Annotated in this window: 106 protein-coding genes, 1 tRNA gene and 6 pseudogenes (1 of these 113 cut by a window edge); 45 read left to right on the forward strand and 68 right to left on the reverse strand. The window is 70.9% G+C overall.

Features of this window, described 5'->3' with window-relative positions:
• Positions 1–8 precede the first annotated feature (8 nt).
• Entirely contained in the window at positions 9–1,352 is a 1,344-nt protein-coding gene (locus IF88_RS0116435; RefSeq protein ID WP_030711923.1) for a phytase, read from the reverse strand.
• A gap of 324 nt (positions 1,353–1,676) precedes the next feature.
• Here IF88_RS0116435 and IF88_RS0116440 point away from each other — a divergent pair, with 324 nt between their 5' ends.
• Genes IF88_RS0116440 through IF88_RS0116450 form a run of 3 tightly spaced genes read left to right on the forward strand, consistent with a single transcriptional unit; the run spans position 1,677 to position 5,259 of the window.
• A complete protein-coding gene (locus tag IF88_RS0116440) occupies positions 1,677–3,056 on the forward strand; it encodes an MFS transporter (protein WP_030711926.1) in 1,380 nt (459 codons plus the stop codon).
• A gap of 35 nt (positions 3,057–3,091) precedes the next feature.
• Positions 3,092–3,841 carry a response regulator transcription factor gene (locus tag IF88_RS0116445; protein WP_078892927.1) on the forward strand — a complete coding sequence of 250 codons (750 nt, stop codon included), beginning with the start codon at positions 3,092–3,094 and terminating at the stop codon, positions 3,839–3,841.
• On the forward strand, positions 3,838–5,259 hold the full coding sequence (locus tag IF88_RS0116450) for a sensor histidine kinase (protein ID WP_030711932.1): 1,422 nt from the start codon (positions 3,838–3,840) through the stop codon (positions 5,257–5,259). Before IF88_RS0116445 ends, IF88_RS0116450 begins: the two co-directional genes overlap by 4 nt.
• A gap of 4 nt (positions 5,260–5,263) precedes the next feature.
• Here the strand turns inward: IF88_RS0116450 and IF88_RS0116455 are convergent, their stop codons facing one another.
• Entirely contained in the window at positions 5,264–6,232 is a 969-nt protein-coding gene (locus IF88_RS0116455; protein ID WP_037806089.1) for a TAXI family TRAP transporter solute-binding subunit, read from the reverse strand.
• Positions 6,233–6,305: 73 nt separating this feature from the next.
• Here IF88_RS0116455 and IF88_RS0116460 point away from each other — a divergent pair, with 73 nt between their 5' ends.
• From IF88_RS0116460 to IF88_RS0116480, 5 genes are all read left to right on the forward strand, one after another.
• Entirely contained in the window at positions 6,306–6,926 is a 621-nt protein-coding gene (locus IF88_RS0116460; RefSeq protein ID WP_030711938.1) for a hypothetical protein, read from the forward strand.
• Between the two features lie 12 nt (positions 6,927–6,938).
• Positions 6,939–7,127 (forward strand): hypothetical protein, encoded by a 189-nt coding sequence (locus IF88_RS0116465; RefSeq protein WP_030711941.1) that lies wholly within the window; start codon positions 6,939–6,941, stop codon positions 7,125–7,127.
• Between the two features lie 251 nt (positions 7,128–7,378).
• Entirely contained in the window at positions 7,379–7,651 is a 273-nt protein-coding gene (locus IF88_RS0116470) for a hypothetical protein (protein WP_030711944.1), read from the forward strand.
• Positions 7,652–7,940: 289 nt separating this feature from the next.
• Positions 7,941–8,681: a tRNA-dependent cyclodipeptide synthase gene (locus IF88_RS0116475; RefSeq protein WP_078892928.1), complete on the forward strand. Its 741-nt coding sequence runs from the start codon at positions 7,941–7,943 to the stop codon at positions 8,679–8,681.
• Complete coding sequence (locus IF88_RS0116480; protein ID WP_030711949.1) at positions 8,671–9,855, forward strand: cytochrome P450; 1,185 nt, start codon at positions 8,671–8,673, stop codon at positions 9,853–9,855. Before IF88_RS0116475 ends, IF88_RS0116480 begins: the two co-directional genes overlap by 11 nt.
• Positions 9,856–9,962: 107 nt before the next feature.
• Here the strand turns inward: IF88_RS0116480 and IF88_RS0116485 are convergent, their stop codons facing one another.
• From IF88_RS0116485 to IF88_RS0116520, 9 genes and pseudogenes are all read right to left on the reverse strand, one after another.
• Positions 9,963–12,365, reverse strand: coding sequence for an ATP-binding cassette domain-containing protein (locus IF88_RS0116485; protein ID WP_030711952.1), 2,403 nt, complete (start codon positions 12,363–12,365; stop codon positions 9,963–9,965).
• An 82-nt stretch (positions 12,366–12,447) separates the two neighbouring features.
• On the reverse strand, positions 12,448–12,861 hold the full coding sequence (locus tag IF88_RS0116490) for a VOC family protein (protein ID WP_030711955.1): 414 nt from the start codon (positions 12,859–12,861) through the stop codon (positions 12,448–12,450).
• Between the two features lie 10 nt (positions 12,862–12,871).
• Positions 12,872–13,291: a helix-turn-helix domain-containing protein gene (locus IF88_RS0116495; protein ID WP_030711969.1), complete on the reverse strand. Its 420-nt coding sequence runs from the start codon at positions 13,289–13,291 to the stop codon at positions 12,872–12,874.
• Positions 13,288–13,638: a hypothetical protein gene (locus IF88_RS40380; protein WP_051837011.1), complete on the reverse strand. Its 351-nt coding sequence runs from the start codon at positions 13,636–13,638 to the stop codon at positions 13,288–13,290. The genes IF88_RS0116495 and IF88_RS40380 overlap by 4 nt, the downstream gene beginning before the upstream one ends.
• Before the next feature lie 17 nt (positions 13,639–13,655).
• Positions 13,656–13,958 carry a hypothetical protein gene (locus tag IF88_RS42090; RefSeq protein WP_051837013.1) on the reverse strand — a complete coding sequence of 101 codons (303 nt, stop codon included), beginning with the start codon at positions 13,956–13,958 and terminating at the stop codon, positions 13,656–13,658.
• 220 nt (positions 13,959–14,178) lie between these two features.
• Entirely contained in the window at positions 14,179–15,063 is an 885-nt protein-coding gene (locus tag IF88_RS0116505) for an AraC family transcriptional regulator (protein ID WP_030711972.1), read from the reverse strand.
• Positions 15,064–15,472: 409 nt separating this feature from the next.
• Positions 15,473–16,466: pseudogene (locus IF88_RS40385) on the reverse strand (phosphotransferase).
• A gap of 360 nt (positions 16,467–16,826) precedes the next feature.
• Positions 16,827–17,048 (reverse strand): hypothetical protein, encoded by a 222-nt coding sequence (locus IF88_RS0116515; protein ID WP_030711975.1) that lies wholly within the window; start codon positions 17,046–17,048, stop codon positions 16,827–16,829.
• A gap of 1,890 nt (positions 17,049–18,938) precedes the next feature.
• Complete coding sequence (locus IF88_RS0116520; protein ID WP_030711977.1) at positions 18,939–20,282, reverse strand: pectate lyase family protein; 1,344 nt, start codon at positions 20,280–20,282, stop codon at positions 18,939–18,941.
• A gap of 487 nt (positions 20,283–20,769) precedes the next feature.
• On the opposite strand from IF88_RS0116520, the gene IF88_RS0116525 reads away from it, so the two are divergent.
• The 3 genes from IF88_RS0116525 (at position 20,770) to IF88_RS0116535 (ending at position 22,578) form a co-directional block, all read left to right on the forward strand.
• Positions 20,770–21,336 carry a SigE family RNA polymerase sigma factor gene (locus IF88_RS0116525; RefSeq protein WP_030711980.1) on the forward strand — a complete coding sequence of 189 codons (567 nt, stop codon included), beginning with the start codon at positions 20,770–20,772 and terminating at the stop codon, positions 21,334–21,336.
• Entirely contained in the window at positions 21,333–22,205 is an 873-nt protein-coding gene (locus IF88_RS0116530; protein ID WP_030711983.1) for a hypothetical protein, read from the forward strand. The genes IF88_RS0116525 and IF88_RS0116530 overlap by 4 nt, the downstream gene beginning before the upstream one ends.
• Positions 22,206–22,341: 136 nt before the next feature.
• A complete protein-coding gene (locus IF88_RS0116535) occupies positions 22,342–22,578 on the forward strand; it encodes a hypothetical protein (RefSeq protein ID WP_158754409.1) in 237 nt (78 codons plus the stop codon).
• Between the two features lie 99 nt (positions 22,579–22,677).
• Here IF88_RS0116535 and IF88_RS0116540 read toward each other — a convergent pair whose 3' ends face one another.
• The 4 genes from IF88_RS0116540 to IF88_RS0116555 form a co-directional block, all read right to left on the reverse strand.
• Entirely contained in the window at positions 22,678–23,235 is a 558-nt protein-coding gene (locus tag IF88_RS0116540) for a 2'-5' RNA ligase family protein (protein ID WP_030711990.1), read from the reverse strand.
• A 249-nt stretch (positions 23,236–23,484) separates the two neighbouring features.
• On the reverse strand, positions 23,485–23,916 hold the full coding sequence (locus IF88_RS0116545; RefSeq protein ID WP_030711993.1) for a GNAT family N-acetyltransferase: 432 nt from the start codon (positions 23,914–23,916) through the stop codon (positions 23,485–23,487).
• Between the two features lie 193 nt (positions 23,917–24,109).
• Positions 24,110–25,066: a hypothetical protein gene (locus IF88_RS46525; protein ID WP_030711996.1), complete on the reverse strand. Its 957-nt coding sequence runs from the start codon at positions 25,064–25,066 to the stop codon at positions 24,110–24,112.
• Between the two features lie 191 nt (positions 25,067–25,257).
• Positions 25,258–26,121: a PhzF family phenazine biosynthesis protein gene (locus tag IF88_RS0116555; protein ID WP_030711999.1), complete on the reverse strand. Its 864-nt coding sequence runs from the start codon at positions 26,119–26,121 to the stop codon at positions 25,258–25,260.
• A 111-nt stretch (positions 26,122–26,232) separates the two neighbouring features.
• Here IF88_RS0116555 and IF88_RS49595 point away from each other — a divergent pair.
• Both IF88_RS49595 and IF88_RS47800 read left to right on the forward strand, forming a co-directional pair.
• Positions 26,233–26,337 (forward strand): annotated as a pseudogene (locus IF88_RS49595) (helix-turn-helix domain-containing protein); the annotation flags it as partial.
• Between the two features lie 194 nt (positions 26,338–26,531).
• Positions 26,532–26,834, forward strand: a complete 303-nt coding sequence (locus IF88_RS47800; RefSeq protein WP_324617197.1) for a LysR substrate-binding domain-containing protein — start codon at positions 26,532–26,534, stop codon at positions 26,832–26,834.
• A 29-nt stretch (positions 26,835–26,863) separates the two neighbouring features.
• Here the strand turns inward: IF88_RS47800 and IF88_RS0116560 are convergent, their stop codons facing one another.
• The 15 genes from IF88_RS0116560 to pdhA all read right to left on the reverse strand — a co-directional run bounded on the left by IF88_RS0116560 (position 26,864) and on the right by pdhA (position 42,760).
• Positions 26,864–27,769, reverse strand: a complete 906-nt coding sequence (locus IF88_RS0116560; RefSeq protein WP_030712002.1) for a LysR substrate-binding domain-containing protein — start codon at positions 27,767–27,769, stop codon at positions 26,864–26,866.
• Between the two features lie 340 nt (positions 27,770–28,109).
• Positions 28,110–29,573: an amino acid permease gene (locus IF88_RS0116565; RefSeq protein ID WP_030712004.1), complete on the reverse strand. Its 1,464-nt coding sequence runs from the start codon at positions 29,571–29,573 to the stop codon at positions 28,110–28,112.
• Positions 29,574–29,872: 299 nt separating this feature from the next.
• The gene (paaE, locus tag IF88_RS0116570; RefSeq protein ID WP_030712007.1) at positions 29,873–31,009 is read right to left on the reverse strand and encodes a 1,2-phenylacetyl-CoA epoxidase subunit PaaE; all 1,137 of its coding nucleotides are present in this window, start codon (positions 31,007–31,009) and stop codon (positions 29,873–29,875) included.
• Positions 31,009–31,545, reverse strand: a complete 537-nt coding sequence (gene paaD, locus IF88_RS0116575; RefSeq protein ID WP_030712009.1) for a 1,2-phenylacetyl-CoA epoxidase subunit PaaD — start codon at positions 31,543–31,545, stop codon at positions 31,009–31,011. Before paaD ends, paaE begins: the two co-directional genes overlap by 1 nt.
• On the reverse strand, positions 31,539–32,405 hold the full coding sequence (gene paaC / locus IF88_RS0116580; protein ID WP_030712011.1) for a 1,2-phenylacetyl-CoA epoxidase subunit PaaC: 867 nt from the start codon (positions 32,403–32,405) through the stop codon (positions 31,539–31,541). Before paaC ends, paaD begins: the two co-directional genes overlap by 7 nt.
• A 12-nt stretch (positions 32,406–32,417) precedes the next feature.
• Complete coding sequence (paaB, locus tag IF88_RS0116585; RefSeq protein ID WP_030712015.1) at positions 32,418–32,744, reverse strand: 1,2-phenylacetyl-CoA epoxidase subunit PaaB; 327 nt, start codon at positions 32,742–32,744, stop codon at positions 32,418–32,420.
• Complete coding sequence (gene paaA / locus IF88_RS0116590) at positions 32,741–33,715, reverse strand: 1,2-phenylacetyl-CoA epoxidase subunit PaaA (protein WP_030712018.1); 975 nt, start codon at positions 33,713–33,715, stop codon at positions 32,741–32,743. The genes paaB and paaA overlap by 4 nt, the downstream gene beginning before the upstream one ends.
• 35 nt (positions 33,716–33,750) lie before the next feature.
• Entirely contained in the window at positions 33,751–34,596 is an 846-nt protein-coding gene (locus IF88_RS0116595) for an enoyl-CoA hydratase/isomerase family protein (protein ID WP_078892931.1), read from the reverse strand.
• Entirely contained in the window at positions 34,587–35,453 is an 867-nt protein-coding gene (locus IF88_RS0116600) for a 3-hydroxyacyl-CoA dehydrogenase family protein (RefSeq protein ID WP_030712023.1), read from the reverse strand. The genes IF88_RS0116595 and IF88_RS0116600 overlap by 10 nt, the downstream gene beginning before the upstream one ends.
• Positions 35,450–36,220 (reverse strand): enoyl-CoA hydratase/isomerase family protein, encoded by a 771-nt coding sequence (locus IF88_RS0116605; protein WP_030712026.1) that lies wholly within the window; start codon positions 36,218–36,220, stop codon positions 35,450–35,452. The genes IF88_RS0116600 and IF88_RS0116605 overlap by 4 nt, the downstream gene beginning before the upstream one ends.
• A complete protein-coding gene (locus IF88_RS0116610) occupies positions 36,217–37,398 on the reverse strand; it encodes a thiolase family protein (protein WP_030712028.1) in 1,182 nt (393 codons plus the stop codon). The genes IF88_RS0116605 and IF88_RS0116610 overlap by 4 nt, the downstream gene beginning before the upstream one ends.
• Positions 37,391–39,097, reverse strand: coding sequence for a phenylacetic acid degradation protein PaaN (gene paaN, locus IF88_RS0116615; RefSeq protein ID WP_030712029.1), 1,707 nt, complete (start codon positions 39,095–39,097; stop codon positions 37,391–37,393). The genes IF88_RS0116610 and paaN overlap by 8 nt, the downstream gene beginning before the upstream one ends.
• A gap of 95 nt (positions 39,098–39,192) precedes the next feature.
• Positions 39,193–40,602, reverse strand: coding sequence for a dihydrolipoamide acetyltransferase family protein (locus tag IF88_RS0116620; RefSeq protein ID WP_030712031.1), 1,410 nt, complete (start codon positions 40,600–40,602; stop codon positions 39,193–39,195).
• Entirely contained in the window at positions 40,599–41,618 is a 1,020-nt protein-coding gene (locus tag IF88_RS0116625) for an alpha-ketoacid dehydrogenase subunit beta (RefSeq protein WP_030712033.1), read from the reverse strand. The genes IF88_RS0116620 and IF88_RS0116625 overlap by 4 nt, the downstream gene beginning before the upstream one ends.
• Before the next feature lie 5 nt (positions 41,619–41,623).
• Positions 41,624–42,760, reverse strand: coding sequence for a pyruvate dehydrogenase (acetyl-transferring) E1 component subunit alpha (gene pdhA / locus IF88_RS0116630; protein ID WP_037806093.1), 1,137 nt, complete (start codon positions 42,758–42,760; stop codon positions 41,624–41,626).
• A 150-nt stretch (positions 42,761–42,910) separates the two neighbouring features.
• Between pdhA and IF88_RS0116635 the strand changes: the two genes are divergently transcribed.
• Positions 42,911–43,381, forward strand: a complete 471-nt coding sequence (locus tag IF88_RS0116635; RefSeq protein ID WP_030302939.1) for an Lrp/AsnC family transcriptional regulator — start codon at positions 42,911–42,913, stop codon at positions 43,379–43,381.
• A gap of 12 nt (positions 43,382–43,393) precedes the next feature.
• Here IF88_RS0116635 and IF88_RS0116640 read toward each other — a convergent pair whose 3' ends face one another.
• Entirely contained in the window at positions 43,394–45,178 is a 1,785-nt protein-coding gene (locus IF88_RS0116640; protein WP_078892932.1) for an aldehyde dehydrogenase family protein, read from the reverse strand.
• Positions 45,166–46,212 (reverse strand): histidinol-phosphate transaminase, encoded by a 1,047-nt coding sequence (locus tag IF88_RS0116645; RefSeq protein WP_030712044.1) that lies wholly within the window; start codon positions 46,210–46,212, stop codon positions 45,166–45,168. Before IF88_RS0116645 ends, IF88_RS0116640 begins: the two co-directional genes overlap by 13 nt.
• Before the next feature lie 1,063 nt (positions 46,213–47,275).
• Between IF88_RS0116645 and IF88_RS43585 the strand changes: the two genes are divergently transcribed.
• Positions 47,276–48,084 (forward strand): IS5 family transposase gene (locus IF88_RS43585; RefSeq protein ID WP_420710977.1). Its coding sequence is split into 2 segments (ribosomal slippage): positions 47,276–47,608 and positions 47,611–48,084, totalling 807 coding nucleotides; the frame shifts between segments, so codons are not numbered across the junction.
• Positions 48,085–48,249: 165 nt separating this feature from the next.
• Here IF88_RS43585 and IF88_RS46530 read toward each other — a convergent pair.
• Positions 48,250–48,684: a hypothetical protein gene (locus tag IF88_RS46530; protein ID WP_158754411.1), complete on the reverse strand. Its 435-nt coding sequence runs from the start codon at positions 48,682–48,684 to the stop codon at positions 48,250–48,252.
• A gap of 228 nt (positions 48,685–48,912) precedes the next feature.
• Entirely contained in the window at positions 48,913–49,323 is a 411-nt protein-coding gene (locus tag IF88_RS0116660; RefSeq protein ID WP_030712048.1) for an acyl-CoA thioesterase, read from the reverse strand.
• 732 nt (positions 49,324–50,055) lie between these two features.
• Here IF88_RS0116660 and IF88_RS0116670 point away from each other — a divergent pair.
• Entirely contained in the window at positions 50,056–50,769 is a 714-nt protein-coding gene (locus tag IF88_RS0116670) for an alpha/beta fold hydrolase (protein WP_030712051.1), read from the forward strand.
• Between the two features lie 51 nt (positions 50,770–50,820).
• On the opposite strand, the pseudogene IF88_RS49335 reads toward IF88_RS0116670, so the two are convergent.
• Together IF88_RS49335 and IF88_RS0116680 are read right to left on the reverse strand one after the other, a co-directional pair.
• A pseudogene (locus tag IF88_RS49335) lies at positions 50,821–51,164 on the reverse strand (transposase); the annotation flags it as partial.
• A 689-nt stretch (positions 51,165–51,853) separates the two neighbouring features.
• Positions 51,854–52,762: a LysR family transcriptional regulator gene (locus IF88_RS0116680; protein ID WP_051837019.1), complete on the reverse strand. Its 909-nt coding sequence runs from the start codon at positions 52,760–52,762 to the stop codon at positions 51,854–51,856.
• 279 nt (positions 52,763–53,041) lie between these two features.
• Between IF88_RS0116680 and IF88_RS0116685 the strand changes: the two genes are divergently transcribed.
• Positions 53,042–53,905 (forward strand): gamma-glutamyl-gamma-aminobutyrate hydrolase family protein, encoded by an 864-nt coding sequence (locus tag IF88_RS0116685; protein ID WP_078892933.1) that lies wholly within the window; start codon positions 53,042–53,044, stop codon positions 53,903–53,905.
• Between the two features lie 16 nt (positions 53,906–53,921).
• On the opposite strand, the gene IF88_RS0116690 is transcribed toward IF88_RS0116685, so the two are convergent.
• Positions 53,922–54,635, reverse strand: a complete 714-nt coding sequence (locus tag IF88_RS0116690) for an endonuclease/exonuclease/phosphatase family protein (RefSeq protein WP_030712063.1) — start codon at positions 54,633–54,635, stop codon at positions 53,922–53,924.
• Positions 54,636–54,949: 314 nt separating this feature from the next.
• Here IF88_RS0116690 and IF88_RS46535 point away from each other — a divergent pair, with 314 nt between their 5' ends.
• Together IF88_RS46535 and IF88_RS0116700 are read left to right on the forward strand one after the other, a co-directional pair.
• A complete protein-coding gene (locus IF88_RS46535; RefSeq protein ID WP_158754413.1) occupies positions 54,950–55,114 on the forward strand; it encodes a hypothetical protein in 165 nt (54 codons plus the stop codon).
• A gap of 208 nt (positions 55,115–55,322) precedes the next feature.
• Positions 55,323–56,870, forward strand: coding sequence for an alpha/beta hydrolase (locus IF88_RS0116700; protein WP_051837021.1), 1,548 nt, complete (start codon positions 55,323–55,325; stop codon positions 56,868–56,870).
• Positions 56,871–57,396: 526 nt separating this feature from the next.
• Here the strand turns inward: IF88_RS0116700 and IF88_RS0116705 are convergent.
• From IF88_RS0116705 to IF88_RS47820, 4 genes and pseudogenes are all read right to left on the reverse strand, one after another.
• Positions 57,397–58,728: a serine/threonine-protein kinase gene (locus tag IF88_RS0116705; protein ID WP_051837023.1), complete on the reverse strand. Its 1,332-nt coding sequence runs from the start codon at positions 58,726–58,728 to the stop codon at positions 57,397–57,399.
• Between the two features lie 242 nt (positions 58,729–58,970).
• Positions 58,971–59,249: a GlsB/YeaQ/YmgE family stress response membrane protein gene (locus IF88_RS0116710; RefSeq protein WP_030712072.1), complete on the reverse strand. Its 279-nt coding sequence runs from the start codon at positions 59,247–59,249 to the stop codon at positions 58,971–58,973.
• 615 nt (positions 59,250–59,864) lie between these two features.
• Positions 59,865–60,089, reverse strand: coding sequence for a hypothetical protein (locus IF88_RS47815; protein WP_030712079.1), 225 nt, complete (start codon positions 60,087–60,089; stop codon positions 59,865–59,867).
• Positions 60,090–60,186: 97 nt separating this feature from the next.
• A pseudogene (locus IF88_RS47820) lies at positions 60,187–60,345 on the reverse strand (chloride channel protein); the annotation flags it as partial.
• A gap of 1,139 nt (positions 60,346–61,484) precedes the next feature.
• On the opposite strand from IF88_RS47820, the gene IF88_RS0116720 reads away from it, so the two are divergent.
• Positions 61,485–63,101 carry a right-handed parallel beta-helix repeat-containing protein gene (locus IF88_RS0116720; protein ID WP_051837025.1) on the forward strand — a complete coding sequence of 539 codons (1,617 nt, stop codon included), beginning with the start codon at positions 61,485–61,487 and terminating at the stop codon, positions 63,099–63,101.
• 229 nt (positions 63,102–63,330) lie between these two features.
• Positions 63,331–63,879, forward strand: coding sequence for a TetR/AcrR family transcriptional regulator (locus IF88_RS0116725; RefSeq protein WP_037806098.1), 549 nt, complete (start codon positions 63,331–63,333; stop codon positions 63,877–63,879).
• Between the two features lie 868 nt (positions 63,880–64,747).
• Here the strand turns inward: IF88_RS0116725 and IF88_RS0116735 are convergent.
• From IF88_RS0116735 to IF88_RS0116750, 3 genes are all read right to left on the reverse strand, one after another.
• A complete protein-coding gene (locus IF88_RS0116735) occupies positions 64,748–64,960 on the reverse strand; it encodes a cold-shock protein (protein ID WP_012273095.1) in 213 nt (70 codons plus the stop codon).
• Between the two features lie 391 nt (positions 64,961–65,351).
• Positions 65,352–66,797 carry an oxygenase MpaB family protein gene (locus IF88_RS0116740; protein ID WP_030712094.1) on the reverse strand — a complete coding sequence of 482 codons (1,446 nt, stop codon included), beginning with the start codon at positions 66,795–66,797 and terminating at the stop codon, positions 65,352–65,354.
• A 595-nt stretch (positions 66,798–67,392) separates the two neighbouring features.
• Positions 67,393–68,160, reverse strand: a complete 768-nt coding sequence (locus IF88_RS0116750; protein WP_030712097.1) for an IS5/IS1182 family transposase — start codon at positions 68,158–68,160, stop codon at positions 67,393–67,395.
• Positions 68,161–68,226: 66 nt separating this feature from the next.
• Here IF88_RS0116750 and IF88_RS0116755 point away from each other — a divergent pair, with 66 nt between their 5' ends.
• Together IF88_RS0116755 and IF88_RS0116760 are read left to right on the forward strand one after the other, a co-directional pair.
• Entirely contained in the window at positions 68,227–68,829 is a 603-nt protein-coding gene (locus IF88_RS0116755; RefSeq protein WP_030712100.1) for a hypothetical protein, read from the forward strand.
• Positions 68,830–69,427: 598 nt separating this feature from the next.
• A complete protein-coding gene (locus IF88_RS0116760) occupies positions 69,428–71,071 on the forward strand; it encodes a pyridoxal-dependent decarboxylase (protein WP_030712104.1) in 1,644 nt (547 codons plus the stop codon).
• 460 nt (positions 71,072–71,531) lie between these two features.
• Here IF88_RS0116760 and IF88_RS0116765 read toward each other — a convergent pair whose 3' ends face one another.
• Positions 71,532–71,765 (reverse strand): hypothetical protein, encoded by a 234-nt coding sequence (locus IF88_RS0116765; RefSeq protein ID WP_158754415.1) that lies wholly within the window; start codon positions 71,763–71,765, stop codon positions 71,532–71,534.
• Positions 71,766–72,453: 688 nt separating this feature from the next.
• Here IF88_RS0116765 and IF88_RS0116775 point away from each other — a divergent pair.
• The 4 genes from IF88_RS0116775 (at position 72,454) to IF88_RS0116795 (ending at position 76,706) form a co-directional block, all read left to right on the forward strand.
• Entirely contained in the window at positions 72,454–72,675 is a 222-nt protein-coding gene (locus tag IF88_RS0116775; protein ID WP_158754417.1) for a hypothetical protein, read from the forward strand.
• A 1,987-nt stretch (positions 72,676–74,662) separates the two neighbouring features.
• Positions 74,663–74,977: a hypothetical protein gene (locus IF88_RS0116785; RefSeq protein ID WP_158754419.1), complete on the forward strand. Its 315-nt coding sequence runs from the start codon at positions 74,663–74,665 to the stop codon at positions 74,975–74,977.
• A gap of 142 nt (positions 74,978–75,119) precedes the next feature.
• Positions 75,120–75,881, forward strand: coding sequence for a hypothetical protein (locus IF88_RS47830; RefSeq protein ID WP_234323559.1), 762 nt, complete (start codon positions 75,120–75,122; stop codon positions 75,879–75,881).
• Positions 75,882–76,478: 597 nt separating this feature from the next.
• Positions 76,479–76,706 carry a hypothetical protein gene (locus tag IF88_RS0116795; protein ID WP_107050552.1) on the forward strand — a complete coding sequence of 76 codons (228 nt, stop codon included), beginning with the start codon at positions 76,479–76,481 and terminating at the stop codon, positions 76,704–76,706.
• Between the two features lie 23 nt (positions 76,707–76,729).
• Here IF88_RS0116795 and IF88_RS0116800 read toward each other — a convergent pair whose 3' ends face one another.
• Complete coding sequence (locus IF88_RS0116800; RefSeq protein ID WP_051837034.1) at positions 76,730–77,167, reverse strand: hypothetical protein; 438 nt, start codon at positions 77,165–77,167, stop codon at positions 76,730–76,732.
• 643 nt (positions 77,168–77,810) lie between these two features.
• Here IF88_RS0116800 and IF88_RS46540 point away from each other — a divergent pair.
• A complete protein-coding gene (locus IF88_RS46540) occupies positions 77,811–77,975 on the forward strand; it encodes a hypothetical protein (protein ID WP_158754421.1) in 165 nt (54 codons plus the stop codon).
• Positions 77,976–78,065: 90 nt separating this feature from the next.
• Complete coding sequence (locus IF88_RS40400) at positions 78,066–78,389, forward strand: hypothetical protein (RefSeq protein ID WP_234323560.1); 324 nt, start codon at positions 78,066–78,068, stop codon at positions 78,387–78,389.
• A gap of 276 nt (positions 78,390–78,665) precedes the next feature.
• Here the strand turns inward: IF88_RS40400 and IF88_RS0116815 are convergent, their stop codons facing one another.
• Positions 78,666–78,917 (reverse strand): hypothetical protein, encoded by a 252-nt coding sequence (locus tag IF88_RS0116815; protein WP_030712122.1) that lies wholly within the window; start codon positions 78,915–78,917, stop codon positions 78,666–78,668.
• 129 nt (positions 78,918–79,046) lie between these two features.
• A complete protein-coding gene (locus IF88_RS0116820; protein ID WP_030712124.1) occupies positions 79,047–79,814 on the reverse strand; it encodes a class I SAM-dependent methyltransferase in 768 nt (255 codons plus the stop codon).
• 92 nt (positions 79,815–79,906) lie between these two features.
• Here IF88_RS0116820 and IF88_RS0116825 point away from each other — a divergent pair, with 92 nt between their 5' ends.
• The 3 genes from IF88_RS0116825 to IF88_RS0116840 all read left to right on the forward strand — a co-directional run bounded on the left by IF88_RS0116825 (position 79,907) and on the right by IF88_RS0116840 (position 81,680).
• Entirely contained in the window at positions 79,907–80,416 is a 510-nt protein-coding gene (locus IF88_RS0116825; protein WP_030712126.1) for a winged helix-turn-helix transcriptional regulator, read from the forward strand.
• A gap of 281 nt (positions 80,417–80,697) precedes the next feature.
• The gene (locus IF88_RS0116830) at positions 80,698–81,048 is read left to right on the forward strand and encodes an asparagine synthase-related protein (protein WP_030712128.1); all 351 of its coding nucleotides are present in this window, start codon (positions 80,698–80,700) and stop codon (positions 81,046–81,048) included.
• Between the two features lie 233 nt (positions 81,049–81,281).
• Positions 81,282–81,680: an STAS domain-containing protein gene (locus IF88_RS0116840; RefSeq protein WP_234323570.1), complete on the forward strand. Its 399-nt coding sequence runs from the start codon at positions 81,282–81,284 to the stop codon at positions 81,678–81,680.
• Between the two features lie 62 nt (positions 81,681–81,742).
• Here IF88_RS0116840 and IF88_RS0116845 read toward each other — a convergent pair whose 3' ends face one another.
• Positions 81,743–81,958 carry a hypothetical protein gene (locus tag IF88_RS0116845; protein WP_030712132.1) on the reverse strand — a complete coding sequence of 72 codons (216 nt, stop codon included), beginning with the start codon at positions 81,956–81,958 and terminating at the stop codon, positions 81,743–81,745.
• 224 nt (positions 81,959–82,182) lie between these two features.
• Between IF88_RS0116845 and IF88_RS0116850 the strand changes: the two genes are divergently transcribed.
• Complete coding sequence (locus tag IF88_RS0116850; RefSeq protein ID WP_234323561.1) at positions 82,183–82,458, forward strand: DUF6207 family protein; 276 nt, start codon at positions 82,183–82,185, stop codon at positions 82,456–82,458.
• Between the two features lie 160 nt (positions 82,459–82,618).
• Positions 82,619–85,885 (forward strand): amidohydrolase family protein, encoded by a 3,267-nt coding sequence (locus tag IF88_RS0116855; protein ID WP_078892936.1) that lies wholly within the window; start codon positions 82,619–82,621, stop codon positions 85,883–85,885.
• Between the two features lie 30 nt (positions 85,886–85,915).
• Here IF88_RS0116855 and IF88_RS0116860 read toward each other — a convergent pair whose 3' ends face one another.
• Positions 85,916–86,314: a DUF4440 domain-containing protein gene (locus IF88_RS0116860; RefSeq protein ID WP_030712135.1), complete on the reverse strand. Its 399-nt coding sequence runs from the start codon at positions 86,312–86,314 to the stop codon at positions 85,916–85,918.
• An 87-nt stretch (positions 86,315–86,401) separates the two neighbouring features.
• Positions 86,402–87,193, reverse strand: coding sequence for a class I SAM-dependent methyltransferase (locus IF88_RS0116865; RefSeq protein ID WP_030712136.1), 792 nt, complete (start codon positions 87,191–87,193; stop codon positions 86,402–86,404).
• A gap of 138 nt (positions 87,194–87,331) precedes the next feature.
• Here IF88_RS0116865 and IF88_RS40405 point away from each other — a divergent pair, with 138 nt between their 5' ends.
• Positions 87,332–87,610 carry a hypothetical protein gene (locus IF88_RS40405; RefSeq protein WP_234323562.1) on the forward strand — a complete coding sequence of 93 codons (279 nt, stop codon included), beginning with the start codon at positions 87,332–87,334 and terminating at the stop codon, positions 87,608–87,610.
• Positions 87,564–87,779, forward strand: a complete 216-nt coding sequence (locus IF88_RS47835; RefSeq protein WP_234323563.1) for a hypothetical protein — start codon at positions 87,564–87,566, stop codon at positions 87,777–87,779. Before IF88_RS40405 ends, IF88_RS47835 begins: the two co-directional genes overlap by 47 nt.
• Here the strand turns inward: IF88_RS47835 and IF88_RS0116875 are convergent.
• From IF88_RS0116875 to IF88_RS0116885, 3 genes are all read right to left on the reverse strand, one after another.
• Positions 87,769–88,293: a GNAT family N-acetyltransferase gene (locus IF88_RS0116875; protein WP_030712138.1), complete on the reverse strand. Its 525-nt coding sequence runs from the start codon at positions 88,291–88,293 to the stop codon at positions 87,769–87,771. The genes IF88_RS47835 and IF88_RS0116875 overlap by 11 nt on opposite strands.
• Positions 88,294–88,351: 58 nt before the next feature.
• Positions 88,352–89,632, reverse strand: a complete 1,281-nt coding sequence (locus IF88_RS0116880) for a serine hydrolase domain-containing protein (RefSeq protein ID WP_051837038.1) — start codon at positions 89,630–89,632, stop codon at positions 88,352–88,354.
• A 99-nt stretch (positions 89,633–89,731) separates the two neighbouring features.
• Positions 89,732–91,819 carry a SpoIIE family protein phosphatase gene (locus IF88_RS0116885; RefSeq protein WP_030712141.1) on the reverse strand — a complete coding sequence of 696 codons (2,088 nt, stop codon included), beginning with the start codon at positions 91,817–91,819 and terminating at the stop codon, positions 89,732–89,734.
• 246 nt (positions 91,820–92,065) lie between these two features.
• Between IF88_RS0116885 and IF88_RS0116890 the strand changes: the two genes are divergently transcribed.
• Positions 92,066–92,686, forward strand: a complete 621-nt coding sequence (locus IF88_RS0116890) for an L-threonylcarbamoyladenylate synthase (RefSeq protein ID WP_030712143.1) — start codon at positions 92,066–92,068, stop codon at positions 92,684–92,686.
• Positions 92,687–92,708: 22 nt separating this feature from the next.
• Here the strand turns inward: IF88_RS0116890 and IF88_RS0116895 are convergent, their stop codons facing one another.
• The 4 genes from IF88_RS0116895 to IF88_RS0116910 all read right to left on the reverse strand — a co-directional run bounded on the left by IF88_RS0116895 (position 92,709) and on the right by IF88_RS0116910 (position 98,393).
• Complete coding sequence (locus IF88_RS0116895) at positions 92,709–94,850, reverse strand: bifunctional serine/threonine-protein kinase/ABC transporter substrate-binding protein (RefSeq protein ID WP_030712145.1); 2,142 nt, start codon at positions 94,848–94,850, stop codon at positions 92,709–92,711.
• A 6-nt stretch (positions 94,851–94,856) separates the two neighbouring features.
• Complete coding sequence (locus IF88_RS0116900; protein ID WP_030712148.1) at positions 94,857–97,028, reverse strand: bifunctional serine/threonine-protein kinase/ABC transporter substrate-binding protein; 2,172 nt, start codon at positions 97,026–97,028, stop codon at positions 94,857–94,859.
• A complete protein-coding gene (locus IF88_RS0116905; RefSeq protein WP_158754423.1) occupies positions 97,028–97,897 on the reverse strand; it encodes a hypothetical protein in 870 nt (289 codons plus the stop codon). Before IF88_RS0116905 ends, IF88_RS0116900 begins: the two co-directional genes overlap by 1 nt.
• Positions 97,898–97,988: 91 nt before the next feature.
• On the reverse strand, positions 97,989–98,393 hold the full coding sequence (locus IF88_RS0116910; protein WP_030712156.1) for a GNAT family N-acetyltransferase: 405 nt from the start codon (positions 98,391–98,393) through the stop codon (positions 97,989–97,991).
• 180 nt (positions 98,394–98,573) lie between these two features.
• Here IF88_RS0116910 and IF88_RS0116915 point away from each other — a divergent pair, with 180 nt between their 5' ends.
• Positions 98,574–99,272 (forward strand): family 16 glycosylhydrolase, encoded by a 699-nt coding sequence (locus tag IF88_RS0116915; protein ID WP_051837070.1) that lies wholly within the window; start codon positions 98,574–98,576, stop codon positions 99,270–99,272.
• Here IF88_RS0116915 and IF88_RS0116920 read toward each other — a convergent pair.
• Together IF88_RS0116920 and IF88_RS0116925 are read right to left on the reverse strand one after the other, a co-directional pair.
• Positions 99,269–99,970: a ribonuclease H family protein gene (locus IF88_RS0116920; RefSeq protein WP_030712162.1), complete on the reverse strand. Its 702-nt coding sequence runs from the start codon at positions 99,968–99,970 to the stop codon at positions 99,269–99,271. The two genes, IF88_RS0116915 and IF88_RS0116920, sit on opposite strands and share 4 nt — an antisense overlap.
• 42 nt (positions 99,971–100,012) lie before the next feature.
• Positions 100,013–100,405 (reverse strand): MerR family transcriptional regulator, encoded by a 393-nt coding sequence (locus tag IF88_RS0116925; RefSeq protein WP_030712165.1) that lies wholly within the window; start codon positions 100,403–100,405, stop codon positions 100,013–100,015.
• Between the two features lie 50 nt (positions 100,406–100,455).
• Between IF88_RS0116925 and IF88_RS0116930 the strand changes: the two genes are divergently transcribed.
• Positions 100,456–101,739, forward strand: coding sequence for an MFS transporter (locus tag IF88_RS0116930; protein WP_051837040.1), 1,284 nt, complete (start codon positions 100,456–100,458; stop codon positions 101,737–101,739).
• Here IF88_RS0116930 and IF88_RS0116935 read toward each other — a convergent pair.
• Together IF88_RS0116935 and IF88_RS0116940 are read right to left on the reverse strand one after the other, a co-directional pair.
• Positions 101,732–102,013, reverse strand: a complete 282-nt coding sequence (locus IF88_RS0116935; protein ID WP_158754425.1) for a hypothetical protein — start codon at positions 102,011–102,013, stop codon at positions 101,732–101,734. The genes IF88_RS0116930 and IF88_RS0116935 overlap by 8 nt on opposite strands.
• A 132-nt stretch (positions 102,014–102,145) precedes the next feature.
• Positions 102,146–102,349 carry a cold-shock protein gene (locus IF88_RS0116940; RefSeq protein ID WP_030384970.1) on the reverse strand — a complete coding sequence of 68 codons (204 nt, stop codon included), beginning with the start codon at positions 102,347–102,349 and terminating at the stop codon, positions 102,146–102,148.
• 288 nt (positions 102,350–102,637) lie between these two features.
• On the opposite strand from IF88_RS0116940, the gene IF88_RS0116945 reads away from it, so the two are divergent.
• The 5 genes from IF88_RS0116945 to IF88_RS46545 all read left to right on the forward strand — a co-directional run bounded on the left by IF88_RS0116945 (position 102,638) and on the right by IF88_RS46545 (position 105,555).
• Positions 102,638–102,711, forward strand: a tRNA-Met gene (locus tag IF88_RS0116945).
• A 218-nt stretch (positions 102,712–102,929) separates the two neighbouring features.
• Positions 102,930–103,427: a SigE family RNA polymerase sigma factor gene (locus IF88_RS0116950; RefSeq protein ID WP_030712172.1), complete on the forward strand. Its 498-nt coding sequence runs from the start codon at positions 102,930–102,932 to the stop codon at positions 103,425–103,427.
• Complete coding sequence (locus IF88_RS0116955; RefSeq protein ID WP_030712175.1) at positions 103,420–103,845, forward strand: hypothetical protein; 426 nt, start codon at positions 103,420–103,422, stop codon at positions 103,843–103,845. The genes IF88_RS0116950 and IF88_RS0116955 overlap by 8 nt, the downstream gene beginning before the upstream one ends.
• 99 nt (positions 103,846–103,944) lie before the next feature.
• Entirely contained in the window at positions 103,945–105,222 is a 1,278-nt protein-coding gene (locus tag IF88_RS0116960; protein WP_107050553.1) for a mannosyltransferase family protein, read from the forward strand.
• A gap of 78 nt (positions 105,223–105,300) precedes the next feature.
• Positions 105,301–105,555 (forward strand): hypothetical protein, encoded by a 255-nt coding sequence (locus IF88_RS46545; protein WP_030712181.1) that lies wholly within the window; start codon positions 105,301–105,303, stop codon positions 105,553–105,555.
• 13 nt (positions 105,556–105,568) lie between these two features.
• Here the strand turns inward: IF88_RS46545 and IF88_RS0116970 are convergent, their stop codons facing one another.
• The 6 genes and pseudogenes from IF88_RS0116970 to IF88_RS0116995 all read right to left on the reverse strand — a co-directional run bounded on the left by IF88_RS0116970 (position 105,569) and on the right by IF88_RS0116995 (position 111,372).
• The gene (locus IF88_RS0116970; protein ID WP_420710978.1) at positions 105,569–105,940 is read right to left on the reverse strand and encodes an ATP-binding cassette domain-containing protein; all 372 of its coding nucleotides are present in this window, start codon (positions 105,938–105,940) and stop codon (positions 105,569–105,571) included.
• A 20-nt stretch (positions 105,941–105,960) separates the two neighbouring features.
• A pseudogene (locus IF88_RS43605) lies at positions 105,961–107,116 on the reverse strand (MFS transporter); the annotation flags it as partial.
• Positions 107,113–108,168, reverse strand: a complete 1,056-nt coding sequence (locus IF88_RS0116980) for an enolase C-terminal domain-like protein (RefSeq protein WP_030712193.1) — start codon at positions 108,166–108,168, stop codon at positions 107,113–107,115. The pseudogene IF88_RS43605 and the gene IF88_RS0116980, both read right to left, overlap by 4 nt.
• Positions 108,165–109,253, reverse strand: coding sequence for a PLP-dependent cysteine synthase family protein (locus tag IF88_RS0116985; protein ID WP_030712198.1), 1,089 nt, complete (start codon positions 109,251–109,253; stop codon positions 108,165–108,167). The genes IF88_RS0116980 and IF88_RS0116985 overlap by 4 nt, the downstream gene beginning before the upstream one ends.
• Positions 109,250–110,095, reverse strand: coding sequence for a Rossmann-like domain-containing protein (locus tag IF88_RS0116990; protein ID WP_030712201.1), 846 nt, complete (start codon positions 110,093–110,095; stop codon positions 109,250–109,252). The genes IF88_RS0116985 and IF88_RS0116990 overlap by 4 nt, the downstream gene beginning before the upstream one ends.
• Positions 110,092–111,372 (reverse strand): ATP-grasp domain-containing protein, encoded by a 1,281-nt coding sequence (locus IF88_RS0116995; RefSeq protein ID WP_051837042.1) that lies wholly within the window; start codon positions 111,370–111,372, stop codon positions 110,092–110,094. The genes IF88_RS0116990 and IF88_RS0116995 overlap by 4 nt, the downstream gene beginning before the upstream one ends.
• Positions 111,373–111,520: 148 nt before the next feature.
• Here IF88_RS0116995 and IF88_RS40410 point away from each other — a divergent pair.
• Positions 111,521–111,939: pseudogene (locus tag IF88_RS40410) on the forward strand (GNAT family N-acetyltransferase); it runs 158 nt beyond the window's last position.

Genomic DNA, 111,939 nt, shown 5'->3' on the forward strand with positions numbered 1-111,939 from the left:
GCCCGGGGTCAGAGGCGCGCGGCCCCTTCGAGGCCGCCGAGGTCCACGAACTTGAAGTCGGTGTCGGTGCGGGCCTCCCCGTCGGGACCGGTGGTCCCGGGAGTGTTGGCGCCGTCCTGGACCACCAGCAGGCCGTTCGGGAACCTCCTGCCCAGCGGCGCGCTGGTGACGGCGGCGCCGTCGCACTCCTGCGACCCGTCGGGCACGCCGGGCCGGGTGCCCGCCGCGATGCGGAAGCTGCGGACGTAGGCGTTGCCGCGCTCGCGGTCGAAGACGGCGAAGGTGTCGTCGCCCTGGCTGGAGGCGAGCAGGTAGCCGCCGTGGCCGGGGTGCTCGGGGTCGCGCCAGATGGTCAGGCCCTCCACGTCGGCGGAGACGTGCCGGCCGCCGAAGCCGGGGTCCGCGCCCGCGTCGCATTCCTCGGTGGCGGGGTTCCTGGTGCCGGGCACCCCGAAGGAGCGGACCTTCTCGATCAGGCGGGCGGGGGAACGCAGGTCGGCGTCCAGCTTCCAGATGCCGACGTCCTCCTGGCCCGCGTAGAGGTCACCGGTGTCGGGATCGACGACCATGCCCTCGACCTGCGGGAGTTCGCCGGGCTCACCGCACGGGGTCCACGCCTTCCCGTCGGGGAGCGTGAAGGAGGACGGCAGCGAGGTGGTGCGGACGGTGCGGTAGCCGACCTTCCCCTGCGCGTCGGGCAGGAGTTCGGCGAGGGCGAGGGCGGTGGCGTGGCGTCGGCTGGTCACGGCGAAGGAACGGCCGCTGCGCCGGTCGGTGTACGCGGCCAGGCCGTAGACGGTGCGCTGGTCGTTGACCTCGTCCTGGTCGGCGGAGAAGACCTGCGGGGCCGCCGACTCGTCGGTGACGTCGACCAGCGGGGCCGAGGGCCGCCGGGGGTCGATCCGGTAGACGCGCAGCTGGTCGCGGCCCCGGTCGGAGACGACGGCCACATCGTGGCGGGCGCCGCCGGGGAAGCGGAGCCCGGTGATCAGGTCGACGTTGTTGAAGCGCCCGGGCGCGTCGCCCTCGCGCGGCGGCCGCGGGGCCGGCAGGGACTGCACCTGGCGTCCGTCGAGGTCGTACACGCGCAGGCCGCCCTCCTTGGCGGTGGCGATGACCAGACTGCGGTCCGGGTCCTTCTCGTTGCGCCAGATCGCGGGGTCGTCGGCGTTCGCGTTGCCGCCGGCCTCGTCGTCGAACAGGGAGGGCGTCTCCAGGGAGGCCTGCACCTGGGGCAGCGCGGGCACCGCGCCGTGGTCGCCGCGGGCGTGCGCCGGGCCGGCGACCACTCCCAGGGCCACGAGGGTCGCCGCTGCCACGACCGGTGTCCGCCTTCTCCTGATCACGCTCATCCTGCCTCCTGCTCATGCTATTGGGTGGGGGGCCGGGCCGCGGTTCGATCCGCCGGGGGTGCTCCTGACGGTGCTCCCGGTCCGGCGCCACCACGGTGGGCCACCCGAGGGTGGCCGCCGTGGAGTGGATATGACGTGCACATGACTGAGCCGTGAAATCCCCGCAGCCGAGCGGCTTTCTTAGCGGAACGTTAGATCTGCGTGCCGGAGCTTGTCCGGGTACGACGGCCGACGCATGCTCGGGACACTTCCCCGCCACCGGGGCATTCCTCCCACTCCCCTCGGGGACATCCGTCAGGAGCCGCCATGTCCGCGTCCGCCGTCATGCCCGCTTCACCGCCCGGGGACGAGCGCAAGAGGCGCCGTCTCGCCCTGGTCGGCGGGTCGCTCGGCAACCTCGTCGAGTGGTACGACTGGTTCGTCTACGCCAGCTTCGCGATCTACTTCGCCGACTCCTTCTTCCCCGGCGACAATCCGACCACGCAGCTGATGAACACGGCGGGCATCTTCGCCGTCGGCTTCCTGATGCGACCCGTCGGCGGATGGATCCTCGGCCGCGCCGCCGACCGGCACGGCCGCAAGAGCGCCCTCACCCTCACCGTCTCGATGATGTCGGTGGCCGCCCTGCTGATCGCCGTGGCCCCGACCTACGGGCAGGCCGGCTACTTCGGCGCCCTGGTGCTCCTGCTCGCGCGCCTGCTCCAGGGGATGAGCATCGGCGGCGAGTACGCGGCCAGCGCCACCTACCTGACCGAGGCGTCGGCCCGCAACCGGCGCGGCCTCGGCTCCTCCTTCCAGTACGTGTCGATGACCTGCGGCCAGCTGCTCGGCCTGGGGATCCTCATCACGATGCAACACACCCTCACCACCGCCCAGTTGGAGAGCTGGGGGTGGCGGATCCCCTTCGTCCTCGGGGCGTTGTTCGCGGTGGTCGTCTTCTGGCTGCGGCGCCGGCTCCAGGAGACCGACGCCTTCAAGGAGGACGCGGCCGGCGAGGACGCCCACGACGACAGCACCCGCGGCACGTTGAAGGCCCTGTGGCTCTACCGGCGGCAGGCGGGCCTGGTCATGGCGCTCACCCTCGGCGGCACCGTGGCCTACTACACGTACACCACCTACCTCACCAAGTACCTGGTCGGCAGCGCGGGCCTGCCGAAGACGACCGCCACCCTGGTCAGCTTCACCGCCCTGACGCTCTTCGCCGTGCTGCAGCCCTTCGCCGGGATGCTGTCCGACCGGATCGGCCGCCGCCCGCTCCTGATCACCTTCGCGGTGGGCTGCACCGTGGGTACGTACCCGATCATGACCGCGCTCGGATCGGCGTCCTCGTACTGGTCCGCGCTGGGCCTGTCCCTGCTGGCCCTGGTGATCATCACGGGGTACACCTCGATCAACGCCGCGGTGAAGGCCGAGCTGTTCCCGACCCGGGTGCGCGCCCTGGGCGTGGCGCTGCCGTACGCGATCGCCAACGCGCTCTTCGGCGGCACGGCGGAGTACGTGGCGCTGTGGTTCAAGAACAGCGGCCACGAGAAGATGTTCTTCTGGTACGTCTCCGGCTGCGCCCTCGTCTCCCTCGTGACGTACGTCCTGATGCCGGACACCCGCAACGCCGCACTCAGCCGTGCCGAGGCCGAGGCCGACTCCGGTGCCGGTGCCGGTGCCGGTGAAGCGCCGGAACGTCCGGCGGCGGCTCCCGTAAGCTGAGCCGACCGGGGTCACAGGTCGCGAGGGAAATGTCTATGCACGCGCTTCTCGTCGAGGACGACGACCGAATGGCACGGGCCCTCGGCACCGCCCTCGCCCAGCGCGGGCACACGGTGCGCCGGGTGGGCCGCGCCCTGGACGCCCTGCGGCACGTGCACGAGGCCGGGTTCGTCCTGCTGGACCTGGGCCTGCCCGACCTCGACGGGCTGGAACTGCTGAGGCGGCTGCGGACGGTCTGCGACGCGCCCCTGATCGTGGTGACCGCGCGCTGCGAGGAGCGCGACATCGTGCAGGGGCTGCGGGCGGGCGCCGACGACTACGTGGTCAAGCCGTTCCGGATGGCCGAGCTGATGGCCCGTATCGACACCGTACGCCGCCGGACCGACCCTCGGTCCGGCCGTGCGGGCGCCCACCCGGCCCACCCCGCCGACCCCGGCGGTGTCGGGGGCGCCGGAGGCCGGGCCTTGCCCGTGCGCACCGGGGACGTCGAGGTCGACCTGGCGGGCCGCACCGTCACGGTGGCGGGCGTCGAAGTGCGGCTGACCCGGCGCGAGTTCGACGTCCTCGCCTTCCTCGCCGCCCGCCCCGACGAGGTCCATTCCCGCGAGGTGATCCTGGACCGGATCTGGGGGGACGTCTTCCTCGCCGCCTCCCGCTCCCTGGACGTGCACGTGGCGGGCATCCGCGCCAAGACCGGCCGTTCCCACCTGGTGCGCACGGTCCGCGGGTTCGGCTACCAGCTCGGCTCCCCCACCGCACCCGCGGAAGGGGACGGCGCGCGATGAGGCGCAGGCTCCTCGCCGTGCTGATGGTGCTCATGGGGGCCGCGGCGCTGCTGCTCTGCGTCCCCCTGGCGGACGCCTACGCCCGCGGACGCACCGAGCACCTGCTGCTCCAACGGCGTTCGGAGGCCGTACGGTTCGCCGATCTCGCCGACCGGATGCGCACCGCCGCCGACCGGGCGGAGCTCTCGGCCGAGATCGGCCGGTACGCCGAGCTGTACGGAGCCGGCGTGGTGGTGGTCGACACGGCGGGCGAGACCATCGCGCGGGCCGGATCGGGGCCCGCGTCGCAGGCCGCCACGGACGCGGGCGCCGACGCCGACACCGCTTCGGGCGCCCCCTCCGCCGCGGTGGACGCCCGTCGCCGCGCCCTCACCGGCCGCTCCACCGACCGGCTGCCCACGCTGCGCCCGTGGGGCCCGAGGACCGTCGTCCTCGCCGAACCGGTCGGCCGGGACGAGCGGGTCAGCGGGGCCGTCCTGCTGGCCGTCCCCACCGACGCCGCCCGCCGGGACGTGGCGGTCCGCTGGTCGCTCATCGCCACCGGGGCGGTCGCCGCCTTCGCCGCGGCGGCCCTGGTCGCGGCGGGCATCGCGCGCTGGCTGATGCGCCCGCTCCTCGATCTGGACCGGGCGGTGGAGCGGTTGACCGCCGGCAGCCTCCGGGCACGGGCCGTGTCCGACACCGGCCCCCCGGAACTGCGGAATCTGCGGCAGCACTTCAACGCCATGGCGGAGGCGATGGCCGACTCCATAGGCCGCCAGCGCGACTTCGTCGCCGACGCCTCCCACCAGCTGCGCAATCCGCTCGCCACCCTCGTGCTGCAACTGGAGAACGTCGAACCGCACATCGTTCCCGGACCCGGCCTCGCCGAGCACTCCCGCGCCCTGGACGAGGCGGAGCGCCTGGAGGAACTCCTCGACGGCCTGCTGTCCCTCGCACGGGTGGAGTCCGGAACGGCGGAGCCGGGCCATCAGGACGTGGCACAGGCGGTACGGGACCGGGTGACGGCCTGGACCCCGGTCTTCCGCGCCGCGGGAGTGCACCTGACGGCCGCCGGCCCGCCGGAGGAACTGCCGGCGCGGGCGCTGCCCGATGCGGCGGGCCGCATCCTCGACTCGCTCCTCGACAACGCGGTCAAGTTCGTGCCGCGCGACGGCCGTGTCGAGGTGCTCGCCGCACGGGCGGACGACGGGAGCGCCGTCGTCCGGGTCGCCGACGACGGGCCGGGCGTGCCGGAGGACCAACTGGCCCTGCTGCTAAGGCGTTTCGCGCGCTCCCCCGAGCACCAGAACGTACGCGGCAGCGGACTGGGACTGGCCATCGCCGACGAACTCGCCCGCGGCAGTGGCGGCCGGCTGGAGGTCCGCGGAAACGTGCCGCACGGCCTGGTCGTCGAGCTGCGGCTGCCGGCGCGATGACGGCTCAGCCGTACACCGACCGGTAGTAGGCGACGGCCCCCGGATGGAGCGGCACCTCCCCGGTCGAGATCGCGAACCGGGGTTCCAGCCGCGCTCCTGCCGTGACCTCGCGCAGCAGATCGCGCCACTGCCGGAACACGACCTGGAGCAGGGCGCGGGCGGCGCCCTCCGGCAGGTCCGCGCGGGCCAGGAGGTAGTTGCCGACCCCGATGGTCGCCACCGGTTCCGTGAGCCCGTACACCCCGGCCGGCAGGGTGACCGCCGAATAGGCGGGGGCGTAGCGCTCCCGCAGCGCGCCCACGTAGCCGTCGAGCGGCAGGAAGCGCAGGGGCAGCTCGCGCGCCAGCCCCGACAGCGCCGGCGTGGGCACGCCACCGGACCAGAACAGCGCGTCGACCGTGCCCTCGCGCAGGGCCTCGACCGAGGCGGCGAGACCCAGGCTCCGGCCGCGGGCCGGCGCGGGGCCGTCGCCCAGCCCGGCCGCCCGCAGGACCCGTTCGGCCACCACCTGCACGCCCGAGCCCTCCGCGCCGGCCGCGACCGGACGCGCGGCGAGGTCCCCCACCGCGTGCACCGGCCCGTCCGCCGGGACGAGCAGGTGCGTGTAGTTCACGTAGACCCGGGCCAGCGCCGTCACGGCGGCCGGCCGGGAGAACGACTCGCGCCCCAGTACGGCGTCCTCGGCCACGTCGGCCATGGCCAGCGCCAGGTCCACGGAGCCGTCGTCCAGCTGCCGCAGGTTGTCCACGCTCGCCGCGGTGCTCACGGGCACGATCTCGAGCGGCCGGCCGCTCGCGCCGACGGCCTGGGCCAGGGCCTTCCCGAAGGCGTTGTACGGCCCGCCCTCCGGCCCCGTCGCGAGCCGCAGCCCGCGAACCGGACCGGCGTCCCCCGAGCACCCGGCCAGCGCCACGGCCAGCGCACCGACCCCGGCGGCCAGCACCTTTCGGCGGCTGCTCTCCCTGCTGGTCACGGCCCAAGCCTAAGGGCTGTCCCGCCGTGGTGGCGGAGGGCGGCTTCGCGGGCCGGCATGGCAGAGTCGTCCCATGGTCACTTCGATACGCGGGCCGCGCCGTCGCTGCGCCGCGGCCGCTCTTCTGCTGAGCGCTGCCCTGTCCCTGACCGGCTGCGGCGAGCGCCGCGGTACGGATGCGGCTCCCGGCGCCCCGGACCCGCTGCCGAGCACGAGCACGAGCGCAAGCGCGAGCCCCAGTGCCCCCGGCGCCTCCCCCTACGTGGAGCCCGGGGCCGGCGACGGCGCCCCGCACTACGGGGACAACAACGCCCACCGCCGCTCGGGCGAGATGTCCCCCGCCAGCGCCAAGGACGCGCGGAAGGAGGCCGACCGGATCGAGCCCGTGCTCAAGCGGCTCTGGGAGGCGGGCACATGGGACCTCCCGAGCGTGCGGGCGGCCCTGCAGCCGCTCGGATACGAGGAGGAGCGGACCGGGCCGAAGGGCGAACGGCTCGGCGGAACGATCAGCATCCGGGGGATGGAGCCGCGCTTCCAGGCCGACCACTACGTCACGCCCGAGGGCACCCGCGTCGGGCTGCGCGTCCACGACGACGCCTGCGTCACGGCGTTCGTGCAGAAGACCAACTACGAGGTCAAGACGAACGGCCCGTACATGGAGAGCGGCTGCTTCGAACCGCCCTTCGGCCACTGACGGGGCCGACTCGTGCGCTATCACCACGTCGGAGCCCAGTTCGCCTACCTCCTGGACGCCGCGGCCCTGGAGGGACGGCACTGGAACAACGACGGGGTCGTCGAGGACGTCGCCACGGGCGAGGACGTCCGCTCGGTGCGCGTCGGGGGCGGCGTCGCGTTCGTCGCGGAGGGCAGGCTACGCGAACTGCCGCCGGGGTGAGGACCCGGCGGCCGGGGAGCCGGGTGCCGGGGGCCGGGTGCCGGGCAGGGCTCGGCAACGGGCTTCCCGTTGAGCGTCAGGGCGGGCTCCCCGTCGCGCTACGCGAGCCGGCCGCCCGCGACCGCCAGAGCCCGGGGAAGAGTACGGCGGCGTGGGCCATTCAGGGCGACCGCCGTGTGTCGGCCCTCCATGGCGGGGCGGGGCTCCTACCTTCCGGGGGTGTACGTTCCGAATCTGCGAAAGGCATCGCCGTGAAGCGAACCGTCCGTACCACTTCCCGCGCCCTGGCCGTCCTCGCCGCCGGCACCCTGCTCGGCCTGTTCGCCGCCGCCGCGCCCGCGGCCGCCGACTCGGGCCCGACGTACGTGTTCGTCATCGGCAGCAACATCGTCCAGTCGGCCCAGGACGACATCTTCAACGCCGGACGCGACAACACGGTCGGCTCCCACAACGGGGAGACCGCGGCCACGTCCGTTTCGGCCTTCGAGTCCATGCCGATGGTCGACTGGGCGGAGACCTTCTGACCGAGGGGCCGACGGGACCACGGCCGACCTGCCGGCGCGTCCACGAAGCGCGAGGACAGGGGTCGGCCGCCGCCGCCCGGGTGGCTCCGTCCCCGACCGGATCGCCACCGGAGTTCGCCGACTCGGCACGAACTCGTCGCCAACTCTCCGCCACGGACAGCCCACACAAAAGATGCCCAAGTCAACCGTGTTGTCCGACAGGTGAGTTACCAACAGGAAGTGATGGAACGTCGCACAGAGTTGCGGTACCTTCCTTCACGTCGCCGCCACACCCGGGGCACAGGGCCCCATGGGACTTGCGGCGCAAAGGACCCGACACCTGTTGACGACAGCGACCGAAGTCTTCACAGTCCGGCCGTACACCCCTCACTGCCAGGTGATTAGCACCGAAGGCGACCATGCCGTCATTGGCATCTCCCCGGGGAACAGCTATTTCTCCGCCCAGCGCGTTCTCGACCTCGCCCAATGGGGGATGCGCAACTTCGAGCAGGTCGACCTCATTTACACCGACCTGCACGTGGCAGAGATGTACGAGGCCCTCGGCTACGGCGAGGACGAGGCCCGACGCAAGGCGGTCAAGAACCTGCGTGGCGTTCGCGCCAAGGTGAACAACGCCGCCGCAGAAGCCGACCCCACCGGCACCCGCCTGCGCGCCCGGCCGATGTCCTCCCTCACCGACATCCCGGCCTACCGCGCTCTGCACAGCCACCTGAACAGCCTGCTCGACAACGACCCGGACTTCCGCAAGACCTGCAACTCCCTGGTCGACTCATTCCTCTCCTCCAAGGTCCTGGACGGGAAGTCCGCCACGACCCGGCAGCGGGAGGTGTGCCTCGAGTACGTCTGTGCCGAGGCGCCGCTCTTCCTCGACACGCCGGCCATCCTCGGCGTGCCGTCCTCGCTCAACTGCTACCACCAGCTCCTGCCGATGGCGGAACTGCTCTACTCCCGCGGTTCGGGTCTGCGCGCCTCGCGCAACCAGGGCCACGCCATCATCACGCCCGCCGAAGGACACCCCGATGCCCACTGACACCCTGCTCGACTTCCCGTTCTCCGCGCGCGGCGACCAACTCCCCAGCGAGATCGAGGCACTCCGCAACGAGCCCGTGAAGCGGGTCCGCACGATCGCCGGTGACGAGGCCTGGCTCGTCTCCTCCTATGAACTGTGCAAGCAGGTCCTGGAGGACCCCCGGTTCAGCCTGAAGGACACGTCGGCCCCCGGCGTGCCCCGCCAGTACGCCCTGACGATCCCGCCCGAGGTCGTCAACAACATGGGCAACATCACCGGAGCAGGTCTCCGCAAGGCCGTCCTCAAGGCGATCAACCCCAAGACCGACGGCCTCGTCGACTGGATGCGCGCCGAGGCCAACGCCCTCGTCGACAGCCTGCTGGCCTACGGCGCGCCGGTCGACCTGCGCGGCCAGTTCGCCAACCCGTACGCCGAGCGCCTCCACTGCCGGATCCTCGGGATCCCGGAGGCCGACGCCCCGCGCCTGGCCGCCAGCCTCGACATCGCCTTCATGAACTCGGCCTGCCCCGTCACCGGTGCCAAGCTCAACTGGGACCGGGACATGGCCTACATGGTCGAGCGCCTGGACGACCCCGCCACCACCGGGCTCATGTCCGAACTCGCCGCCCTGCGCAACGACCCGGACTACGCCCACCTGACGGACGAGATGCTGGCCACGGTCGGCGTCACGCTGTTCGGTGCCGGTGTCATCTCCACCATGGGCTTCCTGACGATGGCGCTCGTCTCCCTCATCCAGCACCCCGAGGTGTGGGAGCAGCTGCGCGAGGCGCCGGAGAAGATCCCGGCCGCCGTGGACGAACTCCTGCGCATCAACCTCTCCATCGCCGACGGGCTGCCCCGCCTGGCCCTGGAGGACGTCACCCTCGGCGACGTCGAGGTGAAGAAGGGCGAGCTGCTGCTGGTCCTGGTCGAGGCCGCCAACACCGACCCGGCCGTGTACCCGGACCCGCACGTCGTGGACATCGACCGCGCCAACGCCGGCACGCACCTCTCCTTCGGCGGCGGGCAGCACTACTGCCCCGCCACCGCCCTCGGCAAGCGGCACACCGAGATCGCCGTCGAGGTCCTGCTGGAGAAGATGCCCAACCTCCAGCTCGCCGTCCCCGTCGACCAGTTGGTCTGGCGGACCCGCTTCATGAAGCGCCTGCCGGAACGCCTGCCCGTGCTCTGGTAGCCACACCTGCGCGTGCGCGCGTACGCAGACCGCCCCGGCCGGAACATCCGGCCGGGGCGGTCCCCGTGGCGGCTCGCGTGCGGCGCCGTGGTCGGCGTGCGGCCGGGTCAGGCGCCGACGTACGCCGCGAGGTGCTCGCCGGTGAGGGTGGAGCGCTTGGCCACCAGGTCGGCGGGAGTGCCCTCGAAGACGATCTTGCCGCCGTCGTGGCCGGCTCCGGGGCCGAGGTCGATGATCCAGTCGGCGTGCGCCATGACCGCCTGGTGGTGCTCGATCACGATCACCGACTTGCCGGAGTCCACGAGCCGGTCGAGCAGGCCGAGCAGGTGCTCGACGTCGGCGAGGTGGAGGCCGGTGGTCGGCTCGTCGAGGACGTAGACGCCGCCCTTCTCCGACATGTGGGTGGCCAGCTTGAGCCGCTGCCGCTCGCCGCCGGACAGCGTGGTGAGCGGCTGGCCGAGGGTGAGGTACCCGAGGCCCACGTCGGCGAGCCGGTCGAGGATCTTGTGCGCGGCCGGCGTGTGCGCCTCGCCGGCGCCGAAGAACTCCTCGGCCTCGCTGACGGACATCGCGAGGACCTCGCTGATGTCGCGGCCGCCGAGCCGGTATTCGAGCACCTCCGCCTGGAACCGCTTGCCCTCGCAGTCCTCGCAGGGGGTGGCGACGCCCGCCATCATCGCCAGGTCGGTGTAGATGACCCCGGCGCCGTTGCACGTGGGGCAGGCGCCCTCGGAGTTGGCGCTGAACAGGGCCGGCTTCACCCCGTTGACCTTCGCGAAGGCCTTGCGGATCGGGTCGAGCAGTCCGGTGTAGGTCGCCGGGTTGCTGCGCCTGGAACCGCGGATCGGCGTCTGGTCGACCGACACCACCTGCTCGCGCGCCGGGATCGAGCCGTGGACGAGGGAGCTCTTGCCGGAGCCGGCGACACCCGTGATGACGACCAGCGTCCCGAGCGGGATGTCGACGTCGACGTCCCGCAGGTTGTTCGCCGTCGCGCCGCGGATCTCCAGCGTGCCGGAGGGCTCGCGCACCGTCTCCTTGAGCGTGGCGCGGTCGTCGAGGTGGCGGCCGGTGATCGTGTCACCGGCCCGCAGGCCCTCGACGGTGCCCTCGAAGCAGACGGTGCCGCCCGCCGTGCCGGCGCCCGGGCCGAGGTCGACGACGTGGTCGGCGATGGCGATCGCCTCGGGCTTGTGCTCCACGACGAGCACCGTGTTGCCCTTGTCCCGCAGCCGCAGCAGCAGGTCGTTCATCCGCTGGATGTCGTGGGGGTGCAGGCCGATGGTGGGCTCGTCGAAGACGTAGGTGACGTCGGTGAGCGCGGAGCCGAGGTGGCGGATCATCTTCACGCGCTGCGCCTCGCCGCCCGACAGGGTGCCCGCGGGCCGGTCGAGGGCGAGGTAGCCGAGGCCGATCTCGACGAAGGAGTCGAGGGTCTGCTGCAGGGCGGCGAGCAGCGGCGCCACCGAGGGTTCCTTGAGGGCGCGGACCCACTCGGCGAGGTCCCTGATCTCCATCGCGCAGGCGTCGGCGATGCTGATCCGCTTGAGCTTCGAGGACCGGGCCCCTTCGCTGAGCCGGGTGCCGTCGCACTCGGGGCAGGTGGTGAAGGTGACGGCCCGCTCGACGAACGCCCGGATGTGGGGCTGCATCGCTTCCTTGTCCTTGGACAGGAACGACTTCTGGATCTTCGGGATCAGCCCCTCGTAGGTGAGGTTGACGCCGTTGACCTTCACCTTGGTCGGCTCGCGGTAGAGGAAGTCCTGCATCTCCTTCTTGGTGTACCGGCGGATCGGCTTGTTCGGGTCGAGGAAGCCCGATTCGGCGTAGATCCCCACGGTCCACACGTTGTCCGACTTCCAGCCGGGGATGGTGAACGCGCCCTCGGCGATGGACTTGGAGTCGTCGTAGAGCTGGGTGAGGTCGATGTCGGAGACCTTGCCGCGGCCCTCACAGTGCGTGCACATGCCGCCGGTGCGGTTGTAGGTCGCCTTCACCGTCTTGGTCTTGGCGGCGCCGCGTTCGACGGTGATGCCCCCGCTCGCCCGGACCGTGGCGGTGTTGAAGGAGTACGCGCTGGGCGGGCCGATGTGCGGCTTCCCGAGCCGGCTGAAGAGGATCCGCAGCATCGCGTTGGCATCGGTGGCGGTGCCGACCGTGGACCGGGGGTCGGCGCCCATCCGCTGCTGGTCGACGGTGATCACGGTCGTCAGCCCGTCGAGGACGTCGACCTCGGGGCGGGCGAGCGTGGGCATGAAGCCCTGGACGAAGCTGCTGTACGTCTCGTTGATCAGCCGCTGCGACTCCGCGGCGATGGTGTTGAACACGAGCGAGCTCTTGCCCGAGCCGGAGACCCCGGTGAACACCGTCAGCCGGCGCTTCGGGATCTCGATGCTGACGTCCTTGAGGTTGTTCTCGCGCGCGCCGTGCACGCGGATCACGTCGTGGCTGTCGGCACCGTGCGGCGCGGACGACCGCGCCCCCGTCCCCGTCCCCGTGGCCTTGCTCATCGTGTCTCCGTCGTTCGGGCGGGGACCGCGTGTGTGCGGTCCCCGTCGGTTTCGCTGTTGCGGACTGTGCTGCGGACTGTCTCTACCGCTTGGGCTGGTTGAAGCGGAGCATGTTGCCGGCCGGGTCGCGGAAGGCGCAGTCGCGGACCCCGTACGGCTGGTCGATCGGCTCCTGCAGCACCTCCCCGCCCGCTGCCTGGATGCGCTCGAAGGTGGCGTCGACGTCGTCGGTGGAGAAGATCACGCCCCGCAGCATGCCCTTGGCCAGCAGCTCTGCCATCTGCTGCTTGTCCGTCGGGGAGGCGTTGGGGTTGGCGAGGGGCGGTTCGAGGACGATCTCCACGTCGGGCTGCTCGGGTGAGCCCACGGTCACCCAGCGCATCCCCTCGAACCCGACGTCGTTGCGCACCTCCATGCCGAGGACGTCGCGGTAGAACGCGAGCGCCTTGTCGTGGTCGTCGACTGCGATGAAGCACTGTGAGAGCTTGATGGTCATGCCTCCGACGCTACGAGGCGGCGGCCGATTCCGCTTCTCCGTTCCTGATCGGTCGCGTATGAATTTTCGCGATGCACGCCGGGATCGCCGCACCAGCCTCGTGGCGGCGGGCCCGGTACGCGCTCGGGCTCTCGCCGACCAGCTCCGTGAAGCGCGAGCTGAACGACCCGAGCGAGGTGCACCCGACCTCGAAGCAGACCTCCGTGACGCTGAGGTCACCCCGCCTCAGCAGCGCCTTCGCCCGCTCGACGCGGCGGGTCATGAGGTAGCTGTACGGGGTCTCCCCGAAGGCGGCGCGGAAGCTGCGGGAGAAGTGCCCGGGCGACATGAGCGCGACATTGGCCAGGGCGGGGACGTCCAGCGGCTGCGCGTAGTCGCGGTCCATCGTGTCCCGCGCGCGACGCAGGCGTACCAGGTCCTCCAAGGTCATGCACCCAGCATCGCACGGGCGCGGCCGGGGCGGTGGGCGCCTGGGGGAACTCGCTGGGACACCCCCAGCCGCCCGGCGGCCGTCTCGTCGGTGAGCCCGCTGGCCAGCAGGGTGAGCAGTTCGCGTTCCTGGGCGGTGAGCCCGGTGTCCTCGTCCCTGGCCTGCCGCGCGCCGAGTGGCAGCGCGACCGCCCACACCTGCTCGAAGGGCGTCGACAGCGCGGTCACCGCCCCGGCCGCATGGAGGAGGACGGCCCCGCGGCGGGTGTCCGACGGGTCCAGCGGGACCAGCGCACTGGCACCGTCGATGAGGATCATCCGCAGGGGCAGGGTGGGAACCGTGCGCACCTCGCCCCCGGACGCCGTCAGCCAGCGGGCGTACTCGAGCGTCGGCGCGCTGTTGCGGACGCTCCCAGGCAGACCGTTCTGGGCTCCACCCCGCGGAGCAGGGTCTGGGCGTCGTTGTGCCGGGCCGCCTCGATGGACGCCGGGGAGTGGCCGCTGCCCGGCATGCACGTACAGACCGAGGTGGTGGCCTTGTCGGCGATCTGCTCCAGTCGGCTCTGGATGGCGTCCATGCCGATGAGGCGCTCGCTGTCCGTCTCGTCGCCCCCGGCTTCGCCCGTGCCCCCGCCCCCGCTCGCGGGCTCGGCGAAGTCGGCGAGCATGCGGGTGACCGCGACGTGGGTCTCGTCCAGTTCCCGTCGGCGCTGTTCGAGTTCGTCCTGCCGACGGCGGAACAGGAGCTGGAGCCCCAGTCTGGAGCCCCAGTTCGGGGTGGATCGCCCGCCATCCTCCGGGCCGGCCCGCCGACCTGCGCAGAAGGGAGAGCTCGGCCAGCATCGCGGAGCTCCTTCCCCACGTCGGCAACGTCGTAGGAATCGGGGTTCAGGCGTCGTCCGGCAGCAGCAGGCTGGTCACCCGGCCCGCCACCCGGTCCAGCGCCGAGCCGGGCGGCAGTCCGCCCCGGTGGGCCGCGAACCGTGACGGGGTGAGGCCGGTCATCGCCTTGAACTCGCGGATGCAGTGGGCCTGGTCGTGGAAGCCGCCGAAGGCCGCCACCTTGGCCCCGTCCAGGCCGAGCGACTGGAGGCGCAGCGCCCGCTGGAGCCGGGCCACCCTGGCGACGGCCTTCGGCGCCAGCCCCACCTGCTGCCCGAAGCAGGCGCGCAGATGGCGGGGGCTCCAGCCGACCTCGCTGGAGATCCTGCTGAGGGCCTCCGGCCGGCTGTCCGCGTGCAACCGCCGCAGGGCCTCGCCGACTTCGGGCGAGACCGTGCCGCCCTTGTCCCGGCAGGAGAGGAACACGGCGTCGAGGAGGGCGAACCTGTCGGCCCAGGAATCGGCCTGCCGGAGCTGCTCTACGAGGAGGGCGGCGGTCCGGCCGAGCAGGTCGGACAAGTCGACGAAGGCCTCCGTGAAGTACCTCATGGGTATCCCGAAGGTCCGGTAGGCGCCGAGCGGGGAGAAGGTCACCTCGATGCCGTGCAGACCTCCGGCGTGCTCGCCGCGCGTCGCGGTGGTGCGCAGCCCTGAGAGGAAGGACGAGGCGCCCTGTGGCGGTCCACCGGCGGTGAGGCTGAGACCGCCCGCGAGGGCGATGACCACCGTCACCACGCCGTCGGGGACTTCGAGCCGGGACCGGGGCCTGCCTTCCGGCAGCCGGTAGCCGTGGTACGCGATGATCTGACCCCGCAGGGCCGCTCCAGGGCGCGACCTGATGCTCTCGGCACCTCCGGCGGCGGGCTCCGGGGCGCGAACGATCGAGACCATGCCTACCCCCCGTCAGGGCGCCTACGGTCCGGACGGCCACCAGGATGCATCAGCCGGGGCCGGATCCACAGGCGGGTCTCGGCACATTGCCGGGTGGGCGGGGCAATTGGCCGGTTCCGAGCGGTGACACCAAGCTCTCGGGGGTACTTGCTCCCACCCTTCGCCCCTTCCACCGGTCCGTGCCGGGCGGAAGGCTGTTCACGGGAAACGGGGCGAGCCGCCGGAAGAGAAACGCTCCGAATCCCGAGACTCCGTATTCCGGATTTCAGAATCGAGGTATTCCCATGATCTGGGACTGACCGACCCGACCGGTTCGCCCTGGCCCACGTCAGCCCACCCCCGGCCCCTCCGCCAGCACTTCGCGGATCACGTGCCGGGCGTTGAGCGCCATCGTCCGGTTCGTCCTCCGCTAGTACGGCAGCGCGATCAGCGCCTGCGAGAGGGTCCGCCCGCGGCCCCGTCTCCAGGTCGCGTCGTCCACGCCGAGCTCTTCGCGGAAGACCTCCCGCGCTCCGGCCGGCGGCAGGTTCCACGCCGGGAACAGATCGCGCGCCGGGTCCCCCGTCCCCATGCACCCGAAGTCGATCACCGCGGCCAGCCTGCCACCGTCCACGAGCAGATTGCCCGGCATCAGGTCGGCGTGCAGCCACACCGGCGGCCCGTCCCCCCTCCGGGGCCCGCAGCGCGTCCTCCCACACGGCGGCCGCCGCATCGCAGTCGACGCCCTCCTGCGGGATCCCGCGCAGTTCCTCGATCGCCGCCCGGGTGGACGCGTCGAGCGAAGCCACCGGCCCGCCGCGGTGGGCGCGCGGCGCCCCCGGCAGGGTGATGCCGCGCATCGCCGCCACGAACCCGGCCAGGTCCCGGGCCAGCGGCACCGGTTCGCCCAGCGCGCCCGCCTCCGGGTTCTCCCCCGTCAGCCACCGGCACACCGCCCACCCCCACGGATACCCTTCGGCGGGCTCCCCGGCCCCGAGCACCTCGGGGACGGTCGTGGGCAGCGCGGGTGCGAGGCGCGGCAGCCACTCCCGTTCCGTGGACACGTCCTCGGCTCCGCCCTCCGTCAACGGCAGCCGTACGGCCATGTCCTCGCCCAGCCGGTACATGGCGTTGACCGTGCTGCCCGACGGGAACCGCTCCACCGGCAGCCCCGCCCACTGCGGGAAATGCCCGGCGACCAGCCGCCGTACGAGGTCGTCGTCGACGGGGCGCCGACCCACACTCCCGGACGGACTGACCACGAAGGGTGCCGCGTGATCGGCGTTGTTCTGCATCAGCGTGGCGACTCGAGATAGCGGGCTGGTCCTTGGCCGGGCCGGCCGGACCTTCCGCCGCGCCCTGGCCGAAACACGGAAAACCGCAATTGCGCCTGCTGGGGCTCCGCCGGTGATTGTCAACGGCATCGGCTGCTCGGGAGCGGCTCCGGCCTCGTGCACTCGCCCGGCCCGGCGCCCGTAGTCACCCCGGCCGGGCGGAGGGGGTGGACTTGCCGCGCGTCCAGGAGCGCAGGGAGCGGGTGCTGATGCCCTGTTCGGCCAGCGCCTCGCGGCCGGCTGGGCTGTCGAGGTAGCGCAGGCGGGCGGCCAGGCCACGGCGGGACGTGACCGGCGAGGCGATGCCCGAGGCGTGCGTGGGGTGCTGCTTGTGTCAGAAGTCCTCGCGCAGGTCGTCGTGCTCGTCGCGGCGCCGCTCCCCCTCCTCCGGGCGCTGGCCTCCGCGGGACCGCCCCGCCCAGGAGCATCACGTGCCCGGTGTCCGGCTGGTCAGATGTCGCCGGTCCACACGTCGGGGCCGCCGCCCTCCCACCGGATCGGCCCCTCCTCGGACAGGTCCACATCCTCCAGGCCGACCCGGCGCAGGAACTCCGACACCCCGGGCGTGAAGGCCCGGCCGAGGTCCGTGCCCACACCGAGGGCGTGCACGGTGACCTTGTGCCCACACTGCGACGACACGGGATGAATCACGATCTCCGTCTGACGCGCCATACGCACCAGCGTGCGATGTCCCCGCTGGCACGGCATCCGGAGCGGAGCTCGCTTCCGCACGCTGACCAGTAATGAAGGGGCCCCGCACGTCGCCCGAGAGCACCATGATGTGACGCCTTCTCAGAAATGCTGAGAAAAAGGGAGTTTGGGGAGCATGCGCCGGGTCAAACGCGTTGGTGTCGGAGGCCTTGCCTTGGGGGTGGGCTTCCGGAGCGGGCCCCGCCCCCGTGACGCCCCTTCCCCCCGGCGTCATGGGGCAGGCCCGCACGTACGACGGGCTGCCGCCCGGATCCGTACGGCACCCGGACACCTCGTACTCCCCCGGCCTCCTCCCCGGCCGGGACCCCAGGGGCCGTCCGGCGAACCCCCGGCGCCGGCGCTCAGACCGCCGCCCCCGGGCAACGGATCCGACGGCAGCAGCCCGAGGCACGATCAGTCGCCGAGCCAGACGACGTCCAGGACGGACAGGTGCCGAAGCGGACGGTTGGCGACGTAGATGACGGACAGGCGGCCGGCGGACGCGATCCGGGGTCTTGGCCTTCGGGGTCGTCGGGGTCCCACTGGCGGAAGCCCCACGGGTCGGCCGCGGCAGCGTCGAGCAGGTCCCAGACCGTCTCTTCCGCGTGCTCGGGGAGTTCGGCGACGACCTTCGCGGCCGGTGTCGAGAGGCGGACCGCACACGGGGTCAGGCTCACAGGCGCCGCGGGCCGCGAAGCAGCTCGGCCATGCCCACGAACCCCGTCTCGTCGGGGCGATACCACCGGGCCGACCCATCCGTCAGTACGAGACGTCGATGTAGTCGATGTCGGTGAGTTCGACTTCGAGGTGGTCGGCGGGGGTTCGCCGTCCTTGAAGTAGATGTCCTGGAGGCCTTCGGCGACGATCGCGCGCAGTCCCGCGTCTGAGGCACCTTGTTGCTGGGCGTGGAAGAGGCGTTGCGCGTACGCGGGCGGGAGGTGCACGGTTCCGCTCGTGCCGGGCGAGCACGGCCTCAGCCCGCGTCCTAGCGAACGCCGACGCGGCCTGGCCGATCGGGGGCTTCAGAAGGGCGAGGTCAAAGCGCGCTCCGGGGGTCAGGTCACGGTGCCCGCGTTCCGGTGGCAAGGGGCTCGCGGGGTCGGAGAGCCTGCTCCACTCCGCCGCCCGACGCATGCCGGTGTCGGGCATGGTCATCTCCAGGATCCAGAATGCCCGGTCGCGTCTGATCGGTGACGGCTGGGAGAGGGCGAGAGCATCGGCCAGGCCCGGCACGCCAGGCTCGCGCCCCATAGGACGACCGGGCAAAGCGGCGTTGTCGGCGAGAGTGCGCCGCTGCAGCGCGTTGTTCGCCATAGGCGCCCGCCGGCTGCCGTCACGCCGGACTCCGCTGCTTCACGCCCCTGCTCAAGGCCCTCCCCATCGGTGAGGCGGGCGGACAGCGGCGACTTCCGGATCCGACGAGAACGGAGAGGGGGAAGCGTGTCGCCCTGCGGTTGTCGTGAAGTGGTTCGACCCTGACCGGGGCATTGATCTCATCAGCCAGGAGGGCGCCGGACCGGACGTCCGGGCGGAAGCCTCGGCCATCCATGGAATGGATGGCCGTCTGCGCCCGGGCGAGGTAGTCCTCTTCAATGTCACCCTGGACACTACGGGCCGACAACATCCACCGTCCGGTCCGCAGCGAGACCCAGCCCCCCCAACCCATCGCACACGGTGACCCTGCGCAGGGGAGTCTTCCGTCCCTGGCCGGGCGGGTACGGAGGGGATGTCAGACTTTTGTGCTGCGTGAGTCGACTCCCGCAGCTTCGGGCAGCATCTCGGGGCCCCTCACAGTCCGTGGCGCGGCGGACCGCGCGGCGCGGTACGCGAGGGCCGGGGGCTCGTGGTCTCCCGGCCCTCGCGTGTCGGGTGCTACTTGAGCACGCCCGCCCCCGTCGTCGTCGCCAGCGACGCCGGAAGGTTGCTCGCCGAGGCCTCCAGGCCCGTCGTGAGGGTCGGGGTCCAGTTGACCGTGGTCTTCAGGTCCTTGGACGAGGCGGCGTTGTAGGCGGCGACGAGGTCGGTCACCGTGCCGTTGACGAGGTTGCCGGAGCCCTTGACCGAGCCGGTGCCGTCACCGCTGAGGAGCTTGGCGGCCTTCGCGCCGGACGGCAGCTTCCAGTAGTTGTTCTCCGCGACGACCTGAGCCTTGGCGCGGGAGTTGATGCTGTACTGCGGTGTGTAGCCGTTGAGGGGTGTGACGTCGTAGTAGTTGTTGTAGATGTGGATCTGGCCGATGCGGGCCAGCGGGGCGCGCTGCATGATGCCCTTCCACACGTTGTGGTGGATGGAGACGCGCAGCTTGCCGACGCTGTCGGTGTCGCTGCTGCCGATCAGCATCGTCTTGTCGTGGTTGGTGAACTGGTTGCGCGAGACGGTCACCAGGTCGGATCCCTTGGTGATGTCGAGGGCGCCGTCGTGGATCTGGTACTCGCGGCCGAAGTACTTCGGGTTGGCGCTGTCGAAGTGCGGCGCGTCGGTGAACGTGTTGTGGTCCGCCCACACGTGGGTCGCGCCGCGCAGGGACACCGAGTCGTAGTTGGAGTTCCAGTTGCCGTCGTCGCCGTCGGTCGGGTCCCACTGCGGGAAGCAGTCCTCAGTGGCGGCGAAGGTCAGGTTGCGGACGATGACGTTGTCCACGCTCTGAATCTGCAGCATGGCCCCGGTGAGGCCCGCGTTCGTGCCAGAGACGCCCATAATTGTCGTGTTGGCGGGGACCTTGAAGACAATGTTCGTGCCCTGCTTGGCCTGAGCGGCGGCGCGTGCCGTCTCCTGCGTGCCGGAGGGCAGCTTGGAGCGGCCGTAGGTGGCCGGGTCGTAGGCCTTGAGGTAGGCCGACAGTGAGTAGCCGGTACCGAGGGCGTAGTCGGCGCAGGTCAGCTTCTTTCCGCTGTCATCGGTGTTGGCGTCGATCATGCCGTTGATCTTGATGACGCGGGGCGTGGTGTCGGAGACCGAGCCCAGGGCCTTCACGAGCTGGGCACGGGTGGAGACGGTGAAGGTGTGGGCGGCGTCGGCCTTCGTGCCACCGGTGGTCCCCGTGCCGGAGGACGCCCAGCCGTCCTTCGCGGTGAGCGTCTGGTGGTACAGGTCGACGGTCCCGGCGTTGGCGTTCATCACGACAACACCAGAGCCGACGCATGCGGCCACGACAGCCACGCAAATGACGGCGGCACGACGGGAGCGGAGGGACCGGCGGTGAGAGCGAGCAGCCACGAGGCTTCCTTTACGGGGGAGGAACGGGGTTACGCCCTGTCAGTGGCCGCCGACCCGTGAAAGGTTGCCGCGTGCGGGGGATCTTTTTTTGCAGGCCAGGTCAGCAACCGAACCTCATTCGGGACGAAGAGGTCGTGGGTACACATCCCGCCACCCCGAGACCCGATGAAGCAGGTGGAGGTCAGCTACCGAAGGGGGCTACCTCTGTCCCTGTATGCACGTCCAAGACGCCGTCCGCGTCCCGGTCCGATCGCGCATCGATTCGGCCGATCGTCTTGACGGCTGCGGGCGCCCCCTGCCCGTCCGTGCTGGGACCTCTGCCCGCCGATCGAGACCGGGAGTGCCGTCAGGTAGCAGGCGTTGCTGACCAAGCGCTTGCTCACTGCTACTCTTGCGGCTCTCGTCCGGACATTCACATGTCGCAGACATGACACGCACAGGCACCCCGTTCCGGGGGCCCCGAGGTCGCTGCGAGGAGACATCGCCCGTGGCCACAGTCGTCGATGACGCCGCCTCAGTGGAGTTCCACGCCTTCTTCGAGCGGCACCACGCCGAATTGGCCCGCCTCGCGCACCTGTTGACCGGCGAGGCAGATGCCGCCGACGACCTGGCCGCGGATGCGCTGCTCGCGCTGTGGCACCGCTGGGACCGGATGCGGGCGAGCGAGCAGCCGGTGGCGTACGCGCGGGGCGTGGTCGCCAATCTGGCCCGGATGCGGATACGCAGCGCGGTGCGCGAGCGGCGGCGTGTGGCGCTGTTCTGGGCGCAGCGGGAGGAGAAGACAGAGAATCCGGACGTGGCCGGGATGGTCGATGTACAAGGGGCGCTGCGCAGGCTGCCATTCCGGAAGCGAGCGTGTGTCGTGCTGCGCCATGCGTTCGACCTGTCCGAGAAGGACACGGCGATGGCCCTCGGCGTGTCGGTCGGTACGGTGAAGAGCCAGACGTCGAAGGGGATGGCCGAGCTGCAGCGGCTGCTCGGTACACAGGACGCTCCGCGTAAGGTGCACGCGGCGATGGCGCGTACCGGGAATGCCGGAGGATGGGACCGATGACCATGCGGCGGGACGTGGACGGCGAGCTGCGCGCCCGGCTGCACGAGGCGGCCGGGGCGCACCGGCCCGACCGCGCGCGGATCCTGGCACAGCTCGAACGCGGCATGGCGCAGGTGGACCTGCCCCGCTCCCGTGCGGCCCGCCCTCCCCGGTTGGGCTGGGTGCGCGCGGCGGGCGTCGCCGCGGCGGTCGCGGGGATCCTCGCCGCCGGCGGCTACGGCGTGGCCTCCGTGGTGAACGACGAGCCGCCGCAGCAGACGGTCGCGGTCCCGCCGACGCAAGCCCCCACCTCCACCTCCACGCCCACCCCGTCGACGGACGCGACGCGGCGGGTGCCCTCGCTGGTGGACCCCACCCCGAGCACCTCCCGCGAGTCCCGCGAGTCCCGCGAGTCCCGCGAGTCCCGCGAGTCCCGCGAGCCGAGCGTCTCCCCGCGGCGTACGCCCGAGGCCGGCGCGCCCGCCGCCGGTGAGCAGGACGGGCCGCTGTGGTCGGACGGCTCCGTGGACCCGCACGGCAACGACTTCTGGGCACAGAGCAACGTCACCCTCAAGACCCGCGAGGAACTGACCGCGCTGTCCGTCGAGTTGCGGATCGCCCAGACCGGCAGGGTCACCTCCACCGGTGCGTGGCGGTCACTGCCCGAGGCCGACTTCACACTGACGATCGCCGAGAAGGACGGCTACCTCGTGCACACCTGGGTGCTCAAGCAGGGGCGTACGGTCCCGGCCGGCGAGTGGATCTTCGCCGGGCAGTACAACCACGCCCGCGGCGGCCGGGACGCCCGGGACGACCGCTACGCGGCCACCGCCCGGACGCGGCGCGAACAGCTCGCCGTGTCGGGCGACTTCGCCCGGCACGACGACTGACCGGCACAACGCCTCCGCGGACGGCGGCAGCCACTCCGCCGGATCCTGGTCGGCCTTGCTCCGGGATCTGAATCAGCTCGGGGGCAGCGTCAGCTGGTTCAACAAAATCAACGGGGAGGTGAAGGTGCTACCCGTCATGCTGCACCCCAGCCGTACCTGCGATGCCCAGGGCACGCCGCCCCTGGGCATGCGGGTGGTCACCCCTGCCAAGTTCGAGCTGCTGCGAGAAGCCGTCACCAAATTCGCCCACGCTCTCGCCGCCAACCCAGGTAGTTGGGCGGACGAACAGGCCGTCTCCGTCCAGCTGACCCAGCACAAGCTCACGGGGAACCTCTTCAACACCTACTCCGAGGCCGCGCGCACCACCGCCTGAGGGCCGACCTTCCTCGCCTGCTGACGGGGAACTGATCGACCTCGGCAAGGGGGGCGGATTGCGACATTCGGTACGGCAGCCTCACCAGCCGCGACGAGCTCATCGACAAGATTTACCTCGGCCGCGCAGGGGAAAGGCCGCCTGTTCATGCCAGGACTCGCCGTCGCAAACCAAGAGCTGAACCGCCGAAACGTGGGCGGTGACCGGCAAACGGCCGGTGAGGGCGGCCTCGGCCTCGTCGAATACGCTCGGCTCCTGACCATGGGCCACCGTCAGGTGCGGGATGACCTCGGCGAACCGGCCCCCATAGGGCGGGACCTCCGGCCATCGTTCGCAGACGGCTTGAGTAAGAGCCCGCAGCGGACCTTCCGGTGTCGGCATCAGGAAGAGCACGTCGGGGAACCGCCCGAAGCCCTCGAACCGAACGTCGAAGGCGCAGTGGGCACCCACGAGTGATTCGAGCGCGCCGAGCACGTCGGCATCGATGCGGCCGTGGTCCAGAAATGGATAGAGAAGCGTCACGTGCGCCGGAAGCCTGGCTCCGGCCGAGGAGTCGAACCGCTGGCGCCATCCGCCCACGAGCGGCTCGGCTTCGGGCACCTTGACCAACAGCACCGTTTCACCTGCCTGATACAGGCCCGACTGGTCTTCCGGCATGCATGTCCCTCCCTGATCCCGGCCGATCTCATAGGACCACACGCCGAAGAGCGTCGCAGCATGTTGGGACGAGTCGGCGGACCGGTGTTCTGGATCCCGGTGAATTGGCCCGCAAGGCTTTTGACGCGGCTGATGGGCGCGGCTTCCCCCCGCGCACCGCATTGCGGCGGCCCGTACCGCCTGTGTTGGTCCGGTCTCGCGTTCCCCGGGTTGCGGCTGGAGGCCCGTTTGGCCGAGGTGCTTGGGGGCTCACTGCTCCCCGAGTGTCATCCACTTCTCCGGTTTCTCCAGTGATGCGAAGCCCACCTTGGCGTAGACCGCGTGCGCGTCCGCCGTGGCCAGCAGGATTCGACGCAGGCCGTAAGGATAAAGATGGTCCCGGACCGCAGTGGCCAGAGCGGTTCCCAGGCCCTTTCCACGTGCGCCGCGTGCGATGTAGACGTCGCACAACCAAGCGAAGGTGGCCGCATCAGTGACAACACGGGCATAGCCAACCTGGGCACCTGAGGCGCTGTCGTAGACGCCGAAGTTGAGGGAACAGGAGATCGCCAGGTCCTGCTTTTCCCTGGATCGACCAACGGCCCAGTAGGAGTCCTGTGACAGCCACTGGTGGATCAGCGCAGGATCGAGGCGCGCCGGGTCCGTGGATATTTCATATTCGGCAGGAAGTGCGGTGTTCACGAGCGAATGAATCCAATCTACGAAGCCGACCCCCGCGCGGTCCCGTCCTGAGGGAGATCGCATCGGCTTCGGCGGCTAGGTATTTGAGCATCGGTCTTCTTATCCGGGACGAGATGCGACTCCCGTGCATCGTGCCAGTGTTCTCACGTACGGGCACGCGATTTCCCGGCCTGAGGGTCCGAACCTGCGGCGCTCAGGCCGCCTGGCGCCGTCTGGCACGTTCGGCTGCTTTGGTGTAGCGCTGCACAGCGTCTCCTGATGTCGACCACGGCCACGACGTCACCACGCCTCCGAGAGCTTGGAAGACGGCTGTCGCTTCGGAAAAGCGCTCCGCCTCCACCAGCGCGTAGGCAAGTGTGTTCAGGTCGGCGAGGGCGGAGGCCCGCTGCAGGAACCCGGGGCTGAGACAGAGCCGGAATGCCTGCTCCAGCGCTGCGGCCTCCCATGGCTGCGCCCATGCGGAGTGGGAGAACAAGGCCTGCACGCCACCGCCCTGGAGCAGCTTCACGTAACGCCGCACCACCGCTGTCAGCTCGAGGCCCGCGGTGGGCGCATCGGGAGGCGTACGAGCCCGAACCATCTCGATGAATTCCATCCACTGGAGGTGCGAACCGCATTCATCGGGCGAGAGATAATCAAGCATTTCCACGTACGCGTAGCGGTTCCAGGGGTCTCGTTCGACCACCTCGTTCCACACGCCGACAATTTCCGGAAGAGGTCGCCGAAGCAGACGATACAAAGCTACCAACAGAACCCACGGCGTGGGGTCCTCGGGATTATCCGCCGCCACCCGGCTACACGACCTCACGATCGCCGCCGCATCCGATATCGAACCGTTGAGCCGGCCTCGGACGACATCCACCCAAGCCTTGAAAAGGAGCGCCTCTCCGTCGTTCGGCTGGCGCCTCAGCCACTGTTCGGACAACTGACCGCCGGCTACGACGGGCCCCAGAATCGCCAGACGATGCGCTTTCCTGTCCCAGTCTCTTTGTGCGTCGGCAGCCTTTACAACCGCTGCGATGGCGCCCACTTGAATATCGATCATGTTCGGTGTCGGCAGCCGAACGAGCAGCCTCAAAGCCTTTCCCAGTTCCTGGTCATCGAGCTCGGGGAGCAAACGCGGCTTTGGCCGACGGGAGATAATAGACACGCGCGCATCTTATGCCGTCCGCCATGGATCACGACCGCCGTCTCCCAACCGTTATCATGTAAATATCCTTCCGCGGGGTAACGGGTGACATTGTTCCGCGACATCAGCAACGCTTTGTCCACGGCATTGTCCCCGCCAGTCGGTGAGAGCGGACGCCACCGGTTCGGGCCCGGAGTATTCCAGCACCCTGCTCACGTCGGCAGCTCCTCCAAACGTCCAGTCGCGACGAACGAGACTTCGCCGCCGACCTGTACCGAGCGGACGTCCCCGCTTGGGCCCTGCGCGCTGATCGTCATCTGGCTGGGACGGCCAGTGAACCGGCCCTGTCTCAGGACCACCTTTTCCCCGTCGCGGATGCGGCCGTGGCGGCGCAGATAGGCGGCGGCACATCCTGCTCCGCTTCCGGTCGCCACGTCCTCGACGATGCCGTCGTTGTTCCAGTGCCGTGACTCCAAGGTGTCGGCATCGAGGAGATAGGCGAACTGTGCGCCGAGACTGGAAAGCGGCGTGTCGAGATCGAAAGCGATCCGGGCCCGTTCAAGTGCGCCGCTGCGTACCGGCAGCACCAGGTAGCGCAGGCCGGTGGAGACCACCTCGGGCGGGAGATCCGCATCCAGGTCTTCTTCGTTCAGCGAAAACCAAGACGCCAGGTCCTTGCGGTCCGGCTGGCCGAGGAAGGAGGGAGCGCCCTGATCCAGCACGCTCGCGTACCGCCCTGGACCACGAAGATGTGTGGTGATCTCCACCGTGCGGGCTTTCAATTTCATCGTCCACGTCTCACTGTCGCCACTGCCGTGCAGCGCGTGCAGGACACAGGCGGCTCCGATGACAGGGTGGCCGGCGAAGTCGAGTTCCTCGACGAGGTCGAAGACGCGGGCCCGCCAGGCTCCGTCTCCCGTGTCCTCACCTGTCAGGAAGATCGATTCGAAGTGGCGCATTTCCCGCGTGATGGCCGCCATCTGGCCGCTGCTGAGCTGGGCGGCATCGGGGAAGACGGTGAGGCTGTTGCCGCTGAAGGGCCGAGGGCTGAACACGTCGACGTGGAAGTAGCGCATGGGACTGACGCTAATGATTCGCTCCTTCAGATGGAACTACCCAATGAACAAGGGGCCGTACAACGTGCGGTTATGGCCTCCGACCGCGATCCAAAGACGTCGTTGCTGCGGATGTTCGTCAGCTGCGCCCGCTCCGGCAGCATCAGTCGCGCCGCAGCCGCGCTCGGGTACAGCCAGCCGGCCCTGAGCCAGCGGCTGCGGAAGCTCGAACGCTCCGTCGGACAGCCACTGCTGCACCGCACGGCCACCGGAGTGAGCCCGACCAAGGCCGGCGAGGCATTGCTGCCCTATGCCGAGCGGATCCTGGCCCTGTCTGCCCAGGCGCTCACCGCAACCAGGCGAACGGTGACGGGTCATTGCGGTGTGGGACTGATCGAGGACCTCGCCGCTGCACTGCCCCCCTCCCTCTCGTGCTGTTCTCCCCGCCGTGCCGCTGGCGCACGCCGGTACTGGACGCGCTGGAAGCCAACGGACGCAAATGGCGTGTTGTTTTCGACAGCACCAGCCTGGCCGCCGTGCAAGCCGCCGTCCGGGCCGGCCTCGGCGCTGCGGCTCTACTGCCCGCCTGCGTGGAACCCGGCACCGCCGCATACGGCGGCCTGCCAGAACTTCCTGACGTCGAACTGGGTCTCATACGGCGACCGAGGCGGGCAGGCACTGAAGGCGATCCGCTCATCGACGCGGTCGAAGACGTGCTCAGACGTCTGGTCTGACGAGGGCAGAGCCCCCGCGGCTCATGCGGTCACAGCACCAGCTGCTCAGCAGCCTGGAGCAGTGCGTGCCGGGCGGCTTTGATGGTGGGGTGCTGGCCTCCTCCGCGACGCACGGCAGTGAGCAGTCTGCGTCTGTGATGAGCCCGTGGCAGTGGCTGTATGGGGACGGTCGGGGGACGGCCGTGCCATGCCAAACCCGGAAGCAGCGCGGCCGCATGACCCTGTTCGGCTAGCCGCAGATGCAGGAAGTGATCGGTGGACTCGTAACGGATGTCGGGTTCGAAGCCTGCTTCGCGGCACAGTGCCATCGACCAGCGGCGAGCCATGGTTCCCTCAGGCTCCATGATCCACGGCTTTCCTGCCAGGCTGAGGAGCGCCTCCATGGGGTCGGCCACGCCCCCAATGGCCGGGTGAGCCAGATGCAGGGTGTCCTCACACAACTCCTCCTGCTCCACCTCCGCGGGCCGGGGACCGGGAATACCGGGGTACTCCACGTCGATGATCAGATCGAAGTCACGCGCCAGCAGAGCAGAAAGGGCACTTTCCCGCTCCATCTGAGTGAGATGGACACGCAGCAGCGGGTGAGCGGCATGCAACAAGTTCAGCGCGGTGGGGACCAGGGCCAGCGCCGCACTCTGAAAGGAGGCGATGCGGAGTGTTCCGGTCAAATCAGTCAAGGATGTCGCGATGTCGGTCTCTGCGCGTTCGAGCCGCTCCAGGACAGCCTCGGTGTGGGCGACGAGGATCTCCGCCTGTTGAGTGAGGCGTACCCGCCGACCGACGTGTTCCAGTAGCCGGACGCCGGCCTCGGATTCCAGCAGCGACAACTGCTGAGAAATGGTCGATGGACTGTAGGACAAGGCAGCGGCAACGGCGGCCAGCGTGCCGCGGTGCTTGAGCTCTCTGAGAAGTCTGAGCCTGTGAAGATCGAACATGACAGCGCCTGAAACAGCTGGCTTTCTCGTGGGAGAGCTTGTTCCGGACGCACAGAGTGTGATGTCACCTTGCGCCTCGCGGTTGACTCGGGCTGACGGCGGCGGATTACAAGGATCACCGCCGCCGGTTCTAGGGCTGGGTGCCGTATCGAGGGGTGCGCGGTGGCCAGGAATCCCTGGGGCGCGGTCGGATCGTAAGGCGACCCCCGGGCCATTGAAAAGCGCTACGAGGTCACGCTTGAATGCGTCCTGGGCAGGTTGGCGGCACGTCCCATATCAGGCAGGTGATGTCACGCTACTGATGCCTGGGCGAGCCGTTCCGGATGTGTCGCCGTCGAGGTCATGGCCTGGCTTGGGCGTCCTCGGCTGCCCTGCGCATGCCGGCCACCCGGCCGCGCACGCCGAACCACCCGGCGATGAGGGCTGCGACGATCAGCGGAAGACACAGCACAGTGGTGCGCGCGGCGCCGCCGTCCGCGTACATCAGCACCAGTACGGAGGCCAGGAAGCCTAGGGTCACGACCTCGGTCCACGGCGAGCCGGGCAGCCGGTAGCCAGGACGCGTCAGCTCGCCCTGCTGCGCCTTCCGCCAGAAGAGCACGTGGCAGATCATGATCATGCCCCACGTGGCCAGGATGCCGATCGCCGCGAAGTTCAGGACGATCTCGAACGCCTCCGCCGGCACGACGAAGTTGAGGCCGACGCCGAGCACACAGATACCGGTGGTGAGCAGGATGCCACCGTAGGGAACCTGACTGCGGCTCATCGCACTCGTGAACCTCGGCGCCGAGCCGGACATCGCCATGGAGCGCAGGATGCGGCCGGTCGAGTACAGGCCGGAGTTGAGCGAGGACATGGCCGCGGTGAGGACGACAAGGTTCATCACGCCGCCCGCGGCGGGGATACCGATGTTGGACAGCACCGTCACGAAGGGGCTCTCGCCGGCGACGTACTTGTTCCACGGCAGCAGCATCGAGAGCAGGATGACCGAGCCGACGTAGAACAGCCCCACGCGCCACATGATCGAGTTGATCGCCTTGGGCATGATCTTCTCGGGGTTCTCGGTCTCACCCGCGGTGACGCCGACCAGCTCCACTGCGGCGTAGGCGAAGATGACGCCCTGGGTGATCAGCAGCATGGGCAGCAGACCGTTGGGGAAGACACCTCCGTTGTCGTTGATCACGGACAGACCGGGGTTGTGACCGTCGACGGGGTGTTGGGTCACCAGCAGGAAGATGCCGATACACATGAAGACGACGAGGGCGCCGACCTTGACGATCGCGAACCAGAACTCCAGCTCGCCGAAGATCCGCACAGAGATCAGGTTGACCGCGAGGACGACCGCCAGGGCGATCAGCGCGATCACCCATTGGGGTATGTCGGAGAACATGCCCCAGTAGTGGGTGTAGGTGGCCACCGCGGTGATGTCGGCGATGCCGGTCGTGGCCCAGTTCAGGAAGTACATCCAGCCCGCGGTGTAGGCGCCCTTCTCGCCGAGGAACTCCCGGGCGTACGACACGAAGGCGCCGGACGAGGGCCGGTACAGGACGAGTTCGCCGAGCGCGCGGACGACGAGGAAGGCGAAGACGCCGCAGACCGCGTACGCGACGAACAACGACGGGCCGGCCTCGGCGAGGCGGCCGCCGGCACCGAGGAAGAGGCCGGTGCCGATGGCACCGCCGATGGCGATCATGCTGACGTGCCGGGACTTCAACGACTTGCTGTAACCAGCGTCTCCGGCGTCGACATTGGGCCGGGCCGGTCCGGATGGCGCTGCGGGCTTTACGAGCGGCTGCTCACTCACGCCTGGCTCTCACTTTCCATAAAATGATTCAGTGCGGTCCGTTACTGCCGGTCCGCTCAAGATTTCGATAGGCGCACGCCGTCGGTCAACGAACGTTGCAGGCGGCCGGGGTTCGCGTGGTCTCCCGCGTCGGGGACCAAGGCGGCAATCAAGGCTTTCACCCTGCTCTATCGAACGTCTGTTCGGAAAGAGCGCTTGATTGACCCGGGCTTACTGTGCCGAACGGCATGCGCCTTTTCCAGCGCAAGTTTCCGATCGTTCATCGTCGAGAAAACCGAATGTTGTCGACATGTTCGCGCTCACATGTCGAAGTCCACGGTGAGCTCGTCCGATGCGGGGCGGGTCTGGCAGGTCAAGACGTATCCCGCGGCCACCTCCGCGGGCTCCAGGGCGTAGTTGCGGCGCATGTCACCCCGGCCCTGGGTCACCAGGGCGCGGCACGTTCCGCAGACGCCGCCTCTGCAGGCGAACGGCAGGTCGGGGCGCAGCTGTTGGGCAGCGTCGAGGACGGTCCGGTCCCGGGGGGCCGGGAACGTGGTGGCCCTGCCATCCAGGACGACGGTGACTTCGCTCGTGGTGAGGCCGATCGCCGAGACCTCGTGGCGGGCGGCGGGCGGCTCTTCATCGGCGTGGAACAGTTCCTGGTGGATTCGGTCGGCCGGGACGCCGAGCCCGGCCAGGATCGTGCTGGAGTCACGGACCATGCCGTGCGGACCGCACAGCCACCACTGGTCGACGCCGCCGGTGTCGACCAGTGCATCGAGCAGGGCGGTGAGCCGCGCCGCGTCGAGGCGGCCGGTGAGCATTTCGGCCTCGCGCGGCTCGCGGGACAACACGTGAACGAGCTGGAAGCGGGCCGGGTACTGGTCTTTCAGGTCTGCCAGTTCGTCCGCGAACATCACCGTATCGGTGCGCCGGTTGCCGTAGAGGAGGGTGATGCGGGATGAGCCGTCGGCGCCGAGTACGGAGGCGGCGATCGACAGCATCGGTGTGATGCCGGATCCGGCGGCGATGAGCACGTAGTGGCCGAGGCCAGCAGGTTGACCGGAATCGCCGGATTGTCCGGCTGTGGTGAGGTCGGGGGTGAAGGCACCGGCCGGTCCCATCACCTCAAGGGTGTCTCCCGGGCGCACACCGTGGACGAGCCAGGAAGAGAACAGGCCGCCGGGTACGACGCGGATGCCGATGCGCAGTGGCTCCCCGACGGGGGAGCAAATGGAGTAGGAGCGGCGCTCGTCGCGGCCGTCGATCTCCCGGCGCACGGTGAGGCACTGGCCGGGGAGAAACGCGAACTCCTCGGCCAGGCGGTCAGGTACCGCGAGGGTGAGCGCGGCGGCGTCGGAGCACAGCCCCTCGACCGCTGCGACGCGCAGGGCGTGGAAGGCGGGACGCAGACGGGTCCGCGCCTTTCCGGGGGGACGGGAGGGGGTCGTCATCAAAGGTCCTTGAGGTGCTCGAAGGGCTCCAGGCAGGTGCCGCAGCGGCGGAGCGCCAGGCAGGCGGTTGCGGCGAACCGTGAGATCTCCTCGGTGTCCACCGAGGCGCAGCGCGGGCAGGGCACATCTGACGGGGCCGGCCCGAGGGACAGCCACACCGGCCCGGAGTCGCTGCGGCGCCGAGGCCCCGGTGGTGCGATGCCGTGTTCGGCGAGCTTGTGTCGGCCCTGCGATGTGATCCAGTCGGTGGTCCAGGGCGGGTCCAGCACGGTGACGACCCGGACGGCGGGAAAGCCGGCCGCCTGCAGCCGGTTGGCGGCTTCAGCCCGCATCTCGGCCACGGCGGGACAGCCGGAGTAGGTCGGGGTGAGCCGCACGACGACCGTGCCGTCCTGCTCCACCTCGACGCCGCGGAGCACTCCGAGGTCGGCGAGGGTCAGCATGGGCAGTTCGGGATCGGGGATCTCGCAGGCGGTACTCCAGGCGCGGTGCGCCGCCGTTCGGCGGTGCTCGCCGCCATCCGCGAGCGTCACCATTGCGCCTGCGGGTGTGCGCGGGCGATGCTCTGGAGCTCGGTGAGGAGCGGCGCCAGGTGTTCGGTACGGTCACCGTCGCGGCCGGAGCCGGGTATGGCGGGGGCGGACGCCGGGCCGAGGGGCAGGACCTCGGAGGGGTCGAATCCCGCTCGCACCAGGACGTCCGCGACGCGCCGCAGCGTCCGGTCGGCGACCACCGCGGACTCGGCACCCAGACCGGCTGCGGTCCGGTCGGTCAGTGGTTCTGCCAGCCAGGGCGCGATGTCGAGCAGGGCCGTTCCGAGGCGATTGCGGGACTCGTGGGTCCCGTCGCCGAAGCGCACGGTCCACACGGCGGCGTAGTGGCAATGGTAGGTGAGCTCCTTCACGCTCTTGGCGGCGATGGCGGCGAGCACCGGATCAGGAGCGCCGGTGAGCTCCTCGAAGACGGCCAGCCGCCAGGCGGACAGCACGAGCAGCCGTGTGATCGTGAAGGCGAAGTCGCCGCCGGGCAGTTCGGCCAGCCGCAGGTTGCGGAAGTCGTCTGGATCACGGAAGTAGGCGTACGCGTCCTCGCCGCGGCCCGTACCGTCGGCCCGTCCCGTCCTGGCGTACAGCAGCCGGGCCTGGCCGAGCAGGTCGAGGCCGATGTTGGCCAGGGCGAGTTCCTCCTCCAGTTCCGGGGCGCGGGTGCACCACTCGGCGAGCCGCTGGGCGGACACCAGGGCGTCGTCGCCCAGGGCCAGACAGCAGGCGGCCAGGTCTCCGGCGTCGACGCCGTCCGGCACCCTCTGGTCGACGCCGTGCAGGGGGTCGGTGAAACCGGTGCCGAACGCCCACTGCGCGTTGTCGTGGTCGATGTACAGGTCCTCGTCACTCATTGGCGGCCGCTCCTAGATGTGGGGTACGTCGTCGGGGATGTCGTAGAACGTCGGGTGCCGGTAGACCTTGTCGCCGCTGGGCGCGAAGAAGGGATCCTTCTCGGCGGGGGTGGAGGCGGCGATGGAGTCGGATCGCACGGCCCAGACGCTCACGCCCTCGTTGCGCCGGGTGTACAGGTCGCGGGCGTGGACAAGGGCCATCGCGTCGTCGGACGCGCGCAGGGATCCCACGTGGACATGGTTCAGTCCGCGCTTGCCCCGGACGAACACCTCGTACAGCGGCCACTCGTCCCGTATGCGGACGGGTCCGCCGGCGGGGGTCTGGTCGGTGCCGCTCATGCCGCCGCTCCTTCCCGCACCCGGGTCGCCTGCTTGGCGGCATGGGCCGAGGCCGCCTCCCGCACCCAGGCGCCCTCCTCGTGGGCGGCCCGGCGCCGGGCGATCCGCTCGGCGTTGCACGGCCCGTCGCCGGAGACCACGCGCTTCAGCTCGTCCCAGTCGGGGGCGCCGAAGTCGTGGTGCCCGCGTTCCTCGTTCCACCGCAGGGCGGGGTCGGGCAGGGTGACGCCGAGCTTCTGGGCCTGCGGCACGGTCATGTCGACGAACCGCTGTCGCAGTTCGTCGTTGGAGTGCCGTTTGATCTTCCAGGCCATGGACCGCGCGGAGTTGGGCGAGTCGGCGTCCGGCGGGCCGAACATCATCAGCGACGGCCACCACCAGCGGTTCACCGCGTCCTGCACCATCTCCCGCTGCTCGTCGGTGCCGCCCATCATCGTCAGCAGGAGTTCGTACCCCTGCCGCTGGTGGAAGGACTCCTCCTTGCACACGCGCACCATGGCGCGCCCGTACGGGCCGTACGACGTACGGCACAGGGGCACCTGGTTGCAGATCGCCGCGCCGTCCACGAACCAGCCGATCACGCCGACGTCGGCGAAGGTGTGGGTCGGGTAGTTGAAGATGGACGAGTACTTCTGGCGGCCGTCGATCAGACGCGCCGTCATGTCCGTGCGGTCCGCCCCGAGGGTCTCGGCCGCGGAGTAGAGGTACAGCCCGTGCCCGGCCTCGTCCTGCACCTTGGCGAAGAGGATGGCCTTGCGGCGCAGCGAGGGCGCCCGGGTGATCCACTCGCCCTCCGGCTGCATGCCGATGATCTCGGAGTGGGCGTGCTGGGCGATCTGCCGGATCAGCGTGGTGCGGTAGCCGTCGGGCATCCAGTCCCGGGGCTCGATGCGCTGGTCGCGGGCGATGGTGTCCTCGAAGGCGGCCTCCGGGCCCTGGGGCCCGGATGGTGTGAGGGTGGGGGTGTTCATGGGGTGTGCGTGTCCCGTCGTACTCGGTGAGTGGGTCATTGGCCGCGGAAGGCCGGGCTGCGGCGTTCGAGGAAGGCCGTGACGGCTTCGCGGTGGTCCTCGGTGGCGCCGAGCCGGCGCTGGATCACGGCTTCGCGCTCCAGCGCGGCCGGCAGGGGAGCGGTGGCCGCGGACCGCAGCAGTGCCTTGATCTCTCGGTGGGCGGCGGTGGGTCCGCCTGCGAGGGAGCGCGCGACGGCCAGCCCTTCAGCCGTGGCCGAGCCGTCCGCCACGACGCGGTGGACCAGGCCCCAGCGTTCGGCGTCCTGTGCGGAGAAACGGTCTCCGAGGAGCATGAGTCCGGCGGTCCGCGAAGGGCCGAGCTGGCGGGCGAGGCCGCGGGCGACCCCCGAGTCGGAGGCCAGGCCGAGGCCGGTGAAGGCGGTCGCGAAGCGGGCTCCTTCGGCGGCGACGCGTACATCGGCGCAGAGCGCGATGCCGAGCCCGGCCCCGACACACGCGCCCTCGACGGCCACGACGAGCGGGACCGGCAGCCCGTGCAGTTCCTTCAGCAGCGGGTTGTAGTCGTTGGGAAGGTTGGCGAAGGCCGCCTCGGGCGCGGTGTCCAGCAGCCGGGCGTGCTCCTTGAGGTCCTGGCCGACGCAGAAGTGTTTTCCACGGGCGGTGATCAGGGCCGCCCGTACACCGCGTGCGGTGTCCGTGGTCAGGCGGCGTGCCGCCATCAGGAGCGCGCTGCGCATGTGGGAGTCGAGGGCGTTGCCGCTCCCGGGACCGCGCAGCTCGATGACGGCCACGGCGTCGGTGATGTCGTAGGCGACCCCGTGACGCGCGGGGCGGCCCGGCTCCTGGGCCTCGGTGGGCGCGCCGCCGGTCACGGCCATGGATAGAACCCCTTCCCCGTCTTGCGGCCCAGCTCGCCGCGGGCGACCTTCTCCCGCAGCAACGCCGGTGGGGCGAACCGCTCCCCGAGCGTCTTGTGCAGGTGGTCGGCGATGGCCAGCCGTACGTCGAGACCCACTACGTCGGTGAGGCGCAGCGGCCCCATCGGGTGCCGGTATCCCAGGCGCATGGCCGTATCGATGGCCTCCGGCTCGGCGACCCCCTCCTCGACCATGCGGACCGCCTCCAGGCCGAGGGCCAGGCCGAGACGGCTGCTGGCGAATCCCGGCGAGTCCTGGACGACGACCTTCTGCTTGCCCAGGGCGTGCGTCCAGCCGGCCGCCGCCGTCAGGGTCTCCCCGGTGGTGTCGGGGGTGAGGACCAGTTCGACGAGCGCGGAGACGGGCACCGGGTTGAAGAAGTGCATGCCCAGGAAGCGTCCCGGCCGCTTCAGGGCCGCCGCGAGTTCGGTGACCGGCAGAGAGCTGGTGTTGGTGGCGAGTACGCACCGCTCCCCCACGGCCCGCTCGGCGGCGGTGAGCAGCCGGGCCTTGAGCGCGGCGTCCTCCGGTACCGCCTCTACGACGAGATCGGCGTCGGCGGGTAGTTCGGCGATCGACGTCACGGCGGTGACTCGGTCCGGTACCTCACCGGTGGCGAATCCGCCGGGCCCCCCGCGCTCGGCGGCCCGCCGCAGCCCGTCGGCGATGCGGTCCAGCGCGACGGCCGCGGCCGCTTCGTCGTGTTCCACGACGACCACGGACGACCCTGCGGCCGCGAAGGACTGGGCGATACCGGTCCCCATCCGGCCGCCGCCGATCACCCCCACGACGGCGGGCGGTGCTGATGCCGAGGTCATGCCCGGCCTCCGTTCTTCTCGTTCTTCTCCAGGAATCGCGTCATGCGCTCCTCCTTGTCGCGGCCCTCGAACAGCACCGCCTGGGCGAGGTCATCGGCCACCGGATGGGCACCCGGCGCGTCGGTGACGAGCTTGGTCAGCCGCAGGGCGAGCGCCGAGGAGCGGGCCATACGGTCCAGCAGGATGTGTGCCTCGGCGATCAGCCGCTCGGCCGGTACGACGTCCGTGACCAGCCCACAGGCGAGCGCGGCAGGTGCGTCGAGGTTTCGCCCGGCGAGCAGGACCTGTTTGGCCACCGACTCGCCGAGCAGCTCCGGCAGCCGCCAGCAGGCCCCGGCGGCGGCGAGGATGCCCAGGCCCGGTTCGGGGTTGCCGAAGACCGCGTTCGGCCCGGCGATCCGGATGTCGCAGGCGTACGCCAGCTCGGCGCCGCCGCCCAGCGCCCAGCCGTCCACCGCGGCCACGGTGGGCATGGGCAGCCTGCGTACCCGCTCGAACAGACGGCTGTTGATTCCCTGCAGCGCCTCCTCCCGGCCACGCCGCCGCAGTTCGGCGATGTCGGCGCCGCCGGCGAAGACCCCGCCGTGCCCGGTGAGCAGCAGCAGCCTCGGCTCGCGCTCCAAGTCCTCGCACACGCGGTGCAGTTCGGCGATCATGTCGTTGCTGATGGCGTTGCGCGCCTCGGGCCGGTGCAGGGTCACGACGACCCGGTCCGCGCGCTCCTCGACCCGCAGGGTCTCGTACGCCGTGTCCTCCCGCGTGCTCATACGCGCTCCACGAGCATCGCCACGCCCTGACCGACCCCCACGCACATGGTCGCCAGTCCTCGTCGGGCGTCCTCGCGTTCCATGCGTCCGAGCAGGGTGAGCAGGATGCGGGCGCCGGAGCAGCCGAGCGGGTGTCCGAGGGCGATGGCGCCGCCGTCGGCGTTGACGCGGTCCTCGTCGAGCCGCAACCGGCGCACGACCGCCAGCGCTTGGGCGGCGAAGGCCTCGTTCACCTCGACGGCGCCCAGGTCGCCGGGCCGCCATCCCGCCCGGTCGAGCGCCTTCACGGTGGCCGGCACGGGCCCGAGCCCCATCAGACGGGGCTCGACCCCGGCCGAGGCGGCGGTGACGACGCGGGCCCGTGGAGTGAGCCGGTATCGTTCGACCGCCGCCAAACTCGCCACCACGATGGCAGCGGCCCCGTCGGACAGCGGCGAGGAGTTGCCCGCGGTGATGATCCCGCCGCTGCGGAAGGACGTGCGCAGTCCGCCGAGCTTCTCCAGCGAGGTGGACGGCCGAGGCCCCTCGTCCTGGGTCACCTCGCCGTCCGCCACCGGCACCGGGACGATCTCCTCCTTGAAGCGGCCCGCCCTCTGGGCGGCCTCCGCCCTGCGGTGGCTCCGCAGCGCGAAGGTGTCCGCCTCGAGGCGGGTGATGCCGTCCAGGGCTGCGACCTCCTCGGCGGTCTCGCCCATGGACAGGGTGGTCGCGGCGGGGAAGCGCGGGTTGGTGAAGCGCCAGCCGAGGGAGGTGTCGTGGACCTCGCCGGGCCGGGCCCAGGGCGTGCCGGGCTTGGCCATCACCCAGGGGGCGCGGGTCATTGACTCCACTCCGCCCGCGACGACCAGGTCGGCCTCTCCCGCACGAATCGCCTGGGCGGCCGAGGCGACGGCCGTCAGCCCGGACGCGCACAGCCGGTTGACGGTGTATCCGGGCACGGTGTCCGGTAGTCCGGCCAGCAGGACCGCCATGCGGGCCACGTCCCGGTTGTCCTCGCCCGCCTGGTTCGCGGCGCCGAGGATCACCTCGTCCACGGTGTCGGCCGGGATGCCCGAGCGCCGTACCGCCTCGCCGACCACGAGGGCGGCCAGGTCGTCGGGGCGTACGGAGGCCAGGGCGCCTCGGTGGCGGCCGAGCGGAGTGCGGGCCCCGTCGATCAGGTAGACCTCATCACGCATCGACGTGCTCCTCTGCGGGTGCGTGGCGCCGGGACTGGACGACCGAGAAGCGTCCGGTGACGAACGCCGGGTCGGTGAGGGCGGCATTGGCCGCGGGGTTGGCCGCGGTGCCGTGAAAGTCGCTGAAGGCGGCGGACTGGTTGACGAAGACCGCACCGGTCAGGTTCTCCGACAGGTGCACGCCCGCCTCCAACGCGGTTGCCCGTGCCGCCTCCAGCACACCCTCGTCGGTGGCGTACACGGAGGCGGTCAGCGCGCCGTGGCGCCGTACGGTGTCGTGCAGGAGACCCAGGCCGTGCGCGGTGGAGTCGGTACCGATGACGAAGGAGACCGGCCCGAACCACTCGCTCGTGTATGTCTCTTCGTCGGTCTCGGCCTCGAGCCGGACCACCAGCGGGGAACGGACGGCCGCGTCCGGGAACTCCGGGTGGGCGAGTCGCCTCGACGGATGGGCGACACGGTCGAGTTCCGCCGCCTCCGCCACGCGCTTCAGCACACCGTCGTTCACGATCGCGCCGAGGGTGGCGGCCGCACGGGCCGGGTCGCCGAGCAGCCTGTCCAGGGCGGCGCCCAGGTCGGCGGCGAACTCGTCGGCCGTACGCCACCCCTGGTCGGTCGGGAAGCCGTCGCGGGGGACGAAGAAGTTCTGCGGGGTGGTACACATCTGGCCGCTGTAGAGCGACAGGGAAAAGGCAAGGTTGCGCAGCAGCCCCGCGTAGTCGTCCGTGGAGTCCACGACGACGGTGTTGAGTCCGGACTTCTCGGTGTGAACCGCGGCCTGGCGGGCGTTGGTCTCCAGCCAGTCACCGAACTCGCTGGAGCCGGTGTAGTCCACGATGCGCACATCGGGGTGGGTGGCCAGGGCGGGGGCGGTGCGCTCGTCGGGCTTCGCGGCGGCGAGCAGTACCACGTCCGGATCGAAGCCGGCCTCCGCCAGTACCTCACGGGCGATCCGCACGGTGATCGCCAGCGGCAGCACGGCACGTCGATGAGGCTTGACGACCACCGGGTTGCCGGTGACCAGACTCGCGAACAGTCCCGGATAGCCGTTCCAGGTGGGGAAGGTGTTGCAGGCGATCAGTACGGCCACACCGCGTCCCACGGCGGTGAAGGTCTTGTCCATGACGAGTGGGCCGCCCTTGCGCTGCGGCTTGCTCCAGCGGGCCGCGACCGGATGGCGGGTCTGCTCGTTCCATGCGTGGGCGACTGCTTCGAGGCCTCGGTCCTGGGCGTGCGGACCGCCGGCCTGGAAGGCCATCATGAAGGGCTGGCCGGTGGTGTGCTGGACGGCGTGCGCGATCTCGAAGCTCGCCTCGTTCAGCCGGGCGAGGATCTCGGCGGCGACGCCGGCCCGGATGTCCGGGCTCGCGGCGCGCCATGTCACCGCGGCTGACTTGGCCGTCGCGACGGCCACATCGGGCGCCAGGTACGGGTAACTGACGCCGAGCGGGAAGCCGTAGGGCGAAACCTCGGTGGCGGGGACGGTGCCGGTGGCCGGATGCCCTTCGATGCGGAAGGGGCGGCCGAGGAGGCCGCGGAAAGCGGCCTCGCCCAGCCCGGATGCCTCGGCTCCGTACGCAGAGGTGCTCGGGGTTTCCGGGTACGGCGTCCAGTAGGTGCGGTCGGCGGCACACTCCACCGCCTGGTCGAGCAGAGCCGCGTGGCGGACGAAGAAGTCGGGATGCTGGTCGTTGGGCATTGAGAGCTCCTGGCCGAACGTTCGGTAGGTTGATGGGTGCGAGGCGCCCGGGCGGACGCAGGGGGAAGCGGGGAAGCGGGGGAAGCGGGGTCGGATCAGACGTCGGCGAGCAGGATCGCCGGGCGTTCCACGCAGTCGGCCACGAAGCGCAGGAACCCGCCGGCCACACCGCCGTCGCAGACCCGGTGGTCGAAGCTGAGGGAGAGCTGCATGACCTTGCGGACGGCCAGCTCGCCGTCCACCACCCATGGTTTGTCCACGATGCGGCCCGCGCCGAGCAGAGCGGCCTCAGGGTGGTTGATGATGGGCGTGGATCCGTCGACGCCGAACACGCCGTAGTTGTTGAGGGTGAAGGTCCCGCCGGTCAGACGGTCGGGCGGCAGGGCCCCGTCGCGGGCCAGCCCGGTCAACCGGGCTAGTTCGGCGGCCAGTTGTGCGGTCGTCATCCGCTGTGCGTCGCGAACGACGGGGACCACCAGGCCGCGTTCGGTCTGGGCGGCGAAGCCGAGGTGCACCTCGCTGAAGCAGACGATCTCCCGCCGCTCGGTGTCAACGGTGGAGTTCAGCTCCGGGAAGCGGTGCAGTCCGGCGACGCAGATACGGGCGAGCAGGGCAAGCAGCCCGATGGGGCGGCTGGGGTCCGCGGCCTGCATGGCCTTCCGGGCTTGGAGCAGGCTCGTCGCGTCCACGTCGACCCAGGTGGTGGCGTCGGGGATCTCGGTGCGGCTGCGGGAGAGCTTGTCCGCGACCGCGCGGCGGACGCCGCGCAGCGGGATGCGCTCAGGGCCGGCCGGCGCAGGCCGAGCGTGCGGTGCGCGGTCCGCCGACTGCTGCCGGTCCGGGGTGACCGGTGCGGTATCGGGGTCCGTCGCCAGCTGGCCGGCCCGCCCAACGGCCTGCTCGACATCTCGTCTGAGCACGACCCCTGCGGGACCCGATGGCGCCAACGCGGCGAGGTCGATCCCGTGTTCCCGCGCCATCCTGCGTACGAGGGGGGATATGACCCGGGGAGCGTGCAGCTCTCCGGACGGCGCCGCCTCGGCAGCACTGCCACCTCCCGTCGCGGCGCCCCCGCGTCGGCGGCGGCGACGCGGTGCCGGGCCGTGGCCGGTGCCGTAGCCGATCAGGACGTTGCCGGACCCGGCCTGCTCCTCCTCCCGGTATCGCTCAGCCGCAGGGTCGGCCGACGTTGAATCGACGGGAGGCTGGGCGCCCGGGCCCTCCCCCGCGCCGTCGGGCCGGCCGGAAGTCGGCGTACCCACCGTGATCAGCGGCTTCCCCACCTCCAGCGCCGTACCCGCCTCCGCGTGTAGCCGCAGCACCGTACCCGCGTAGGGGACCGGCACCTCGACTGCGGCCTTGGCGGTCTCGACCTCGATGACGATCTGGTCGATCGTCACCGTGTCACCGACCGCGACCTTCCACTCGATGATCTCGGCCTCGGTCAGCCCTTCGCCGAGATCGGGCAGCCGGAACAGCTGCTCCTGAAGCGCTGCGGTGCTCATGCGGCCGTTCCCTTCAGCAGATGCCGGGTGTCCGGCGCGTCGCCGAACTGGAGACGGTCGACGGCGTCGAGGATCCGGTCGACGCTGGGCAGATGCGCGTGCTCCAGCTTCGGCGGCGGATACGGGATGTCGAAGCCGGCCACCCTCAGGACCGGCGCCGCCAGCGAGTGGAAACAGCGCTCCTGCACCCGTGCGGCGATCTCCGCCCCCACGCCGGCGAAGCCCTGGGCCTCCTGCACGACCAGGCAGCGCCCGGTCCGGCGAACCGATGCCGTGACCGTCTCGTCGTCGAAGGGCACCACCGTCCGCAGATCCACGACCTCCAGCTCGATGCCATCGGCCGCCGCCGCTTCGGCCGCGGCCAGGGCCACCGGAACCGAGGGCCCGTACGCGACGACCGTGGCGTCACGGCCCTCCCGTCGGATCGCGGCCCGCCCGAACGGCAGCGCTCCGCGCCGTTCCAGGTCGACTTCCTCCTTCGACCAGTACAGCTTCTTCGGCTCCAGGAAGACCACCGGGTCGGGGTCGGCTATGGCGTCCCGCAGCAGCCAGTACGCGTCCTCGGCCGTCGCCGGGGTGACGACTTTCAGGCCCGGGGTGTGCGCGTAGTACGCCTCGCTGGAGTCGCAGTGGTGCTCGACTCCCCCGATGCCGCCCGCGTAGGGGATACGGATCACCATCGGCAGCGCGAGCCGCCCCCGGGTCCGGTTGCGGAGCTTGGCCACATGTGAGGCGATCTGTTCGAACGCCGGATAGGCGAAGGCGTCGAACTGCATCTCCACCACGGGCCGGAAGCCGCCCATCGCCATGCCGACGGCCAGCCCTACGATGCCGGCCTCGGCCAGCGGGGTGTCGAAGCATCGCTGCTCGCCGAAGTCGCGGGTCAGCCCGTCGGTGATCCGGAAGACGCCGCCGAGCGGACCGACGTCTTCGCCGAAGACGAGCACCCGCTCGTCCTCGCGCAGTGCGTCGCGCAGTGCGGTGTTCAGCGCCTGCGCCATCGTGACCTTGGCCATGGCCGTCAGTTCTCCTGGGTGTCGAGTGCGGGGGAAGCGGCGTCTTCGGCCAGCTCGGCCGCGAGCAGGGCGCGCTGTTCGCGCAGTTGCGGAGTCGGCTCGGCGTAGACGTGGTCGAAGAGCTCCAGCAGGTCGGGCACGGTCTCCTCGTTCATGCCCGCGCGAAGCTCTGTCGCCAGGGTCTCGGCCTCCTCCCGCACCGCCGCGACGTCCTCGTCGGTGAGGGCGCCGCGGGCCCGCAGGTACGTTTCAAGACGGCTGACCGGGTCGGCGGCGCTCCACCGTTCGACCTCCGCCGCGTCCCGGTAGCGGGTCGCGTCGTCGGCGTTGGTGTGCGCGTCCATGCGGTAGGTGTGCGCCTCGACCAGGACCGGTCCGTGCCCGGCACGGGCGTGCTCGACCGCCGCGGTCAGCACCGCCAGCACGGCGACCAGATCATTGCCGTCGACCTGTTCGGAACGCATCCCGTGTCCGATGCCCTTGTACGCGAGGGCGGGCGCCGCGGACTGCCGGGCCAGCGGCACGGAGATCGCGTACTTGTTGTTCTGGACGAAGAAGACGACCGGTGCGCGGAAGACGGCGGCGAAGTTCAGCGCCTCGTGGAAGTCCCCCTCACTGGTCGCCCCGTCCCCGACGAGGGCCATCGCCACGCCGTCTCCGCCTGTGCGGCGCAACGACTCCGCCATGCCGGTCGCGTGCAGCACCTGGGTGGCCAGCGGGGTGCACTGGGGGGCGACGCGGGTGGCGGCCGGGTCGTATCCGCAGTGCCAGTCGCCGCGCAGCAGCGTGAGCACCTCAAGGGGGTCGATGCCCCGGGCGACCAGGGCCACGGAGTCGCGGTAGGTCGGAAACAGCCAGTCGTCCGGGCGCAGCGCGAGCACGGCGCCGATCTGGCAGGCCTCCTGGCCGCGGCTGGACGGGTAGACCGCGAGCCTCCCCTGCTTGGTCAGCGCGGTGGCCTGGGTGTCGAACCGGCGTCCCACGACCATCCGCCGGTAGGCCTCGCGCAGCGCCTCCGGCGCAGGCTCGGTGTAGCCGGGCGCGGGCTTGGCCACCGGCGTGCCGTCCTCGGCCACGAACCGCACCGGCGTGAGGGACGGCAGGAGGCCCTGGACCGTCTGGCGAAGGTTCTTCACGGGCATGGGGGCCACTCACTTTCTCTGGACACTTGACGCGAGTATCGTCGCCAGTGCGGAATATCTGTTCAAGGTTTCAGGCGAACCAGCGACGGACTGCCGAACGACGCGCACTAGGAGGGCAAAGTGTCCGAGCAAAATGCACCCGCGGAGTCCATGACCGGACGAACTGCCGTCCGGCTCGACGACACCGACCGGCACATCCTGGCCGGGCTCCTCGACGACGGCCGGGTGTCGATCAAGGCGCTCGCAGACAAGCTGCATATCTCGCGCGCCAACGCGTACACGCGTATCAACAGGCTGATGGCCGAGGAGGTCATCACGGGCTTCAGCACGCAGCTGAATCCGCAGCGGGCCGGCCTCGGCACGAGCGCGTACGTGACGTTGACGATCGATCAGAATGCGTGGCGGGACACCTCCCGGGAACTGCGCGAGATCCCCTACGTCGAGCATGTCACCCTCGTTGCGGGCGACTTCGACGTCTTGGTGCTGGTCCGCACTCCGGACAACTCGGTGCTGCGCCGGGTCGTGCTGGAGCGCATCCAGGCGGTACCGGGAGTGCGCTCGACCCGCACCTGGCTGGTCTTCGACGAGGTGCGGGGACGCGGGACGCACTGGACTGCCTGACTGCTCGGTCACTCAGACGTCGACCAGCGCGGCAGCGGAACCCGCGTCCGGCGCCGGAGCCCGAGGCGACTCCGCAGCCCCGATGGGGGTCGGTCTCGGGGCCGCCTCCACGACAGGAGCCGGGGCGGTCCCGGCCGCATGCTGCCGAGACCGCACCACCCGGAACCGCCCGGTGACGAAGTGGGCGCCCTCGGGGTGCAGGTCCGCGCCTGCTGAGGAGGGGTCCGCGGGGAAGTCGTCTGCGAGGTTCTGCACCAGATGCACCCCGGCGTCCAGTGCTGCCGTCTCGGCGACTGCCAGTACCAGCGGGTCGGTCGAGTGCACCGTGGCGTACGACGCCCCGTGGCGGCCCACCGTGCGGCGGAAGAGAGCCAGACTGTGCGACGTCGAGTCGGTACCGACAAGGAACGAGACGGGCCCCGGCCATTCCCTGGCGTAGATCCGTTCGTCCTGCGCCGCCAGCCGGACGAGCAGGGGGCTGCGCACATCGGCGCCCGGATGGTTCGGATGGCGCAGCGCTCCGGAGGCATGGAGCACGGTGCCGTACCGCGTGGCCTCTGCCAGCCCCGCCCGCACGGTATCGCTGGCGATCGCGCCCAGCAGCCTGGCCACACGTGCGGGATGCCCGAGCAGCCGGTCCACGGCCTCGCCCAGGTCGGCGCCGAAGTCCCCCAAACTCTTGCGCCCCTGGTCGGTCGCGATGCCCGTCGTCGGCACCAGGATGTTCTGCGGCGTGGTGCGCACCGTGCCGCTGCACCGGCACAGGGAGTGGGCGAGGCCGCGCACGAGATCCCGGTAGTCGCCGGTGGAGTCGACGATCACCGTGTTCAGGCCGGTCCGGTCGACGAACGTGGCGGCTTGGCGGGCGTGTTCCTTCAGCCAGCCGGCGAACTGCGCCGAGCCGGTGTAGTCGACGATGCGCACCGCCGGGTCCGTGGCCAGCCTCTCGTGTAGCCCTTCCGCTGGTTCCGCCACCGCCAGGGTCACGATGTCCGGTGGGTGACCGGCCTCCGCCAGCACCTGCCGGGCGACGCGCACGGTGATGGCCAGCGGCAGCACGGAACGCGGATGCGGGGCGACGATCACCGGATTGCCGGTCACCAGGCTGGCGAACAGACCCGGGTAGCCGTTCCAGAGCGGATAGTCGGGGCAACCGATGAGCAGCGACACTCCGCGGGGCACCAGTGTGCTGGTGCCCCGCATCGGCGACGGTTGCCCGCTCCCTTGGGTCCCTTGACCGCTCTCCCAGCTCAGGTCCGCCGGAACGCGCTCCGACTCCGCGAGGGCAAGGGCCACGGCCTCCAGCGCACGGTCCTGGGCGCGCGGCCCGGCGGACCGGAACGCCGCCTGCGGAGGCTGCCCCGTGGTGTGATGCACCGCAAGGGCCAGCTCGTGGCTGCGGGTGTTCAGCCGGCGCAGTATCTCCACGGCCAGCCCGGCGCGCTGGTGGGGGCCAGCTGCGCGCCACCCGGCCGTCGCCTGGGCGGCAGCCGCCACCAGAGCTGCGGGGTCGCATCGCGGATAGCGGATGCCCATGTCGATACCGTATGGCGAGGACTCGGTGCACACCCGGCCCAGCTCGCCGGGCTGGTCGAGATCGAAGGGCCGTCCCAGCAGGGAGCCGAAGACCTTCACAGCTGTTCGGACCGATCTCATGCCCGCGTCGGCAGCATCCTGTCCGGTCGCCTCCGTGAAGGGCCGTCGGCATTCACCGGCGGCGAGGGCCCGTACGGCTTGCTGAAGCAGTTCGCGATGCCGCTCATAAGGACTGGAGCGCACGGCCTTCAGCCTCTCCAGGTCGTAGCGAGATCGAGGAAAGCCTCGTTCTCCTGCGGCAGTCCGATCGTCACCCGGACGCCTTCACCGAGGAACGGGCGGACCACGACGTGCCCGCCAAGGCAGTGGACGGCGAAGTCGGCGCTCTCGTCCGCGAGCGGTAGCCACACGAAGTTGGCCTGGGAGTCGGCGACTTCGAAGCCCAGCGCACGCAACATCAGGGTCACGCGCTCCCGTTCGACGACCGTGAGGGCGGCCCGCCGGGCGACTTCCGCGCGCTCGCCGAGGGCGACGACGGCGGCCTCCTGGGCGAGGGCGCTGACGCTGAACGGTACCTGCGTCTTGCGCACATGAGCGGCGATCCACGGCGGCGCCACGCAGTAGCCGACGCGCAGTCCCGCCAGTCCGTAGGCCTTGGAGAACGTCCTCAGCACCACGACGTTCGGCCGGTCGCCGAGCAGGGCCAGGGCGTCTGGGACCAGCTCCGGATCAGCGTACTCCCGGTAGGCCTCGTCGACGACGATCAGCACGTCTTGTGGGACACGGTCCGCGAAGTCGAGGAGCGCCCGCTCTCCGACTGCGGTGGAGGTGGGGTTGTTGGGGTTGCAGACGAAGACCAGCCGGGTCCGGTCGGTGATCGCCGCGGCCATGGCGTCGAGGTCCAGCGCATGGTCGCGCAGCGGGACCCGTACCGCCGTACCGCCTGCCACCGCCGTGAGGATCGGATAGGCCTCGAAGGACCGCCATCCGAAGACGACCTCGTCGCCGAAGCCGACGACCGAGTGCAGCAGCTGTCCGCAGACCTCCGAGGATCCGGCGCCCACCGCGATCCGATCCGGCTCGACCTCGTGGTGCCCGGCTATCGCCTGCACGAGTGCGGTGGCGCTCAGGTCGGGGTAGCGCGACATGTTGCCGGCCAGCTCCGTAAGCGTTGCGGCTACACCGGGCAGCAGCCCGTACGGGGATTCGTTGCTGGCCAGCACTACCGCGCCCGGCACTTTGCGGCCCGGGACATAAGCGGGCAACTGTGCCAAGGATGAACGGACACGCACCATGCTCGACTCGCTTCTGAATCGGTGGGGCCCGAGGCCGTGCCTCCGGGCACTTGACAGGTAAAGCGTGAACAGCAGAGGTCAAACGCTCAACTGTTTGGAGAATTCGGCGACAGATCGCATCAATCCGGCAGCCGGCACGGCAAGCCGTCTCCTCGCCCGCTGGTTCGGCCCCCCGCCACGAGACGGACTGGGCGCGGCCCACCAGGCGTCGATGACTACTCTCGGCTACAGGCAGGACTCACTGGTTGCCCCGACGCCTGCCGCCGACACGGTCCGTCAGAACTGATCCCCACGCACTCACGAGGTGTCTGCACCGTCCGCTCCGATGAAGAGGACCAAGCCCAAGCCACCACTCCCCCAAGGTAGTTGCCGTCACCGGCGGCGACTCCCCCGCACCTGACGGCCGACAGTGCGGGAACGGCCGAGTGGTGGGTGCATTCGTTGTCCCTTCTTGCACGCAGGGCACCCGCCGGTGCTCTCCGTCTGCTCCCACCCCCCCGCCCGGGATGTGGGGCCTGCGAGGAGGTGACATATCCGGACTCGGGAACAGGCATCACACACGGGAACCACGGGCGCTGCTCGACGAAGAAGTTGCGGCAGGTGGCACGTGCGACTCACGCTCGTGCCCGCGGCAGAATCCTGCAATCGCACAGAGGTAAGCGCAAGTAAAGACACCTTTGTGTTGGATAAGCCGTGCTTACTACGCGCGCCCTCTCCAGCGGGGCCCGGAACCGCGCTGCAGTCGACGACCAGAGCGGAGCCGGCCTGCCAAAACAGGCTCAACCAGCTCGCCAGCGCCGCATGCGACATCAACGGGCCGTGGGCCATACCCCAGCCTGCCGCACCAGCGGGGTGTGAGCCGACCGCCACCAAACGGGCCCGCCCGCGGACCGGCCGCCCAGGCCATGGAGTCGATGAGGTGCCTGATCAACGCGCAGCGCACAGCGCGGGCTGCCGCCCGCCAGGCGCAACCGCTGACCAGCACGTAGAGCTCGTAACAGGATCTTGGTGAGATGCCCTGGTCGGGCGTAACCGGTGTGATGATTCGGCCGTTCGTGAGTGCGTGAGCACTCGGCCGTGGATCGTGGACGACGACTTGTGGGCGCTGATCGAGCCGCTGCTGCCGCCCTGGCCGACGAGGTCGCCAGGGCCGCGGCCGGTCGCAGACCGGTTGTGTCTGCAGGGCATCCTGTACGTCCTGCACAACGACATTGCCTGGCAACTCCTGCCACCTGAGCTGGGGTTCGGCTCGGGACAGACCTGCTGGCGAAGACTGGAGCGGTGGCAGCAGGCCGGGGTCTTCGACCAGCTGCACCGAATCCTGCTCGCCGAGCTGAACGCGGCCGGCCAGCTCGACTGGTCCAGGGCCTGCGTGGACGGCTCTCACATTCGCGCGAAAAAGGGGGAGTCGACACCGGTCCGTCGCCGGTCGACCGGCGGAAGACGGGCAGCAAGCACCACCTGATCTGCGACGGACGCGGCACCCCGCTCAAGGTCATCACGACCGCGGCGAACGTCAACGACGTCACCCAGACCCTCGCCCTGGTCGACGGCATCCCGCCAGTGGCGGGCCGCCCCGGCCGTCCCCGAAGGCGCCCGGACGCCCTGCTCGGCGACAAGGGCTACGACTCCAACCCCAACCGGGAAGAGCTGCGTAAACGCCGGATCCTGCCGGTCATCTCCCGCAAGGGAGCACCGAACATCAAGGGCATGGGCAAGCTCCGCTACGTCGTGGAGCAGACCTTCGCCCTGCTCCATCAGTTCAAACGCCTCGCCGTCCGCTGGGAACGCCGCACCGAACTCCACGACGCGCTCGTCTCCCTCGCCTGCAGCCTCATCTGCTGGAGACGCCTCAAGAAACACGATTCATGATCGTGTTACGAGCTAGTAGGACGTCCCCGCCCCAGACCGAGGCCAATGACGCCTCACCACGTGGACACGGTCTCGGGTCAGGCTAGGCAAGGACGCGCCCCGGCTTCGGAACCACACCCGGCGCCCATTGACGTGTGCCATTCCGTCGTACGCCTTACCGAGTACTTAGCCTGGCTCCAGATACTTGCACCGGTAGATCGTCGTTCCCGGTTTGAGGTAAGGGGCCACCCTCTCGTATCCACCGGGGAATCCTTCGCTAACCTCATTCAGCCAATCCCTGATGGCGTCCGCGGTAGCCGTCGCCACCTTGATTTCGGTCTTTTCAGGGTCGACGTCAAGCGCGGCGGGGGGCTTGGGCCAGATCCGCTCTTGTACATCTTCTCGACTTTGGCCGCGAAGACCCGGTTCGAAGACCGCTGCGTAGTCAGCGGCGTTTGGCTCTGGTGAAGCCACCACATCCTTGTCAAAACGTGCAGCTATGATCAGCTTCCGGAAGCCTGCATCCGTGTTCGGGTATTGCGCCGCCTGTTGTGCTCGACCGCGTCTTGGTGGGTTGCATTCCCTAAGCATTGATGGAACACGCACAAAGCGATTCTTCACTTGTTTCTTTCTTGTGCGAGTGAGGCGGGTCAGACTTCCTGCCTCATCGGAGGTTGTGAACTACTCGTCCCGCAGCACGATTGATGAGCCGCGGGCCGGAGACGGATTGAGAACGGCAAGGTCGCGCCCCCAGGGGGATGACGATGGCGCTTGCTCAGCGAACCCACTCGGGCGTAGTCGGCGGTCGTCGCCCATGCGGGTGTGACTCCGGCCGGCTCGGTCAAGCGGTCATTGCTGCGGCAGAAATCCTGTGAGGTAGGCGCGTTCAGCCTCAGTGAGGCGCCGCGGGCGCTTGCCCTCCAGGTCGTAGGGAACCATCGTGGAGGCTGCCCTCGCGTACAGAGTCCCTTCGTCCTTCACCTCGTAGGCGAGGCTGAAGGACACCGCCCTGAGGCCGGTAACCCAGACCTCGACGGTGACTGGCGTTTCGCGCCACTCCAAGGGCGCCTTGTACTCGATCTCGTGCTTCGCGCTCACGCAGCCCGCTGTGAAGGTGTCCACACCGGCTATTGCGGCCTGGCCACCGAGTATGTCGCTGCGCGCTTCCTCCAGATAGGTGAGGAAGACGGCGTTGTTGACGTGCCCGTAGACGTCCATGTCGGACCAACGGACTGAGCAGCGGTATTGATGGCGAATCATTCCACTCATTTCATTTCGTCATTATCACCCGCCCGGAATCGGGGCAGGGCTATGGGGCATTTCTACAGCGGTCTTCTCGGGCATGGTCGGCGGTCGTCCCGCTTGCAGGTTTCCGTGACGGATAAAGCCCCGCGGAGGCTGCTTCGGCCCGGTCCCCAGCAGTGCGGTGGAGCGAGGCGCGCGCGGTCCCACCCATCCGCTGCAGCTCCGTCAAGGGCGAGCCCCTGGTGCCGACCCGAGGCCCACAGCCGCTAAAGCCCGGCAAACATAACACGGTCATAAACAGTCATTTTTTTCCAACGATATTACTCGGAAACTCCCACTTGATCACCACACGAGTCGGGCGGCACAGTATTCGCGGACGGATCGTGGGTGCCGGCAGGACGGCATCCCCGCCAGGGGAGTGCCGGCATCGCCGTCGCCGAACGGGTTCGTGAGTGCGTTCAGAATATGAATGCACGAGGTTGTGGCCATGCCTTGCCTCATTCGCAGCGTTCCACTGTTCGCTGTCGCGCTCCCTGGATGTCATGGGTGACTGGTGGTCACCGCTGGTCTTGCGCGACATCTCTCTCGGCATTGACACTTTTGAGGAGCTGGCCCGCGACCTGGCGTGTCCCGCGCACTGCTAAAAAATCGGCTCGACACTCGTGACGGTCCCGGGACAACACACCTAGGCCGTGTATCGAAAGTATTTCCTAGGAGATCGTCAGGCTGCCCGGCTACGGTGCGGGCATGGTGAATTTCGTGCTGGTTGCAGGTGCACGGCTCGGGGCGTGGGCGTGGGGCGAGGTGGTGCCGTATCTGCGCGCGGCTGGCCACGGCGTCTATCCGTTGACGCTGTCGGGTCTTGCTGACAAGCAGGGTGTACCGGCGGGGCAAGCGACTCACGTCCAGGACATCGTTGCCGAGGTAGAACGCCAGGGTCTGCGTGACGTAGTCCTGGTGGGTCACAGCTACTCGGGCATCCCGGTAGGTCAGGCCGCGGAGCGGATCGGTGACCGACTGGCCCGCGTAGTATTCGTCGACTCAAGTGTTCCAACTGACGGCAAGTCGTTTGTCTCCGCCTGGCCGGACGGCGGGGCGGCAGTGGAGGCATCGATCGCCGAGAGCGGAGGGTTTTGGCCGCTCGCGCCAGCTGCTCATTACGACGGCGAGGGTCTCACCGATGAGCAGATCGCACGCCTCGTGCGTGGCTCGACGCCTCACCCAGGTGCCACGCTGACCGAGCCCGCTGTGCTGTCGGGGCCGCTCGGTGAACTTCCGGCGACATACATCCTGTGCGTGATGCCAGGGGCCGAGCCTGACGACGCCGAGCCCGACGAAGATGTGGCTGAGCTGCTGAACAGCAAGCGCTGGCGGCTGGTCAAGATGGACACCGGCCATTGGCCGATGTTCTCCCAGCCGCGCGAGCTGGCGCAGATTCTCCTCAATGCTGCCGTGAAGTGAGAGCACCTCCATGCCTGCGGGCTGGTTTTGGACGCGCTTGATGTGTGCTGGTCACAGCCATTCGCCGATGGCCGCTATGAGGACGGTCGCCTCATAGCGGACCGCTGGCTTGTCGTATCGCGTGGCGACGGCGCGGTACCTCTTGAGGCGGTTGATCCCACACTCGACCGCGTGGCGCTCGCGGTAGTCGACCGGGTCGAACTTCGGCGGCCGGCCGCCGCGAGAGCCGCGCTGTTTGCGGTGGCGCGCCTGGTCGACCTTGTCCGGGATGGTGCAGCGGATCCCTCGGCGACGCAGTAAGCGCGGTTCTTGCGGGAGGCGTACGCCTTATCAGCACGCACCCGATCGGGGCGGACGCGCGGCCGGCCCGGCCCGATGCGGGGCACGCGGACCTTCGGGCGTGTTCGAAGTGTCCACCGGCATCCACTGCGAGGCACAGTTCCAGGACGGACAGCACGCGGTTCTGCGCGCCGCGGGTCATGCCGGTCGCCTGCGGTTGGAGGAGACCCAGTATCTCGATCTCGACGATGAGGGCCGTATCCGACGCCTCACCCTCATGATGCGCCCGCTCACAGCCGCCACTCGTTTCTTGCGCGTGCTTGGGCCTCGGGTTGCGAGCCGGCAGGGACGGCCGGGCACGGCGGGAGTACTCATCGTGGCGGGCGCACGGCTCGACTCGGTCGTGGTCGGCGGAGATCGGGTCTTCATGCCCATGGCCAGTCCTGATCGGTCACGTCGACCAGTCCAGGTCGACCGCCCACCGGCGTGATCGGCTGTCGGCGGTGTTCCTCCACCGCGGAGGCGTCCATGTCGGGGGCGACGTTCATGCCCACGCCGGGCTGCCATGTTCGCGGCCACGAGACCGGTGATCAGTCAGCGCCACGATGTCGCCACGTCGAATCACGGCAGCGCTCATGCGGAAAGAGGTTTCCGCGTCACGTCACTACACCACAGCGGGCAGCTCCCCAGGAGCCTCCCGAGGGCGATTGTTTGACAGCACCCGACCTGGGTGACGGGCGCCACGATGTATGCATTCACCAATGATCGAATGTGTGAGTGCACCGCCGAACGGCTGGTCGGGGGCTCAGGCAATGACCGCCCGGACCTGTGCTGTCAGCATTCGCTCGAGCGCCAGCAGCGCTTCGGGGGCGTGGCGGGTGTCGAGGCGTACGGTGTAGATGAACCGTGTCAGCTCCGGGTTGGCCAGCGGTCTCGCGACAACATTGGCCACACCGCGGGGCAGGGCCAGGCGGGGCAGTACCGCAACACACAGGCCCGCGGCTACGAAGCCCAGGATGGTGTTGAAGTCGTCGCCCTCGTACTCCAGTCGGGCCTCGAAGCCTGATGTCTTGGCCATCTGGGCAAGCAGCTCCAGCCGCAGCGCGGCCTCGGGCGCTGCGACCCACGTCTCGCCGGCCAGGCTCGCCAAGTCGATGACCTCACGGCTGGCCAGCTCGTGGCCGGCGGGAAGCACCGCCACGACGGGGTCCCGTGCAACCAGGGTCCGGCGCAGTGTGCGCGGCGGCGGCTGGGGAATGAAGTCGTAGTCATAAGTCAGGGCAAGGTCGGCGTCTCCCCGTTTGATCCGGCCGTAGCCGGCCTCGGGCTCCAGCTGCGAGAGGCTGACCCGGACGTCGGGATACGACGTTTGCAACTGCGCGAGAGCCTTCGGGACGATACTCGTGGCGGCCGAGGCGAAAGCGCCGAGCCGGATCCGCCCGGACGTGCCGGCGCGCAGGGCGTCGAGTTCCAGGGCAGCTGCGGCCAGCGCGGAGCGTACCCCTTGTTCGGCATCGAGGAGGACCTGGCCGGCGGCCGTGGGACGCACGGGACGGCGCTCCAAGACTCGTAGTCCTGCGCGGCGTTCGAGTTCGGCGATCTGCTGCGAGACGGCGGGGGCGCTGTAGCCGAGTTCGCCGGCGGCGGCGGCGAACGAGCCGTGGCGCACCACGGACTCCAAGGTGGCGAGCAAGCGGGGGTCTGGCATCTGCATGGGTTAAGCCTGGCTTACCTAACGGGAAGATGTCATTTCTTGTGCTTAAGGAGGAACGCCAGCAGGATTCTGCCACCGGGCAGGTGTGATCCGTCTCGCTCCCTGCCGTGGCCGTCCCCTTTCCCACACCGCGAGGTGCACCCGTGCACCCGCTGTGCCGTGCCGTGCCGTGCAACGGAGCCCTGCCGCCCCACCGCGCAGCGCTGCCCGCAGCCGTCGCCGGCCTCGGAGTCAGGGGACGGTCAGTGATCTGACTGCTGCATGTGAAAGGGGCGCTGCGTGCGCAAGCCACTTATTGGAATCACCACTTACCTCACCGACGCGCGGTGGGGAGAGTGGGAGCTGCCCGCCGCACTGCTCCCTGCGGCGTACGCCACATGCGTTCAGGCTGCCGGAGGCCGGGCCGTCCTGCTGCCGCCCGATGCGCCGGGCGCGGCGGCCGACGTCATCGCACGTCTGGACGGCGTCATCCTCGCCGGAGGTGAGGATCTGGACCCCGCCCTTTACGGGGCCGAGCCCCACCCACTAGCGGGCACTCCGGTCCCCGCCCGCGACCGGTGGGAGCGCGCAGTCCTCAAGAACAGTCTGGACCGCGACATTCCCGTCCTCGGAATCTGCCGGGGCATGCAACTGATGAACGTTCACGCGGGCGGCACGTTGATCCAACACCTGCCCGAGAAGGTCGGGCACGACGCCCACAACATCCATCTCGGGTTCTTCGCGCTACATGCCATCACCACCGTTCCGGGCACCCGTCTGGCCGCATTCCTGCCCGGGACCAGGCAGGTAGCCACCCATCACCACCAGGCAGCCGACCTCCTCGGCGCAGGCCTGGCGGTCGCGGCCTACGCCGAAGACGGCACAGTGGAGGCCATCGAAAGCACCCGGCACCACTTCGCCCTGGGCGTGCAGTGGCACCCCGAGATGAGTGCCGACCAAGCAGTGATACAGGCTCTGGTGTCGGCAGCCGGGCAGCGTACAACGGCAGGGGCGCACGAGCCGGCTGAGCATCGAGCACCGGCCGGCGGCGCTCCGTCCGAACGTCCTGCAGCCCTTGGCGCCACCGCCCGCTCGGCCACCACATCCGGCAGCGGCGCCGCAGCGGCCAGCGCACCGGCAGCGTCCGTGCCTGCTCTGCGCTAGGGCCGGGGCGGGTAGCTCACATGGTGACGGTCGCGCGGACCAGATTGTGGTCCGAGAGACCCTCCGTGCTCTCGACCGCCGCGTTGCTGACAACAGCGTCCCGCACGACCACGTGGTCGATCCACTGCGACTTCGAGCCTGACGTGCGCGGCCGTGTCGGCAGGCCGTCTGGCGGGAGGTCCGCGACGGCGAAGCCGGTTCCCAGAGCCGACGCTACGGTGGCACGGTCAGTGTTGAAGTCCCCGAGGAGTACTGCTGCGCATCCCCTGGGAGAGGCGGCCAGTTCGGCCAGGCGTGCCAGCTGGCGCGTGCGCCGCTGATCGCCGCTCACGTGCGTGGCGACGATCAGCATTCCGTCGGTCTCGACGGCGAGCGCGCCTTTCCCCGGGTCGTCCTCGAAGGACTCGGCAGTGACCTCCCGGTTCGGTCCGTCGACCAGGAGCACGAGGTACTCCTCGGGGTCGCGCAGCGAGCAGGTGCCGTGGCGCGGTGCCGGGACGCGCGGGTACCTCAACGCGTGGATACACCGGCCGGTTAGGGAACGGCGGAGGCTGGCCAGTTGGTCACCGCTGACCTCCTGCAGGGCGATGACGTGCTCGTCTCGTCCCACCAGCAACTCCGTAACCGCGGCGATCCGCTCAGACTCGTCCGGGCAACCCCTCAGGACGTCCTCGCCCCAGTTCTCGGCGTGGACGCGGTGCAGAACGTTCCAGCTGGCAACCGTGATCATATGTCGCGAGGTTAGACGATTGCGTGCCCGCGCCGAAGAATCGGTCAAGGGGGTCCCCGACCTCCTCTTCCGCGACAACGCCAACGCCTGACCTCACACCTCCGGCTGTATCGCGCTGTTCACGTGCGCCGATCGACTCCACGGAGTCGATCGGCGCCGTCACTGTCAGAAGCGACAGGATCTCGTCGTCGCGGTCATCCAGGTCATCCGCGACCCTGCCCCCACCGTCACATCTCCATCTGTGGCGACAGGGCGAGCACAGCCCGACGGCCTGGCGGCCCGTGAACCAGAAAGCACAAAGGCTCCGAACCGTCGTGTACCAGAAGTCCGGCAATGTCACCGACAGCGCCGCGGTCACCTGCGGCAAGCATGTCTCCGCCGAGGCCCGCGAAGACGCCTGTGCCAGGGACCGGCGGCGGGCCGCCAAAGAGAAGCGCCCCGGCCGCGCTCACCCGGTCAACGACCATCCGGTGTGGTGAGAGGGGCCTGGCACACGGCCGGGCAGGGCAGCCCGGAAGTTCCGACTTCCGAGGCCGCGTCCGGCCTCGACGGGGTCGAGGCGGCCCAGCCAGGCCGGGGTGGTGCTGGCACCACCCCGGATACGGGCATTGGGGGGATCGTCCAGTGGGCCGGTTTCTCCGAGGATCGGGGTGTACCGAATCGCTCCGACCGGGGGGAACCACCCACATGCACCTCTTCAAGAAGCCCGCGCGGTGGGCCACGGCCGCCGCGTGCGGGCTGCTCGCCCTCGCCGCCCTGCCCGCGTCGCCGGCGAGCGCCGCCGGGGGGAAGGGCGGCGCGCAGGCCGTGCCAGCGCGGTACGCGCAGCAGCGCCTCGACTGGCAGCCGTGCCAGTCCGGTGCGCTGGAGTGCGCCTCCATGACGGTGCCGCGCGACTGGTACCACCCGGGCACGGGGGCGGACTTGACCGTCGCGGTGTCCCGGCACCGGCCCGCGGACCCCGCCGCGCGGCGGGGCGTGCTGATGATGGCGGCCGGCGGGCCGGGCGCCTCGGGGCTGGGCCGGCCGGCGGGGCTGGCGGCGTACTCGCCCAAGCTGGCGGCCGCGTACGACGTCGTCGGCTTCGACCAGCGCGGGGTCGGGGCCAGCACGCAAGTGGTCTGCTCCGACCAGGACGCGGTGGACGCCCTGTTCACCAGCGGCGACCTGCGCGACCACTCTCGCCGGGCGGTGGACGCCACTGTGGACCGGGCGCGGAACTTCGTACGGGACTGTGAGCGGCGGTCGGGCGACCTGCTCCCGTACATCACCACCGACCAGGCCGTGCACGACATGGACCTGTTCCGGGCGCTGCTCGGCGAGTCGAAGGTGTCCTACTACGGCCCCTCGTACGCCACCTTCCTCGGCGCCTACTACGCAACCGAGTTCCCGCGCCGGGTCGACCGGGTGGTGCTCGACAGCAACATCGGCTTCACGGGCAGTTGGCAGGAGTTCCTGACGGGCCAGCCGATGAGCTTCCAGCGCCGGTTCGAACAGGACTTCCTGCCCTGGCTCGCCGCGAACGACGCGACGTACCACCGGGGCCGGACCGCCGAGGAGGCCAAGGCCTCGTACGAGCGGCTGCGGCGCGCGCTGGGCGAGCACCCGCTGGACTTGGAGGGGACGACGGTCACCCCCAACCACCTCGACGCCGCCGCCACCTCCATCATCTACAGCGGCGACCGCTTCCCCGACCTGGCGATGCTGCTCGGTGTCCTGGAGCACCCGGAGGCGGCTCCGTCGGCCGCCCGCAAGGCCCTGGCCGAGAAGCTGAAGCACCCGCTGGGGGCGCAGTTCGCGGCGGACTTCTTCTCCGTCATCTGCCAGGACACCCCGTGGAACCACGACAGCGCCTACTGGGTCCGCCGGAGCGCGGCCGACGGCGCCGCGTACCCGATGGCCGGGGCCCGTGAGCTGACCTTCGCCTCGGTCTGCGCCGCCTGGCCGCGTTCCCAGGCGCCCCGGGTGCAGGTCACCGGGCGGGGGCTGCCGCCGATCATGATGCTCAACTCGCTCCACGACCCGGCCACTTACTACGAGGGCGCGCTGCGGGCCCACCGGGGGACGGCCGGATCCCGGCTGATCACCGTCGGCGGCGGCGACCACGGCGTCTACCAGTCGCACAACTCCTGCGTGGACGCGTACGTCGAGGGCTTCCTCGTCGACGGCCGGATGCCGACCGAGGATGCCTCGTGCGAGGGCAAGCCGCTGCCCGACCCGACCGCCGGCCGGTAGGTCGTCTCTTTCGGATCTTGCCGGTCAAGCCCGCGTCGTCCGGTGCCGTGCATCGGCGCGTTGGCGGCGCGCCCACGTACTGGACGTACTCGGTGCCCCGCCAATGCGGCGAGGTGCGGTGCCGGACGACGCGGGTCAGGCAAGATCCGGAAGTCCCGCAACACCTGGGCCGTCGCCGCATCCACCCGCGCACCGCCCCCAACATTGCCCGACCAGGCCAAGACGCCTTTCCGGGCATTCGGAGTGATACAACCAGCGCAACACCGCGTACTTGGCGTCCAGGCCCCGGCGAGCGGGACCATGTGGTCGATGTCCAGCGCACCGGCCGGCGTCACCTCCCGCTCGTCGCAGTACGGCCACCAGACCCCGCCGGTCAGAGGGCAGCCCGGCCCGACCTCCGGGTAAACGACCGCCTCGGTCAGGAGCACCTCCTGGCGGGCGGCCCTGCGCCCCGCAGCACGGGAACGGGAACGGGTTCAACGACGGTCGGCTACCGGAGCGTGCCAGCGCTTCAGGCGTGGTTCGTTCACCGTCCCTTGTCCTTCTTTCCCTTGGCCTTCCCGGGGATCTTCGTTGGCTCAGGAGCCTTCGTCGGACGGTTTGTGACGGACGGAGCGGAGTATGAATCGGTCGGGCTGGTGGACGCCTCAAGTTCTCTTGTGATGGAAGGTGCCGCGACCGGCAGCTGCGGGGCCGACGCCGGGGCGCCAGGAGGCGACGCGGGCAGCGTGCTGGGGGATCCTCCCGGGCCGGCCACCTCGGTGTTCTTCGACGTCAACGGTTGCTCGGGCGAGGGAGGGGTGTTGGGTGTGTTCTTCCCTGCTGTTATGCCCCCCAGCGCCAACGCGCAGCTGGCCGCGACACTCGCAGCCGCAAGGCTGAAGAGAGCCGCCTGTCGCCGGCTGATAGCCCTGCTCTGCGTTCGCGCGGCCGTTCGCATGGGGTGCAGGGCAGGCGCAGGGGATGGCGGCGACGAGCGGTGTGTGGAAGTGCCGGTGAGCGCCGTGCTCGATGCGGTACGGGGCCGCGGCGCCTGTGCGATGTCTTGCAGGCGCTGGTGGACGGAGGCGGCGTCGGGGCGATCCGCAGGGGCCTGGTCGGTCATCCTCCTGAGGAGGCGAGCCAGGTCGTCCGGCAGCCCCCCGGGTATCCGGGGTTGGCGCAGGAGGTGGGCGGTGCCGATCTCCACGGGCGTGCCCTGGTATTCGCGGTGGCCGGTGAGTGCTTCGAGGAGGGTCATTCCCAGGGCGTAGATGTCGCTGGCTGTGCTCGCGCCTTGGCCGAGGAACTGTTCCGGGGCCATGTAGGCGAGGGTGCCGACAAGGGTGTCGGGGGCGCTGTGGGAGTCGTCGTGGACGGTCCGGGAGAGGCCGAAGTCGGCCAGGTGTGGGGAGCCCTCCTCGCCCAGGAGGATGTTGGAGGGTTTCACGTCGTGGTGGATGACGCCGTGGGCGTGCACGTGGTCGAGGGCTGAGGAGATCTCGGCGCCGATCCGCGTGACCTGGACGGCGCTGAGGGGGCCGGCGTCCATCCGGGTGCGCAAGGTGACGCCGCGTATCAACTCCGTCACCATGTACGCGCCTTGGCCGTGTCGGCCGGCATCGTAGACGGTGACGAGGGCACGGTGGGACAGGCGGGCCAGTGTGCGGGCTTCGTCGCAGAAGCGGTCGGCAGTGACCGTGTCGGTGCCCGCGCGGAACACCTTGACGGCCACCTCACGGCCCAGCAACTGGTCGACGCCGCGGAAGACATCCGCCGTGCCGCCGGACCCTATGGGGCCCTGGAGCCGGTAGCGACCGCCCAGGAGGGCGTCGCGTTCAGGCGCTGCTTCATGCTCTGAGACGGACCGGGCCGACATACGGGTCCTCCTCCACTCGCGGGCAGTGCCGCGCGCCTACCCCTTGGGGGTCGCCCTACGCACCGTCTCCGGCAGCCCCGCACCGGCACACACGGCCCCCTGCTGGCCGGCAGGTCACCCCTGGCCTGCCTGACGTGGGGGCGCCACGGAGAGAGGCGCGGCCTGGGCCGCACTCGTAGCAGCGGAACGGCTCCGCCCTCAGCAGAGAGGGGGAGCCGTTTCCGTCCGGGTCTGACGGTCGTTCAGGCGTGGCTGTGGTGTCGCTTGTTGCCGGTGATCAGTCGATAGACGGCGAGGAGGATGACCGAGCCGATGATGGCGGCGATCCAGGTGGACAGGTCGAAGAACCCGTCGATGGAGTCGACGCCGAAGATGACCTTGCCGAGGAAGCCACCGAGCAGGCCGCCCGCGATGCCGATGAGCATGGTGATGATGACGCCGCCCGGGTCCTTGCCCGGCATCAGCGCCTTAGCGATGAAGCCCGCGAGCAATCCGATCAAGATCCAGGCAATGATGCCCATGCGCTTCTCCTACCTCGTGAATGAAGCCGGTGTTAACAGCCGTCTTCACCACGCCCGGGTTTCCAAACGTTCGGATCTCTTGATCATTGCGAGAGGCTGCTCGCGTCTTGGACGCGAAGACCCCCCCACCCCGTGCCCGACCGGGCCGTCCCCGGAGTCTGGTCGGCTGTCCACTGACGAGCGGATCGGTCGTGAACGCCTACGCGCAACCACCGCGTCAGTGGTGCGCCGCCGCGCACCACCCCCGCCTCGGCGTCGGTCTGCTCCCAGTGCTTCCTCCCGCACCCAAGCCCGTCAGGGCCGGCCCCCGCCGTTGGGCAGTGTCTGATGGCCCTTGCCCGGGTGGTGGATCTCTCGCTGTTCCGGGCAGGTGTTGGTGATGGTGCGTCGGCATGAACTGACGAATGCTCAGTGGGATCGCATAGCTCCGCTCCGGGGCGGGCTGACCAGCAAGGTCCATCTGCTGGCGGACGACCGCTGCCGGCCCCTGGTCTGGCTGACCTCGCCCGGCCAGCGCGGCGACGATGACGAGGGAGACAGCTGCTGCCGCTCCCTACAGCGCGGCGATCAGCAGGTTCATGGCCACCTTCGATCATTCGTAGGGCGACGCTGTCGTCAGGGTGCCCCGGCTGTTGTGGGGCCGCCGCCGTCCGCGGCCTGTTCCTTGGCGTGCGGAGCGGCCGGCAGTCTGGTCCCGGTCGGGAGCAGTTCGGTCGTGGCGAAGGAGATCACGGCCGCGAGGATGGCGATGGGAATCATGGCGGAGCTGCCCAGCAGCAGCACCACCAGGACCACGCTGCTGACCGGCAGCCGCATGCCGGCGGCGGTGGACGCTGCCATCCCCGCCGCCAGGGGCAGGGACGGAGCCCGGGCCAGGCAGGGGAGCCAGAAGCACTCCGGCCACCGCTCCGAGGAAGACGGTGGGAAAGATGGCGCCGCCGCGCAGGCTGCCCAGGCAGAGGGCGTAGGCGACGCTCTTGAGGACCAGGACGGCGATCAGCGCACCGACGGCCCAGGCCTGCGGGTCGGCGGCCAGCTCGCCGAGAGTGGCCTGGCCCGACAGGGCCACGTCCGCGGGCGTGCGGCCGGTGATCACGGCGTAGAGGGCGGCGCAGGCCGCCCGGCAGTGTGGCCGGCGAGGTCGCGCCGGCGTGCAGGCCGCCTGCAGGTATGTGGCCGCCCCCGCCGGTGAGGCGGGTGGCAATCAGGCCGACGAGCACTCCGGCGATCAGTAGCAGGGGCAGCGGCCACCACCACAGGGCCGTGTCCCAGCCCAGATGGTGCGGAATCTCCGCCCACAGGGCGTGTTGCAGTTCGTGGAGCCCCACGAGGAACCAGAACGCGACCAGCGACACCGGAACGCCGATGAGGGCCGAGTGGACGAGGATTTTGACGTAGCCGGGAGAGCGGAGGATGTCACGCAGCCGTCTGCCTCATGCGGCTGACCATTGGGATCGACAAGGGGGTGAGGACTCGGCTCCGTCATGGAAATTCCTCTTCCTGGCCCATGGCCGCGATGCCCTTTGGGGCCGCCGCCTCCGCCGGTGCGGCGCCGACGGCGGCATCTGCGCCGCCGTCCGGATCCGCCACCCGGGCGGCCGCTCCTCTCGTCTCGATGATCCGCCTGGCCGGCGGTCTTCGCCGCTGGAAGGTCTGTGGGCGGGCACTACCTGCGCCGCCGGGATGCGCTTCCTGAGACCACCGATGGTCAGCTGTATGCCAGTTCGCGGCGGATCTAAGGCGGGACCGGCGCGATCGCCTTCAACGCCCGTCCCGCTCGTCCCGGCCGCGCTGGTGGCCTGGGGCCGCGCCCGGCCTGATCCTGCCGGCGGCCACCGTCCAGCCCGACCTGGTCGGTGAACTTGACGGCTTCCGGCCCATCCCGGATTCCGAGCCGCCGTGCTGTGACCCGTAGGCAGGCCGGGCACCCTGCGGTCCTCCGCAGCGTCAGCCAGCCAGACAGACAGACAGAACAATGACATGACGCACTGTCAGAACGTTTACACATAGTCCGGGGTTGCGTTCAATTTTCGAGTCTGGAACTGTCACTCGAGTAACTCCCCCCCCCTCACAGCGGACTTCGGAGCGCAACGCCCCCCGGCTTCACTGCCCGGCGCCTTGCCCCGGCGCGGCGATACGGACGAAATGCCTCCCTTTGCGCGCTCTCTGCTCACGGCTACGGCCCACGGAGGGCACCAGCCGCTTCGCCAGGACAAACTGGGAGACCAGGCAACAGTGAAACGCACGAGCACCCTCGCCCTGACCGCAGCACTGCTCGCTTCATCCGCCCCGCTCGGCCTCGCCACCATGGGAGCCGGTACTGCGCACGCCGCAGCCCGCACGTACTTCGTCAGCCCCAGCGGCAACGACAACAACTCGGGCACGTCCACCCGAGATCCCTTCCGGACCCTCCAGAAGGCCGCAGACATCGTCGAGCCGGGCGACACCGTCTCGATCATGAACGGCACGTACTCCGAGCGTTCTGCGGGGTCGAACGTGCTGACCATCAAGCGCTCCGGCCTCCCCGGAGCCCCCATTACCTTCACCGCTCATCCCGGCCACCATCCGGTTGTCCACCCGGTGAAGGCGTGGAACGGCATCAGTATCCACGGCGCCTCCTACATCTCCATCAAAAACCTCGAGGTCAACGGCAACAACGGAGCCCTCACACTGGCCGGAGCTGAACGAGAATCGAAGAAGGGCGACCCCACCTACAACACCAACTGCATCTCCGTGGAACAGGACCGGTCCACGGGCTCGCTGTCGCAGCACATCGAGGTGACCGGCAACGAGGTGCACGGCTGCGCCGGCGGCGGCATATCAGCCATCGACTCCGACCACGTGACCATCTCCGGCAACCACGTGTTCGGGACCTCCTGGTACGCGGTGTACGCAACCAGCGGCATCTCCGTCCTCACCCCGCGCGACGTGGGGGGCGGCGACGCCGGGACGTACAAGATCCGCATCACCGGCAATCGCGTCCACGACAACGAGACCAAGATCAAATGGGAGAAGTGCGGCTGCTACTCCGACGGCAACGGCATCATCCTCGACACCCTCAAGGGCGACGCCGATCACCCCGCCTACAGCGGACGCGTACTGGTCGCCAACAACCTCTCCTACGACAACGGCGGCTCCGGCATCCACTCCTACAAGAGCCAGCACGTCGACATCGTCCACAACACGGCCTACGCGAACGGGCGCAGCACCCGCATGGAGAGCTACGCCAACATCTTCGCGCACGACAGTACCGACGTGCGGCTGCTCAACAACATCGCGTACGGCCGGCCGGGGCAAGCGACGAACAGCAAGTCCCGCAATGTGGACGTCACCTACGACTACAACATCTACTTCGGCGGCAAGGCCCCCGAGGTCCAGGGCCCGAACGATGTCATCGCCGATCCGAAGTTCGCCAAGACGGGCACCGGAGCTGACGCGGACTTCCGGCTGAGCGAGGGCTCCCCCGCCGCCGGCTCGGGTACGCCGTTCGCCGCCGTCACCACCGACTTCACCGGAGCCCGCCGGGCCGGCGGGGCGCCCGACCGGGGCGCCTATGGCTTCGGCGCCAAGAGCAGCGGCGTCCCGGGAAATGCCTCCGACGCCTCCTCCCCCGGCCGGCAAGGGGACGCCCCCGCCGGGAGCGGCCAGTCCGCCGGAAGTGACCCCGCCGCCTCACCGGGCGTGCAAGCCGGCGACGGCACCGATGGCAACTCCGGGCTGAAGCCGCACAGCGCAAGCGGTCCGCTCGCAGAGACAGGCGGCTCCAACCCGGCGCTCCCGCTCGGCATCGCGGCGGTGGTCCTCGCCCTCGGCGGCGGCCTCCTCTTTGCGGCGCGGCGCAAGCGCTCCTGATCCCTGCGGATCACCTGGGGCGCCAAGACGTGGTGCCGGCCCCGCCGCCTCTCCAAGGGTCGGCACCACCGCGCGCCCGCCGGACCCGCACTCACGAGCCCGGTTCGCCGAACGGGCTTCGGCCCCTGGCAGACTGGCCACTATGGCGGCGGCAAGGCATCGGGTCGAAGTGGCGACACTCACAGGCGGGGCGGTACCCGACCCTCCGCGCGTTGCCTGGCGCAAACAGATGAGGCAGTGCGTATTGGACGCCGCTCGCGACCTCACGTGCGAAGCCGGCTGGGACCAGGTCAGCCTCTTGGCCGTCGCTGCCCGCGCCGAAGTGTCGCGCCCGTCGGTGTACAAGGAGTTCGGCAACCGCGCCGGCCTGGGCCGTGCGCTGGTAGTCCGTGAAACCCAGCAGTTTCTGGCGGGTGTGGCTGATGCCCTCTATCCCGGCGTGCCCGATTCCCATGCCTGCCTCCGGGTGGCCATCCTGTATGTACTTCAGGAGGCCGACAATCAGCCCCTCATAAAGGCCGTCATCACAGCCGCCCGAAAGGGCTCCGACAGCCTCCTGCCCTACCTCACCGCCCGAGCGGACCCGATCTTCGATGCCGGTCAAGCCCTCGTCCAGGGCTGGCTGGCCACGCGATACCCACAACAGCACACAGAGTCTCTGCAGATGGCCGCGGACGTCATCGTCCGCATGACCATCAGCCATCTCATCCTGCCGGCCGACGAACAACACCTCACCGCACAAAGACTGGCGACTGCAGGCTTGAAACTGCTGCAGTAAGTCGACCTTCTACGGGAGCGGCGGGGTGTTGCCCCGAAGACAGTTCGGCACCGGGCAGTCCAAGACCGATCACCGGATGCACTCGCGGGAAAAGGTGATCACCCGACGCTCCCAACACCAGCCCAACATGTCCAGGGACTTCGAATCGAGGGCGCCAACGATCTCACCAACGCGAGCATCATCCGCCGGTGCCTCGATCGCCAGCCGCACGGGCACTCGGCCGTCACCGGATCACCTCCTGCCCGCGCTGGCGCGCGGAGTGGAACCCGCTCGGCAGCTGCCCACTCCGGGCCAGGATCAGGAAACCGGTACGGCCCGGACGAGTCCGGGCTCCGCTGGCCGGGCAATGCCTGCACCTCGTCCGGCGTACCGCCCGCGGCGGCGGCATTCGACCCGAACGCCTGCCGGCCATGTGCGGACCCACCCGCCAGCCCCGGCCCGCTCCCGAGCCGCTCGAAGAACTCCCCGATCGCCGCGGGTGACATCGGCGCCCCGTGCGGGTGCGTGGAACAGGTTCACCAGGAGGATGTCGCTGCCACCGTCTCCCAGCCGGTGCCGCTCCTCGTAGTACGGGTCGACAGTACGTCGCACGGGAGGGCCGCCTGCCGGGGCGCGGCGTCGTCCAGGTCCTGCCCGATGGGACCGGGCACCGCACCGGGATCTGGATCGGGAACCAGAAGGCGCGCCGCGACCGGCTCAACCAGGCTCAGCGCGCCGCGCCGCGCTCGCCGAACTCGGCGTCGACTGGGCGCCGTAACCGCGTCGGCGACTGTTCCAGAATTCTGGAACAGTCGCCCCGGCCTGCGGAAGATCAGTCGCGGCGGGTATTGGCGACCGCCCCAGCGATTCCCAGCCGCCACGCCGCGGTCTACTCGGGGCGGACCTGCGCGGCCTGCATGCCCTTCTGGCCCCGCTCGGCCACGAAGCTGACGGTCTGGCCTTCCTTAAGGCTCTTGAAGCCGTCGGACTCGATCGCCTTGAAGTGGACGAACAGGTCGTCGCCCCCGCCCTGCGGGGTGATGAACCCGAAGCCCTTCTCGTCGTTGAACCACTTCACCGTGCCGGTCTGTCGATTGCTCATTCCGTCCTCGCTTCATGATGTTGATCAACCGATGGAGATCACTCCCCCGACGCCACGGCGGGTAACCCTCCCCCGCTCCAGCCCTGGACGGCCCTACCGGGAACGAGAGCGAGCAACCCGGCCCTGGCGTACTCAAGGACCGGATCCGGGAGCCTGCGCCGGCCACAAGCCGGGCCCGCACTCCTGGCAGAGCGGATTCTCTGAGGGTTGGTGCGAGCCGGAGTACGACGGCTTTGCGCAGCCCAGCACCCGCTCGGGTTAAGAGGGGCCTGCGCAACAGGTGTGGTGACCTCACCCGAGGCCGCCTCACCACCGCCCTCCGCGCGCACTGCACCGGTGACCAGCCAAGGCCCATCAGCGGCTGCCCCCGGCCTTTCGCCCGCATGGGCCGCTATGGGCGTCCGAGGAGTTGGCTGCCGGCCGTGTTGTCGGTGCGGGCGGTGAAGTAGTCGGTGAAGGCCTGGACGAATTCGTCTTCGGTGATGCGGCCGTCTCCGTCCTGGTCGAGCTGTCGGAAGCCGTGGTTGAGTTCGGCGGGGTGGACCCGGGAGCCGCCGAAGATTGCGCGGTGCTCATCGGCGCACAGGTGTCCGCTGCCGTCGGTGTCCGCAGCGTGGAAAATCGCCCGCACCGCGACATGCAGCCCCTGCTCGAGATAGGCCGGCCCGGCGTCGATCCCGGCGAGCATGGCGGTGACGAACTCCTCGCAGGTCACCTGTCCGTCGTCGTCGGCATCCGTGCCGGTCCGCAGGTGCTGCCACCAGGTCTCGAAGGCGGCGTAGACGCGGGCTTCCCGCTCAGGGCCGAGTTCGAGCGGCCAGCACACGTTGTGCGCCATGGCCTGCAGATCGGCCGCGCTGATGCGGCCGTCGCCAGTCTGGTCCAGGACCTGGCGGAAGAAGGTCCGCAGACGCGCCGGGCGGGAATCGGCACCCTTACGGCGGCGGGGTGCGGGAAGCCGGACCGGGCTTGCCTCCGGCGGGGAAGGATGGCCGGTTGAGGCAGTGGGAGGCTGCGGAGTCGAGGGGACGCCGGCCAGTGGGCTGCGGTAGCGGCGGTGCTCGGGCAAGGCGTTCATCAGCACGCGCATGCCGCGGTGTAGGAGGAAGGACAGCAGGGCCGCGCGGCGGGTGCGGGGCAGGCTGAAGCGCTCGCGGAAGGCTTCCGGCAGGTCCGCGATAGTCAGCGCGCCGATCACGTGGGCGGCCACCGTGCGCACGAGCGGCCAGGCCGGCTTCAGGTGGCCGAGGCGGCGGGGGGCGGGTGCTTCACGGAGCATGTCGAAGAGCAGGTAGCGCACGGGCTCGCTGTATTCGAGGCGCTCTCGGATCGTGCGGTCCATGTACGCGGGCACGTCGGCCGCCGTGGCCGGAAATAGATCGTCAGACAAGCCGAACTCGGCACAGACCGCACGGAATTCTCCGTACATCTGATCCAGTTCAGACGGCGCCAGCGGGCGTCCGGACAGTTCCCGCATCGCCGTCATGCACTCGTACAAAGTGACCAGCACCCACACCCGCACCGCCGGGTCCAACGCTGTGAACGGCCTGCCCTGCTCGTCGGTCCCGGCCAAACGGCGGTGCGTGCGCTCCAGACGGGCGACCTCACGGCGCAGCCCTTCACGGTCGGAGAAGAACAGCCGCTTCCCGCTGTCCATGGTGTGCTCGATACGCCGCCACGGGTGCGCACGGTAGGTGGAGAAGTTGGTCATGCCAGCGGCGACCGCCGGATCCGCGGTCTGCAGAACCAGCAGCCGCCACGCCACCAACCCGATCCGCCACTCCCCCAGCGTGCGCCGCAGCAGCGAATCAGGACCAGGAAGATCAGCGGTAGCCAAGGGGGACCTCTCCTCAAGCACGTGCACAGGAATGAGCAGCGGATGACGGAAGAGCGATCATCCGGCTATCCGCCCAGCCCAACGGCCCAACCGGAATCCGGGAGCGGCCAAGTCCCCGAATTCACCCATCCGGGAAACGCCCGCATCAGCAACTCCTGCATCGAGTCGTGCAACAACCCGCCGCAGAGCCCCAACCCCCGACAACGAGTCCCAGGAGATCAACGAACCCACCTCACCCCACGTCACACAACAGCCGATCCACCCCCAGAGAAACCGGATTTCCACCGACCCCATATCGGCAGCATGTTTGCCTTGGGTGCAGGCGGCGGTGCCTTCGAGCGGGTCGGCCAGTCGTCGTTCGGCTTCGGCAAGGACGACGTCGGCGAGGCGCGGCGGGGGTTGTCCGCCGGCAGCTGTCGTGCCTGGTGCTGGACGTCGGCGGCCACGGCGCGGGCGTGGCCGGTCAGCTGGAGGGCGATCTGCTCGTAGTCGTGGGGCTGGAACCCGGCGTGCGGAGCGCTCCAGCCTAAGGCTTGTCCCGTAAATGATCTACGAGTCGCCTCGGGCGTGGTTGGCCGCGTGGCGGTCCGCTCGCCTATCCGGCGAGGGCGAGGTTGTGCATGCGGGCGATGCCGAGCATGGCGTGGTGGACGCCGTCGCCTTTGAGGCGGCAGTCGCGGAGGATCTTCCAGGTCTTCATGCGGGCGAAGACGTGCTCGACGCGTGCACGGACCTGCTTGTGGGACTTGTTGTGCTCCTGCTTCCAGTCGGGCAGGTCTTCGCCTTCACGTCGACGGTGGGGCATGACCAGTCCGGTGCCGGGATAGCCGCCGTCGGCGATCGTCATGGTCCGGCCGACGGCGGCCTTGGCGCCCGATTCCTCCCACGCCTTGCAGTCGTTTTGGTTCCCAGGCAGGGGCCGGCCGACCACGACGACCAGGCGGGTGTCGGCGTCGATGACGACCTGGTGGTTGGTGGAGTACCGGTAGTTCTTCGACTGTGCGGCCACCTCGTGGTCCCGGGTGGGGACCAAGGTGCCGTCCACGATGAGCACAGTGTCCGTGGCGAAACGCTTTCGGGGCTGGAGCGCGAGCATCGGCGCGAGGTGGTCGATGATGCGGTCCGCCGCCGACTTCGAGACCCCGAACAGCGGGGCGAGCTGGCGCATCGTCAAGTTCGTGCGCCAGTACGCCGCGACCAGCAGGGTCCGGTCCTCCAACGGAAGGCTCCACGGCCGGCCCTTGCGGACCGCGTCTGCGCCCTCGCGCCGCAGCACGGTCACCAGCTTCCCGAAGAGACGCGGGCTCAGCCCGGTGAACGGGGCTATCCAGGAGGTCTCCGACGCCGTGATCACACCAGCCATACCAAGATCATCTCACCCGTGACCGGCAGCTCCTGGACAGCCTTGTGTCGACCGTAGAGTGCGGTCATGGATGAGATCCCCTGGTTCGAGTACGAAGAGGACGACCTGGACGTCGCCCAACGCGCGTTCGTGGACGTTCTGGCCGAACGCGCGGGATCCTGGCTGGTGGACCCGCTCGACACTGTCGTGCTGCCCTCGGCGCACACCTTCGACGGCCAGCTGATCGTCTATCTGGACATCGGTGACCCACAACGCAACCAGGGAGTTCTGACGGTGGGCGCCCACTTCGACGGGTCCGTCGTCCGTGGGGGCGAACTCCACAACCAGGACTTCACTATCCGGCAGGCCGCCGGTGAGTTCGTCTTCGGAGCCGCGGGCAGCCCTACGGAGCTCGGGGGCAGAGTGGCAGAGTGGTTCGAAGCGGTCCTCGCGCGACCTCTGGTTCGCTGCGAATGGCATCACGAGGGAAGGATGTACGCGGTCCGCTACGAGTACGCAGACACGGGGCGAGGCCTCTGCGAGGGCTTCGAGACCCCCCTGGCACCCGACGCACTGCGGAAAAGACTGGCCGCAGACGGCGTGATCCGAGGCCGAGGCCGGATCAACCGTGCCGGCCTGGGCCAACCAGACGTGATCGCACATATCCGAGGCGTCCACCCCGATCAGTAGTTGCGGGACAGCTCTTAGGACGGCCTTGGCGAGCAGCTCGCGGTCGAGGGGGAGCAGCTCCGCCTCCATGCGCCCCTGGGGGTCATGCAGGACGGTGTGGGTGCTGGTTGTGTTCGTCGGGGCCTCGCTGTTGGGGTGGTCTCGCCCAGGTGGCCGACGCACGGCGTCAGGCCGTTCGCATCGTGCTCCTTCGGTCGGCGCGGGCCAGCAGGGCCAGGAGGGGGTGCTCGTAGTACGGAAGTCTGTTTGACCGCGGAGCGGTTCATCACCATTCCGGACCGATGCCGAAACGTCTCTCCTGGTGGCGCCCTTTAAGTATTGAATGCAAACCAAACTCACCCGAATTGGCTACCGCCGACAAATGAGGGCGTTGCGTGGCGCATATCCTGTGTACCGCGAGGCGACTGGACAGCAACCGCGCCTGCAATCGCTGTCGTTTCTGCCGCTCAGCGCTCCGTGGACCAGCTCCGGCCTCCCGGTTGCCGAGCATCGCGCCCGCTTTTATCCCTTTAGATCCGAGCGTTGTCCGATTCTGTCGCCGTCCGGTTATGACCTGAACCGGGCAGTCGTTTCGTGATCGCTCAGAATCGGACACGGAATGACAATCGAGCACTCGGGTACGTCTGTGGCGGCGGTGCCGACCAATGACGACTACCGGCTGGGCGCTGGCGCCTACTCCGACGAGCAGCGGATCGCGGTCCTGGCCAAGCTGGAGGGGTACCTGGGCGAGCAGCGCGGTCGTGTGCTCGGGTATCAGGTGAACTTGTCGCTCGACGGCCACGCGGCGCTGGGGCGGTTCCTGGGCTTTCACATGAACAACATCGGGGACCCGTTCATTGACAGCCATTACAGCCTGCACTCGCGGTGGTTGGAGCGGGCGGTCCTGGAGCACTACGCCCGTCTGTGGCACGTCCCGTTGCCTGAGGATCCGGCCCGCCCGGGCGTCGAGCACGGGTGGGGGTACGTGCTGTCCATGGGCAGTACGGAGGGCAATCTGTACGCGATGTGGAACGCGCGTGACTACCTCGACGGCAATGCCCTGGTGCGTGACGAGGTCTCCGGCGAAGCCAGCTGCCGCACCAGCTACCTGCGGGCCAAGCACCCCGACGACAATCCCAACGCCTACATGCCGGTGGCGTTCTTCTCGCGGGAGACGCACTACTCGCACATCAAGGCGATGCGGGTGCTGGACATCCCGACTTTCTACGACCTGGGCGGAAGCCTCTATCCCGGCGAGTGCCCGATCGACGTGGTCGGCACCGGGATGCCGACGTATAACGGATGGCCGCTGGGCGGTGTCCCGACCACCGGTGGCGACGAGGGGCCGGGCACGGTCGACGTCGACGCCTTGGTCGCCCTCGTGGACTTCTTCGCTGCCAAGGGCCACCCGGTGCTGGTCAACTTCAACGTCGGGAGCGTCTTCAAGGGCGCCTTCGACGACGTCCAGGGCGCCTGCGAGCGCCTGCGGCCGGTCTTCGAGCGGCGCGGCCTCGTCGACCGCACCGTGCGCTTCGATCCCGACGACCCCGAGCGCGTCAGCACCCGCAACGGCTACTGGATCCACGTCGACGGGGCCATGGGCGCCGCCTACGCCCCCTACCTGGAGAAGGCCCGCGATAACGGACTCACCGACACCGCGCCCCCGGTCTTCGACTTCCGGATCCCCGAGGTGTCCTCCATCGTCACCAGCGGCCACAAGTATCCCGGAGCGCCCGTCCCCACCGGCATCTACATGGCCCGCGCGGGAGCCAAGCTGCGCCCGCCGTCCGACCCCGCCTACGTCTCCTCCCCCGACAGCACCTTCGCCGGCTCCCGCAGCGGCTTCGCCTCCCTGGCCATGTGGAACCACCTCGCCCAGTCCAGCGAGGAGCAGCAGATCCGCCAGGCCGCCGAAGTCCTGCGGATCGCCAAGTACACCGCCGAACACCTGCGCGAACTCAGCGAGCAGCTGCGGGAACGCGGTGAGCCCTGGGCGGAGGACGGCATCGAGGTCGGCCACGCCGACCACGCCCTCAGCATCTGGTTCCAGCAACCCCGCGCCGACATCACCCGCAAATACTCGCTGGCCTGCATGCCCCTCAACCTTGGCGGCCGCCGCCACGACTACAGCCACGTCTACGTCATGCCCCACGTCACCCAGCAGTTGATCGACGAACTCCTCGCAGACCTCTCCCAGCCCGGAGCATTCGATCGCTCCGCCGACAGCGACGCAGTGCGGCCCCCGCTCCCCCACCAGCGCTGACCCCGACCGGCACGGGCAGGACATCACCGCCTGACGGCCGTCTGCGGTGGTGGCCCGCGCGCACACGGACAGGGCAGCACCACGGACGGCTCGTCTTCACGCCGTGACCGGGAGCGGGCAGGCCGTACGAGTAGTACCGCCGCTTCTCACCCGGGAGACCGTGCCGCCGCCGGGCGGGTGGGAGTTCCCTGACGGTCCCGCCCGGCCGCCCTCGCCACGCTGGCAACGGTCCTGGACCGAGGAAGGCGGCGGGCCCGCCCCGAGCGGCTGTGCACCCCTTCTCTCTCCATCCCCTCTTCGAAAGAGGTACCTGCCGATGTCACCAAAAGCGTGACTGCCCCGCATCACGGCGCTTTCCCGCGCCCATGACCTGGAGGGCGTTGGTCAGCCGGCGGGAGCCTGGACCGAAAAGGAGGAATCCAAAATTCACATCAGCTGAATCGACCCGGCAGCCTCTACGTCACCCCTCCGAGGCGATGACGTCCTGCCAGCCGAGCACCCCGACCTGACCGATCCTGCAAAGCGAACTGCGGACTCCGGGCGCAACCGGAGACATGCTGTTCGGGCGTACGCTCCTCGTTGCGCGCAGCGTGGTGTTCAGGCGGGTGCGCAGGTGTATGAGGGCGTCGAAGTCTGCGATCTGCGTGAACCTGGTCAGCAGGTGGCCGGTCAGTGCCTCGTCACCGTCTCCCACCGCCAGCACGGTCGCCTCGACTGTCTCCCGAACCGTGGGAGACAGTCCCCCAGAGCCAGCTGCGTGCCCACCAAAACCGTCCTCGCCCTCTGCGGACAGCAGCCTCACCTCGCTACGCACGGACAGATTGCGACGAGTTGGCACGCACGGTTTCGGCTCCGGGTCGGCGCTGTGTGGTCATGGCCCGATCCTGCGCTCCCCCGAGGTCAGCCAAACTCAGGAACGCCGGTGACAGGCCTGCGCTTCATGGCGGGCAAGCAGTCTCGGCTGCTCGGGCGGTTTCGAACTCAGCCGCCGACCGGGGCCGGTGGTGTGCAGGCGGTGATCACATCCACCCCAACGACGCCGGCTACCAGCGCATGGCCCAAGCCATCCCCCTCACCAGACTCTGACAAGCAACGCCGGCCCCAGTCGCAGCCATGAACAGGCTGCACCGTCAGGCGTGCGGTGATCCGGCACTGTCGCTTACGGGAGCACCGTCGTCCGGGGCTGCTGGGCGGGGGAAGAAGAGGTCTTCGAGCGCGTCTGCAACGAAGAGGAAGGCCATCATCACGGCCGGTAGAAACAGGGCAAGCAGGATCACAGAACCTCCCAGCAGGTCGGTCTGCGGGCTTCGCGGCCCGGCTCTCAGGATGGGGCCGAATGGCGGAACGCGCACGGTGACCCGGCCCGGCCGCTGCCGGGAGCCGTGCTCGATGTGCTGGAGCACGGCTTCGGCTGGGTCGGACACGTGCAGCTCGTCACCGGACGGCCGACCAGCGACGCCGACAAGGCCCCGGCCGCCATCGAGGACGCGTACGACCTGCTGCCCGGGTCGGTCGTGGTCGACTCCGGCGGCAGCGGTCCGGAAATCTGGGTCTACGAGCGGCCCTCCGCCGCCCGGCACCACCGGCGCCACCCTCAGGACTGATGGCCGCCACGGACGTATGGGTGGAGCTGCACAGCGAGGCCCTGGGCGTACGGATGGTGCGCGCCGACACCGTCAAGCAGGTGTGGTGGGCTACGAAGCAGCCCGCATTCCTCACCCTCGCCCTCCAGGGCGGGCAGGAGGCCAGGCTGGACGACGCCAGCGCTGGCAGCGTTCTGCGTCGGTCCAAGGCCAACGCCGCGGCCGGGCTCAGGCCGAACTGGATCACCCACGACGACACCTTCCACCTGGTCGACCGTCGAACTGGTACATCCACACACTTGCCCAGACCAGTCTCCTCATCGTCGGCAATCTGCACAGCGGCCTCATCGGCTCGTGCCAGTCCCAGCGGCGCCGATCGCCGGGGCACGGCTCGGGAGCACGCAGCGGGGACGACCCGCAGAAGCTCTTCACAGAGGCGTGCCTGCATGGGCTGAGCGCCAGGCTGTGCGAGGACGTCGACGCGCTGGACAGCTCCTGCCGCCGCAGGTGGACAAGCTGGCTGGGAAAGTCGCCGAGGTGGGGGAGGAACCGCTGCCAGCCCCTGCGGGACCTCACTCTCTACCGCCGCTCTACCACGCCGCGTTCAGCAGCCAGAAACGGGTAATGCGCAGATTGCCGGGGTTTTTGTGCATCTTCTCCGGTGTCCGGATTGCCGGGGTTTTAATGCCCGCGGCAATGTACAGAACGGATTGCCGGGGTTTTTCAGAGATAGCGGCCTCCGCCATTTCGACCTGGCGGAACGGCCTGCTGGGGTGCGGAATTGGATGGCGCACCAGCCTGCCGCGTCGGGCTCTTCGGGCCACGGCTCGCGAAGCGATGTCACCGCCGACGACAAGGCGCTCGGCCGATCATCTCCGCAGCCTTCCCTTGGCCCAGAGCCTGCATCACCCGGATGCGGGCCAGCGGAGCCCAGGGATGTTCCGGAAGCGCGCCAACGCCATCGTCCCGGGGAGGCAGAGGCGAGGGCCGGCGAGACCTCCGAGGTGCAGTCGTTCAGCGCGTGGTGTCAGCTGCCGGCGAGGTGCTCCCAAACGGCCTGGTGTGCAGGATGGCCAACACGGCTCATGGACGACTCGGAACGGCTCCGCACCCGAACGAGGAGAGACGGTGACGAGCTCCTCCCCTGGCCGGTGTCGGCCGCGGCTGCCGGACGAGACTGCCGGACGGCCTCTACATGAAGGGACAGGACGTGCTTGAAGCGTTGGTGGCGCCTCAGTTCGAGGGTGTCCACATGCCAGAGTCGGCCGGTCCCGGATGACGTCAGTGCGGTGCAATTTGTGCCTACTGCGGCAGAAATGAGCACGATCCACAGGAGGATGCCTCCCACAGCTGGTCCTTTCAAAGGCTGAGGTTCAAGGGGATGCGCAAGGCCGGGGCGCTGCCGACCTTCGGCATAACGCGGAGGCATATGCAGAGTTGTGCTCTCTCATCCGATTGCAGCCATGCGCAGCAATCTGCCGACGTCGGGCATCTCGATCTATTTACCGATGATCAGTCGGTGGTTGTGGTGGCCAAAGGAGGGTTGGCAGGTGACCCGGCCGACCACCGGCCGAGGATCGGCGCGCTTCCGTGGGGCCACGGGGCGTCCGCTAGGCGGGAAGCAAGTCAACGGAGCCGGCGATGGGGGCTCAACGCTGGGGGGGCAGACAGGGATGACGGCCTGCGGCAAGAGCCGGCGATATGCGTGGACAATCCCGTCGTGCATGAGAGCCGCCGCCGCGGGTGCACGGCACGCAGCAGAGCCGTCGCATCGGAGCATGCGCGTGGCTGCCCGGCCGGTGCGGGACCGGGTAAAGGGTTCGTCGCGCTGCTTGCGTCAGCTGCAGCTCATGGTCTCCCGAGTCACGGCGTGACGGCGCGAAAAGGGCGCGGCTACGGTCCTCCTGGTTAGTTTGGAAGACCGATAGGACGGCGTCAACGCTTATTCGTCGACCACCATCACCCGGATGGCACACACCCAGACCGACACCGAGAGCGTTTATGAAATATGGCAACAGTAAAGCTCCCCGTCTTCGTCCGCAGGACTGCGGACGAAGACGGACAGGGAGACAGCTTTCGCTCCGGGGCTACCAGGATCGGGAAGTGGATGTTCACTCCGCCCTCCACCGACTGTGCCGAGACCCGGAACGCCACGCTGAGACACGAAGATCGGGAAATCGATCTTCGGTACTCCTCCACGATTCTTGAGGACCTCCTCCACACGATGAGCGTGATCCAGGTCGAGTTCGGCAGGCGGTTGGGGAACATGGCAGCATCCGCAACGGCTGTCGGCGAGTGCTCGGGTGGCAGCTCCCGTGTATGAGTCGTACGGGTACCCAGACATCCACGGTGTCCATCCCCAGGCGGAGACCTCCGCGTTCTGGGACCGGACCGAGCACGTACAGCACCCCTCTAGCGGGCAACCGCTCGGCGGGCCCGGTGAGGCGCATCCGTCGTGGGATCCGGTGGAGGAGCTGGCCATCCTTCTCCAGGAGAGCGCTGCGCCCGGGCAGCCGGAGCCCTTCATCCGAGTCGGCTTCGACGACACCGGGGTCACCGGTGACACGGTCAGCACCCTCGGCCTCGTCGCAGGGCTGAAGCACACCCCTACCGGGCGGCCGCCCACACGAGCCTCCAGCGGGCACCGCCGGAACCCGTCGAAGTCGCCGGCAGTGACCCTGCTGCAAACGGGCAGCGTGTTCACCGCCGTGCTGGTCGGTGCCATCGCCGCTGTGGTGAGCATCCTCAGTGGGCTGGCCATCTGCGACGCCCTGCGCCACAGCACCGGACCCCACACGGACCGCGAAGTGGCCAGCTGGTGGCCCCTGCTGATCTACGGCCCCTGGATGGTCGCCTCCCTGTCCATCCTCAGATCCGCGCTGCACCAGCGCCGCGCGCTCCATTCCTGGTCCATCGTTTTGTTGTTCTCAACCCTGGCCACGCTTCTGTGCGTAGCCCAGGCACCCAGAACGATCGCCGCCGGGGCGGCGTCTGCTCTTCCTGCCGTCGCGGCGCTGGCCTGCTTCCAGCAGCTGGTCCGCCAGATCACACTCACGCGACCGCCTCGCCAAGCCGCTCCGCGACACCGAAACCCGCCGCCCTTTGCGTCCGTTCCGCTCAGGCTGACGGCCGCAGCCAGACGCAGCCCGGCCAGTGTCCCTCCCGACTACCCTGCGGCAGACAACAGAGCTGTCCGTTCTCCGTCCCACAGTCACAAATTCGGGTAAGACGCATAACGGTCGTACGTGTGGGGCAGTGCCACTCGTGCCAGTTGTCCGCCGTCCAAGCGCGGGGAGTGGGAATCCCGGGCGAGCGTCCCAGCGGAAACGGCACTGTCGGACGATGACGCAAGAGGGTCGAGCATCCCATGGGCGGCGACCGCGAAGCACAAAGGCGGTAGCAGCCGCTAACTCCCTGGCCAACCCGGTCCTTCCCACACGTCGAAGGGGTGCTCGCCTGCACCTTTGAAACGAAGATCGAAACCGATAGTCACGGGCCGTGCGCAGACTCAGCCCGACGGTCTACCCATCCGTGCCCCATCCGAGCCTGGGCTACCCACCGCGTTGCGCCTCGGACCGCACCCCGGCACCCAGACGTCCGGTCACTGCGGCACATCCGAGCGGCGTGCCGTGGGGAATGGTCCTGCCCGGGCAAGGCGGGCCACTGCCGTCGGCATCTGCAGCGTGCGTGCTGGCCAGGGCCGGCGCACCGGGCAAAGAGCCACACCACGGCGACCGAGTACACAACGCGCTCCGGCGCCTCATCCCCCGCGCTCACCACAAGAGGTCAGCAACATGGTGTACGAGTTGTCCCACACTGAACGAATGCAGTACAAGCGGCGCCAGGACGCCGCCTACCAGGCCGGCGAAGAGGCTGTCACCAACCTCCAGGCGGCGCTCGCGCTCGCAGACCTGACCCTTCCCTCCCTGAGCAACGGCGGGCCGGTGGCCGGCCACGGCTTCGTCCGGCTCGGAGGATGCAACGCGGCCTTCGCCAACCGGCTCGCCGAAGTCATCGCCGCAGGTGCCGCGGCTCTGCAGTATCAACGGTGAATCGGCAGGGCACTGGGGCCTTCTCATCCGGGGCTGAGGCCGCTCGCGCGGGCGATGCCATCCAGTTCGGCGGTGATGGACACTTGCTCGTTGTGCCGGCAGGCCACCGCGTCACGGACAGCCCTCGACGCGGCAGTGTCGTGCTCGGCGCCGCCCTCCAGCACCGCCCACCCCGATGTGCCATCGGGCCCCGGGACCTCCGCGAGGCGGTGATCCATACGTCCCGTGATCATGACCGCCAACACGGTCAGGTACTCCCGCCGCAGATCACTGGACAGGAAGCCGTCACCCGGCACCGTCGGAGGAGCGGACCGCCCCTCGGACAGCAGCCCGCACGTCGCCTGCACAGCTCTCACCAGGGCCCGGAACTGCTGCCGAGACATCTGAGCCCGCAGTGCTTCCAGGTACACGCCAAGGACGTCGAACTCATCACCACCGCCTTGGCCGTCGTTCACGTTCATGCCTCAACCCTCCCCAGGCCCCTGCCGCCTACACCCGGCGCACGCAGCACACCCCAGAGGCGAGCGCTCCCTCTGTGCCATGCCATCTGCCCTCAAGTCAAGATCCAGGGGGCTCGGCAGGGCAGCGACCGCACCGTGCCGAGGGGTCTCCCCCGGGCCCGGGAGAGACGGGATTTCCGTTCAGCCAGGTACCTGGACACGTTTGAAAGAGCTCTATGACACAGCGCTCGTTCGAGCCGGGCCGCCCCACCAGCGGAGCGGCCCGCTCTGAGGTTTTCCCCAGCCGTGACGGCTCCGGTAGGCACGGTGCGTCCCCCGGCCTCGGACCACCCCGCCGAACCAAGCCCCCAAAGATCATCCGGCTGGCGTCTCCAGCGCACCAGGATCCGTAGCGTTCGGGGCAGCGGTGTCGGGCGGGCGCAAGAATCGTTTAAGGATCGTGACCGCTGATCAGCGAAAGTTCTTGCCTCATGTCCTGGGGCAGGGCTGGCTCATGCCCGGTTCCCTCATTCCCACGCAGATCCGGCCGTACGCTGCCGGATCCGGTCGGCATGCCCGCCGCGGCGGCCCCGAAGACCAATCCGCGCCCCTGTATGCGCGGCTCGCAGCGGAGTGGACTGCACGCGGCGCCGCGGTGCCCGGTATGCCCGACCCCCTCTGGCAGCGCCTGATCTCCGCGGAGCACTTCGAGCAGGAAACCGAATCCACCCTGCGCCGGCTCCACCTCGCTGCGGACCCGACCCCACCCTTGTACCTGCCGGACCCGGACGCCGACGAATCACGTGAACCACCCACCCGGCACCAGTGAGCCTGCAACCACCCGCGGGCGTTCTAGGCAGCGTCCGGCCCACGAATCCGTTGAGCCGAATGGTGTGAACGACCGGGACTGGCACTACCCGTGGCCGAGACCCCCCTGGCCTTCCTCCCCCACGACCCCGAGGAAGGCGTCGGCACCCTGGCCCGGGTCCGCACCGTCGAAGACCCCGACGGCAACGTCGTCTTCGAGCGGCGCGCGGAGCCTATGGCCCTGTGGGCCGAGGCCGGAGAGAACCTCCGGCGGATCGTCCCGCTGCTCGGTCCGGACGCGCCGCCGGCGGATGAGCCCGAGGACTGCCACCTGTGCCCCGGCTGCTACCGCCCCGTCTACGAGAGCTCCTCCTCGCACACCCTCATCGGTGCCAGCCCGATCCCGGTGATCGGTCTGTGCCGGCTGTGCGTCTAAGGCAGCACACTTCGCTCGCTGCGCCAGGCCGACGTGCCCATCGACCCGCAGCAGCGCGTCGTCCTGGAGACCGTGGCCGCCGCCATGGCGTAGCCGAGCCGCCGGCCCCGGGCAAGCCCGTCGCGCGGAAGGCTTGCCCAGTTCCCCTTGGGCTTGCCCAGTTCCCCTTGGGCTTGTCCAGACGCGCAGGCTTGCCCGGCCTCCCGTTTCCCCATCGGGACCACTCGCTGGACCGAGGCCCGGGCGGGGCGCAGCCGGCCGGCTGGGGTCTCCTGGCTAGCTCTCGGAGGATTTCGCGGACGGCGGCAGGGCCATGTCGAGGAGCGCGTCGACGGTTTCCTCGCCCAGCTTGCTGTCGAGGTGGAGGGATCGGGGGATGAGTTGCCCGACGGTCTCCGGGTCCACGTCCAGCCGCGTGGGAGCGTCCAGGCAGATCTCGCTCAGGAGTCCTGCGGTGCGATCCGACTTTCGCCGGACGTACCAGTCGAAGACCTTGACCACGTCGGGGCGGAGGGGGCCGAGCCACATTCCGCTCCTCCCCCGCTATGCGCTGACCACGATGCCTTTGACGCCGGACGCATCCGTCCAGGTGGGCAGGAGGCCTCACGGCCCAGGTTGGGTTGGCCGGGGATGGCCGATCCGAGGCCGGGGCGTGGCTCATGCCCGGCGGATCGCGTATCCCAGATATGTCACCAGCGGGCTGCCGTCAGGTTCGATGACCATGCCGACCAGTTCCGGCAGTTGCCCGTCCGTCACCGTGCCGCGCCTGCACCCGCGTGTCGCGCGCAATAGGTCGCGTGCGTCGCGCGGCTTGAACGCCGAGACGTCCTTCGCGGACAGCCCCGCCCGGTTGAAGGCCTCGGCGAGTTCCACCGGACGGCGCAACCGCTGTGCGGCGTAGCGTGCACGGGGCATGATCCGGGTGCCCGGGAAGGTCTGGAAGGCGCCGAGATAGATGAAGCGGGACACGAGCGTGCGGTTCACCGTGTCGTAGACGAAGGCTCCGCCGGGGCGCAAAACGCGCGCGGCCTCCGCGAGGACCGCGTCAGGCCGCTCGGTGATTTCGAGGGTGTCGGCGCAGTACACGAGGTCGAAAGAGCTCTCCGGCAGGTCGAGGTGCTCCGCCGGGGCCGTCCGGTAGGTGACGCCGCGTCCCTCGTCCGCGTTCCGGGCGAGGGTGGTCGCGGCAGGGGACGGATCGGCGGCGACGACCTCGAACCCGAGCCCGGCGAGGCCGCGGGCCAGAAGGCCGCGCCCGCTGCCCACGACGAGCGCCCTGCCGGCCGCTGGCGCGAGGTTCGACTCCCCGATCACGCGGCACAGGTACTCCATGCGTACGGACTGGAAGGTCAGGGCCCGGATGTGACGCCCGTCGACGGCCCCGGAGGCGTCCGAGTCGAGTGCGATGTGCTGGGCGCTGGTCATGGCGGGCTCCCTCGTCGATCCGGTCAAGTTCCCCCAGGGAACCTAACATTGACGAGTTCCCTCAGGGAATGCGTAGGCGATACGGTGGGGCTGTGGCCCGTACCTCCCTTTCTTCCGCTGCATGCTCGATCGCCCGCGCGACCGACCTGTTCGGCGACGCCTGGACGGCCCTGATCATGCGGGACGTCCTCGTCGGCATCCGGCGCTTCGACGAGCTGGCGGAGGACATCGGCCTCTCCCGCAAGGTCCTTGCGGCGCGGCTGGCTCGGCTGGTCGAGGAAGGCGTGCTCGCGCGCGAGCGGTACCAGCCGAGCCCGCCGCGCGAGGAGTACGTGGCCACGGAGAAGGGCCGGGAGCTCTACCCCGTCCTGCTGACGCTGATGGCCTGGGGCGACAAGTGGTACGCGGATCCCGCAGGGCCGCCCGCCCGGATCCGCCACGACGTCTGCGGGCACATCGCCACGCCGGTCGTGACCTGCGACGCCTGCCGGGATCCGCTCACGGTGGCCGCCACGACCCAACTGCCCGGCCCCGGCGGACGGATAGGGCCGGGGACGCTGCTCCTGGGGCCGCTGATCGCCGCGCGCGGGCAAGGGACCTGAAACCGCCCGAGCCTGCATTCGGGCTGCCCGGCCTGCGCTTCTGGGGCCAGTCCGGGGCTCGGGCCAGCGGGGGGCTGGACTCGACCTCGGTCCTCGGCCTGCTCGCCACCTCAACGGCAACTCCCCGCTCCTTCAGCGTCGGGTACGAGCTGGACGAGAGCGGTCCTTGCGGTGGCAGGACGAACGCGTCTACGCAGCTCAGGCTGACGCTGCCCTCGGATCGGTTCATCAGGAAGCAGTCCTGAACGACGCGGAGATCACGGCGGCGCTGCGCGCGAACCATGACACATCTGTCCGAGCCCATATTCAGCCAGACGGCGGTGAGCACATGGGCGATAGCCAGACTGGCCTCCCAGTACGGCAAGGATGTTCTAACCGGTGACGGAGCCGACGAGCTCTTCCTCGGTGACGACTACTTCACCAAGATCGCCCCTGTCGCCCGGCGTGCCGAGCGCACCTGGCGTACCGACTATCTGGATGCGATCGGGTGGCTGGCCGAGCCGTGGCGGTCGTCCCTGGTCGACCCCGCGCAGTTCGATCACAGCCGACAGACCCTGTTCGAGACCGTGCCGCATGACAATCGCGAGGAAAGAGGTGTCCTTCTCGCCAGGGGGCTTGCCCACGGGGTTTGACCTGCAAGAACAGATCATGTCCGATTTAGGAGGGTCCCACCTGCGGTCACACCCACGGTCCCCCGCTGAAAGCAACCCTCCAAGCAACGGTCCAGCCTCCTCCCGGTGCAACCCCGGTCCCGGCCTCTAGGCGCGCTTCAGCGCGCCGTACACCGGCCCGTCGCCGTACCGGGCCACGATGGGGCCCCGTAGGTCCGGAGCCTTCGGGTGACGGGAGCAGAACATTGATCAACGTGGACGTCCAGCGCTGTGGCAGCTCGATTCTGATCAGCGCCACCGGGGAGCTCGATGAGGGTGCGGGAGAGGTGCTCCAGCGCGCGCTGGACCACGTGACCATGGACGAGCGCGATCTCGTGGTGGACCTGCACGCTGTTGCGGCCATGGACGTCGACGGCCTGCTCCACCTCCTGAGCCTGCACCGGCGTGCCGAGCGTATGCGTCTACGGGTTCTGGTCACCGGCTGGCAGCCCCAGCCCCAGCAGTGCATGGCCACCGTGGCCGGCATCCCCGGGCCCAGAGCGGGCACCGGGGAGCGCTACGCCCTGGCAGGCTTCCGCCGGCTCCTCGAGGAGAAGGCGCAACGCTCACGGGAGCGCGCCGACTTCGCCGATGGCTGGCTGCCCCGCCTCTAGCCACGCCCTGGCGTCGCTGCGGCTCGGCGCGGAGGAGCATTTCCGCTGGTGTGGAGGGTGCTTCAGGGGGAGGGGTCCCACGCCTCGGGGCCGGCGCCTCGCCATTCCACGAAGTCGGGGTCGGTGAGGTCTGCGTCCTCGGCGTTCTCCAGCCCGGCGTCGGCGAGGAAGACACGGATGTCGGACGAGCGGTGCGCGACCCCGATGGCGACGCCGTCGTAACGCACCCGGCGCCAGCCCTGCTCGTCGGGCGGGTAGACGATCAGCATGGCGGACATGCGCCCAGCCTGTTCCCGTCACTCCCCACCGGCACCTGGCCGCGCGCGCACGGGTGACGCACGCCGAAGGCAGCAGGGCCGCACTGGCGTATCCGGCCGCGAGGTACGTTCAGCAGCACGGGGTGCGGCCCTGGCCACAGGGGCCGCGACGGGGGCCGCACCCCGACAGCACGAGAGCGTCCTACCGGACGATGCCCGCGGCCGGAACCAGATTCCACCCCCTCGTGCGAGTGGAGCCGAAGCCGCCGGCGAACCGCCTCGCTTCCACCGCCGTCGCAGCGGACATGAAGCCGATCGACGAGAAGCACATCGCGGAGCTCCGCCTGGTGGTGCTGGACATCGCTCGCAGGGACGAAGACACAGTCCGGGCCGTCATGGCCACGCTGGAAGAGCGCTGGGCGACCTCGGGCATCGCCCCCGCACGCCGGGATCCCGGCGAGCCCGGGGTCCGGGCCCGGATCTACGCCGACGTCCTGCGCCCGGGACGGGAAGGCTCGTAACCACAGGCCCTGACGGGATGCATCTGTCCTGTGCTCACAACCGCCATCCGACCGTCGGGGGCCTCCGGGATCAAGCGATTGATCCCGGACGGTGTCGCCGTTGCCCCAGGGGGGTCTTGATCGTTTGGTTGTACGTCGACAGGCGAGGCGAGGGGTCGGAATGCGAGTTGCGCGCAGGACCGTGCTGCAGGCGGCTTCGGTGGGAGCCGCGGCGGCGCTGCTCGGGCGTTCCCCCGCTGCAGCCGACGAGGAGGACGCGGCCGGGACGGGGACGGCCCGGGCGGCGACGGCCGGGGCGGGGACGGCCGGCGCGGGGACGGCCGGCGCGGCGTCCGTCGGGCTGCGCTTCACCCGTGCGACCAACGGGGCCGCGACCGCCACGGCCGCCGGGGACCGGTTCGTCGCCGAGGTGCAGAACGTCCTGTGGTCGCTGCCCCCGGACGGTTCGCCCGCCACGCCCCTCACCCCGCCCGATCTGGAGCCCGGGCGTCCGGTGTTCTCCCCCGACGGCCGCCAGGTGGCGATGAGCGCCTACCGCGGGGGCGTCTTCCACCTGTGGGTGATGAACGCGGACGGCTCCGGCCTGCGCCGGCTCACCGACGGCCCCTTCGACCACCGCGCGCCGGCCTGGTCGCCCGACGGCCGCACCCTCGCCTGCTGTTCCGAACGCGGCGGCGATCCGGTGGCCGGCAGCCCGTACCGGATCTGGACCGTCGACGTCGCCGGCGGCCGCGCGCGCAGCCTGACGGGCCTGCCCGGGCAGGAGGGCCCCGGCCAGGAGGGTGAGTGGGAGGACTTCGATCCGGTCTGGTCGCCGGACGGCTCCCGCGTGCTGTTCGTCCGCGCCACCGTGACCACGGGCACGCCGGCCGGCGACACGCTGACCGCCCGGACCATCGCCTCCGTCGCCGCCGACGCGCCCGGGCCGGTACGGGTCGAACACGCCGTCGCCGACGGCCGGCTGATGGCTCCCGCGCTCTCCCCGGCCGGCCGCACCGCCTGGCTGTCCGCGGCCCCCGGCCCCCGCAAGGCCGAGACGCTGAGCCTGTTCGCCGACGGGCGTCAGGTCTCCCTCGACGGGGACCTCGCGCCCGCTCCCCCGCGCTGGATCGGCGACGACCGCCTGCTGATCACGCTGGACGGCCGGTTCCGGGTGATCCGCCCGCACCGTGACGACGGCGACGGCGCCGGCGGTGGCGTGGAGATCCCGCTCGACGCCACCCTCGAAGTGACGCGCCCTCGCTACCGGGTCAAGGAGTACGTGCTGGAGGCCGAGCGGAGCCTCCCGGTCCGCGGCATCCACCTGCCCGCCCTGTCCCCCGACGGCCGCAGCGTGGCCTTCGCCGCGCTGAACGCGCTGTGGGTCGCGCCCGTCACCGGCGGGGCACCGCGCAAGATCGTCCAGGCTCCCGCCACGGCCTACGTCCAGGGCCCGATGTGGACCCCGGACGGCCGGGCCCTGGTCTACACCGACGACCGCGACGGGCTGAACACCGTACGCCGCAGGGAGCTCGACGGCGGCCGCGAGAGCGTGCTCGCGCCGGGCGGGCGGGTCTACGGGGCGCTGTCCCCGGACGGCACCCGGCTCGCCGCGCTGGACCTGTCCGGGCGGCTCCTCGTACGCGACCTCGCGACCGGGACGGAGACCCCGCTGGTCGCGGCGCTGGGCGGGGGCGGACTGCCCGGCCCGCCCAGCTGGTCGCCGGACGGCCGGCACCTCGCCCTGTGCGACCGCAACCGGCTCAGCCGGCGCTTCCGCGAGGGCTACAACCTCATCCGGATCGTCGACACCGCCACCGGCGCCGCCCGCCTGCACCCGCTCGCCCCGCACGCCTCGCTCGCGGACCGCTACGCCTCCGGACCCGTCTGGTCACCCGACGGCCGGTTCCTCGCGTGCGTCAGCGAGTCGGCGCTGTGGCTGCTCCCCGTCGGCCTCGACGGCACGCCCGCCGGACCGGCCCGCCGCCTGACCGACGAGCCCGCCGACCACCCTTCCTGGTCCGCCGACGCGCGCACCCTGCTCTACCAGTCCTGCGCCCGGCTGCGCCTGCTCGGCCTCGACGGCGACGGCGGGCCCGCCGGGCCCGCCCGGACCGTGCCCGTCTCCCTCTCCTACCGGCGCCCCGCCCCCGTCGACACCGTCGTGCACGCGGGGCTGTTGTGGGACGCCACCGGCTCCCCGCCCCGGGCCGACGTCGACGTCCTCGTCAGCGGCGGCCGGATCACCGCCGTCGAACCGCACCGGCCGGGCCGCCGCGCCGCCCGTACCGTCGACGCCTCCGACGGCACGGTCCTGCCGGGCCTGTGGGACGCGCACGTCCATCCGTACCCCTACACCTACGGGGCGCGCCAAGGCGTGCTGCACCTCGCGTACGGCGTCACCACCGTGGTCTCGCTCGGCGGTTCGGCCTACGAGCAGGCCCGGCTGCGCGAGGACATCCGGGCCGGGCGGCTGACCGCGCCGCGGTTGCTGGCCGGCGGGGAGCTCCTCGACGGCTCCCGGGTCGCCTACAGCATGGGGCGCGCCCATCGCACCCGTGCGGGGTTCGCCCGTTCGCTGGCCCGGGGCGCGGCGCTGGACTGGGACTTCGTCAAGACGTACGTACGCGCCCCCTACGAGCTGATGGCCGAGGCGGCCCGTTTCGCGCACGACCGGCTCGGCGTCCTGGCCGGCTCCCACCTGTGCGCCCCGGGCGTCCAGGCCGGCCAGGACCTGACGACGCACCTGGTGGCGACCGAGCGCGCGGAGTACGGTCACGGGGCGACCCCGCGCGGCCACACGTACCAGGACACCGTCGAGGTCTACACGCGGGGCGGTTTCGATCTCATCGCCACCCCCTTCACCGCGCTGCCGCTGATCGGCGCCGATCCGGCGCTCGCCGACGATGCGCGGGTGACGGCCCTGATGCCGCCCTGGGACGTGGAGGCCGTCCGGGCCGCGGCCGCGACTGCGCCGAGCGCGGAGCAGAGCGCCGTCCTGGAGCGCGAGGTGGACGTCTACCGGCGAGTGGTGGCGGGGGGCGGCCGGCTCGCGCTGGGCACCGACGCGCCGCTCACCCCCGTGGGCCTCCACCTGCACCTCTCCCTGCGGGCCCTGCACCGGTACGGGATGTCGCCGGCGGAGGCACTGGCCACCGTGACCCGGACCCCGGCACGGGTGTTCGGTGTCGCGGACCGGCTCGGCACGGTCGAACCGGGCAGGATCGCCGACCTCACCCTGGTCGACGGAGACCCCTTCACCGACTTCGCGGACCTGATCCGCGTACGGGCGACCGTCCGGGGCGGTGTCGTACGTGAACGCCCGGCCCTGGAGCGTGCCTTCGCCCGTTCCGGCGCCATGCCGGACGCGGCTCCCGGGGACTGGGGCGGGGTGCTGAGCCAGATGCTCCGGGACGGCTGCTGCACCGACCACGAGGGAGACCGCTGACAAGCGCCGCCGACGCCGTCGGCTTCGCGGTCAGGGCTGGTCGTACCAAGAGAAGGCGGCGATCCGCCAGCCCTCCGGGGTCCGCACGAACTGGATGGTCTTGGTCCCGCCGCCCTCGAAGGGCTCGCCGTCCAGGATCCCGGACTTGTGGTACTCGCCGAACCGCGAGGCGATGTCGCCCGCGATCTCGGTCCGTTCCGAGGTCTCCCACTCGGAGAACTCGGCCAGCCGGCCGCCGGAGAGCAACAGCAGGCGCGGCTCGATGAACTCGTCCACGGTGTAGGGCGTGAAGTCCGGGCCGGTCTTGACGATCGCTGCGCCCGGGAGCATCAGCCGGCGGATCCGTCCCACGTCGGCGGCCTGCCCGCCCCGGTTGTCGAAGGCGCCGAAGAACTCGGCGGTCACCACGTCTATCTCGGCCTTGGACATGGCGCGACAGTAACACCCGTACGGGCGGCGGGCGTCGCTCCGCTTCCGGGCGGCCGGCTGGGGGAGGCCGCGTCCGTCCGCGTGCGGTCAGGCCGCGAGCGCCGTGGTGATCACCAGGGGCGGCCTCGCCCGCTCCGCCGACCACGGGCGGCCGGCCGCGAGGTCCGGGTCGGCGACGGTGAGGGCCTCGTCCACGGTGGGCCGGTGCTGGACGACGTCCCGGAAGCCGGCGCGCTCCAGCAGGGCCGGGAAGTAGCCGACGGGCCACGCGTGGTTGCGCATCTCCTGCCAGGTTCCGTCGGTGCGCAGCAGCCGTACCGTCAGCTCGTCGCCGGGCCCGTACACCTCGTCCGGTTCGCCGACCCGCAGCGAGGCGTACTCGGTGCCGTTGCAGCCGGGGTCGGTGGTCAGCAGCACGAACAGGGCGTCGGGCCGCAGCAGTCGGCGGATCTCGGTGAACACACCGAGCACCGCGTCCTCGGTCGGCAATGACGCGAGCACGTGGTTGCACATGACCGCGTCCGCGCAGCCGTCGTCGAGGCCGGTCACCCGGCCGTCCTCCACGAGGTGGTACTCCGCCACCGCGGTCGCCGAGGCGCGGGCGAGCGCCAGCATCTCCGGGGAGGTGTCCACCCCGAGGACCCGCGCCCCCAGCTGCCGGGCCGCGTGGTCGGCCACCCTGCCCGGTCCGCATCCGTAGTCCACCAGGACCGCCCCGGGTCCGATCCGGCGGGACAGGGCCCGGAAGACGAACGGGTACCCGAGCAGCCAGTCCGTGGCCGCCTCCACCGCCGCGAATGCCCGCGCGCCGTCACGCCCGGACCAGGCGGCGCCGTCCGCGGCGCCGCCGTGCCGGGGTCCCTCCGACCAGTCGCTCACAGCCCCACTATCGACCCATCGCCACCACTCGGCACGGTTACGACACGACGTCCCGGCCTGTCGCCTCCCCCGCCTCCGGCCTCCGCCTTCGCGCCGAAACGGCTTCGGGCCGGCCGGCCCCGTGACAGCATCCTCCCCATGAGCCGGGACGACAGCGACGAGGCGTACGTGGTCGGCCTGTGCCACCAGGTCCTGGGCGCCACGGCCCTCGCACAGCACAGGTTCGACTGGCTGCTGGGCGATCCCGGGGCGGGAGGCCGGCGGGCCAGGCTGCCGGTCGACGCCTACTGGCCCGGCCACCGGCTGGTGCTGGAGTACCGGGAGCGCCAGCACGAGGAGCCGACACCCTTCTTTCGACAAGCCCCACAGGATGACGGTCAGCGGAGTCCACCGCGGCGAGCAGCGGGCCCGCTATGACGGCTACCGCGACACGCAGATCCCGGCCCGCGGCCTGCGGCTCGTGGTCGTCCGCCCGTCCGACCTCGCGGCCGACGGCCGGGGGCGACTGCGTCGTGTTCCGGAGAGCGACGTGGAGACCCTCCGCGGGCTGCTCGTCGGGGTGGCGGAGCGGGACGCTAGAGGGTGATCCAGTAGCGCCGCTTGGGGCCGATGAGGGTTTCTCGGACGTCTTCCAGTACGCCGCCGTTGGACTCGATCGTGCGGATCGACGCCTCGTTGCCGGGGTCGCAGGTCAGCAGGACCCGGTCCATCCCCAGCAGGCGGGCCTCGTGCCGGACGGCGCCCAGGGCCCAGGTGGCCAGTCCGCGGCGGCGGGCCGAGGGCCGGACGCTGTAGCCGATGTGGCCGCCCGCGTCGAGCAGGAAGCCGTTCAGGTAGTGCCGCAGGTCTATCGCGCCGAGATAGGTGTCGTCCTCGGCGATCCACCAGTACGTGGCGTGCACGCGGCCGTGCTCGACGGGCGCCGTACGGTCGCCGTACCGGTGCAGCCGGTCCACCCAGGCCGCGAAGCCCTCCGGGCTGTCCACGTCGTCGTCGGAGCCGAGTCCGGCGCCGTCCAGGTGGGCGTCGGGGCCCGCTTCCCGCTGGGCTGCGAGCCAGGAGCTGTGCAGGCGGGGGGTGGGGCTGATGAGCTCTGGCATACCTCGGACCCTAACAGTCGGATCATCCGACCCGGTCCCGCGGCGCCGGGCGCGGACCTCAGCCGGACGTGGGTGCGGGCGGCCTCGAAGCAGGTGACGCGGGTGCCGAGGCCGAGGGCTTGGGGGCCGACGGCTTGTGCCCGGGGTAGACGTGGTCCGGGGTCACGATGCTTGTGATCGCCTCGCCGAAGAGGGTGCTGGGCTCCTGGCCGTCGTGCAGGACGTCGGTGTTGAGGATGACGACCAGGGTCGCCTGCTCCTGCGGCAGGAAGACGCCCAGGCTCTCGTAGCCCGGGAGCGAGCCGTTGTGACCGATCCAGCCCTGGACGTTGAACAGGCCCAGCCCGTAGCCGGCGCCTGGGATGCCGACCGAGGTGGTCTTCAGGCGCTGGGCCTGTGTCTCGGGCGTCAGCAGCGTGCCCGTGGCGAGGGTCCGCGCCCAGCTGCGCAGGTTCTGGAGGTCGGAGATCATGGCGCCGGCGGCCCAGGCCCAGGACGGGTTCCAGCCGGCGGCGTCCTCGATCTTGCCGGAGGCCGTCTGGTCCGTGTAGCCCTGCGCGTGCGGTGCGGGGAACTCCGCGCCCGTCGGGAACAGCGTGCGGCCCAGTTTGGCCGGCGCCACCACGTCCCGGTTGATGACGTCCTTGAGCGGCCGGCCGGTGACCTTCTCGATCACCAGGCCGAGCAGGATCAGGTTGGTGTTGGAGTACTCGAACTTCGCGTTCGGCTCGAACTGCACCGGGTGCTTGAAGGAGTAGTCGAGCAACTCCTGCGGCGTGAAGGGACGATCGGGGTCGGTGGTGAACGCCTTGTCGAAGTCCGCGTCCTCGCTGTAGTTGAAGAGCCCGCTGCGCATGCCGGCCAGCTCGCGCAGGGTGACGCGGTCCCCGTTCGGAACGCCGGCGATGTAGTCGCCGATCGGGTCGTCCAAGCCGACCTTGCCCTGGTCGACCAGCTGGAGGACGGCGGTGACCGTGAACGTCTTGGTCTGGCTGCCGATGCGGGTGTTGAAGTCGGTCCGCATGGGCGCGCCGGTCGTCTTGTCGGCCACGCCGAAGGCCCTCACGTAGCTGCCCTTGCCGGGTGCCCACAACCCCACGATCACGCCCGGCACCCGGGCCTCGCGCATGACCTGGCGCACGGCGGCGTCGAGTCGGGCCGCGACGGCGGGGGTGAGCTCCGGGAAGCCGTCCTCGCCGTCCGGGGTGGGGGCCGCGGGGGCGGACCGCACCGCGGCGGGCGTCCCGTACGCGGAGCCCGCGACGGCCGGGGCGACGAGCAGGGCCGCCGCGACGGCGGCCACGCGGGCCCGGCGGAACCGTAGGTGCGTCGGACTCACCACGGGCCTCCTGCCGTACGGGGTTCAGGGCGGGACGATCACGATCAGCGTAAGGTCGCGCCGGCCGGGCCGCGAGGCGAGCGGTCGGCTGCGAGAGGGTTACGGCAGGGACCTCGCGCGGGCGATGACCAGGGCGACGTCGTCGTGGTCGTCCGGCCGGCGCAGGGAGTCCAGGAGCCGGTCGCAGGTCTCCTCCAGCGGGCGCCCGGTGTCGGCGAGCAGGGCCAGCAGCAGGTCGAGGCGTTCGTCGATGGGCTGGTCCCGGGTCTCGACGAGGCCGTCGGTGTAGAGGACGAGTTGGTCGCCGGGCTCCATGGCGACGGTGGTGGCCTCGAACGGGATGCCGCCCACGCCGAGCGGTGCGCCGGTGGGCAGGTCGAGGAGTTCGGGGGTGCGGCCGGACCGGATGAGGACGGGCGGCAGGTGTCCGGCGACGGCGACCCGGCACTGGGCCCGGTGCGGGTCGTAGACGACGTAGACGCAGGTGGCGATGGTCTCTTCGAGGGCGGCGGTGGTGCGGTCGAGCTGCTGGAGCACCTGGGTCGGGTCGAGGGCGAGTTCGGCGAGGGTGCGGGTCGCGGTCCGCAGTTGTCCCATGCTGGCGGCGGCGTTGATCCCGCTGCCCATGACGTCGCCGATGACGAGGACGGTGGTGTCGTCCGGGCCCGCGATGGCGTCGAACCAGTCGCCCCCGATCTCGCTGCTGGCCGCGGCGGGCCGGTACCGGGAGGCCACTTCCAGCCCGGGCGTGGGCGGCGGGTGGTGCGGGAGGAGGTGGTGCTGGAGGGCGAGGGCGGTGTGGTGCGCATTGCGGTACCAGCGGGCGTTGTCGATGCAGACGGCGGCGCGGGCGGCCAGTTCCCCGGCCAGCACGATGTCGTCGTCGTTGAAGGGCAGCGGGTTGCGGGTGCGTTTGAGGTCGAGGGCGCCGAGGACCTCGCCGCGGGCGATCAGGGGCACGGCCAGGTACGAGCGCAGGCCGGCGCGGGTCAGGAGCGAGGCGGCGGTGCTGTCGCGGGCGATGCGCGAGATGTCGTGGGCGTGGACGTGGGCCACCAGGACCGGGTGTCCGGTCGTCACGGACTGGGTGACCAGCCGGTCCGCGGCGTAGGCGGCGATGTCCCCGGGCGGGTCCGCGGCGCGGACGGCCTCGCTGGGGAAGGCGGAGGCGACGGCCAGGGCACGGAACACGGCGGGCTCGTGTGCGGACGACCGCAGGGTCGGCCGGCCTTCGAGTACGGAGTCGAGGATGTCGACGGCGGCGATGTCGGCGAGCTCCGGGACGACGACGTCGGCGAGCTCGCGGGCGGTCTGGTCCAGGTCGAGGGTGGTGCCGATGCGGACGGTGGCGTCCGCGATCAGGGCGAGGCGCCGGCGGCTGCGGGCGATCTCGATGGCCGCCTGGTGACTCTGGGTGACGTCGACCACGGAGGTGGCCAGTCCGAGGACGCGTCCGGTGGCGTCCTCCAGCCGGTAGTACGACACCGACCAGGCGTGCTCGGTGCGCTCCCCGACGTGGGTGCGGCCGGCCGTGAACTGTTCGAGCAGCGGCGTACCGGTGGCCAGGACCTGGCGCATGGCGGATTCGGCGGCCTCGGTGTCGTCCAGGAAGGAGAGGGCCTCGCGGACGCTCCGGCCGATGTGCTGGGCGGCGGGCAGCCCGTTGATCCGTTCCAGCGTCGGGTTGACCAGCACGTACCGCAGTTCCGTGTCCAGAACGGCGAGACCGATCGGGGACTGGGCCACCAGACGCGCGGAGAGCGCGAGGTCCCGCTCCAGCTGCCGCAGCCGCGTGCGGTCGGTCGCGATGCCGAGGGCGTACAGGTCCCCGTGCTCGTCGAGCAGCCGCATGTTGCGGAATTCCACCAGGCGGGTGCCGCCGTCCTTGTGGCGTACCGGGAAGGCGCCCGCCCAGTCCCCCGCGCCGCCCATGACCCGCGCGAAGAGCTCGGTGACCAGCCCCACGTGCTCCTCGGAGGCCAGCAGCCCGGCCGCGGGACGGCCGAGCGCCTCCTGGGCCGACCAGCCGAACAGCTGCTCGGCCTGGGGGCTCCACAGTGCGATCCGTCCCCGGGCGTCGAGGACGACCGCAGCGACGTTCAGGACGTCGAGCAGCCCGCTGGGCGGGGCGAGCCCGGGCGCGATACGCCCGGTCCCACCGGCTCCCGACCCGTCGATCGAACCCATCGGGGACGCTCCCTTCCGGCATCTCCGGCCCCGCCCCCACCCGCCCAGCGGCGGCCCGGGGCGCACGGCTACCTCTCATCGTGCCCCGGAACCCGCCCGGCAGCGTCCGGAGCGCCCGGAGCGGCTCGGAGCACCCGCCCGCCCGGCCGGGCGGTGGTCACCGGCCCGGACCGGTTCACTCAGCGCGCGCATCTGCGAATCGGGCGCGGCCCGACCGGCGGCGCCGGGACCACGTAGGCTCGGCGGATGGCGAAATACTTCGACGTGCACCCCGAGAATCCTCAGCGTCGCACGATCGGCAACGTGGCCGACATCATCCGCTCCGGCGCGCTCGTCGCGTACCCGACAGACTCCTGCTTCGCGCTGGGTTGCCAGCTGGGCAACCGTGACGGCATCAGCCGGATCAGGTCGATCCGCAACCTGGACGACCGTCACCACTTCACCCTGGTGTGCCAGAACTTCGCGCAGATGGGCCGGTTCGTCCAGATCGACAACGACGTGTTCCGCGCGATCAAGGCGGCCACACCCGGCAGTTACACCTTCATCCTCCCGGCGACGTCGGAAGTGCCGCGCCAACTGCTGCACCCGAAGAAGAAGACGGTCGGGGTCCGGATTCCCGACCACGTCGTCACGCAGGCCCTGCTCGACGAGCTCGGCGAGCCGCTGCTCTCCAGCACGCTGCTGCTGCCCGACGAGGACGAGCCCATGACGCAGGGCTGGGAGATCAAGGAGCGGCTCGACCACGAGGTGGACGCCGTGCTGGACTCCGGCGACTGCGGCACGGAGCCGACCACGGTCATCGACTTCTCCGGCGGCGAGGCCGAGATCGTACGCCGGGGCGCGGGCGACACCTCGCGGTTCGAGTAGTCGCGCCGGGCCCGGCCGCCGGTCACGGGGAAGGGCGTACGTCCGGGTAGAGGCCCAGGTACCGGTACGCGCCGGATTCGGCCCGGTAGAGGTGGGCGATGCGGTCTCCGGTGAGGACGTGGGTGCCCGTGTCGAAGGCCAGTGGCTTGGCCAGCCCCTGGTGGGTCGTGCGGAAGATCCGCCGGGTCAGGCCCGCGCGGCCCCGCCCCTCCTCCTCCAGGCCGGTCAGGGCCGCGGCCAGCAGGCCCACGGCGTCGTACGCCTCGGTGGCCCAGCGGGCGGGCGGCTCCCCGTGCGCCGCGCGGTGGGCGGCGACGAACTCGGCGGCGGCGGGGACGGCCGACGGGTCGGTGAAGAGGGCGCTGAACACCCAGCCCTCGGCGGCCGGCCCGGCGTCCGTGAGGAAGGCCGGTTCCATGACGTGCTGGAGGGCGACGCGCGGGCCCGGGAATCCGGCATCGGCCAGGGCCCGGGCCAGCCGGGCCGCGCGCTGCGGTGAGGTGCCGGCGTAGACGACGGCCTCGGCCCGGGCCTCGGTCAGGGCGCGGACCACGCCCGCGAAGTCGGAGCCGCCGACCGGGATGCGGTGGACGGTGAGCGTGCCCATCGAGGGCGGGCTCTGCTGCAGGGTGCGGATGAGCGGCCAGGTGGGTTCGCCGCCTTCGACGTCCTCGACCAGGCCCGTGCGCCGGACGGGCTTCACCCGGGTGAGGTAGTCGATCACCGGGAAGGCGAACCGGTCCCCCGCCGGGCGGGTGGCGCACAGGGTCCGCCACGGCGACTGGGCGGTCTCCGCGCTGTCGACCGCCACCAGCACCAGGGCGAGATCGGCCGCCGCGCAGGCGGCGGCCAGCTCGGGCACGGCCGCGTCCCAGGTGGGTCCGGTGAGCGCGGCGACGGCGGGGTCGGCGACGAGTTCCTTGACCACCTGCGCGGCGCGCGCCGGGTCCCCGCCGTCGTCGGCGACGCGCAGGGCCAGCAGGAACGCGGCGTTCTTGCGGCCGTTGTGCCGCTCCACGGCCAGTCTCATGCCACGCTCGTGGGCCTGGCCGACGGCGCGGCCGGGACCGGTCAGGTCGGCCTGGAGGGCGAGGGTGAGGGTGGCCAGGTCGCGGGACGGCGGTGGTGTCTTGCCGCGGGCCCGCCTGCGGCTGGCGAACCAGGCGGTCGGTGCGCCGACGGCGGCCAGGCCCGCGCCGGCCGCGAGCAGCCGCCTGCGCGTGAGGGCCCGTACCGGCGTCTGCGGCGCGTCGATCCGGGTCGGTTCCGGGGCGGGGAGGTCCAGGGCCCTGGTGGAGCGTTCGGCGATGAGCCGGGGCAGTGGGGGCGGCAGCCAGTCCTCGGCGTCCGCCCCGGACGGGTCGTCGCCGAGTGCGGCGCTCAGCCGGGCCGGGGTCGGCCGGGCGGCCGGGTCCTTCGCCAGGCAGGCCAGCACCGGTTCGAGCAACTCCGCGGGAAGACCGGTGAGTTCGGGCTCGTCGTGGACCGTACGGTAGACCACCGCGGCCGCGTGCCCGCCGCCGAAGGGGCCGTGACCTGTCGCCGCGTACGCCAGGACGCAGCCGAGGGAGAACACGTCGCTCGCGGCGCCCGCCGCAGGGCCGCCCGCGCGGGCCTGTTCCGGGGCCAGGTAGCCGGGCGTGCCGATGACGGCGTCCACGGCCGTCAGCGTGGCGGCCCCTTCGGCGCGCGCGATCCCGAAGTCGATCAGCCGGGGCCCGTCCGGGGCGAGGAGGATGTTGCCCGGTTTGACGTCGCGGTGGACCAGCCCGGCTGCGTGCACCTGCGCGAGCGCCTCGGCGAGCCGCGCGCCGAGGGTCCGTACGGCACGGGCGGGCAGGGGGCCGTACGCCGCCACCGCCTCGGACAGGGCGGGGCCGGGGACGAACGGGGTGGCCAGCCACGGCTCGCGCGCCTCCGGGTCCGCGGCGATCACCGGGACCACCCAGCGCCCGGTCAGCTGCCCGGCGGCCTCCACCTCGCGTCGGAAGCGGAGGCGGAAGTCCGGGTTGGAGGCGTGGTCGGCGCGGATGACCTTGACGGCCACCAGGGTGCCCTTGGTGGAGCGGGCGAGGTACACCGTGCCCATGCCGCCCGAACCGAGGCGTCCCAGCAGCCGGTTGCCGCCGATCGCGGCCGGATCGGCCGGGGTGAGGGGGCGCATCCCCGGCTATCCCGCCGGGGACGCGGTGGGCGCGGGCTCGGTGGCCGGGCCCACGTAGCGGATGCTGCCGCCCTCCACCTTGTGCTGGAAGTAGATGTTGCCCTTGACCTGCCGCCGGTCGTCGAAGGTGTACTCCTTGGTCAGGCCGCGGAAGGTGCCCTGGGCGAGCGCGGTCAGCAGGTCGGCGCGGTTCGGTCGGCTGCCGCCCGCCGCGGCGGTGACCAGCCTGTCGATGACCAGACGGGTCGCGTCGAAGGCCTCCGCCGTCCAGATGGCGGGGGCCGACCCGTACGCCGCCCGGTGCGCGCGGGCCACCTCCGCGACCTCGGGGGCTTCGGGGCCGGTGTACGGCGTGAAGAACTGCCAGCCCTCGCCGGCCGGCCCCGCGGCGGCGAGGAACTCCGGGCCGGCGATGGTGTAGTCGGCGGCCCGCGGCCCCTTGAAGCCGGCGGCCGCCAGCAGGCCGGCCGCCTTGGCCCCGCCCGCCGGGGTGCCCGTGTAGAAGAGGCCGTCGACGCCGTGTGCGAGCAGGTCGGCGACCACCGGGGCCAGGTCCTGGGTGCCGCGCGGCACGACGCGCACGTAGAAGGTGGCCTCGGGCGCGAAGTAGGCGATGGTGCGGCCCGCCAGCAGGGCCGCCTGCCAGGTGTCGGCGTCGCCGTCGCGGTCGCTGAGGATGCCCATCCGCCGGACGCCCTGCTTTACGGCCAGTTGGAGGTTGACCACGGCGGCCTGGCCCGAGGAGATCGGGCAGCTCTGGAAGAAGCTGCGCCGGTCGGTGACGCTGAAGGTGGTCGCCAGGGCCGACACGGTGACCAGCGGTACGGAGTTCTCTCCGTAGAGTTCGAGGCACGGGATCACGGACGCGTTGCCGGTGGGGCCGATGACCGCGAACAGGTCGCGGTCGGCCATGAGTTCACCGGCCGCGGCGGCCGAGCGGTCGGCCCGCCCGGCGTCGTCCGCGGTGGCGACGGCCAGGGTGAAGGGCTTGTCCTTGCGGGAGTTGAAGGCGTCGACGGCCAGCCGCACCCCGCGTTCCTGGGCCTGACCGGCGGCCTTCTGGGGGCCGGAGAGGTCGGCGTGCACGCCGATCACCCAACGCCGGGGGGCGGGCGCGGCGGCATTCCGGTCCTTGCCGTCATCGCGCAGCGCCAGCCAGGCGGCCAGGCCGCCGCCCGCCGCGATGACGGCGCCGCCCGAGGCGAGGGCGAGGAAACGCCTCCGCGAGGGCGCGGCCGTGCCGGGCGCCGGGGCGGCGTCCGGGTCGGCGACGGTCTCCTCGATGCCGGGCAGGGCGAGCAGCGCGGCGGCGCGCTCGGCGATGGTCGCGACGACCGGGTCGGGCAGCCAGTCGGTGCCCTCCCCCGGCGTGTCCTCGGTCAGCGCCTGGTCCAGCTCGTTCGCGGTGGGGCGGATGTCGGGGTGCTTGGCGAGGCACGTCCGCAGCAGCGCGGTGAGTTCGGGGTCGGCGAGGACCTCCGGGCCGAACTCGGGCTCGTCGTGGACGGTCCGGTAGAGCACCGCGTCCACGGTCCCCGTGCCGAAGGGCAGGCGTCCGGTGGCGGCGTACGCGAGGAGGCAGCCGAGCGAGAAGATGTCGCCGGCCGGTTCGGCGGGGCGGCCCTCGGCCTGCTCGGGCGGGAGGAAGCCGGGGGTGCCGAGGACGGCGTCGGCGGAGGTCAGGGCGGTGTGCTCGCCGCCGCGCGCGATCCCGAAGTCGATCAGCCGGGGCCGGTCCATGCCCAGCAGCACGTTGCCGGGTTTGACGTCGCGGTGGACGAGGCCCTGCGCGTGCATCACCCCGAGGGCCTTGGCCAGGGCCTTGCCGAGGATCCGTACGGCGCGCAGCGGGAGCGGGCCGTGGGCGGTGACGGCCTCGGCCAGGGAGGGGCCGGCGACGAAGGCGGTGGCCAGCCACGGCTCGGGCGCGTCCGGGTCGGCTCCGGTGATCCGGACGGCCCACGGGCTGTCCACCTCCGCGGCGATCGCGGCCTCGCGGCGGAAACGGGCCCGGAAGTCCGCCTCGTCGGCGTACTCGGCGCGGATCACCTTGACCGCGGCGAGCGCACCGTCGTCGGTGCGGCCGAGGTAGACCACGCCCATGCCGCCGGCGCCGAGCCGGCCGAGGAGGCGGTACCCGGCGATCCGAGAGGGGTCCGGCGCGAGGAGCGGATCCATCAGCCCGTCTCCTTTCCGAGCTCCTGTTTGGCCTGCAGCATCATCCGGCTGGTGGCCTGGGCGGCGAGCCCGTTCATGGCCTCGTCGGTGAAGCCCGCGGCGCCCTTGCCGGCGATGGCCACGGTGACCGGGCCGAACTGGGCCTGGGACCAGACATAGCGGTAGGGTCCGCCGTCCTGTGCGCTGACGTACTCGCCGCTCTCGCTGAAGGCGTCCTCGGTCCACCCGTTCGCCTGCTCGCCGAGGTAGAAGGAGCCGCCCCACAGGTTCTTGAGCTCCTCGCCCTCCCGCAGCTTCTGCCCCGGGCAGCGCAGCACCTCTTCCATGGCGCGGGCGGTCTCCCAGCCGGATTCCTGGCGGTTGTGGTGGACGGTGACCGTGGCGTTGAGCCGTAGGCGGCCGCGGCCGTTCCCGGCCGGGATGTGGAAGTAACGGGTGCTCGTGGCGAGTACGTCGCCCGGCAGGCCGGCGGTCTGCCAGACGCAGTCCTCGTCGAGGACGGGCCAGCGGCGGGGATCGCTCTCGAACGGGGTGCTGCGCACGACCTCGGGGCCGAAGGCCGCCTCGGTGATGACGATCCGGCCGAGCAGGGCGCGGGCCTCGGCGACCGTCTTCGGCTGCTTGGACTCGTCCAGCGGGGGCACGAGGGGGTTGGCCGTGCTGCCGGGCGGGGCGGTCGGCGCGCTCGCGCCGGAGCCGCCCGGGGCCGGGCCGCCCGTGGCGGGCGACGCGGCCGGGGTGCGGACCGCGGCGTCAGTGGTCGCCGCACCGCCCTTCGCCGTGCCGTCGGCCGTACACCCGACGAGTAGGAACAAGCCCGCTGCCGCGCACCCGTAGGCGCGCGGCGCGGAGCGCCGTCTGCGTGTCACTGGTCCCCCCACGGCAGGGATCGTACCCCGCCGTGAGGGCGCGCAACTGGCCTATGGCGAAGCTATGTTGGGGGCGTTCCTCGCGGTCGGCTCAGCGGGAGCCGAGGGTCCAGGCGGATTCGTGGCGGGTGAAACCGATGTGCGGGTAGTAGTCGACCGCCGCCGGGGCGGAGAGCAGGACCACCTTCGCCTCGGGCGCCGCCTCCTGCGTGGCCCGGATGAGGTCGCGGCCCACGCCCTTGCCCTGGTGGGCGACGTCGACGGCCAGGTCGCTGAGGTACGTCGAGTACGCGCCGTCGGTGATGGAGCGGGCGATGCCGATGAGGGCGCCGTCGTCCGCGCGGGCGACGACGACGAGGTTGGCGCCGGCCAGCATTCGGGCGAACCGCTGCACATCGGCGACGGGGCGGCGCTCGGCGAGGGTGGAGGCACGGTAGAGGCCGATGACTTCCTCTACGTCCAGCTCGGCGCCGACGACACGTTCACAGGTCCACATACCGCCGCCACTCCCGTATGTAATAGGCACTATTCAGTATCGATTATTACATGACGGGGATGGTGGAACACAAACCGGTGGACCGGTATGTGAGGCACCTGAGCCGGGCAGCATGCAGGAGCGTCCGTCCACGGAAGGAGCCCTGTGCTCACTCATGTTCTCGCCTGGTTCCGACGACTCCTGCAACCTTTCACCGGCATCACCGCCCGTGGTGCCGGCCCGGCGAGCGGCGGGGTCCCGCTCTTCACCGCGGACTTCGGGTCGGCCGCCCAGTGGGTCGCCGGCCGCTCCTGGGCCTATCCGGACGGCGGCCCCACCAACCACGGTGACAACAAGCTCGACCACCTCGTGGAGGACCCGTCCTACAGTCGCACCGGTACCTTCCGGGCCGTCCGCCGCCCGGACGGCGACTGGAACGCGGGCCTGCTGACCACCGAGGGCAGCGACGAGGGGTTCATGGTGCGGACCGGCGACGTGCTGGAGTCCCGCGTGCGGCTGCCCGTCGAGGCGGGGGCCTGGCCGGCGATCTGGACCTGGCGGGACGGCGGCAACGAGGTCGACGTCTTCGAGTACCACCCGGACAACCCCGACCTACTGGAGCTCTCCAACCACGTCAAGGGCGGCTCGCGCTACCACCGGGACGCCTCGGTCTCCCCCGGCGGCTGGGTGGACCTGAAGGTCGAGTTCGGTGCGCGCTCGGTCGTGTGGTGGGTCAACGGCACGCGGGTGTACGCCGACCGGCGCGGGGTGGGACGCAACTGGAGGGCGTACCTCATCGTCAACCTCTCCGTCTGCGCCGGGCGCTACCACCCGGCGCCCGACGCGGACGTGTCAGAGATGTCGTACGAGGTCGCCCACCTGCGCGTGCACCGCCCCTAGGCTGTGGCCGGGGCGGAGGCGGCGCAGCTCTCGTGGCCCCAGCGGCTCCCGTTCTTGGCGATCATGTCACCGACGGCGTAGGGCTTCCCGCAGGGGCAGCTGCCGGGGAACTTCGCCTTGATGGGCCGGGACGCACGGCCGGGCGCGGCGCCCTCGGCCGTGCGCTTCCGTGCCGTGCCCGTCTTCTGGCGCGCGGGCGCGGCCGGGGCCGGTACCGGCAGGTCCGCGTGTCCGAGGGCGGTGCCGGCGGCCTCCTGCGTGCGGGCGGCGTCGCTGGCGGCCTGGTCGGCGATCGCGTTCAGCAGGTCGCCGTCCTCGCGGTGCGCCGGGACGTAGACGAAGGTCACGTCACGATCGGCGAGCAGCAGGTCGATCTGCTCGACGAGCCCGCGGTTGGCGACCGGCTGGCCGGAGGAGGTCTTCCACCCGTTGCGCTTCCAGCCCGGGAGCCACTGCGTCACGGCCTTCATCGCGTACTGGGAGTCCATCCGCACCTCGACGGCCGTCCCGGGGGCGAGCGCCTCGAGCAGCCGCTGGAGGGCGGTCAGCTCGCCGATGTTGTTGGTGGCCCGGCCGAGCGGCCCGGCCTCCCAACGCTCGGGGCGTCCCTGGGAGTCGGCGATGACCCAGCCCCAGCCGGCCGGCCCGGGATTACCTTTCGCCGCTCCGTCACAGGCGGCAATGATGGGTTCAGACATCCCCCGATCATGCCTCATCCGCCGAGGTGGCGAGCGGTCGGCTCAGGAGCCGGGCCCGGACTCCGCGAGGAGCCGGCACGTGTCGAAGTTCATGCAGCCGCAGGCCAGGCAGTCGGCGACCGCGTCGCGCAGGAGCCGGGTCTGCCGGATGAACCGGTCCAGTTCGGGGAGTTTGCTCTCGGCGAGCGCGCGCCACTGCCGGGTCGCGCCGCGGTCGGTGTCGGTGTCCAGCAGAGCGCGGATCTCGGCCAGGGTGAACCCGGCCCGCTGGGCCATCTTGATCAGCGCGATCCGCCGTACGGTACCGGCCGGATAGACGCGTCGGCCCGCGACCCGTTCGGCGGACGGCAGCAGGCCGACGCTCTCGTAGTAGCGCAGACCCGAAGGTCTCATCCCGACCTGCCGGGCGAGCTCCCCGATACCGAGCTTTCGCACCTGTCATTCCCCCTTGACCTCAAGTGCGCTTGAACCAGGAGTCTGACCGGGTGACTGCTCCACGGACAACTCGCCTGCTGCCGCAGGCCTACCGGCCGCTCTTCGGCCATGCCGGGTTCCGGCGGCTCCTGCCCGCTCTGGCGGCTTCCGACCTCGGTGACGGGATGAGCGTGGTGGCCGTGGCCTGGCTTGCCATCGAGATCGCGCCTCCGGGCCGGTCCGGGATGCTCCTGGGCGCCGCGCTCGCCGCGTACGCCCTCCCCGGGGCGGCCGGGGCGCTGCTGTTCGGGCGGTGGCTGCGCCGCCTCCCCGCCGCTCGGCTGCTGGCGGCCGACAGCCGGATCCGTGCGCTGCTCCTCGGCTGCGTGCCGCTGGCCTGGGCCTTGGACGTGCTGCACCCCGTGTTGTACGTGGCCCTGCTCGCGGGCTCGTCCGTCCTGCACGCCTGGGGCAACGCGGGGAAGTACTCGCTGCTCGCCGGGCTGCTGCCGGCGGAGCAGCGGCTGGCCGCCAACGCGCTGCTGAGTTCCAGCACCTCGGCCTCGATCGTCATCGGCCCCGCCCTCGCCGGCTTCCTGGCGGCGGCGGTCAGCCCGGCCTGGCTCATCGGGCTCGACGCGCTGTCCTTCGCCGTGCTCGCCGTCCAGGTCGGGCGGGTGCGCGGCCCGTCCGGGGAGGCCGGGCGGACCGACGGGCCGCCCGACGAGGCGGCCGCGCCCGTCGACTCCGGCCGGTCGGCCGCCGGCCTGCACTTGTTGCGCAAGCAGCCCGAACTCCTCGGTGTCCTCGCCCTCACCTGGTTCTTCAACTTCCTGTACGGGCCGGCGGAGGTCGCGCTGCCCCTGCACGTCACCGATGACCTGCACGCGGGGGCCGGTCTCCTCGGGCTGTACTGGGCGCTGTTCGGGGCGGGCGCCGTGCTGGGCGGCCTGGCCGCGGGGGCCCTGCGCAGGTTCCCGCTCTGGCCGGTCACCCTGACCATCGTCGCCGGCTGGGGGCTCGCCCTGGTGCCCTTCGGACTCGGCGCGCCCGCGGCCGTCACGCTCGCCTGCTTCACGCTCGGCGGGTTGATCTACGGGCCGTTCACGGCGCTGTCCTACACCCTGTTCCAGGACCGCACGCCGGCCGCCTGGCTGACCACGGTCCTCGCGGCCCGCAGCGCCGCCCTCCTCACCGCCGGGCCGGTGGGTACCGCGCTCGGCGGCCCCCTCATCGCGCTCATGGGGCCCCGGGGGGTGCTGGCGGCGTCGGGGATCGCGACCGTCGTACTCGCCCTCGTCGCCGCCGTGATGCGGGCCCGGACCGGTCAGCGGGCAGCGTCCCGGCTCATCTGATCCGCTCCGGCCGCCTCAGGACCCGCTCGGCGCGGTGACGGCGGATCTGATCGCGTCGGCCGGCAGCCGGGCCGCGGTGTCCGCCGCGCTCATCGGACACGCCCGGCGGCTCGGTCGCGTAGGTGCGCAGGGCCTCGGCCGGGGTGAGACCGGTGATCGGGCGCACGGTCTCGCCGGCCGCCACCCGGAGGCCGCTCTCCTGGCCGGACTCCACCAGCTCTTCGAGCATGCCGCCGACCCGCGCCCGGACGACCGCGCTCACCCGGCGATTCACCCCTGCATCATGCAGCAGGGCCGTGCGGCGGTCGCCGCACGGCCCTGGTGTCGCATGTCGGACGTTTCGGCGCGTCGGTGGTCACCTTGGTGACGGCCTTCGCGGCGAAACGGTTCTCCGGCGGTCCGAAGACTAGGCGGGGGTGATGTTCTCCGCCTGCGGGCCCTTCTGGCCCTGCGTGATGTCGAACGTCACGGCCTGGCCCTCTTGGAGCTCACGGTAGCCGGACGCGTTGATCGCCGAGTAGTGGGCGAAGACGTCCGGGCCGCCACCGTCCTGGGCGATGAAGCCGAAGCCCTTTTCAGAGTTGAACCACTTCACGGTTCCCGTAGCCATGTTCATGCCTTCCCGTTGACGTACGTCTTCCACACGGCGTGGAAGACGGAGGTGATCGCCCTGGTCCTACGGCACAACACAGCAAAACTGCCCACACCGAAAGGCACGGGCAAGGCACTTGGAACCACGACAGCTACCCGTGAAGGTACACGTCGGCACGCACTGTCACCAGGGGGAATGATCTCGCCTTAACGGCGGGATTCGGCCGGTGCGCGGACCGTTCGGGCCCGGCCGTCCCGAAATGTGGTGAGTGGCGCCCCCAAAATGCCGTAGGGTGAGGCCTACCGACGCGGGGTGGAGCAGCTCGGTAGCTCGCTGGGCTCATAACCCAGAGGTCGCAGGTTCAAATCCTGTCCCCGCTACTGCTCACGAGGCCCGGATCCTTAACGGATCCGGGCCTCGTGTCATTTCCCCGCCCGGTCCCCGGCCGCGGCGCGGACCAGGGGCAGCCGCCGCCGGGAAACCGGGCCGATGGCCATGTGACGGCACTCACACGACGATCCGTCATGCGGTGTCGACCGGATACGGGGCGGCGGGCGTATGCCCCCTGAGAGGTGCACATGGATTCGGGAGCGATTTTTTGACCGTCGAGGAGTTCGAGGAGTTCTACGCGCAAGCGGCGGGACGGCTCACAGGACAGCTGTACGTGATGCTCGGCGACCATCACGAGGCACAGGACGTGGTGCAGGAGGCCTTCGTCAGGGGCTGGGGACGCCGGCGCCAGCTGGACCGGGACGGCAGGCCGGAGGCCTGGATCCGTACGGTCGCCTGGCGGCTCGCGGTCAGCCGCTGGCGGGGACGCCGGCGGACCGCCGACGCTTGGCGACGCACGGCTCCCGCGACCCATATGGAGGGGCCGGGTCCGGAAGCGGTCGCCCTCGTGGAGGCGTTGCGGCAGCTGCCCCCGAAGCAGCGCCGGACGATGGCGCTGCACTACCTGTGCGACCTGACCGTCGAGCAGATCGCCGCCGAGACCTCCCTGTCCACGAGCACGGTCAAGACCCATCTCTCCCGGGGCCGGGCCGCGCTCTCCCGCCATCTGCAGGACCCCCGCGTTGAGGAGGCTCCCGATGCCTGAGTCCCACGACCCGTTGCGCTCCCTGTTCCGGGAAGCCGCCGGCGAGGGAGAGTCCCGCTCCGCGCTCCCGCCCGTCGCCGTCATCGAGCTGCGCGGGGAACGGGTACGGCGGCGCCGGATCGCCGGCCTCGCCGTCGCCACCTGCCTCGTCCTCTCCGGATCCGGCGCGGCCCTGGCCGCGTTCCTGCCGGGCAGCCCGGCCCCGGCCCTCCCGGCGAGCACTCCCTCTCCCCTCGCCCCGTCCTCCGGGCCGACCCCCACACCGTCCACCTCGCCGTCCCCCACCCCGACGACCCTTCCGTCCTCCACCGCGACCTCCAGTCCGACCCCGCCCCGCCATACGACGGCGCCGCCCGGCTCTCCCACCGGGACGACGTACCCGGGCGCGTCCGCCACTTCCTCGCGGCTGCCCGGGTAACCCCAGCCCGCGCCACTCCCCCCATCACCGCCCGCGGACCCCGGCCTCGAACCCCCGGCCGGTGGTTCCGCATGCCCTCACAGGGTCAGGAGATCCCGTATGTCCGTTTCCGCCCCGCACCGGCCGGCCGCGGTCGCCGACTCGCGCACCACCGGGCCGCGCACCACCGGGCCGCGCGTCCCCGACGAGGGCCGCACCGGCGGCACCGACCGCACCGGCCACGCCCGGCGCGCCCGCCGGACGCTGCCCCGGCTCGGCCCGGACGACCGCGAGGTGCTGTGGCTCTACCTGCTGACCCGCGTCGGCGTCTGGGCCGTCGCGGGAGCCGTCGGCTGGCTGTTCCCCGCCGAGGGCGACGCCCGCCGGCCCGCCTCGCCGCTCGCGCCCTGGCAGCAGTGGGACTGGGCGCACTTCATGCACATAGCCAGGGACGGCTACTTCCCCGGCCACGCCGGACCCTGGACGGCCGGCTGGGACAACCGGGAGGCCTTCTTCCCCGGCTTCCCCCTCACCCTGCGCGCCGTCCACACGGTCGTCCCCGACTGGGCCGCGGCCGGAGCGCTGATCTCGTTCCTCGCGGGCGGCGTCGCCGTCCTGGCGCTCGCCCGCATCGCCCGCCTCCGGCTGCCCGACCAGGACGCGGGCCGGCGTACGGTCCTCTTCCTCCTGCTGTCGCCGTGCGCCGTGTTCCTCGCCGCCGGTTACACCGAGGCGCTCTTCCTCGCCCTGGCCCTGCCCGCCTGGCTGGCGGCGCAGCGGCAGCACTGGCCGGCGGCCGCGGTCCTGGCCTGCCTGGCCTGTTCGGTGCGCGTCACGGGGCTGTTCCTCGTGGCCGCGCTCGTCCTCCACTTCGTCCTGACCGCGCGCGGCCGCGCCGCCCGGAGCTCGGCGCCCTGGCTGTTCCTGCCCGCCCTCGCGCCCGCGCTGTACTCCTGGTACCTCCAGACGCGGACCGGGGACTGGATGGCCTGGAAGCACGCCCAGGAACGCGGCTGGTACCGGGACTTCCACACGCCGTGGGAAGCCTGGGGCAACACCTGGGAGGTCGCCTTCCACCACACCCAGCCCACCGGGTACGCGCTGATGTGGCAGGCCGAGTTGCTGGCCATGCTGGTCGGTGTCGTCCTGATCGCCGTGCTGGTACGGGGCCGCCGCTGGCCCGAGGCGCTCTACATGGCCCTCACCCTGGGGGCCCTGGGCACCTCCTACTGGTACACCTCGATCCCCCGTTCCACCCTGCTGTGGTGGCCGCTGTGGACCGCCCTGGCCGCCTGGAGCCTGCGCCGCCCGCGGGTGCAGTCCGCCTACCTGTACGTCGTCGGCCCGCTCGGCGCCACGGTCGCCCTCACCTTCCTCACCGGCCGCTGGGCAGGCTGAGGACCCGTCAGCCCCCCGGTCCCCGTGCCCTGCGGCGAACGGCCCCCCGCCCGGTCCGCGGGCGCGCATACTCGGTGCATGGCCGACACCACCACAGTCGAGGTCGACACCGATGTGCACGACCGGCTCGCCGCGCTCGCCGCGGACCGCGGACTGAGCCTGCGGGCGTACCTCGCCGAACTCACCGCCGCCCAGGAGAACGCGGCCGCGCTCGCCCGCGCCGCGCTCGCCTTCGAGCAGGCGCTCGAACGGCCCGGATTCCGTGAGGGCTTCGCCCGCGACTTCGGCGGCCCCGTGGCCCGCCGCCCGTCCGACACGCGCCACCGGCCGTAGCCGCCCCGGGCCGTCAGCCACGGGGACCAGGTCCGGCGGCGCCTTCCGGCCCGCCCGTTCGAGCGAGGCGTCCCGCCTCCAGCACGGCGGTACGGTCGGCCAGCGCGGCCGCGGCCGCGAGGTCGTGGGTGATGAACACCAGGGCGAGGTCCTGGTGTTCGCGCAGCCCGGCGAGCAGGCCGAGCACGGCCGTGCGGGTGACGGGGTCGAGGCCGGAGGTGATCTCGTCGCAGACGAGCACCCGCGGGCGTGCGAGCAGGGCCCTGGCCAGCGCGGCGCGCTGGAGCTCCCCGCCGGAGAGCTCCCCCGGGCGGCGGCCGGCCGGGCCCGCGCCCAGGCCGAGGGCCTCCATCGTGCGTGCGGCCTCCGCGCGGGCGGCCCGCACGTCGGCCCCGCGCAGCCGGAGGCGAAGGGCAGCCAGGCGGCGCCGGAGTGGCCTGCGGTGTCCATCGCCCAGCCGACCCCCGCGCTGCCGATCGCGGCCGCCGTCAAGGCCGCGGCGTAGAAGAGGCCGTAGTAGGTGCCGGTGAGCCCCTCCCGGCCGCAGGCCGGTATCAGCTCCATCACGAACGGCTGGGCGATCATCACGCCGACGTGCAGGAGCAGGGCGCCGGCCAGGACGGCGAGCAGGTCCGCCGGATGCGGGGCCGGGGCGCCGGCGATGAGCAGGGGCGGGACGAAGCCCAGTCCCATGACGGCCAGGCCCGTGGCGATCCAGCGGCCGCGGCTGCCCGCGCACTGGAGCCGGCGGGTGATGCACAGTTGGAGGAAGAGGTGGGCGAGGGTGCCGGCGAGGAACAGCAGACCGATCGAGCCGTCCCGGCCGGAGGCCCGCACGGCGGCGTGGGGCAGCAGCAGGTAGAGCTGGTTCTGCAGCCCGTACATGCCGGTCATGGCGACCGAGAAGGCGAGGAACCCGCGGCTGCGCGCCGCCTCCCGCCAGTCGCCGAGCAGTCCGGTGTCCGGGGCGGGGATCCGCCGGGCGGGCAGTACCAGCACCTGCACGACGGTGAGCACGGCGAAGAGCGCCGCCGCGGTGACGGCGGCCGCCCGGAAGTCCACGAGGAGCAGCAGGGTCCCCAGCAGCGGGCCGAGCAGCGCCCCGGCGGTGGCGAAGACGTTGAACAGCGCGAAGGCCTCGGCCTTGCGCTCGCCCGCCTCCTGGGCGACGTAGGTCCGTACGGCGGCGTTGAACAGGGCCCCCGCGAGCCCGCTGAGTATCGCGGCGGTGAGCAGCAGCGGCAGCGCGTCGCCGAGGGCGAACAGGGCGAAGCCGAGCGTCCGCAGGGCGCAGCCGGTGATGATCACCCCGCGGGCGCCGAGCCGGTCGGCCGCCGAGCCGCCGAGCCGCCGAGCCGCCGAGCAGGAACAGGCCCTGCTGGCTGAGGTTGCGCAGGCCCAGGACCACGCCGACGACGGCCGCGGAGAGGCCGAGGTCGTCGGAGAGGTGGGTGGCGAGGTACGGGATCAGCAGGTAGAAGCCGGTGTTGACGCCGAGCTGGTTGACCAGGAGCAGGCGCACGGCGGACGGGAAGCCGCGGACGGCGGCGAGGGTCCTCATCGGCCGCTCTCCGCGCCGGAACGTCTGACGCCGAGTCCGGCCCGGTCCGTAGCGCGTACGGTGCCGTCGGTTCCGCCGATGCCGGTCCACGGGTCCTCGGCGAGCAGCAGGTGCCCGTCGAGGTCGATCCAGCGGGCCCGGTCGGCGAGGTGCACCGCGGGCGCGATGCCGAGGGAGCTGGCGGTGAGGCAGCCGAGCATCAGCTCGGTGCCGGTGCCGCGCAGGGCCTCGTGGATGCGCAGGGCGGCCCGGACCCCGCCGCACTTGGCGAGTTTGACGTTGACCCCGTGGACCCGTCCGGCCAGCGCGAGGACGTCCTCGTAGGAGACGGCGTCCTCGTCGGCGATGACCGGGACCGGGGATTCCCGGGCCACGCGGGCGAGCACGTCGGGGCGGCCGGGCGCGATCGGCTGTTCCACGGCGGTGACACCGAGTGCGGCGAAGCGCGGGAGCAGGTGGAGGGCCTGGCATTCGGTCCACGCCCCGTTGGGGTCGAGCAGCAGGCTCGCGCCGGGGGCGCCGGTGCGTACGGCGGCCACGCGGGCGAGGTCCTCGGCCGGGTCGGGGGATCCGGCTTTGACCTTGAGGGCGGTGAAGCCGCTGGTGGCGAGGCGGGCCGCCTGTGCGGCGGCCGCCGCGGGCGCGGTGATGCCGATCGTACGGGTGGTCGCGGCGGCGGGGGCCGCGGGCGTGCCGAGCAGGCGGTGGGCGGGCTCCCCGGCCCGCTTGCCGAGGAGGTCCAGTACGGCGGCCTCGACCGCGGCCAGGACCCCGGGCGGCAGACCCTGCCAGGCCGGATGCCCGGCACCGGTCTCCGCCCAGGCGGTCTCCGGGTCGGGGAAGCGTTCGGTGGCGGCGCGCACCGACTCCAGGTGCCGGTGGATCCGGGCGGTGGGCAGGCCGAGGTAGTCGCTGCTGACGGCCTCGCCCCAGCCGCGCAGTCCGCCGTGTTCGACGGATGTCCACACGGCGTCGCGGCGGGTCGTCACCGAGCGGGAGATGCGCAGGTGCTCCGCGAGGCGGAGGTCGGCGGTGTGCCGGGTGAGCTTCACGCCGCGCCTCCGCGGGTGGGCGCGAGCACGGTCGCGCAGCGGGCCCAGCCGGCCGCCTCGGCCGCGCGGGGGTGCGGGATCTGCAGGGGGCGGACGGCGAGGGTGCAGGTGTCCAGGCCGTGGGCGTGGCAGAAGTCGTCGTCGTAGACGGTGCCGAGGTAGCGGTGCGGTCCGTCCGGGAACACGGTCGCGACGACCCCGCCCGGCTGTGTACGCGCCGCCCAGGCGGCGACGAGGGCGACGGCTCCGGTGCTCCAGCCGCCGCTGACGAAGGCGGAGCGGGCGAGCCGGCGGCAGGCGTCGACCGCCTCGGCGGGTCCCACCCAGTGCACCTCGTCGAAGGCCTCGTAGGCCACGTTGGCCGGGTGGATGCTGCTGCCGAGCCCGCGCATCAGCCGGGACCGGGCGGGCTGTCCGAAGATCGCCGAGCCGACGGAGTCGACGCCGATGACCTTCAGCCGGGGCCAGCGGCGGCGCAGCGGGCCGGCCAGGCCGGCGCTGTGACCGCCGGTGCCGACGCTGCACACCAGGACGTCGAGGTGGTCGAGCTGGGTGGTCAGCTCGGCGGCGAGGGTGAGGTAGCCGGCGGCGCTGTCGGGGTTGTTGTACTGGTCGGGCCAGTAGGCCCCGGGCATCCGGCGCAGCACCTCGCGCAGCCGGGCGATCCGGGCGGCCTGCCAGCCGCCTTCCGGGACCGGGCGGTCGACGAGTTCGAGCTGGGCTCCGTAGGTGCGCAGCAACTGACGCATGGACGGTTCGAGTTCGGTGTCGCCGACGAGGACGACGGGGTGGCCGAGGGCCTGGCCCGCGAAGGCGAGTCCGATGCCGAGGGTGCCGGAGGTGGATTCCACGACGGGGGCGCCGGGCAGCAGTTCGCCGCGGGCGCGGGCGCCGGTCAGCATGGAGACGGCGGCGCGGGCCTTCATCCCGCCGGCGCCGAGGCATTCGAGCTTCGCCCAGAAGCCGGGGTGGCGGTGCGGCAGGTCGGTGCGGATCCGGGCGAGCGGGGTGCCGCCGAGCAGGGGCAGGAGATCGGGGTTGGCGGTGTCGGCCGGCGGGCGGGTCAGGATCGGTGCGACGGTCACCGGGCGCCCCCGTAGCGGTGGACTACGCCGGGGCCGCCGTCGAGCCAGAAGAAGGGGTAGGGCTCGGCCGAGACGGCGCTCACCCCGGCGCCCAGGAAGTGGGGCAGGACGGCGCTGCCGGTCTGGGCGAACATGACGAGGGGTTTGCCGGTGGCGGCGGCGTGGTCGAGCAGCGGCTGGAAGGTGCCGTTGCCGAGGGTCATGCCAGAGGCCAGGACGGCGTCGCAGTGCTCCAGCTCGGCTAGGGCGTCGGTCAGGACCGGCTCGCCCCATTCGGTGGCGCCTCCCTTGAGGTCGCAGGGCGCGTACGCGGTGCCGCGCTCGCGCAGCCGCTCCAGCAGGGAGTTGACGACGCCGACGACCAGGACCCGCTCCGGTCCGCCCGCGGGGAGCAGGTCGACGACGGCGCGGGCACGGGCGCGGGAGCGGTGCAGTGTGCTGCCGGCCGGGATCGGGTACGGGCGGGCGCCGTTGTCGGGGGTGTGCGGGCGTACGTGCATCAGGTAGGCGTCGAGGGCGGCGATCCGTACGGCGGTCAGCGGGTGGTCGAGCAGGTCGGCGACGGTGGCGCCGGCGCAGTCCTCGATCGCGGCCGGGGGCAGGGCTCCGGGTTCCACGGCGCAGGAGCCGACGGCCTCGGCCAGCCGGAGGCTGAGCACCTCGTTGCGGTAGCCGCCGGAGCGGCCTTCGTGGCGTACGGCCTGGGTGGTGGTGAAGGCGAGCGCGACGCGCTGCCCTGCGGGGTCGGGCCCGTGGGCCCCGGCGCGCACGTGCGCGAGGAGCTCGTCGACGGTCCGCACGGCGGGCGCCCGAAGGGCGGGGGTGGAGACGGTGGCGGTCATGCGGTCACCGCCCCGGGCAGCTCGGCACAGGCGTAGGTGGGGCGCAGGCGGGTCAGCAGGTGCTCGGCGGCCGCCCGGGCTCCGCCGCCTTCGGTGTCGGCGGTCATGACGTGGCCGAGGTACTCGTTGTTGCTGGTGGCGGGCAGTACGGCGCGGCCCGGTCCGGCCAGGGTGAGCTCCAGTACGCCGGGCCGGGCGCGTACCTGTTCGGCGCCGTCGATGCCGGTGAGGGTGCCGGCGCCGTCGGGCAGCAGGAAGGCGATGGCGGCGCTGCGCACCCCGGTGGGGCGGACGGCGAGGTCGGGTTCGCGGCCGAGCGCGACGTCCACGCAGGCGGCCGCCAGGTCGACGCCCGTGACGTGGCGGACGAGTTCGGTGATGCGGTTGCCGGCCGGGCGGGGGTTGACCTCGATCAGGCGGGGACCGGCGGGGGTCAGTTTGAGTTCCGTGTGGCAGACGACGTGGTCCAGGCCGAGTGCCCCCACCGCCCGAACGGCGCTCTCGGCGGCCTCCTTCGCCAGGTCCGGGGCGAGACCGGCCGGGAACATGTGGCCGGTCTCGACGAAGGCGGGCGCGCCGCCGATGCTCTTGTCGGTGATGCCGACGACGTGGGTGGCGCCGTCGTGGGTGACGGTCTCGACGCTGACCTCGGGGCCGGTGAGGAGTTCTTCGAGGAGGAGTGCGGGGGCGCGCCGCTGGCCGCGGACGTTGAGGGGGAATTCGGCGAGTGCCCGGCAGGCACGCTCCAGTTCGTGCTCGTCGTCCACCCGGCGGACCAGCGTTCCGGCGCACAGGTCGACGGGCTTGACGACCAGCGGGTAGCCGATGTCGCGGGCGGCCTCGAGGGCCCCGGCGGTGTCCGCGCGGACGGCGAAGCGCGGTCCTGCGACCCCGGCCGCCGCCAGGACCTGGCGGGTGCGGTCCTTGCGGCAGGCGTTCCCGACCGCTTCGGGGGTGGGACCGGGCAGGCCGAGGTGTTCGGCGGTCCGCGCGACGGCGGGCAGGTAGTAGTCGCAGGAGGACACCACCGCGTCGAAGGCGAGGACCTCGTGCAGCCGTTCGACGAGCGGGAGCAGGGTGTCCGTGTCGTTGGTGTCGGCCGTGACGATGTTGCGCGCGCCGAGCAGGGGGTGCGGCCCGTCGGCCGGCGCGGCGCGCAGGTAGTGGTGCAGGTCCCGGGTGAGGAAGCTGAACGTGTGTCCGCCTTCACCGATCGCCCTGGGCAGGAGCCTGCTCATCGATCCGACCCAGCTTTCGACAACCAGCAGATGTCCCACAGGAGTTCCTCTCAGACGGGCATGACAGCACTGGGACGCGCGGGTGGCACGGTGCACCCGGCAGGAGGCACCCGAACCGAACCCGGCAGACGTTATCGGAAATCGTTTTCATTTCCAATACGCCGGTTTTCCGGTACGGTGTGCAGGCATGGAAGAACTGAGACAGCATCAGGAAGTACGCGTGGGGGCGTACGAGGTACGGCACGCCGGACCGCAGGACGTCCGGGGGGCGCGCAGCGTCATGCTCGACACCTTCTACCGGGAGTTCACGTACGGGTACGTGCCCGAGTGGCACTCCGACGTCGTCGACATCCGCGGCACCTACCTCGACCACCCGCGCCACACCCTCGTCGTGGCCGTACGGGACGGCGAGGTGGTGGGCACGTGCGCGGTGCACTCCCGCGGGCCCCGCCCACCCGCCGCATCCGCGCCGGCTCGTCGAGCGCTACCCCTCGGGCAGCACCGCCCAGCTCCTGCGGGTCTACGTACGCCCCGCCCACCGCCGGCGCGGGCTGGCCCGGGCCATGGTGCGGGAGGCGTGCGCGTTCGTGGCCGGCGCGCCGGGCT

The organism is Streptomyces sp. NRRL F-2580, assembly GCF_000720115.1.
Classification (GTDB): domain Bacteria; phylum Actinomycetota; class Actinomycetes; order Streptomycetales; family Streptomycetaceae; genus Streptomyces.

Excerpts from the sequence above, each read along its gene's own strand:
- IF88_RS0116990 (WP_030712201.1), bottom strand. The coding sequence starts at position 110,095 with ATGACCGCCACCGTCTCCACCCCCGCCCTTCGGGCGCCCGCCGTGCGG.
- IF88_RS0116860 (WP_030712135.1), bottom strand. The coding sequence starts at position 86,314 with ATGTCCAAGGCCGAGATAGACGTGGTGACCGCCGAGTTCTTCGGCGCC.
- IF88_RS0116445 (WP_078892927.1), top strand. The coding sequence starts at position 3,092 with ATGCACGCGCTTCTCGTCGAGGACGACGACCGAATGGCACGGGCCCTC.
- IF88_RS0116490 (WP_030711955.1), bottom strand. The coding sequence starts at position 12,861 with ATGACCATCAAGCTCTCACAGTGCTTCATCGCAGTCGACGACCACGAC.
- IF88_RS0116440 (WP_030711926.1), top strand. The coding sequence starts at position 1,677 with ATGCCCGCTTCACCGCCCGGGGACGAGCGCAAGAGGCGCCGTCTCGCC.
- IF88_RS0116855 (WP_078892936.1), top strand. The coding sequence starts at position 82,619 with ATGCGAGTTGCGCGCAGGACCGTGCTGCAGGCGGCTTCGGTGGGAGCC.
- IF88_RS0116820 (WP_030712124.1), bottom strand. The coding sequence starts at position 79,814 with ATGACCAGCGCCCAGCACATCGCACTCGACTCGGACGCCTCCGGGGCC.
- IF88_RS0116595 (WP_078892931.1), bottom strand. The coding sequence starts at position 34,596 with ATGGCCGTGACCGGCGGCGCGCCCACCGAGGCCCAGGAGCCGGGCCGC.
- IF88_RS46545 (WP_030712181.1), top strand. The coding sequence starts at position 105,301 with ATGGCCGACACCACCACAGTCGAGGTCGACACCGATGTGCACGACCGG.
- IF88_RS0116530 (WP_030711983.1), top strand. The coding sequence starts at position 21,333 with ATGACCATGCGGCGGGACGTGGACGGCGAGCTGCGCGCCCGGCTGCAC.
- IF88_RS0116920 (WP_030712162.1), bottom strand. The coding sequence starts at position 99,970 with ATGTCTGAACCCATCATTGCCGCCTGTGACGGAGCGGCGAAAGGTAAT.
- IF88_RS0116460 (WP_030711938.1), top strand. The coding sequence starts at position 6,306 with ATGGTCACTTCGATACGCGGGCCGCGCCGTCGCTGCGCCGCGGCCGCT.
- IF88_RS0116600 (WP_030712023.1), bottom strand. The coding sequence starts at position 35,453 with ATGACCTCGGCATCAGCACCGCCCGCCGTCGTGGGGGTGATCGGCGGC.
- IF88_RS0116900 (WP_030712148.1), bottom strand. The coding sequence starts at position 97,028 with ATGGATCCGCTCCTCGCGCCGGACCCCTCTCGGATCGCCGGGTACCGC.
- IF88_RS46540 (WP_158754421.1), top strand. The coding sequence starts at position 77,811 with ATGCCCGACCCCCTCTGGCAGCGCCTGATCTCCGCGGAGCACTTCGAG.
- IF88_RS0116635 (WP_030302939.1), top strand. The coding sequence starts at position 42,911 with ATGACCGGACGAACTGCCGTCCGGCTCGACGACACCGACCGGCACATC.
- IF88_RS0116955 (WP_030712175.1), top strand. The coding sequence starts at position 103,420 with ATGCCTGAGTCCCACGACCCGTTGCGCTCCCTGTTCCGGGAAGCCGCC.
- IF88_RS0116610 (WP_030712028.1), bottom strand. The coding sequence starts at position 37,398 with ATGCGTGATGAGGTCTACCTGATCGACGGGGCCCGCACTCCGCTCGGC.
- IF88_RS0116450 (WP_030711932.1), top strand. The coding sequence starts at position 3,838 with ATGAGGCGCAGGCTCCTCGCCGTGCTGATGGTGCTCATGGGGGCCGCG.
- IF88_RS0116710 (WP_030712072.1), bottom strand. The coding sequence starts at position 59,249 with ATGGGCATCATTGCCTGGATCTTGATCGGATTGCTCGCGGGCTTCATC.
- paaD (WP_030712009.1), bottom strand. The coding sequence starts at position 31,545 with ATGGTGACGCTCGCGGATGGCGGCGAGCACCGCCGAACGGCGGCGCAC.
- IF88_RS0116645 (WP_030712044.1), bottom strand. The coding sequence starts at position 46,212 with ATGGTGCGTGTCCGTTCATCCTTGGCACAGTTGCCCGCTTATGTCCCG.
- IF88_RS0116670 (WP_030712051.1), top strand. The coding sequence starts at position 50,056 with ATGGTGAATTTCGTGCTGGTTGCAGGTGCACGGCTCGGGGCGTGGGCG.
- IF88_RS0116495 (WP_030711969.1), bottom strand. The coding sequence starts at position 13,291 with ATGACCTTGGAGGACCTGGTACGCCTGCGTCGCGCGCGGGACACGATG.
- IF88_RS0116660 (WP_030712048.1), bottom strand. The coding sequence starts at position 49,323 with ATGATTCGCCATCAATACCGCTGCTCAGTCCGTTGGTCCGACATGGAC.
- IF88_RS0116885 (WP_030712141.1), bottom strand. The coding sequence starts at position 91,819 with ATGGGTTCGATCGACGGGTCGGGAGCCGGTGGGACCGGGCGTATCGCG.
- IF88_RS0116960 (WP_107050553.1), top strand. The coding sequence starts at position 103,945 with ATGTCCGTTTCCGCCCCGCACCGGCCGGCCGCGGTCGCCGACTCGCGC.
- IF88_RS42090 (WP_051837013.1), bottom strand. The coding sequence starts at position 13,958 with ATGCTCGCCGACTTCGCCGAGCCCGCGAGCGGGGGCGGGGGCACGGGC.
- IF88_RS0116755 (WP_030712100.1), top strand. The coding sequence starts at position 68,227 with ATGGATGAGATCCCCTGGTTCGAGTACGAAGAGGACGACCTGGACGTC.
- IF88_RS0116875 (WP_030712138.1), bottom strand. The coding sequence starts at position 88,293 with ATGCCAGAGCTCATCAGCCCCACCCCCCGCCTGCACAGCTCCTGGCTC.
- IF88_RS0116485 (WP_030711952.1), bottom strand. The coding sequence starts at position 12,365 with ATGAGCAAGGCCACGGGGACGGGGACGGGGGCGCGGTCGTCCGCGCCG.
- IF88_RS0116845 (WP_030712132.1), bottom strand. The coding sequence starts at position 81,958 with ATGTCCGCCATGCTGATCGTCTACCCGCCCGACGAGCAGGGCTGGCGC.
- IF88_RS0116750 (WP_030712097.1), bottom strand. The coding sequence starts at position 68,160 with ATGGCTGGTGTGATCACGGCGTCGGAGACCTCCTGGATAGCCCCGTTC.
- IF88_RS40405 (WP_234323562.1), top strand. The coding sequence starts at position 87,332 with ATGAGCCGGGACGACAGCGACGAGGCGTACGTGGTCGGCCTGTGCCAC.
- IF88_RS0116795 (WP_107050552.1), top strand. The coding sequence starts at position 76,479 with ATGCAGTACAAGCGGCGCCAGGACGCCGCCTACCAGGCCGGCGAAGAG.
- IF88_RS0116735 (WP_012273095.1), bottom strand. The coding sequence starts at position 64,960 with ATGAGCAATCGACAGACCGGCACGGTGAAGTGGTTCAACGACGAGAAG.
- IF88_RS0116620 (WP_030712031.1), bottom strand. The coding sequence starts at position 40,602 with ATGAGCACCGCAGCGCTTCAGGAGCAGCTGTTCCGGCTGCCCGATCTC.
- IF88_RS0116480 (WP_030711949.1), top strand. The coding sequence starts at position 8,671 with ATGCCCACTGACACCCTGCTCGACTTCCCGTTCTCCGCGCGCGGCGAC.
- IF88_RS47835 (WP_234323563.1), top strand. The coding sequence starts at position 87,564 with ATGACGGTCAGCGGAGTCCACCGCGGCGAGCAGCGGGCCCGCTATGAC.
- IF88_RS0116680 (WP_051837019.1), bottom strand. The coding sequence starts at position 52,762 with ATGCAGATGCCAGACCCCCGCTTGCTCGCCACCTTGGAGTCCGTGGTG.
- IF88_RS0116515 (WP_030711975.1), bottom strand. The coding sequence starts at position 17,048 with ATGGCGCGTCAGACGGAGATCGTGATTCATCCCGTGTCGTCGCAGTGT.
- IF88_RS0116830 (WP_030712128.1), top strand. The coding sequence starts at position 80,698 with ATGACACATCTGTCCGAGCCCATATTCAGCCAGACGGCGGTGAGCACA.
- paaC (WP_030712011.1), bottom strand. The coding sequence starts at position 32,405 with ATGAGTGACGAGGACCTGTACATCGACCACGACAACGCGCAGTGGGCG.
- IF88_RS0116540 (WP_030711990.1), bottom strand. The coding sequence starts at position 23,235 with ATGCCGGAAGACCAGTCGGGCCTGTATCAGGCAGGTGAAACGGTGCTG.
- IF88_RS0116760 (WP_030712104.1), top strand. The coding sequence starts at position 69,428 with ATGACAATCGAGCACTCGGGTACGTCTGTGGCGGCGGTGCCGACCAAT.
- paaB (WP_030712015.1), bottom strand. The coding sequence starts at position 32,744 with ATGAGCGGCACCGACCAGACCCCCGCCGGCGGACCCGTCCGCATACGG.
- IF88_RS0116815 (WP_030712122.1), bottom strand. The coding sequence starts at position 78,917 with ATGTGGCTCGGCCCCCTCCGCCCCGACGTGGTCAAGGTCTTCGACTGG.
- paaE (WP_030712007.1), bottom strand. The coding sequence starts at position 31,009 with ATGACGACCCCCTCCCGTCCCCCCGGAAAGGCGCGGACCCGTCTGCGT.
- IF88_RS0116605 (WP_030712026.1), bottom strand. The coding sequence starts at position 36,220 with ATGAGCACGCGGGAGGACACGGCGTACGAGACCCTGCGGGTCGAGGAG.
- IF88_RS0116940 (WP_030384970.1), bottom strand. The coding sequence starts at position 102,349 with ATGGCTACGGGAACCGTGAAGTGGTTCAACTCTGAAAAGGGCTTCGGC.
- IF88_RS0116705 (WP_051837023.1), bottom strand. The coding sequence starts at position 58,728 with ATGTCGGCCCGGTCCGTCTCAGAGCATGAAGCAGCGCCTGAACGCGAC.
- IF88_RS0116625 (WP_030712033.1), bottom strand. The coding sequence starts at position 41,618 with ATGGCCAAGGTCACGATGGCGCAGGCGCTGAACACCGCACTGCGCGAC.
- IF88_RS0116910 (WP_030712156.1), bottom strand. The coding sequence starts at position 98,393 with ATGTGGACCTGTGAACGTGTCGTCGGCGCCGAGCTGGACGTAGAGGAA.
- IF88_RS0116435 (WP_030711923.1), bottom strand. The coding sequence starts at position 1,352 with ATGAGCGTGATCAGGAGAAGGCGGACACCGGTCGTGGCAGCGGCGACC.
- IF88_RS0116725 (WP_037806098.1), top strand. The coding sequence starts at position 63,331 with ATGAGGCAGTGCGTATTGGACGCCGCTCGCGACCTCACGTGCGAAGCC.
- IF88_RS0116690 (WP_030712063.1), bottom strand. The coding sequence starts at position 54,635 with ATGATCACGGTTGCCAGCTGGAACGTTCTGCACCGCGTCCACGCCGAG.
- paaN (WP_030712029.1), bottom strand. The coding sequence starts at position 39,097 with ATGCCCAACGACCAGCATCCCGACTTCTTCGTCCGCCACGCGGCTCTG.
- IF88_RS0116555 (WP_030711999.1), bottom strand. The coding sequence starts at position 26,121 with ATGCGCTACTTCCACGTCGACGTGTTCAGCCCTCGGCCCTTCAGCGGC.
- paaA (WP_030712018.1), bottom strand. The coding sequence starts at position 33,715 with ATGAACACCCCCACCCTCACACCATCCGGGCCCCAGGGCCCGGAGGCC.
- pdhA (WP_037806093.1), bottom strand. The coding sequence starts at position 42,760 with ATGCCCGTGAAGAACCTTCGCCAGACGGTCCAGGGCCTCCTGCCGTCC.
- IF88_RS0116895 (WP_030712145.1), bottom strand. The coding sequence starts at position 94,850 with ATGCGCCCCCTCACCCCGGCCGATCCGGCCGCGATCGGCGGCAACCGG.
- IF88_RS0116475 (WP_078892928.1), top strand. The coding sequence starts at position 7,941 with ATGGGACTTGCGGCGCAAAGGACCCGACACCTGTTGACGACAGCGACC.
- IF88_RS0116890 (WP_030712143.1), top strand. The coding sequence starts at position 92,066 with ATGGCGAAATACTTCGACGTGCACCCCGAGAATCCTCAGCGTCGCACG.
- IF88_RS47815 (WP_030712079.1), bottom strand. The coding sequence starts at position 60,089 with ATGGCAGCGTCCACCGCCGCCGGCATGCGGCTGCCGGTCAGCAGCGTG.
- IF88_RS0116800 (WP_051837034.1), bottom strand. The coding sequence starts at position 77,167 with ATGAACGTGAACGACGGCCAAGGCGGTGGTGATGAGTTCGACGTCCTT.
- IF88_RS0116785 (WP_158754419.1), top strand. The coding sequence starts at position 74,663 with ATGGCAACAGTAAAGCTCCCCGTCTTCGTCCGCAGGACTGCGGACGAA.
- IF88_RS0116535 (WP_158754409.1), top strand. The coding sequence starts at position 22,342 with ATGCTGCACCCCAGCCGTACCTGCGATGCCCAGGGCACGCCGCCCCTG.
- IF88_RS0116505 (WP_030711972.1), bottom strand. The coding sequence starts at position 15,063 with ATGGTCTCGATCGTTCGCGCCCCGGAGCCCGCCGCCGGAGGTGCCGAG.
- IF88_RS0116700 (WP_051837021.1), top strand. The coding sequence starts at position 55,323 with ATGCACCTCTTCAAGAAGCCCGCGCGGTGGGCCACGGCCGCCGCGTGC.
- IF88_RS0116560 (WP_030712002.1), bottom strand. The coding sequence starts at position 27,769 with ATGTTCGATCTTCACAGGCTCAGACTTCTCAGAGAGCTCAAGCACCGC.